Here is a 115343-nt window from a genome sequence, read left to right on the forward strand (position 1 = left end):
GCGAAGTAAGCTTCATGTTGGGGCAGACAAGGGCGGGTGAGGCGAGAATGAACTCCTTGTCCGGGCTTTCCTTCTGCAGCTTATAGAGAATGCCGGCTTCCGTGCCGATGATAAAGCGGTTGGCAGGACTTTTCTTGCAGAAGTCATACATGCCGGTGGTTGAACAAACATGATCAGCCAGCGCCTCAACCTCGGGATTGCATTCGGGATGGCAGATGAACAGGGCGCCGGGATTCTCCTTTTTCAGACGGAGTACCGCTTCCGGCTTCAGCCGCTCATGGGTGGGGCAGTAACCATCCCAGAAGTGGAAGGTCTTGTCGGTGAACCGGGCCACATAGCGCCCCAGGTTCCTGTCGGGGACAAAGATGATCTCGGGTGCAGCCAGTGATTTTACCACCTTCACTGCATTGGCGGAGGTGCAGCAGATATCGCTGTTGGCCTTGACCGCTGCCGATGAATTGACATAGGTTACGACAGGTACTCCGGGATGGCGTCTCTTCATCTCCTGAAGAGCAGGCACCGTCACCATGTCTGCCATGGGGCAGCCTGCGTCAAGTCGCGGCAGAAGGACCGTCTTGTCCGGTGCCAGGATAGAGGCGGATTCAGCCATAAAATGAACACCGCAGAAGACTATCACCGAGGCTGAGGTCTTTGCAGCCTCAACTGAGAGCCCGAGGGAATCTCCGGTAATGTCTGCGATCTCCTGAACCTCGTCACGCATGTAATTATGGGCCAGCAAAATACCGTTTCGTTCCTTGAGCAGGGCTCTGATTTCATTCTTCATATCATCCTGGTACATGGTAGATGCCAACGTCTCCTTTTGCATGCAGGTACACTGTTTCAAAGTGCCTACCGATAGTAGTCAATGTTCCTGGCTATGTCAAATCCTTAAATTACGTCCCTTGACACACTATGGTAAAACCTCTATTATTTTGTCAGGATTGAGGCCGGGAAGCAGTTTCCTGAGAGTTGTTAACACTTTAACGGATCATGGGGTTCGATATGTTTGGAATCGGGATGCCGGAACTGATTGTAATCTTTGTCATTGCGCTGGTAGTCATAGGCCCGCAAAAACTTCCCGACCTGGCCAGGTCGCTTGGGCGAGGGCTCGCTGAATTCAAGAGGGCCACTGAGGATTTCAAGCAGAGTGTCCAGGAGGAGTCCCGCACTGCGGAGGAGAAGGATAAGCTTCCCCAGTCGGAAGAGAATGAAGAGGCTAAAGAAGAAAAGGAAGCGGCTGCAAAGAAGGTGTAGTCCTGCCGATACAGGAGAGCGAAAAGGCAGACGGGGCCAGAGCCCCGTCTTTTTTTATTTGAGATCCTTCAATTTTTCTTTGGCAATGCGCGCTTCATCCGTGTGCGGATAATCTTCCGCCACCTTTTTGTAGACGTATCGGGCGCTTTTAGCATCTCCCAGTTCCTTGAAGGCCATGGCCTGCTTCAGCATTGCTGCTGGAATCTTCTCATTGCCGGAGTAATTCTTGATGATCTCCTGGAATTCGAGAATAGCCTGGTCGTATTTCTTTTCGCTGTAATAGGTTTCTCCCAGCCAATAATGCACGTTTGCCGCCAGGTCGTGTTTGGGGAACAGTTCCAAAAATCTGCTCAGGTACTCCCTGGACTTCTGGGGATCGCCCTTGCGCAGGGTCTCCAATCCTTTCTGGTAAAGTGCCTCAGGTGTTTGTTCGGCTTCCGCTGCTTTTGCCTCTGCCATTTTCTTCTGGAACTCATCAAAGCCTTTGTCAAGTCTGGCAAGGCGATCTTCCATGGCAGCCAGGCGCCGGTCGGTATCTTCCTTGAGCAGGGCCAGATCGTCTGCCGGCTTCTGGGCCAAGACCCGCACATCGTCGACCTTGCCGGTCAGGACCTGCATGTCGACTTTGGTGCTGTCCAGGGTCGCCTGTAGATCGGCGGCTCCCTTGCGCTGGCTTTCCATCTCCTTGTGAAAGTCCTTGATGGTCTTGTCAATCCCTTCCTTTGTCTCGCTGCGCATTCCGCCGATGTCCTTTTCCATCTTGAACAGGCGGCTCTTCATCTCGTCCATGTCCCGTTGCATGGAATCCACCGTTTCTCTTGTTGCACAACCGGCGAGAGCGATAATAAAGATGAGAGGCAAACCTCTCCTGACGAACTGCATGATTTTCAATCCTCCCCTGTACAGCAAAACTAGTTGGAACGGCATATAAAAAAGGAGCCTGCACGAGGCTCCCTTTTTACTTTATGTTGGATGGTCTATTTGAGAATAACGAATTCGGCTCTTCTGTTTTGCGCCCACGCAGCTTCGTCATGACCCGGGTCAGCAGGCTTTTCCTTGCCGAAACTGATAACGCTCAGCTGGCTGGCGGGTATGCCGAGGGTAACAAGATAATTCACTGCAGACTTGGCGCGCTTTTCTCCAAGGGCCAGGTTGTATTCATCAGAACCGCGCTCGTCGCAGTGACCCTCGATCTGAACTTTGACCTGTTTGTTTTTCTCCAGCCACTGGGCATTCTTGGACAGGGTGTCTCGGGCCGCCGGCGAGAGGACGAAAGAATCGAAATCAAAGAGGACTTTTTCCAGTTCGGTGGCGGCGATAACTGTCGGAGCTTGTTCCTTGACGGTCGATTCAGCCGTTGTCGTCGGTGCCTCCTGGATAGGTTGTTCCTTGACGGTTTCACTGGGGGCGGGCTTGGCAGGTGGGGTTACGGCAGGCTTTTCCGTCGTAACCGGTGGTACAGTCGCCTCTTCAGCTTTTACCATCTCCTTCTTGGCACAGCCACCGCATAAAAGAGCACCGCAAAACAAAACCGTCACCAAGCCTACCATACCCTTACGCATTTCTTCTCTCCTTTTAATTACAGTTTTAAGAACAGAGGATCGACTCCTCGCAAAGTCAAAAACTAGATGGATTATACATAAGTCTAAGGCAATTTCAACAAGTGACTTAAGAAATATAAATGAAACCGGAACTCACCAGCGTGGCGACCAGGTGGGATGAGAATCGGCACTGCTGCCGCGGGATACCCTCACCTGCCCAGTGCCGTCGTTTCTCATCACGTATATCCCTTCTTTTCCTGCCCTGCTTGAGCTGAAGACGATGAACCGGCCATCCGGCGACCATCTTGGATGCTCGTTGCTTCCATCGGAGGTGAGCTTGATGTCATTGCTTCCGTCCACGTTTATGACATGGATCTGGAACCCTCCCTCCTGGCGGCAGTAGGCTATGGTGTTTCCCTTTGGAGACCAGCGCGGGCTGACGTTGTATGTGCCGCTGGTCGTGAGGCGGGTAACGTGGGAGCCGTCGGCATTCATGACGAAAATCTGCGGTTTCCCCAGGCGGTCCGATACGAAGGCGATGCGGGACCCGTCGGGAGACCATGCCGGAGAGACATCGATGGCCTCATTTTTGGTGAGCCTGACCACCTGTTTGCCATCTTTGGAAATAGTGTAGATCTCGGAGTTGCCATCCTTGCTCATGGCCAAAGCTATCCTGGTGCCGTCCGGAGACCATGCGCCGGTCACGTTGATGCCGGGATGGGAGGAAATCCGTGCCTCGGCGCCGGTGAGCAGTTCCCGTCGATAGAGATCGGGATTGCGCCTCTTGTAGGAGGTATAGATGAGTTCCTTGCCGCTTGGTGAAAAATCGGGATTGAGGTTGATGGAGCCGTTCTTGGTAAGGCGCTGCACATTATACCCATCGTAGTCCATCAAATAGATTTCCTTGTTGCCTGATGCCGTGGAGACGAAGGCCGTCTTGCCGGTGAATGGACCAGTTTCCCCGGTTGTGGCCGAAAGTATCTCGTTGCTGAACATGTGGACGATCTTGCGTTGATCGGTGCGCTTGCCCGTAAAGCGTTTTACCACCAATTCCTTGCCACGGCTGACATCGAAGAACCTGAACTCCATGGTGATGGTTGCACCGTTGTCGATGTAGCCGCTCTTTACCAGCAGATTTGCACCTGCAGCCTGCCATGGGGCCAGGTCGAATTCTCCCGAGCGGATGCCGGTCCGTGTTTCACCAGGGGGAGAGGGCATCACGGTAAATTGACCGGCCAGCGTCAGGTCGAAGGCGAAAATGTCAGTTATCGTTTTGTCCAGTTCGGCGTTATGAGTGCCGGACAAGGGGACGGGAGGGGCGATGGCAAGTTGTGGTTGCCGATTGCCGGGGGCGGTAACCTCCAGATAGTCCTGGGCCAAATTCAAGCCAGGCAGGCAGAGCAGCATTATGAGGATGAAAAATTTTTTCAATTTTTACCTACCCCTTGAGGTTTGAAAACGAAACCGTGTTCATAGCTACCGCCACCGGGCGGCGGCCTGAAATCCCTTTCGGCCCTGCTTATGGCCCGCTCGACGGCATTATTGAACATTATATCATTCGAGCTGCGCTCGAAACGTTTGCTGATAATTTTTCCGTTGCGGCCGATGGTCAGCTTTACTTCCACGACCTTGTTCCTGTCGGGTTTGAAAGTATCCTCCTGTCGGAAGGCATCTTCAAGACGTGAGCGGATGTAGTTGGAATAGTCGCTTCCTGCTTCAGTACCGGTAGCTGCAGGCATGCCAGTCGGCCCTTTGCCGATGCCGGCGGCCCTTTTTCTTGCGGCTTCCAGAGCGGCTGCCTGATGTCGAGCTTCATTTTCCCGCTCAAGTTTTGCCAGACGCTCTTCGAATTCCCGCGCTGTCTCAACTCCTGCTGCAGTTTTCGGCTGCGGTTTGCCTGCTTCTTTTGGAGCAGGTTTTGTGGAGGGCAGCTTCATCTGCTGTGATTCCGTTGTCGGTGGGGAAGGTTCAGTGACGGGAACGGAGGCAGGAGAGCCGCCGGCCGGAGTTCCTGCCTGGGGACTTGCCACCGGCAGACTGACCACATCCACATAATAAACGGGGGTGTTATCAGTATACAGACCCGGCAGGAAGTTGAATCGGGTGATTATGAGAAAAATTACCAGGTGGAAGAGGAAGGAACAGACCAGCATTCCTCCCGGTCCCGGCTCTTTTCTTTTCAGTGTGCGTTTCATTTGCCTTGGGCAGGCTCCGTGACCATGCCGAGACGTTCGATGCCGGCACCTTTGATTTCAGCCATGGTTTTTACCACTTCACCATAGGGAACATCCTTGTCCGCCTTGAGAAAAACCTCTTTCTTTGCTCTTGACGCAAACATGCCTGCCAATCTTGTCTTGAGCTCACCCTGAGGCACTTCCGCCTTGTTGATGAATATACTGCCCGACCTTTCCAGGGTGACAATGACCGTCTCTTCCTGGGGGGCCAGTGCCTTCGTGTCCGCCTTGGGGAGGTTGACCTGCACCCCTTGCTGCATCATGGGTGCGGTAACCATGAAGATCACCAGAAGGACGAGCATGACGTCAACCAATGGCGTGACGTTGATCTGTGACATGGTGGAGCGGCCGTTGTTGTCCCTGCTTCCCAGTTCCATCCTGCTCTCCTATTTGCCGGTGAAGGTGCGCTGGACAATGTTGAGGAATTCCGTGGAAAAGCTGTCCATCTCGCCGATCAGAACACGGATTTTTTGTTGAAAATGGTTATATCCCATAACGGCTGGTATGGCGGCAACCAGGCCAATTGCCGTCGCGATCAAGGCCTCGGCAATGCCTGGCGCGACAACGGCAAGTGATGCGGAGCCGGTTTCGCCGATCCCCTTGAAAGCGGTCATGATGCCCCAGACCGTGCCGAAAAGTCCGATAAATGGAGCAGTGGAGCCGGTAGTCGCCAGGAATGTCAGGTATTTTTCCAGTCTGGTTATTTCCGAAGTCGTGGCGCGGCGCAAGGCACGGGTTATGTTGTCGATTCCTGCCAGATCGGTACTGATGACATTAGGGTCCTGTTTTTCCTCTCCCTTTTCCATGAGCTTCTTCAGCTCACCATAGCCTTCATTGAAAAGCACGGTGAGGGGTGAATTGGCAAAACGGTCCAACTGGGCATTGATGGCGTCGAAGCGTTTGGCTTTCCAGAAAAATTCCAGGAAACGTTCTGACTCGTTATTCGCCCGGTGCACTTGTAACAGCTTGTAAAAGATAATAGCCCAGGAGACGACTGAAAAGTAAAGGAGAACAAAGAGTACCAGTTTTACGACCAGTCCGGTTGTGGCGAAAAATTCCAAGGCTTGTTACCTCCTGATTCCGATGCAGAATTTGCTGTCTGTGGCGATAAAGTCCAATACATAAGCCTTCCGCAAGCCGAAGTCAACACGATTTTTCTGCTTGAATCCATATTGGAAAGGTTAATAGTACTCAGGTTTTCGATCGGGGAAGCAGGTGATCTGCTGACGCCAGCTCTCCATATGGGCAAAATCCAGGACAGCCGTGGGTTCGCAGCTTTCATAGCCCCCCTCGGCGAGGATCTCTCCCTTGGGGCCGATGATCATGCTGGTGCCGAAGAAGTCCAGCTTTCCCATCACCCCGCAGGCGTTGGCTGCAACGATAAAGAGCTGGTTTTCGATTGCCCTCCCCAGAAGAAGCAGCCGCCAGTGTTCCTGCCGCGGCTTGGGCCATTCGCCGGGCACGACGATAATCTCTGCCCCTTCCACCGCAAGGCGCCGGGGCAGCTCGGGAAAGCGCAGGTCATAACAGATAATGACGCCGATCTTTCCCAGACTGGTATCGGCCAACAGCCACGAATCGCCGCCGGTAAAGGCCCGGTCCTCGTTCATCAGGGAAAAGAGGTGGATCTTCCGATATTTCCCCACCAGTTTGCCCTGATCAAGGACATAGGCCGTATTGCAGACCTTGTCCCCTTCCGGTTCGGGCAGGCTCCCCACCAGCACCATGCCCAGTTCCGCCGAAAGGCGGCCCATCTCCTCCACCACCTCGGGAGTCCGTCTGGCCAGTTCGTTCAATTCCCTGTAGGCAAAGCCGCAGCTCCACATCTCCGGCAGCACCGCCAGCTGCACCCCTTCCCCATGCAGCCGGTGCAGTGCTTCTCGCACATGCTCCACGTTGGCATCTATATCTCCAATCTTGATAGTGAACTGCACCGCGGCAGCCTTGATCTGCTTGCTCATAGGCGACCTCCTCCATAAATAAAATTTCATTATGATGTGGGGAAGTTTAATGCAAATAAACATCTATTTCAAGAGGAGTTAAATTTGGACATTTGCCGTTCCTATGGATTATCATTTCCTTATGCACGTTTCTCTCTACATCCATTTCCCTTTTTGTCTGAAGAAATGTCTCTATTGCGATTTCGATTCCGTTGCCGGTTCCCTGGTCTCGCCTGATGAGTATGTGGCGGCGGTGGTGCGGGAGATGGAGCTTCGGGCGGCAAAACTCGCCGCGCCGGTTTCTGCGCCGACTCTTTATTTTGGCGGCGGCACCCCATCGCTGATGGCGCCGCAGCTGGTGGGGCGGATAATCGATACCGCGGCGCGCCTCTATGGATTGAACTCCGATGGGGAGATTACCATTGAGGCGAACCCCGGCACGGTGACGGCGGAAAAACTTGCCGGCTATCGTGCTGCGGGGATAAACCGTTTGTCCCTGGGGGTGCAGGCGCTTGATGATGCGCTTTTGCAGCAACTTGGTCGTGTCCATAGTGTGGAAGAATCGCTAGCCGCCTATAAGGCCGCGAGAAAAGTCGGCTTTGATAACATCGGTATCGATCTCATCCACTCGCTTCCCGGCCAGAGCCTGACCATGTGGGAAAAAGCTCTTGATGAGGCAATCAGACTTGGCCCGGAGCACATTTCCGCCTATAGCCTCAGCGTCGAGGAGGGGACTCCGTTTGCAGCCATGTTCGAGGCTGGGGATCTTAGCCTGCCCCACGAGGATGAAGCGACAGCCATGTTCGAGGCTACCAGGTATTTGCTTGCCTTGCATGGTTACGAGCATTACGAAATCTCCAACTTTGCCCGGCCCCTTTTCAGGTCCCGTCATAATCAGGTTTACTGGCGGCGTGGCAACTATCTCGGTTTCGGCGCCGGTGCCCATTCATTCCTGCGCGAACCCGGTTGGGGCTTGAGGTGGGTTAATCCCCGCAACCATACCGCCTACCTTGCTGCAATGCAGCAAGACCATCTGCAGGAGGAAGAGCTGCAGCAACTTGCGCGTCGGGATGCTCTTGCCGAGGTATTTTTCCTTGGGTTGCGCCTGCTGAAAGGGATTGATATGCTTGATGCCATCGAGGAATTCGGCCCTGTTGTTGAGGAAGAATACGGTGGCCTTATCGGTGAGCTTGAAGTCAAGGGGCTGCTGGTGAAGTCGGGTCGCCTCATTGCTATCCCCCCAGACAAAATTATCTTTGCCAACCAGATTTTCTCCAGCTTTATCTAGTTTCCATCCGGAAAGGGTGCTTTTTTGCCCTGGCGGCGTCAATCTGCGGGCTTACTTGTGCGACGTACCGATGTACGTCTCCACGCAAGCCCTTGATTTCCTTGCCAGAACAAAAAATTCCCTCTTTCCGAATCGGAAACCACTAGTTTCTCATCCGGAGTTTCCGGATGGAAACTATCTAGCAGGACTTGCAAGCTGTCAAACCCCATCAAAAGGGGGGAAAATCCCTTGACAAAGACCAATCCGGTTGTTATTTTGACAACATTAGCACTCAAATTCTTTGAGTGCTAATGTGCTTTAAAGAGGTACACTTATGGATGAGCAGCTTTCTCCCCGAGGCAGGCAGATTCTCGAAGCGATCATCGAGGATTATATCGTCACGGCGGAGCCGGTCGGTAGCAGGACCATCACTCGCAGGCACCCCATGGCGCTTTCCCCGGCTACGGTGAGAAATGTCATGGCTGACCTGGAGGAGATGGGTTTTCTTGCTTCGCCTCATACTTCAGCCGGGCGTATACCCACTGACAAGGCTTACCGGTTCTACGTGAACTCGCTACTGTCGGTGAGGAACATTGGCCGTGACGAGCAGGAGGAGATTCTCAGGCGCTGTTCCGTGACAGGCAAGGATATGGCGGAGGTGCTCAAGGAAACGAGCCGGATGCTCTCCTCCACCTCCCATTATATGGGTATTGTCGTTGCCCCGCGCTTCGATGCCAATGTTTTCCGTCAGATCGAGTTCGTCAAGCTGGGGAGCAGGCGCTTGCTGGCGATCCTTGTTTCTCAGAATGGCACGGTGCAGAACCGGATTATCGAAGCGGACGAGGATATACCCGCTGATGACCTGGTTAAGATGTCCAATTACCTGAATGACCTGCTTGAAGGGCTCACCATCGCCCAGGTCCGGTCTAAGCTTTTGCAGGAGATGCAGAGCGACAAGGCGAAATACGATCGGTTCATGGCACGGGCACTGTCCCTCTCCACCAAGACGGTCGACGAGGACGTTGCCGAGGTCTTTATCGAGGGGCAGGTAAATATTTTTGATCAGCCGGAATTCGCCGATGTGGCAAAGATGAAGGAGATATTCCGCACCTTCGAGAAAAAAAGCACCATCCTGCAGCTGTTCGATCGGGCCATTGCCGCTGAAGGTGTGCAGATATACATTGGCGCCGAATCCCACTTGAGCGACATGCCGGGAATGAGCCTCATCACTTCTACCTATGTAACCGGCCAAAATACTCTGGGGGTGCTGGGAGTGGTCGGTCCCACGAGAATGGGCTATGCCAAGGTTATTCCCATCGTGGATTATACGGCAAAGCTGGTGAGCAGGTTGTTGGAGATGGAATAAACAACAATTACACTTAAGCACATGGTCAAGGAGATTATCAACAGTGGATAAGAAGAAACACAGTGCTAGTTCGATCAGCGAAGCTCTCAAGGAAAAGGCTTCTACAGCTGAAGAATCCGAAAAACAAGAAGGGGCGGAATCAGCTGACCTGACTGAAACAGAGCCCGATAAACTAGCAGAGATGGAAAATGCATTAAAAGCTAAAGAAGCTGAGGCAGCGGCAAACTGGGATAAATATCTCCGTGAGCGGGCTGACCTGGAGAATTACCGGAAAAGGGTGCAGAAGGAGAAGGAAGAGTTGCTCAAGTACGGCAATGAGTCGCTGATTCTAGAGATTCTCCCTGCCATTGATAACATGGAGCGTGCCCTTGAGCACGCCAGCGAAGAAAGCATGGCAGCTATCATAGAAGGGATCAAACTGACTTTGAGCATGCTCCAGTCGACCCTGAAGAAATTCGGTGTCACCCCGGTGCAGTCTGGGCCGGGTACCGCCTTCGATCCCGCTTTTCATCAGGCCATGAGCCAGGTGGAGTCCGCTGAACAGGAACCCAATACCATCGTAGCCGAGTTCCAGAAGGGCTACCTGCTCAACGAGCGGTTGTTGAGGCCGGCCCTGGTCTCGGTGGCCAAATAAAGGCAGGTTCGAGGTGCAATGTTCGACGTTAAAGGCTGAATTCCGAACTTCGAACCTCGAACTTCGAACCTCGAACCTCGAACTTTTTTTTGCTGTCCCCTTGCTTTTTGCCGGGGTGATGACTAGCTTTTAGATACAGATATTCAAAAGGAGGAGTTTAAATGAGCAAAGTTATAGGAATAGACCTGGGAACCACCAACTCCTGCGTCGCAATCATGGAGGGTGGCGAACCCATTGTTATAGCCAATGCCGAAGGAAGCCGCACAACCCCTTCAATGGTGGCAATCACCGACAGCGGTGAGCGTCTGGTCGGCCAGCAGGCCAAGCGCCAGGCTGTAACCAACCCGGAGAACACCCTCTTTGCCATAAAGCGTCTCATTGGCCGCAAGTTCGAATCGGAGGCGGTGAAAAAAGACATTGCCATCTCTCCCTTCAAGATCGTCAAGGCCGATAATGCCGACGCCTGGGTGGAGGTACGGGGGCAGAAGTATTCACCTCCCGAGATTTCAGCCATGGTACTGCAGAAAATGAAGAAGACCGCCGAGGATTACCTGGGTGAGACGGTGACCGATGCGGTCATTACCGTACCGGCGTATTTCGACGACTCCCAGCGCCAGGCCACCAAGGATGCCGGCAAGATCGCCGGCCTGAACGTGCTGCGTATCATTAACGAGCCGACTGCGGCCGCTCTTGCCTATGGCCTTGACAAGAAGAAGGACGAGAAAATTGCCGTTTTCGACCTGGGTGGCGGTACTTTCGATATTTCCATTCTTGAACTGGGTGAAGGGGTTTTCGAGGTCAAGTCCACCAATGGGGATACATTCCTGGGAGGTGAGGATTTCGACCAGAACGTCATCGACTGGATTGCTGACGAATTCAAGAAGGATCAGGGTATCGACCTCAGGAACGACAAAATGGCACTGCAGCGTCTGAAAGAGGCTGCGGAGAAAGCCAAGTGCGAGCTTTCTTCCTCCATGGAGACCGATATCAACCTGCCGTTCATCACCGCTGATGCCAGCGGTCCAAAGCATCTCAACCTGAAGCTTACCCGTGCAAAACTGGAAGCGATCTGCGCCAATCTCATCGACAAGCTGGAAGGCCCGTGCCGTACCGCCCTCAAGGATGCGGGGCTTTCTCCAAGCGACATCGACGAGGTGATTCTGGTCGGCGGCATGACCCGTATGCCAATCGTTCAGAAAAGAGTCCAGGACATCTTCGGCAAGGTGCCCAACCGGGGTGTCAATCCTGACGAAGTTGTGGCCATAGGTGCTGCTATCCAGGGTGGAGTGCTCAAGGGTGACGTGAAGGACGTGCTGCTTCTGGACGTAACGCCACTTTCCCTGGGTATCGAAACCTTGGGCGGGGTTATGACCAGGCTGATCGAGAAGAACTCCACCATTCCCTGCCGCAAGAGCCAGATCTTCTCCACTGCCGCCGATAACCAGCCGGCAGTGAGCATCCATGTGCTCCAGGGTGAAAGGGAAATGGCCGGCGACAACAAGACCCTCGGCAACTTTGAATTGACCGGCATTCCCGCCGCACCCCGCGGTGTACCCCAGATCGAGGTCACTTTCGACATCGACGCCAACGGCATCGTTCACGTTTCGGCTAAGGACCTGGGCACCGGCAAGGAGCAGTCGATCCGCATCACCGCATCTTCCGGCCTTTCCAAGGAAGAGATCGACAAGATGGTTCGCGAGGCAGAATCACATGCCTCAGAGGACAAGAAGAAGAGAGAACTCATCGAAGCCCGCAACCAGGCCGACAGCCTTGTCTATTCAACGGAGAAGTCCCTCAGCGAGTTCGGCGACAAGATCGATGCTGCCGAGAAACAGAAAATCGAGGAGGGTCTGGCTGCCCTGAAAAAGGCCATGGAAGGCAACGACGCTGATGCCATAAAGAAGGCGAGCGACGAATTGATGCAGGCTTCCCATAAACTTGCCGAGGCAGTTTACGCCAAGGCCCAGCCCGCCGGCGAGGAACAGGCTGGTGCTGCAGCCCACGAAGGTGAGGCAAAAGGGGAAAAGGTCGTCGATGCCGACTTCGAGGAAGTGAAGGAAGACAAGAAATAAACCGGCTGCGACCTGCCGGGTTTAAAAATAGGGGCGACGCTTGCGTTCGCCCCTATACGTATTTATGAAAGGGCTCTTTTTCGCTCTGGCGCTGTCAATCGGCGGTCTCGCCTGTGCGACGTACTCATCCCCCTTCTATCTTCCCCCCATAAGGGGGGATGCAAAGAATGCTCTCTCCCTCTGGGAGAGAGATAGAGAGAGAGAGGGTCCGTACGTCTCCGGGCAATCCCGGTTTTCTTGCCGGAACAAAAAATCTCTCCTTTCAAGGCTACTTAAAAAGGGAAAAGGAACGAAAACTTGGCAAACGGTGATAAACGCGACTATTACGAGGTGCTGGAGGTAAACCGCAACGCCTCTGAAACCGAGATCAAGAAGGCATACCGGCGTCTGGCGATTCAGCATCACCCTGACAAAAATCCCGGGGACAAGGCGGCGGAAGACAGATTCAAGGAACTGACGGAAGCTTACGAAGTACTCTCCGACTCGCAGAAAAGGGCTACCTATGATCAATTCGGCCATGCCGGCATGGCTGGGGGTGGATTTTCCTCCGGCGGCTTCGGTTTCGGAGCCGGTTCCCCCTTTGGTGACATCTTCGGTGACATCTTTGGCGATGTCTTCGGCGGCAGGCCGCGCAGCCGCGGCAAGCGTGGAGATGACCTGCTCTATAACATGGAGATAACCTTTGAAGAGGCTGCCTTCGGCGTCGAGAAGAAGGTAGAGGTTCCCTATGCCAAGCGTTGCGAAAGCTGCGGCGGCAGCGGCGCCAAAGTCGGTACCGAGCCTAAAACTTGTCCTACCTGCCGAGGTGCCGGCCAGGTCCGCTTTCAGCAGGGCTTCTTCAGCGTCAGTAAAACCTGTAGCCATTGTAACGGGGAAGGGAAAGTGGTGGACAATCCCTGTCCCGATTGCCGGGGAGCCGGAACGGTAAGGGATAAGAAGACTTTGTCGGTGAAGGTTCCGGCCGGGGTCGAAACTGGCAATCGGCTCAAGCTTTCCGGCGAGGGGGGGCAAGGCTCCAAGGGGGGCTCAAACGGCGACCTGTATGTGGCCCTTGCCGTCAGGGAACATCCCATATTCAAGCGGGAAAACAACGACGTCGTTTGCGAGATCCCCATCAGCTACACTCAGGCTGCACTGGGCTGCGAGTTGGAAATTCCCACCCTGGACGGCAAGGCCAATCTGAAAATACCGGAGGGTACCCAATCGGGCAAGCTGTTCCGCATTCGTGGCAAGGGGATTCAGGTGCTGCAGGGATACGGCAGGGGAGATCACCTGGTCATAATCAAGGTGGAAACGCCGACCAATCTGACCAAGCAGCAAAAGGAACTGTTGGAAGAGTTTGCCAGGATCAGCGGCGAGGATGTGAACCCCATGCGGAAAAACTTCTTCTCCAAGGTTATGGACCTGCTCCATTGAACGGCGTAAGGGGAATCGGCATCAGATCAGGGATGGCTGTGGCGGTTTTCGCCATGGCCATTCTTTGTCTAACTCCTTTGTCGACAAATGCCGGTGGCAGTCATACGGCCAGCACCACCCTGCTGCGTAATCAGGAGTATGGCGATGCCCTGGTGAAAGGCCTCAGGGATGCCCGCCGTAGTGTTATCTGTTCCTTTTACCTGTTCAAGGTCACCGAAGCGCGCAACAATCGACCGAGAACCATCGTTGCCGAGCTGATCAAGGCTGCCCGGCGCGGCGTGGATGTAACAGTTATCCTGGAAACGAGCAATGATCTGAAAGACAAGCTCAATGATGAAAACCGAAAGACAGCGGCTCTTCTTACCAAAGGGGGAGTCAAGGTCTTCTTCGATCTGCCCGGCGTAACCAGCCATCTTAAAACTGCCGTCATAGACAGCCGTTATGTTTTTATCGGCAGCCACAACCTTACCCAAAGCGCCCTGCAGTACAATAACGAACTTTCGGTCATGATCGATTCTCCTGAGATGGCAGCGGAGATCAAAACATACCTGAACCGCCTCTAGACTTACAACCTCCAGCCATACCCTTCCACCGCCAGCTGTGCCGATAAAAATACTTGCTTTACCCTATTAAGTGGTATACTTCCACCGTCAATTTTCCACTTCATGTCAAACAGCTAACCAATAGCCAAGGCCAACTATGGATAGAGCCGAATTGAAACTCCTGCTGCAAAAGGTGAAAGAAAATCGAATCAATGTTGATGAGGCGCTGAAGTGCCTCAGGCACCTGCCATACGAGGAACTGGATTGCGCGACGGTGGATCATCACCGCGCCCTGCGCCAGGGCTTTCCCGAGGTAATTTTTGGTGAAAGCAAAACGGTGGGGCAGATGGAGCAGATTATCATGGCTCTCCTGGGCAAAGGGAACAATGTCCTGGCAACGCGGGTTGATGGAGAAAAGGGGGCGGCGCTGATGCACAAATTCCCGGTGGCCAGTTATCACAGGGAATCGCGCTGCCTGACCATCGAGCAGAAGCCGGTGGAGGCCAAGGGGAGGGGCAAGATCGTCGTCATTTCTGCCGGCACCTCCGACATGCCGGTTGCCGGGGAAGCTGTGATAACAGCACGGATTATGGGCAACGAAGTAGAAACGCTCTTCGATGTGGGGGTGGCTGGGCTGCACCGGTTGCTAGCCAGGAAGGAATTGCTTTTCTCCGCTTCGGTGATCATCGTCGTCGCCGGCATGGAAGGGGCACTCCCTTCCGTTGTCGGTGGTCTGGTGGACAAGCCGGTCATTGCCGTTCCCACGTCTGTCGGCTACGGGGCATCCTTCGGCGGAGTCGCAGCCCTGCTTGGCATGCTCAACTCCTGTGCTGCCGGGGTAACGGTGGTCAATATCGACAACGGCTTCGGCGCTGCCTATGCTGCCAGTCTCATAAACAGGGAATCCTCTTCTACAATATAACTACGGAGAATGGCTTGAAGGTTTTGTTTTTCGATTGTTTTGCCGGGATTGCCGGGGATATGACGGTGGCTGCGATGGTTGAGCTGGGCCTGCCCCTTGAACATCTACGCCGGGAGCTTGCCCGGCTGGGCCTGCCTGCCTCCACCTATGAACTGGCTGTGGAACCGGTCAGGAGAAAGGGGGTCGCCGCCAGTCATTTTGAAGTGCGGGTTGAGCAGGATCAGCCCCACCGCCATTATGCAGACATAGCTGCCATGATCGATGGAAGCTCTCTTGCTGCGACGGTAAAGGACAAGGCGCAGCGTATCTTCCGCCGAATTGCTGAAGCAGAGGCGAAGGTGCATGGCATGGAGATAGGCCATGTGCACTTTCACGAGGTTGGTGCCGTCGATTCCATTATCGATATTGTTGGAGCTGCCATTGGTCTCGATTACCTGGGGATTGAGGCGGTCTATGTCTCGCCACTCCCCTTGGGGAGCGGCTATATCGAAACGGCCCATGGCAGGCTTCCGGTACCTGCACCGGCAACGGCAGAGCTTCTCAAAGGTCTTCCTGTCCATGGCAATATCGGCTCCGGTGAACGGGTCACTCCCACCGGCGCGGCCATTGTTGCTGCCCTGGGCACTGCCTTTGGCAGTCACCCCCCCATGGAAATCAGGTCCATCGGCTATGGGGCCGGCAGCAAGGATTTTGCAGACATGCCGAACCTGTTGCGCCTGGTTTTGGGGGAGACTGCAGAAACTCTGCAGCGGGACGAAATCGTTGTGCTTGAAACAAATATCGACGATATGAACCCGGAACTCCTCGGCTTCCTCATGGAGCGTCTTTTTGAAAAGGGGGCACTGGATGTAACCTTTTCTCCGCTGCAGATGAAGAAAAACCGGCCGGGAACCCTAGTTACGGTCATTACCCCCTGTGCCAAACGCGATGAACTGGCACGGCTTATCCTGTCAGAATCAACAGCTATTGGTGTCCGCTATTACCCTGCGCAGCGGCTGATCCTTTCACGAACCGTCGAGGAACGGCTGACCAGCCTGGGGCCGGTGAAAGTCAAGGTGGTCACGGATGATGCCCTGCTCAGGCGTGTGGTGCCCGAGTTCGAGGAATGCCGGCGTCTTACCGCGGAAAAGGGCCTGCCGCTCATGGATGTCTACCGCATAGTCGAACGCGAGGTGGCGGGAACATGAGGCGCTTTGTCATCCTTTCCGCAACCTGGTTCGGTACCGGCTTCAGCCCTGTGGCCTCGGGTACGGTCGGTACCCTGGCTGCCATCCCCCTTTATCTGGTCCTGGCCAGGCTGTCGCTTCCCCTTTATCTGCTCACCTTGCTGGGCTTTTTCTTCTATGCCTGCTGGGCTTCGGACCGGGCGGAGGTTATTTTTGGTGAGAAGGATTCGGGAAAGATCGTCATTGACGAGGTTATCGGCTTTCTCATTACAATGACCGGCGTCCCCTGCAGCTGGCAAGGAATTGTTGCAGGCTTTTTCCTGTTTCGCTTTTTCGATATCACCAAGATTCCGCCGGCCCGCTTCTTCGACCGCCGGGTGAAAAACGGTTACGGCGTGGTGCTGGATGACGTGGTGGCCGGTATTTATGCTGCCATTGTCCTGCATCTGCTGCTGAGGTTCATGTGAGAGCTGCCATTCTTTCCATCGGTGATGAACTGCTTCTGGGAGAGGTGGTGGATACTAATGCCTCCACTATTGCGGCGCGGCTTTATAATCTGGGAGTCAACCTGCCGCTGCAGATGACGGTGGGGGACAACATCCAGGATATTGTCGAAGCCTGCCAGCTGCTGGCAGGGAAGAGTGATACCGTTATCGTCACCGGCGGCCTTGGTCCTACGGTGGATGATGTCACAGCCCTGGCTGCGGCAAAGCTTGCCGGTTCACCCCTGGAACCGAACCGGGAGGCGCTGGCTCATCTGAAAGATTTTGCCGAAAGAGTGGCAGAAAAGCTGCACCCGGCAAATGACAAGCAGTCGCTGATGCCGGCGAGCGCCAAGGTGATACCTAACTTGGTGGGTACCGCCTGCGGCTTCTCGCTGGTCCATGACGGCTGCAGATTTTTTTTCCTCCCCGGTGTTCCCGGCGAGATGGTCTCCATGCTCGATGAAACGGTGCTGCCGGCACTTGCTTCCTCCGGCAGGCACAAGATATTGCGGTCAAAAGTGTTCAAGGTTTCAGGTATATCCGAAGCAGAACTAGATGCGATGTTGCAGGGGGTGACGGAAGGTTTTGCCGCGGCCTCCATTGCCTTCTGCGTCAATTTTCCGGAAATTGAGGTAAAGATCAGGGTGGTGGCGGACGAAAAGCTAACTGCCGACAAAATTATCGCCATTGTCGGTGACAAGACCAGGAACATTTTGGGCAGCCGCGTTTTTGCCGAGGATGGCGAAACCATCGACACGGTGGTGGCCGGTCTTTTCAAAAAAACAGGAGCTACCCTGTCCCTGGCCGAATCCTGCACTGGCGGCCTCATTGCCAAACGCATTACCGACCTTTCCGGAAGTTCGGCATATTTTCTCGAAGGTCTTGTTACTTACAGCAACCGGGCCAAAATCGATCTGTTGGGCGTTCCCGCGCAACTTCTGGAAGAAAAAGGTGCAGTCAGTGCCGAGGTGGCAATGGCAATGGCTCGTGGAGCAAGGGAAAAATCCGGCAGTGATCTTGCCCTTGCCGTTACAGGTATCGCCGGTCCCGAGGGAGGCTCAGCGGAAAAGCCCGTCGGCACGGTTTTCATGGCACTTGCCGGCCAAGAGCAATGCCGGGTCAGGCTTTTTAATTTTCATGGTGACCGGGAGCAGGTTCGCCTGGTCACTTCGTTTGCCGCCCTTAACTGGCTGCGAAGGGAGCTGCTCGCCCGGCCATAACAAGCAACAACATGCAGCACGATGACAGGTGGATCATGACGTCTGCCAGAAAAAAAACCGCTGTTAAAATCCTCATCCTCTCCATCGGACTGATGCTCTCGGGGCTCATTGCCGAGGCACTCCTTCCCGCCGCCGTTTTTTCACCCCTTCTTCACCTGGCTGTTGTCGTTCTGCTGGCGGTTTCGCTCGTCATCCTCAAGGTAGCTGGGGGGACAACGAGAACCCACAGGGAAAGTGAATACTCCCATGAACTGCAGGAAATGCAGCGGGAGGTGGACAAGACCATCCGTCGCTACAAAAGTCTTCTTGAAGGGGCCGGCAATGCCATCTTTGTCTTCAATGCAGACAGCGGCATTCTGGAAGAGGTTAACCGAAAAGGGTGTGAACTCCTCGGCTTCAGCAAGGAGGAAATGGCCGCCATGCGCGGCAAGGATCTGGTGCTTGAGGATGAGCAAGGAAAATTCACCTTGATGGTCTACCGGGTGAAGCGCCGTGGCCGGGCCCATTCCGACGGCATTACCTTCAAAAAGAGCGACGGCTCTTCCTTCCTTGGCGAGATAGATGCCCGGCTGATCGATCTGGGAGATGAAAATTTGGTTCATGTCATCGTACGCGATGTTACCTACAGGCATCGGGCAAAGCTGGAGATCCAACAACGGAACAGAGAATTATCAATTCTCAATAATATTCTGGCCGGTACCCAGACTTCCGACCTGCAGACGGTACTTGAAACAACCATCAAGGAGACTCTGGAAATATTCTCTGCCGAGGGGGGCACCATCCACCTTCTGGAAGACGACGGGAAGAGCCAGGTGTTGGCTGCTTCAATCAACATCTCTCCGGAACTTAATGCGAAATTGGCCCATAATAAATTGCAATGCGCATCGGACTGCCGCCTGTCGTCAGTTCAGCGTTGCCATGTGCTGAACTCTCTGGAGGAATTTCCATGCCACATCGCCATGGCCGCAGCGGAGGAAGGTTGGCAGTGCATCACGGCGGCGCCCCTGGTGGCGAAAACGGACCTGATCGGCATCATGCATATCCTGACCCGCGCGGAGCAGCATTATACCACAGAGGAATTGCGATTTCTGAGCACCATGGGAAGCCAGATCGGCATAGTTATAGAGCAGTCCCGGCTTTTCAGCGAACTGAACTGGAAGAACGAGGAACTGCTCCGCTCCCATCGCCTGCTGGAAAAAAGCAGCAACAAACTGGCCGTTTCCCAGAATCGGTTGAGGAAGAATCTGACCCTTGTGGAACGGGCCAACGCGGAGCTGGAAAGATTCGACCGGATGAAAAGCCACTTTATCGGCATGATTTCCCATGAATTCAAAACTCCTCTTACCAGTGTCCTCGGTGGTGCCGAGTATCTCCTCAACCTGGACAACCGGGATCTGTCGGTGGAACAAAGGCGCATGCTGGAGATGATATACAATGGGGGCCATCGACTGAACGAAATAGTCAGCGATCTCCTGACCGTTATAAAACTGGAAACCAGCGCTTCACCGGTAAAAAAAGTATCGTTGCAGCTGTCAGAGATTATCGAAACCCTGCAGGAACAATTCAAGCCACTTCTCAATGAAAGGAAGCAGACCTTGAGTTTCCGTAACAAGGAAGCCCTTCCTTATTTTAATGGTGATCGTGAGTATCTGGAGGAGGTTTTCAACGAACTGCTGGAGAATGCCATGAAATTTACCCCGGATGGCGGTGAAATCATCATCAAGGGACGAGTTGTCGACCGACAGGCTTTGGCAGAAAAGGCGGAACTGCTGATTCGCTTCAATCCCGGTTTTTACGAGCACCAGAGCGGCTCATGCTATCTTGAGGTGCAGGTGCAGGATTCGGGCATCGGTATTAGGGTTGACGAGCAGCTGAAAATTTTCGACAAGTTCTATGAGGTGGGGGACATCAGGCACCATTCCAGCGGCAAACACAAGTTCCAAGGCAAGGGGACCGGTTTGGGACTGGCCATCGTCAAAGGGATGGTGGAAGCCCATGGCGGAATGGTGTGGGTCGAATCGTCGGCGGGATCAGGCAGCTCGTTCTTTTTGCTCCTGCCACTTGAGGAGATTCCAGGGCAGCCTACACTCCCCTTTGTTCAGCAGGAGGCCCTCCCCTTTTTAACAGGTCTTTGAAAACTCTGAGATTTAAGAATTGGTTTGCTCCAGAAAAACTGTAAGCAGAAGCGGCTTCTGCAGGACAAAGATAAACTTGAAAAGGCACTGATAAGTGTGCTATTTGTGGGTACGCTCCAGCTAATAGTGTTATGTGGAGAGGGTATAAAATTACGGGAGGCTCCTGAATGCAGGAAAGAGAGAAGGCTATTGACCTGGCGTTGAGCCAGATAGAAAAGCAGTTCGGCAAGGGCTCCATAATGCGCCTCGGCAATGAAGAGGCCTTGCCCGATGTGGCAGCCATACCCACCGGCTCCCTTTCCCTCGACATTGCCCTTGGTGTCGGTGGCGTGCCCAGAGGGCGCATTATCGAAATCTACGGCCCGGAGTCGTCGGGAAAGACCACACTGGCACTGCACATCGTTGCAGAAGCACAGAAAACGGAAGGTATTGCTGCTTTTATAGATGCCGAGCATGCACTGGATATCGGCTATGCCCGTAAGCTGGGGGTGAAAACCGATGACCTGCTGGTTTCTCAGCCGGACACCGGTGAACAGGCCCTTGAAATAACGGAGACACTGGTGCGAAGCGGCGCCATTGATGTCCTCGTTATCGATTCGGTAGCGGCGCTGGTGCCGAAGGCCGAGATCGAAGGGGAGATGGGGGATTCGCACATGGGGCTGCAGGCCCGCCTCATGTCACAGGCCCTGCGGAAGTTGACCGCTATCATCAGTAAATCCAACTGTTGCGTCATCTTCATCAATCAGATCAGAATGAAAATCGGCGTCATGTTCGGCAATCCGGAAACAACCACTGGCGGCAACGCCCTCAAATTTTACGCCTCGGTGCGTATGGACATCAGGAAGATTGCCAGCCTCAAGCAGGGAAATGATGTCATTGGCTCCCGCACCAAGGTGAAAGTTGTGAAGAACAAGGTGGCTCCTCCCTTCAAGGAGGTTGAATTCGATATTCTCTACGGCGAGGGCATTTCCCGTGAGGGAGACATCCTTGATCTGGCCGTGGAAAAGGGAATTGTCGACAAGAGCGGCGCCTGGTTCTCTTACGGCAAGGAAAGGATCGGCCAGGGACGGGAAAACTCCCGCATCTACCTGAAGCAGAATCCGGAGATATGTGCGGAAATAAAGGAAAAGCTCGCCCAGCAGACAGTACCCTCCGGAGGGGGTGCATAAAAAATGGATCTTAACGAGATACTCACCATAGCTGTCAAGGCGCGCGGTTCGGATATCCACATCAAAACCGGCATGCCTCCCATCGTCCGCATTGACGGAAGGCTAAGGGCCATTCCCAATGCGGAACGCCTCACGGCCGAGAATGTCATGAACATGGCCATGGGGATCATGAACGAACGGCAGCAGAAGCATTTCGACGAGAATTTCGAGGTCGATCTTGCCTATGGCGTACCCGGCCTCGGCCGATTCCGTGTCAGTGTCTATGCCCAGCGGGGTAGCATCGCCATGGTGTTCCGTGCCATACCCTTCGGCATTCCATCACTGGAAGCGCTCAATCTGCCGCCGGTCCTGAAAAAAATCGCCATGGAAGAGCGTGGGCTGGTCCTGGTTACCGGGACCACCGGTAGCGGCAAGTCGACGACCCTGGCGGCAATGGTTGATTTCGTCAATGAAAGCCGCAACTGCAACATCATCACCATTGAAGACCCGGTGGAATACCTGCACAAGGATAAAAAGAGCATCATCAGCCAGCGTGAAGTGGGATTCGACACCTCCTCCTTCGGCAAGGCCCTGACCAGTTCCCTGCGTCAGGACCCTGATGTTATCCTCGTGGGTGAAATGCGTGATTTCGAAACTATCGAGACCGCCCTCACGGCTGCCGAAACGGGCCATCTGGTCATGTCGACCCTGCATACCCTGGATGCAGCCGAGACCATCAACCGCATCATTTCCGTCTTCCCCCCCTATCATCAACGTCAGGTAAGGATGCAGCTTTCCGGTATCATCAAGGGTGTCATCTCTCAGCGACTGGTACCGAGAGCCGACGGCAAAGGGAGGGTGCCCGCCGTCGAAGTCATGATCGGTACAGCCCGCATCCGTGATTGCATTGACGACAAGGAAAAGACCAAGCAGATACCGGAGGCCATTGCCCAGGGTTTCACCACCTACGGCATGCAGACCTTTGACCAGTCATTGATGCAGCTGTTCACCCGAAAGCTGATTACCTACGAAGAGGCTCTGCGCCAGTCATCCAATCCGGATGACTTTGCCCTCAAGGTTTCCGGCATCTCTTCCACCTCCGATGCCAACTGGGATCAGTTTGCCATGGAGGGAAGCGAAGAAGGGGAGAAGCTGGAAATAGACAAGTTCTGAAATGGGTGATAAGGCCGGTGCCCTGCCCGTGGCGCTGAGAATACTGGCCCGCCGGGATCACAGCGAGGCGGAACTGCGGCGCAAGCTTCAGGAAAGAGGCTTTGGCTGCGGCGAAACTGAGGCTGCCGTTACCAGGATGAAAGGGCTCGGTTACCTGGATGACAGTCGTTTTGCCCGACAATGGGCGGAATCGGCCGTTCGGAATGGACGCGGTTTCGGACCGAGGATCCGGCTGGAGTTGCTGCGCCGGGGAGTTGCCGAAACAATCATTTCGGAGGTGCTTGTATCTCTGACAGGTGATTACCAGGAGCGGCAGGTTCTGGAATCGGTCGTGGCCAGGAAATTCGGCAGTTTCGACTGCCGCAAGGCCGATGACAGGGAGAAGCGTCGTATTGTCAGCTATCTCCAGCGCCGCGGCTTTTCCCTTTCCCTGATTTTGGATGTTTTACATGAGCAGCAAGGTTGCCGAGGCAACCTTTTTTAGTTCCTTTCAAGCTGCTTTTACAATATTTTGCAGAGGTTTTCATGACAGGCAAAGAAATCAGAGAAAAGTTCTTCAGATTTTTTGAGGAGAGAGGTCATACGGTTGTGGAAAGCTCCAACCTCGTCCCCAGAAATGACCCGACCCTCCTCTTTACCAATGCGGGAATGAACCAGTTCAAGGATCTGTTCCTCGGCCTGGAGAAACGTGGCTACGTCCGCGCCTGCAGTTCCCAAAAATGTGTCCGCGCCGGCGGCAAGCACAATGACCTGGAAAATGTCGGTCGTACCGCCCGTCATCATACCTTTTTCGAGATGCTGGGAAATTTTTCCTTCGGCGACTATTTCAAAAAAGAGGCCATTGCCTTTGCCTGGGACTTCCTGACCAGGGAACTGAAGCTGGACAAGAATCGCCTTTATGTGACGGTTTACACGGACGATGACGAGGCGGCCGAGATCTGGAACAAGCAGGAAGGGGTACCTGTGGAGCGGATCTACCGCTTCGGCGAGAAGGACAACTTCTGGTCCATGGGTGATACCGGACCGTGCGGTCCCTGCACCGAGATCTTCTGGGACAATGGTCCCGGCACCGGCTGCGGCAGCCCTACCTGCGAGGTCGGCTGCGATTGCGACCGCTATATGGAGATCTGGAACAACGTCTTCATGCAGTTCAACAGGGATGCCAAGGGTAACATGACGCCGCTGCCGAAACCATCAGTGGATACCGGAATGGGCTTGGAGCGGATCTGCACCGTCATGCAGGGGGTTACCTCCAATTACGACACGGATCTCCTGCAGGGAATCATTCGGCACGTGGAAAAGCTTTCCGGCAAGCGGTACCGCCAGGACGAGAAGGATGATGTCTCCATGCGGGTCATTGCCGATCACGCGCGGGCCATCACCTTCCTCATCTGCGACGGCGTGCTCCCCAGCAACGAGGGGCGCGGCTACGTGCTCCGCCGCATTATGCGCCGGGCCGCCCGCCACGCCAAGATGCTCGGCTTTGCCGAGCCGGTGCTGTACCGGATTGTCGACGCAGTCAATGCCATGATGGGGGACGCCTATCCGGAGCTTCTGGAGCGGGAGGAGTACGTCAAGAAGGTGATCCATGCGGAAGAGGAACGGTTCATGGAAACTTTGGACCGGGGCCTTTCCATTCTCAACGAGGAGGTTGCCCTACTGAAGAAACAGGCCGGGACCGTGCTGCCGGGGGAGGTGGTTTTCCGCCTCTACGACACTTTCGGGTTCCCGGTGGATCTTACGGCGGACATTGTCGCCAATGAAGGGCTGACTATCGACGAGGACGGCTTCGTCCTGTGCATGGAGAAACAGCGCCTCCAGGCGAGGGAAAACTGGAAGGGGTCAGGAGAGGAAGGTCTGGCAGAGATTTACAAGAACCTGCACGGCAAAGGGATCAGGAGCGCATTTGTCGGCTATGACGAGCAGACGGCTTATTCTCCCATAACTGTTCTGCTGCGGGAAGGCAGAGAGGTTACTGAAGCGGTTGTCGGGGAGGAAGTGGAAGTCGTCGTCGGAACCACCCCCTTCTATGGCGCTTCCGGCGGCCAAGCCGGGGATATCGGTGTCATTTCAACCGGCAATGCCCATCTTAAAGTCGTCGGCACCAGCAAGCCCTTTGCCGATCTCACCGTGCACCGCGTACTGGTGGAGAAAGGGACGGTCAAGGTGGGGGATGCGGCCGATCTAAAGGTACTCACCCGGGAGCGTAACGCCACGGCCCGCAACCACACGGCTACCCATCTCTTGCAGTCGGCCCTGCGTCAGGTCGTCGGCGACCATGTGAAGCAGGCCGGTTCGCTGGTCACTGCCGACCGGCTCCGCTTCGACTTCACCCACTTCTCTGCCATGGCGGCCGACGAATTGCGTCGGGTGGAGAACATCGTCAATGGATACATCATGGAGAACTCCGACGTGAGTTCGGTGGAAATGGCCGCGGCAGAAGCCATGCAGAGCGGTGCCACCGCCCTGTTCGGCGAAAAATACGGGGACCGGGTCCGGGTTGTCAGGGTGGGTGAGGTGAGCAGCGAGTTGTGCGGTGGTACCCATGTCCAGGCAGCCGGCGACATCGGATTTTTCAAGATTGTCAGTGAAGCGGGGATTGCCGCAGGGGTGCGCCGTATCGAGGCCGTCACCGGCAGCGGCGCCATTGAATATGTCCAGCAGCTGGAAGACGAGCAGAAGCACCTTGCGACCCTGATCAAGGCGGAGGGAGGCGGCGTCATCGACAGAGTTGAGCGCCTGCTGGCAAGACAGAAAGAACTGCAGCGGGAAGTGGAGGAACTCCAGTCCCGCCTGAACGCCTCCAAGTCGGCCGATCTGCTTGCCGGGGTACGGGAAAGCAATGGAATAAAAATTCTTGCCACCAGAGTTGAGACCGGGGACCCGAAAGGGCTGCGTGATCTGTCTGACAGCCTGAAAGACCGGCTTCAGTCGGGGGTGATCGTTCTCGGCTGTGCTGCAGCCGGCAAGGCCAACCTGCTGGTGGCCGTGACCAAAGATCTCACCGACCGCTGCAAGGCAGGGGACATCATCAAGTCACTGGCTCCCATCATCGGCGGCAGCGGCGGCGGCAAGCCCGAGCTTGCCCAGGCTGGCGGCACGAAGCCTGAAAATCTCGATGAGGCATTGGAAGCAGCCTATAAAATAATCGGTTAACCGGGAGTGACTCCATGAACTGGAAAAATGTCGATTCTAATGCTCTGGCTGAAAATCTCCATCCCAAGCACGACAAATACTTTCTCAAAGACCTCGTTGTTAAGGCTGACAGCGGTCTTCTCAGTGTCCATCGCGGCAGAATCGAGCCTGGCGGAGAGATCTTTGTCCACACCCATGAGGTAGAGTCGGAGACTTTCTATATCCTCTCCGGCCGGCTTGAGTGCACCATGGGTGATGAGAAAATAGCTTATGCCGCCGGCAACTGCGGCTTCGCACCACCGGGCATTCCCCACGGCCTGCGCAATACGGGGGATGTCCCAGCGGAGCTTATCGCCATCTTTACCCCACCTCTGAAGTAATCTGCAGCCGATTTTGTGAGGCGCCATGCTTGATGTCGTTCAGACTCAGAACATAGAGCTCCGCCAGAAGCAGGAGGGGAAATGCATTCTCATCGTCGATGATGAGGCCATCATCCGCGATCTCTGCAGCAGGGCACTCAAAGGCTACCGGGTGCTGGAGGCTGCCGATGGCGAAGAGGCCCTCAAGGTCTTCGAGAATGGCGGGGTCGATGTCATCCTCACCGATGTGATGATGCCCAACATGGATGGGATCGAGCTCCTGAAGAAGCTGAAGGAGCTGGAACCGACGCTGGTGGTCATTGTCATGACCGGCTATGCGGACAAGGACATCATCCTCAATGCACTGAAGGCCGATGCCGACGATTTCATCACCAAACCACTCAACCTGCTGCAACTGAAGACGGCGATCGAAAAGGCGCTGGTGAAAAAGGCGCTCAAGGAGGAGATTGCCAATCTCAAGAACGTCGACCGCCTCAAATCGAATTTCCTCTCACTGGTTTCCCACAAATTTCGCACTCCCATCACGTCGATTTCCCTGTTTCTGCAGAACCTTGCCTCAGGAGTATATGACCCGGAAGACCCGGACCTGAGCATGATCTACAAGGAGTCGTGCTATCTTGGCGGATTGGTCACCGATCTCCTCAATTTCAGCCAGATGATGGACAAAGGTGACAAGCTGAAACTTGAGCCATGCAACCTGAACAGCATAATTCTCGACATCCTTCCTGCTTCACGGGAGGTGGCCGGCAAATCGGGGGTAGAGATCGCCTTCAACCTGGATCCTATCCCCAGCCTGTTCCTCGACCGGGAAAAAGTCAGCTTTGCCATCAAGCAGGTGATCGATAACGCCTTCAAGTTCTCGAAAGAGAGAGGCCGCGTTTCGATCCAAATCGAGAAGCAGGAAGATCTTTCCAGGATAATCGTTGAAGACGAAGGCATCGGCATAAGTAAAGAAGATCTGCCTAAGATCTTCGAGAAATTCTACCAGGTGGACAGGGAAAATACTGGCCAGATCCGTGGTTTTGGCCTGGGTCTTTTTTATGCTCGTGAATTCATTCGGCTGCACCACGGAAAGCTCGTCATCGAAAGCGAGCCGGGAAAAGGAACTAAGGTCACCATCACGCTGCCGGCTGCAGAAGGCTGCCCCATCTAGATTTCCTCCGCACCAGAAAACCCCCTTTGATGTTGATTATTTCGCCTTATCTGCTATATTTAATTTTTTTCTGAAGGGTACCGCATGAACAGTTTACCAGAATCGCAGATGCAGAAATTGATTGAAAAAGCAAATACCTTGATGGAAGCGCTCCCGTACATCAGGCGTTTTTCCGGCAAGACCATCGTCATCAAATACGGTGGCCATGCCATGGCTGACGAGGCACTGAAAAAGTCATTTGCTCTCGATGTCATCCTGCTCAAATATATCGGTATAAACACGGTTATCGTCCATGGCGGTGGCCCCCAGATCAACGAGACTCTCAAGCGTTACGGCATCGTCTCCCAGTTCGTCAAAGGGATGCGGGTTACTGACGAAGCGACCATGGGGGTGGTGGAGATGGTGCTGACCGGCCAGGTGAACAAAGAGGTCGTCGGTTACCTTAACCAGCATGGCGGCAGGGCGGTCGGGCTTTCCGGCAAGGATGGCGGACTGCTCTTGTGCAAAAAGCTGCTTCAGGAAGTGAAAAACGAACAAGGGGTGTTGGAAACTGTCGACATCGGCTTTGTCGGCGATGTGGTTGATGTGGATTCCAGCATTCTAGTGACCCTGGAAGCGGGAGGATTTATTCCGGTCATCGCCCCGATCGGTGTCGGCACCGGTGGCGAGAGCTACAACATCAATGCCGATGTGGTTGCCGGCAAGGTTGCTGCAGCCCTGAAGGCAGAGAAGCTGATTCTTCTGACCGATGTTTCCGGGGTTAAGGACCAGGGCGGCAATCTTCTGTCCAGTATTGCCCTTGGCGATGTTCCGGGACTGATCGAAGATGGCACCATTACCGGCGGCATGATTCCCAAGGTCACTTGCTGCACCGATGCCCTGACCGGTGGGGTGCACAAGGCCCACATCGTCGATGGCCGCATCGAGCATGCCATTCTTCTTGAAATCTTTACCAATGTCGGCATCGGCACGGAGATACAGGCTTAATTCCTATAAGAACGGGGAACAAGTATGAACTCACAACAATGGATCGCCAAGGGCGACAAATACATCATGAAGACCTATGGCCGCTATCCGCTGGTGCCGGTCAGGGGCGAAGGGTGCTACCTGTGGGATGCGGACGGCAAACGCTATCTGGATTTCCTCGCCGGGGTGGCCGTCAACAACCTGGGGCATTGTCATCCGAAAGTGGTGGCGGCGCTGCAGAAACAGGCGGCCGAGCTGATCCATTGCTCCAACTATTACCACATCCCGACCCAGATCGAACTGGCCGAGCTGCTCTGCAACAACTCCTTTGCCGACCGGGCTTTTTTCTGCAACAGCGGCGCCGAGGCCAACGAGGCCGCCATCAAGCTGGCGCGCAAGTACAGCCGGGAAAAGTTTGGGCCTGAGCGCTACCAGATCATTACCGCCATTTCGTCCTTCCACGGCCGGACCATGGCCACCGTCTCCGCCACCGGCCAGGAGAAGGTGCAGAAATTCTTCGATCCCCTGCTGCATGGCTTCGTCCATGTCCCTTTCAATGATGCCGATGCCCTGCGCCAGGCGGTTACTCCTGCTACCTGTGCCATCATGCTGGAACCGATCCAGGGTGAAGGCGGGGTCGTGGTTCCCGATGCGGAATATTTCCGCCAGGTAAGGCAGATCTGCGACGACAACAACCTGCTCCTCATCTTCGACGAGGTTCAGGTGGGAATCGGCAGGACCGGCAAGCTCTTTGCTCATGAGCATTTCGGCGTCACTCCCGATATCATGACCCTTGCCAAGGCTCTGGCCGGAGGCGCTCCCATCGGCACCATGCTGGCCAAGGAAGAGTTGGCCGAATTCTTCGGCCCGGGTACCCATGGCTCCACCTTCGGCGGCAATCCGCTGGTGACGGCTGCCGGGGTTGCAGCCATAAGGACGATTCTGGAAGAAGGCATCCTCAACCACGCCGAAGAAATCGGTGAGTACCTGGTGGGCGAACTGGAAGGACTGAAAAGAAAGTTCCCCGTTATCACGGAGGTACGCGGCATCGGCCTGATGATCGGTGCCGAGCTTTCCATTCCCGGCGGAGAAATCGTCAAGAAGGCCCTGGAACGGGGCGTTCTGCTCAACGTGACCCACGACAGTGTGCTCCGGTTTGTACCACCGCTGATCGTCGGCAAGAAGGAAGTGGACGAAATGATCGGCATTCTCGCCGGCATTCTTGCGGAGATTTGAATCTTTGTAGGGGCGGTCCCGTGTGGCCGCCCGATAATAGGGCAACCACGCGGGGTTGCCCCTACGAAAGGATAAAAATGAACAAGGATTTCCTGGCACTGAGCCAGTTCAGCAAAAGCGAGCTGGACGCCATCTTTACCCTGACCAGGGAGCTGAAGCAAAAACAGAAAAGGGGGGAGGAGCATCACCTGCTCAAGGGGAAAACCCTGGCGATGATCTTCGAGAAATCCTCCACCCGAACCCGCGTCTCCTTCGAGGTGGGTATGTACCAGCTGGGGGGGCATCCGCTCTTCATCTCTACCAAGGATTCCCAGATGGGACGGGGCGAGCCGATCAAGGACACTGCGCGGGTGATGGCCCGCTATTGCGATGGTGTCATGATTCGCACCTATGGCCAGGAGATCGTGGAAGAATTTGCCCGCTACTCATCGGTACCGATCATTAACGGTCTCACTGACCTGCACCATCCCTGCCAGATCATGGCCGACCTTTTTACCGTCATCGAGCACCGCGGCAGTTATGAAGGGCTGAAGATCGCCTGGGTAGGGGATGGCAATAACATGGCCAACACCTGGATCGAGGCAGCTGCCATTTTCGGTTTCGACCTGACCCTTGCCTGTCCCAAGGGGTATGAACCGGATGCAGCGGCCATGCAATGGGCGCTTGCCAATGCCACCTCCAGTATCGTCCTCACCGACGATCCCCAGGAGGCGGTAAAGGATGCCGATGTGGTCAACACCGACGTCTGGGCGAGCATGGGACAGGAAGCGGAGCAGAACAAGCGGGAAAAGGACTTTGCCGGTTATCAACTGAACGAAGCTCTACTCGATCTGGCTAAGGGGAACTGCATGGTACTCCACTGTCTGCCGGCTCACCGGGGCGAGGAGATTACCGATGACGTCATCGAGGGGCCACATTCGGCGGTGTGGGATGAGGCGGAAAACAGGTTGCACGTACAAAAAGCCATCATGGCAACCCTCATGGGTTGAGGAGCGCCGCTTTTCCGCCATGGCGGCGTTGCCCGGCGGGAACTCCTTGTGCGACGTGGATGGGCGCTGTTTATGCCCTGTGGGTACCACGCCTCCGCGGATTCCCTTGGGCGCCTTGCCCTGACGAAAAATCGACGTTCCATAGGAAAATCTGGACAATTTACATTGAAATCGTTGAAAAGGAGATATTTTAATGGCTAAGCAAGAAGTGAAGAAGATCGTCCTTGCCTACTCCGGCGGGCTGGATACCTCCATCATCCTCAAGTGGTTGAAGAACGAGTACGGTTGTGAAGTGATTACCTTTTCCGCCGATCTGGGCCAGGGGGACGAGTTGGCGCCGATCCGGGAAAAGGCTTTCGCCACCGGTGCCGACAAGGTCTATATCGATGACCTGAAGGAGGAATTCGTCCGCGACTTCGTCTATCCCATGTTCCGGGCCAATGCCATTTACGAGGGGCATTACCTGCTCGGCACTTCCATCGCCCGGCCGCTCATTGCCAAGCGGCAGATGGAGATTGCCAAGATCGAGGGTGCCGATGCCGTTTCCCACGGCGCTACCGGCAAGGGCAACGATCAGGTCCGGTTCGAGCTGGGCTACTACCATTTCAATCCGGCCATTACCGTCATCGCCCCCTGGAGGGACTGGAAGCTGAACAGCCGCCAGGCGCTGGTCAACTACGCCAAGAAGAACGACATACCCATTCCGGTCACCAAGAAGCGCCCCTGGTCCTCTGACCGAAACCTGCTGCACATCTCCTTCGAAGGTGCCATCCTTGAGGATACCTGGGCGGAAGCACCGGAAAACATGTACGTGCTGACCAAGGCGCCGGAAAAGGCCCCCAATAAGCCACAGTACGTGGAAATTGAGTTCAAGAACGGCAACGCCGTGGCCGTTGATGGTGAAAAGATGTCGCCTGCCCAGCTCCTTGCCCACCTCAACTTCATCGGCGGCGAGCACGGCATCGGCCGGGTCGACCTTCTGGAGAACCGCTCGGTGGGCATGAAATCCCGCGGTGTCTATGAGACCCCCGGCGGCACCATTCTGCGCGAGGCGCACATGGCTGTTGAGCAGATTACCATGGACCGCGAGGTCATGCACCTGCGCGATTCCCTCGTTCCCCGCTATGCTGAGATGGTCTACAACGGCTATTGGTTTTCGCCGGAGCGGGAAATGCTCCAGGCCCTGATCGACGAGTCACAGAAAACGGTCAACGGTGTGGCACGGGTGAAGCTGTACAAGGGCCATTGCCGGACCGTCGGCCGCAAGTCCGAGACCGATTCCCTCTTCAATCTCGATTTTGCCACCTTCGAAAAGGATCAGGTATACAACCAGAAGGATGCGGAAGGTTTCATAAAGCTGAATTCCCTCCGTCTGCGTATCCGCTCGCTTCAGGCTGCGGCAAAAAAGAAATAATGGCTGAAACACCAAAGATGGATTAATCTGTAGGGGCACGGTAACACTGTGCCCCTACGGTCTTATATGCCACAGATAAAATACAAAAAAGAACATATCGTCACCTCGGTAGTTGCGGTTATCGTCGATGACGACGAACGGGTGCTGCTGACCAAGCGGAACATCCCTCCGTTCATGGACCAGTGGGTCATGCCGGGGGGGCAGATCGACCTGGGAGAGCCGATGCTGGAGGCTCTTCACCGGGAGGTGATGGAGGAAGTCGGCCTGGAGGTGGAAGTGCAGGGACTGGTGGATGTCTTCGAACACCTGACGCCGGGTCCCCACAATAGCCATTTCGTCATCCTCTACTACCGTTGCCGGCCGCTCTATTGCGATATTACCCATAACCCCCAGGAAGTGGCCGAGGCCCGGTGGGTGCCGTGCGGGGAGCTCGCCAGGTACGACATGCCCGACGGTACCAGGTTCATACTGGGCAAGATCTTCCCCGAACTCTGTAGTTGTGATATTAGGTCATGAAGTTGTGGGTTTTGCTCCTGAAACAAACCTAACTGACTATGGTTCAAATCATCGACAAAAAGATCAATCTGGAGTTCCCCCAGGGGCATCATCTCCATTGCCTGATCGCCCAGATTCCCAATCACCTGCGGCGTGTGGAGCACGGCTTCGCCCTGACCGACCCGGAAGAGAAATGGACCCAGGTCAAGGCGATCCTCGACCTGATCAGCATCGGTGAAGGCAACCTGAAAAAGCTCCACTTCCTGGTGCTGCCTGAGACCAGCATCCCCTTTTCCCGTTTCGACGAGATGTTGGCCATTCTGGAGCACAGTTTCCGGCCCAATACCGTCACCATGTTCGGTGTGGAGCACATACGGCTGAGGGTCTACCGGGAGTTGCTGGAGCGCTTCAGGGAAAACAACGACGAGGCGATCGAGCTGGTGGACCGGGACATCGACTCGGGCGACATCCTGGATATGCCGGTCAACTGGTGCTGCATCGCAGTCAAGGAGGCAACGGGCAAGCTGCGGGTTTTTCTCGAGGCGAAGTCGCACCCCTTCCATGGCGAAGAGTTCCTGGACAAATACCATGACCTCTACCGCGGCCGCCATTTTTACCTGTTCAGGAGCCGCCCGTCATGCTTCAACTTCATGGCCCTGATCTGCCTGGACTACATATATCGGGATCTGTACGCATCGAACATCAAGCAGATCATCGACCATGCCGACCGCCTCTTCTTCAGTACCAAACAGGGTCTGGACGCTTTATTCGTCATCCAGTGCAACCCGAAGCCGGAGCACCGGGCCTATTTCGAGGTCATCAGCGGCTTCTACGGAGAGTTTCTCGAGGATACGCCGGGGGTAAGGGAGACGGTTTCCGTCTTTGCCAATACTTCTGATGAGACCAGTCTGGAAGGACTGCCGTCCCAGGCGCCCTACGGCAACTCCTTCGTTGTCATGAATAAGCATTACAAGCTGGGAAAGATCCAGCATCCGGAGTTCACCACCGACAATTTCAGCGGTGCGCCGGTGTGCCGGCTGCGCTTCGGCAGCGGCACGCGCCTCTACTACATCAACCTGCCCCTGTACCATGAGTTGGACCCCCGCACCAGCAGGATCCCCCTCAAGGTGCACGTGGTCCTGCGCTGGTCCGAAGGGAAGTGGGTCAAGATACAGGGCGACGAAATGGTGGCAGCTGTAACCGGCTGACCGCCTGTTAATATTTCATGCATTAGCATCAGGAGAGACCAGATGAGCAAAGACAAACTGTGGGGTGGCCGTTTCACCCAGCCCACTGACAAATTCGTCGAGGAATTCACCGCTTCCATCGACTTCGACAAGCGCCTCTACCATCAGGATATTCGCGGCTCCATCGCCCACGCCCGGATGTTGGGCAAACAGCGGATCATCCCCATGGAGGATGTGGAGAAAATAGTCCATGGACTGCAGGAGATCCTTGACCAGATCGAGGCCGGCAAATTCGATTTCTCCATCTCCCTGGAAGACATCCACATGAATATCGAGTCGCGCCTGTCGGCGAAGATCGGCGAGGCGGGCAAACGTCTGCACACCGGGCGCTCGCGCAACGACCAGGTGGCCCTGGATATCCGCCTCTACCTGCGGGACGAGCTGGTGGAGATCAGCGCTTACCTTGATCTGCTGGTGGATTCACTGCTCACCCAGGCGGAAAAGAATATCGATGTCATCATGCCGGGCTATACCCACCTCCAGACTGCCCAGCCGATTCTCTTCGCCCATCACATGCTTGCTTATGTGGAAATGTTCAAGCGGGACAAGGGCCGCATGGAAGACTGCCTGAAGCGGACCAACATCCTGCCGCTGGGGGCCGGTGCCCTGGCCGGGACCACATTCCCCATCGACCGGGAGCACGTGGCCGAATTGCTGGACTTCCCCGAGGTAACCCGCAACTCCCTCGACTCGGTTTCCGATCGGGATTTTGCCCTGGAATTCCTGGCCGATGCCTCCATTCTGATGATGCACCTCTCTCGATTCTCCGAGGAGCTGATCCTCTGGTCCACCAGTGAATTCAAATTCATCGACCTCTCCGACGGCTTCTGCACCGGCTCTTCCATCATGCCCCAGAAGAAAAACCCGGACGTGCCGGAACTGGTGCGGGGCAAGACCGGCCGTGTCTACGGTAACCTGATGGCCCTCCTCACCGTGATGAAATCACTGCCCCTGGCCTACAACAAGGACATGCAGGAGGACAAGGAGCCGCTTTTCGACACCATCGACACCGTCAAGGGAAGCCTCAAGATCTTTGCCGATATGATCCGGGAGATGCAGGTCAACACCGACACCATGCGCAACGCAGCGGCAAAAGGCTTTTCCACGGCCACCGACGTGGCCGACTACCTGGTGCGCAAGGGGATGCCGTTCCGTGACGCCCATGAGGTGGTAGGAAAATCGGTTGCATACTGCATCGCCAACAAAAAGGACCTGCCGGAGCTTGCCATCGAGGAATGGAAGGGTTTCTCCCCGATGATCGATACCGACATCTATGAGGCCATCACCCTGGAGGCTAGCGTCAATGCTCGCCGTGCAACCGGCGGCACTTCTCTGGAAGGGGTTAAAAGAGAGATTGCCAGAGTACGAGCTGGCAAGTAGACGGCTGTGGCTTTTGGGCAATTTCTGCGTTCGGCTGCGGGGCAATCGATAGGTTTTCATACATGCTAAAAATCCTGATTCCCATCATCATAATCTTTTTACTCTCTGCCTGTGGCAAGAAGGGGCCGCTGGTGCCGCCGGAGGCGCTGGTCCCTGCTGCCGTGGCCGATCTCCATGTTGCGCAGAAGGGGGACTTTTTCCAGCTCTCCTGGTCCCAGCCGACCAAGGAAGCCGGGGGTGGTCGCCTGACCGGCCTTGCCGGCTTTGAGCTCTTTCGGAGGGAGGTGTTGCCCCCGGCTGAGGATTGCGAACAGTGCCAAACTGCCTATCGCCTGCTGAAAAAGGTCGATCTGGATTACCTGCGTGTTGTGGACCGCCTCGGCAACCTGTTATTGGTCAACGATAACGGGGTAGAGACCGGCAAGACCTACCAGTACAAGGTCATCTCGCGGAAAAAGGACGGCACCCCCAGTCCGGAATCCAATCGGGCCCGACGGCAGAAGGTCAATCCCCCCTTGCCGCCGGAGGTCAAGGCAACTTCCCAGACAACCAGTATCCTTATTGAGTTGAATCCTGCGCAGGTGGAGCCGGCCGCTGTCCTGTCGGGATACAATATCTACCGCTGGCGGACCGGGCAGTCCATCCCCCCGATTCCCCTCAACGACAAGCCCGTCACCGGCAATACCTTTGAAGACCAGCGGGTGGAGCGGGGTGTTACCTATTCCTATGCAGTGCGTACCCTGGTCAAGGCAGCGGGAGAAGAGGTGGAAAGCGCACCTTCCAACCAAGTGAGCGGGGCTTTGGCAGAGCCTGACTGATCTTCTCAATCTGCCAATATAACGTCGTTTATTTTGACTTTTACCCTCCTGTATGTTAGAAGTATTCACTTTTTATCGTTTTTTCCCTCTCCCTGCTTGTGAAAATCGATTCATTGCCACTGGCACCGTACACTGGTAATTTTATCTAATTCGAGTTTGAGGAAAAGTTTAATGCACCACTTTCAGTACAAGGGGCACGATCTCTATGCCGAAGATGTGGCGATCAAGGACATCGTCGCCAAGATCGGCAGCCCCTTCTACGTCTATTCCCAGGCCACCCTAGAGCGCCATTTCCGCGCCATGGACGAGGCTTTTGCTACCGTTTCCCATACCATCTGCTATTCGATGAAGGCCAATTCCAACCTGGCGGTGGTGAAGAACTTCGTCAATCTGGGTGGCGGCGTCGATATCGTCTCCGGCGGTGAGCTGTACCGGGCGCTGAAGGCGGGGGCGAGTCCTTCGAAAGTCGTCTACTCCGGCGTCGGCAAGAAGGACGACGAGATCGAGTACGCCCTCAACACCGGCATCCTCATGTTCAACGTGGAGTCGGAGCAGGAGCTGACCCGCATCTCCGAGATCGCCAACCGCATGGGCAGGAAGGCCGGGATCGCCATCCGCGTCAATCCTGACGTTGATCCCCAGACCCATCCCTATATCACCACAGGTCTCAAGAATGCCAAGTTCGGCATCACCATCGACCGCGCCATTGAAGAGTACAGGCGGGCCAAGGGCCTGCCGGGCATCGAAATCCTCGGCATCGACTGCCACATTGGCAGCCAGCTGACCAAAGTCAGCCCCTTCGTCGACGCAATCAAGAAGCTGAAGAATGTCATCGGCAAGCTGAAGGAGATGGGCATCAGCCTCACGTACTTCGACCTTGGCGGCGGTTTGGGCATCCAGTACAACGACGAGGCACCACCCCTGCCGGCCGATTACGGCAGCGAGATCATCAAAGAGACCAAGGACTTGGGCATGCACCTCATTTTCGAGCCGGGGCGTAATCTGGTGGGCAACGCCGGTATTCTGGTGGCCAAGACTCTCTACATCAAGCACCGCGACGAAAAGAACTTCATAGTGATCGACGCCGGCATGAACGATCTGGCCCGCCCGGCCCTCTACGGCTCCTTCCATGGCATAAAACCGGTGGTCAAAAACCAGGACGGCACCATCACCGCCGATATCGTCGGCCCCATCTGCGAGTCGGGGGACTTCCTGGCCAAGGACCGTGAGGTGCCCATGTTCAAACAGGGAGACCTGATGGCCTTCATGTCCGCCGGCGCCTACGGTTTCGCCATGTCCAGCTCCTACAACAGCCGTCCCCGCGTTGCCGAGGTCATGGTCAAGGGGAACAAGTTCGAGGTTATCCGCGAGCGGGAGACGGTGGAAGACCTGATGAAGGGTGAAAAAGTTCCTTCGTTCCTGTAGACTAAATAATATATGGGCAAGACCCTGTCTTTGCCTGGATAAGGCAGACACACCCCGGTCTTGACCCAAACGGAGGTTGCATATGTTCAAAGGAAGCATTGTCGCCATTGTCACACCATTCAACAAAGGTGTGGTGGATGAAAAAAAACTGCGGGAACTGGTGGAATTCCAGATTGCCGGTGGCACCGATGCCATCGTGCCGTGCGGCACCACGGGAGAGTCCTCCACCCTGGACTACGAGGAGCATGACCGGGTCATCGAGATCGTTGTCCAACAGGTGAACAAGCGGGTTCCGGTCATTGCCGGCACCGGCTCCAATTCCACCCGCGAAGCAATCGAAATGACCGAGCATGCCAAGCAGCTCGGCGCCGACGGCGCGCTGCTCGTTACCCCATACTACAACAAGCCGACCCAGGAAGGGCTCTATCGCCACTACATGGCCGTTGCCGAGGCAGTGGCGCTCCCCCAGATCCTCTACAACGTTCCGGGGCGCACTGGTGTCAACCTGCTGCCGGAGACGGTGGCACGGCTGGCCGAGCACAAGAATATCGTTGCCATCAAGGAAGCGACCGGCTCCCTGCAGCAGGCCTCGGAAGTGCTGGCCCTGTGCGGCGACAAGATCGACGTCCTCTGCGGTGACGACTTCATCACCTTTCCCATGATGGCCTGCGGCGCCAAGGGGGTCATATCCGTCGTGGCCAACATCATGCCCAAAGAGGTCGCCGCCCTGGTGGACGCCTTCTTTGCCGGCAAGATGGAAGAAGCCCGTCAGTGGCACCTGAAGCTGTTGAAGATTTCCAATGCCATGTTCATCGAGAGCAATCCGGTTCCGGTGAAGACCGCTGTCGGCCTGATGGGCAAGGCGAGCGACGAGGTCAGGCTGCCGTTGGCGCCGATGTCAGATGCAAATAAAAATAAGCTCATCTCTGTTATGAAAGAGTACAAGCTTATCTAAATCGATTTACCACTAAGACACGAAGGACACGAAGTAAACCAATAGATTATACCTTTTGTTTTCTTCGCGTTCTTCGTGCCTTCGTGGTGAGACAAGGGGTTTTCCAATGGTGAAAGTTGCCGTTTGCGGTGCCGCTGGCCGCATGGGTCAAAGAATTATCGTTGCAATAACCGAAGCCGAAGGAGCGGAGCTTTCCGGTGCCCTGGAACGGCCAGGGCATCCGTTGGTCGGCCAGGATGCAGGCATCCTGGCGGGTTGCGGCGAACTCAAGGTGAAGATCAGCGACGACATCAATGCCGTCGTCGAAGGGTGCGACGTGTTGATCGACTTCACCACTCCAAAGGTTTCCCTGAAGAACCTTGAGGCGTGCGCCCTGAAGAAGAAGTCCATCGTCATCGGCTCCACTGGCTTCACTCCGGAAGAACGGGTACTGGCCGCCGAGCTGGCCAGGGATATTCCGGCGGTGCTTGCCCCCAACATGAGCGTGGGGGTCAACGTCTGCTTCAAGGTCCTGAAGGATGTGGCCAAGACTCTGGGTGACGACTTCGACGTGGAGATCGTCGAGCTGCACCACAACAAGAAGAAGGATGCCCCTTCCGGTACAGCCGTCCGCATGGGTGAGGTGGTGGCCGAGGCTTTGGGCCGCGATTACAACAAGGTGGCCAACTATCACCGCGAGGGGATCTGCGGCGAGCGCACCAAGGAAGAGATCGGCATGCAGACCGTGCGCGGCGGCGATATCATCGGCGAGCACACCGTCTACTTCATAGGCATGGGTGAACGGATCGAGATCTCCCATCGAGCCATGACCAGGGACATGTTCTCACGCGGATCTGTTCGGGCGGCTAAATGGGTCGTTGGCAAAAAGCCGGGGCTGTACGATATGCAGGATGTATTGGGGCTGAAGTAGCATCTCCAAGGAGCGGGATCATGCTATCTTTTTTGGACCTGGAACGGCTGAAAGAGCGGATCACTGAGGTTATGCATCCGGATAAGATCTACCTGTTCGGTTCGTATGCCAACGGAAATGCCACCGATGAAAGCGACGTGGATATTCTTGTGGTCATGGACTCCGAGCTCCCTCCGCACAAGCGGAATGTTGCCGTCAAAAGGTTGTTCCCCCAGCGGACCTTTTCCCTGGATGCTTTCGTCTACACACCCCAGGAGTTTGCGCGCTACAAGGATATTCCCGGTACACTGATCTACAACGCGGCACATTACGGCAGGTTGCTGCATGGATGAGGTGACGGCGGAGATTGTCCGGCAATGGTTCCACAAGGCAGAGCACGACCTGCAAAACATCCGCAATAACTTGGCTGCCGAAAACATTCCCACCGATACGGTCTGCTTTCATGCACAACAAGCGATAGAGAAGCTGCTGAAAGGTGTGCTGGTTGCAAATGCCCGCAATATCTCCAAAACTCACGATCTGGTTAAGTTGCTTACCGATGTGGCCGATATTCTTCCCGAACTGTTGACATACGAGGAGCAGTTAGAGGAAATCTCGGAATATGGAGTCGGTGTGCGTTATCCAGATGACTTTTTCGAGCCGACTCTGGAGGAAGCCCAATATGCCTTTCAGGTTGCAGTAGAAATAGAGACGATTATTTTGAATAAGATCACCCTTGAATACAATGCATAAGGAGAGCACTACGCAATGGCAAAAATCAATGATAACTACCTGAAACTGAAAGCAGGCTATCTGTTCCCCGAAATCGGCCGCCGGGTGCGGGCTTTTGCCGAGGCCAACCCCTCTGCCAAGGTCATCCGTCTCGGCATTGGCGACGTGACCCGTCCCCTGGCCCCGGCTGTGCTGAAGGCTTTCCACGATGCGGTGGACGACCTGGCTACCACCGACAAGTTTGCCGGCTATGGCCCGGAACAGGGCTATGACTGGCTGATTAACGCCATCATCGACAAATCCTACAAGCCCCTCGGCGTTTCCCTCAAGACCGAGGAGATTTTCATCTCCGACGGCTCCAAGTGCGACTGCGCCAATATCCTCGACATCTTCGCCATGGACAACGTGGTGGCCATCGGCGACCCCGTCTACCCGGTCTACAACGACACCAACGTCATGATTGGCCGCACCGGTGAGGCCGACGAAAAGGGCTATTACAAGGGGATAGTCTACATGCCCTGTAACGAGGCCAACGGCTTCATCCCCGAGCTCCCCAAGGAGAAGGTGGACATCATCTATCTCTGCTTCCCCAACAATCCCACCGGCACCGTGGCCAGCAAGGCCGAGCTGAAGAAATGGGTCGATTACGCCAACGCCAACGACGCCGTCATCTTCTTCGACGCCGCCTACGAGGCCTTCATCACCGATCCGTCCATTCCCCACTCTATCTACGAGATCGAAGGGGCCAAGAAGTGCGCCATCGAATTCCGCTCTTTCAGTAAGACCGCCGGCTTCACCGGCGTCCGCTGCGGCCTGGTGGTCGTGCCCGAAGAGGTGATGGGAACTACCGCTGACGGCGAGCGATACAGCTTCAACCGTCTCTGGCTGCGTCGCACCACCACCAAGTTCAACGGTGCCTCCTACCCGGTACAGCGCGCTGCTGCTGCCGTCTATAGTGACGAGGGATGGAAGCAGACCAAAGAGGTCATCGACTACTACATGGAGAACGCCCGCATCATTCGTGAAGGTTTGAAGGAAGTCGGCGTTACCGTTTTCGGCGGTGTCGATGCTCCATACATTTGGCTCAAAACCCCAGGTGGCATGACCAGCTGGGACTTCTTCGACAAACTCCTCACCGAATGCAATGTGGTCGGGACGCCGGGCTCAGGCTTCGGGCCGAGCGGGGAGGGGTACTTCCGGTTGTCGGCCTTCGGTCATCGGGAGAATGTGATTGAAGCGGTGGAGAGGATAAAGAAGAACCTTAAGTAGATAAAAAGGGCGCCCTCAACGGCGCCTTTTTTTTACACCAACGCACTAACAAATGCGATTTTTGTTCCCACTTTGGGAATAATTTTGCTTGCCATTTTATTGGGAACTGTTATACAAACTAAATGAGAGTTATCGCAAAGAAAACATTGCGCCAATTTTGGGAGAGATTTCCCGATGCAGAAGACGCCTTGAAATCCTGGCATGCAGAGACGGAGGCTGCTGCGTGGCAAACCCCAGCTGAAGTAAAGGCACAGTTCCATAGTGCCAGCATTGTCAAGGATAGCAGGGTCGTCTTCAATATCTGTGGTAACAAGTATCGGCTGGTGGTGAAGATAAGCTATAAAAATGGGATTGTTCTTATCAGGTTTGTCGGTACCCACAAGGAATACGACGCGGTAGATGTCGAGGTGGTGTGATGATCCACAAAATCATAAAAAACGAAAACGATTATGCAATAGCCTTGGCCCGCATAGATGAGCTAATAGATGCCGATCTAGGCACCCCCGATGGAGATGAACTGGAACTGCTGGTTACACTGGTTGAATTGTATGAAAACAAGGCTCATCCTATCGGTTTTCCCGACCCCATCGAAGCCATTAAATTCCGCATGGGACAGGCGGGACTGAAGCAGAAGGATCTCATACCGTTTATTGGCAGTCGTAGCAAGGTTTCCGAGGTATTATCGCGCCAGCGCCCACTGAGCATTGCCATGATACGTAAGCTTCACGAGGGACTGGGAATCCGGGCGGAAGTTCTTTTGCGTGAGCCGGAAACCAAAGGTGTACCTGCTTCTGAAGGGATAGAGTGGGAACGGTTTCCCTTGGCTGAAATGGTCAAAAGGAAATGGCTGCCTCATTTTGAAGGCACTATTAACGAGGCAAAGAAGCAGATCGCCGAATTGATCGGTGGCTGGGCAGCCCATGTCGGTGCTGACACACTGCAGCCGGCACTTCTACGACAGCATGTGCGTTCTGGAAGTGAGGTAGATAACTATGCCCTGGCCGCATGGAGGATTCGGGTCTCGCTGCAGGCTCAGGAGCAGAAGATACCACGATATCAGCCAGGCACGGTAACAACAGACTTCATTCGTGACCTTGTCCGGCTGAGCTACCTTGATAATGGGCCTCTTCTGGCTCGGGAATACCTTCTGAAGAGCGGTATCCACTTCGTGGTGGAAGAGCATCTTCCCCATACCCACTTGGATGGAGCTGCCGTAATGCTTCAGAACGGTTCACCGCTTGTGGCGTTGACCCTCCGCCACGACAGGCTGGACAACTTCTGGTTCACCCTGTGTCATGAGTTGGCACATGTCGCGTTGCATTTTGATGGCGGGGAGTGTGATGCTTTCTTCGACGACCTTGACCAAGCAGAAATAGATTTATTCGAGAAGGATGCTGATCATTGGGCAACTGAGGCGCTTATTCCGTCTGAACTGTGGCATGCAGCCGACATGGAACGAAACCCGTCGACGCGGAGGATTATCGACTTTGCAGCCAGTCTCAGGATCAGTCCGGCAATCCCTGCGGGCCGCATCCGTAAGGAAAAGCAGAATTACAGGATATTCAGCGGCCTGCTTGGCTATAAACAGGTGCGCACCTTAGTTATGCAAGGCATCTAGGAAAAAGCGATCCATGTTTATCTACTTTTAGTGCCATACGAATCCCTTTCGCTTTCCCTCATAAATGCTGAACACAAGGCTTTTTCTGTTCGGCTCCAGCGGTGAAGGCTTCTTCCAGCTGCCGGCCTTCGGGTATCGTGAGAATGTGATTGAGGTGGTGGAGACGATAAATTGAAATTTGGAGTAGAAGATGTTTAACTGAAAAGGCGGCGGGAAGGCCGCCTTTTTTACACTAAAAGGTTGAATGCCCGCATTTATCTAACATGGAGTTCCGATGTGTCCAGCTTGAACTCGTCATATATTCCGAGTTTCTTCATTATGACAGGTAAGATTTGATGAATCGTTCTCATACCCATGAGGAGTTCATTAATATAAATATCTGGATGAATTCGCGAGGCGTTAAATCCCAGACTTTCGGCCTCAGCTTCATGTCCGAGGTCGTCATGGGAGTCAAAGACTAGCCCCAGAAGCTCTGCTCTCAACGGAACACCGGTGCGGAAGGCTCGATCTTTTACGATATTGATCCATTCTTCATAGTCCTTCAAAACTTTATGTCTGTGCTCTCTGAATTTAGGCGCAAATGCTTCGTCCACATCAATCTTACAAGCAGCGAGATCTATCAGGCATGGCTCAATATTGTCAGCAGCTGTTCCTACTAACTCAAGATCATCGTCGTCTATCAGTTCAGCAATATACGCGGCATAGAACCCGTAAACATCATTCAGTGATATGTAGATCTTGTAGATCAGAGCTGAATACGGGTTCTTCTCAAGAAAAACCGTAACTTCATCACCAAGGCCATCGGTAAAAACATTATTGAAGTCGGTTTCTAATTCATCAGGGAATTTTTTAGGTATATCTACACCAATCTCCCTGAGAACATGGAATGTTTCCCAGCACAAAAGCCTCAGTTCGTCATTTAGGGAGTAAGTGTTGTATCCAGTTTCGGCATTTTCTATAGCAATCTCGGCCAGAAAATGAATGAGTTTTTCCCACTTATTCGCCTCTTGAAGAGAGCCTGCCCACAGCACGAACGAAGGGTCTTTGTCACCGATAGCCAAAATTTTTCGAAATTTTTCTTCCATTTCATGTGACATATGCTCTTTATTCTTCCATTTGCTGATTTGAGTGGGTGACACCCCGAGGCGAACAGCGAGTTCTTTCTGACTGCACGACAAAGTCTTCAACGCGAGTTGTACCAGGTCTTCAGTATGCATTTCGATACTCCCTTCATAGTAGTTTAGTAAAATCGCCTAATTTCTAGGTAATTTTACTTTTAACAATTATTTAGTAATTACGCAACTTAATTTAGTAAATTAGAATGTAAAAAGAATTTACATATTCCATCTGCATTGCGGCCCGCACCAAAGAACGAGGGTATAAGGGGATGGAGTCCGGTCTGGGCTTCCCGCCACATAGCGAAGGAAATGGGGTCAAGGAAATGGGGTCAAAAGGAAATGGGGTCAGGCTTTGCATTTAAAAGGAAATGGGGTCAGGCTTTGCATTTGGTGATTTGCCTGGTATAGTTGCCATAATTCTAGTAAATCTGCATGTATGTGTATGGGGGGAGAAATGGCATTACCACAATTGGTAAAGCAGTTAGTCGAAAAGAAACTTTCCGACTACTGCAAAAGTAAAGTTTCGCCGGAGCTATCCGAGAAAATCCGCATGGGCTTTCGCATCAGACGTGACAACGTGACCCTCTTTGAATCGCGCCCGTCTTTTCCAGAACCGAGTCATTGGGTTGAAATTCCTGTTGCCCAATTCCGCTTCGATCCTGGCACCGGACTGTGGACCCTGTACTGCGCAGACCGGAACTCCCGCTGGCATTACTATGTGGATGTAGATCCCAGCAAAAATCTTCAAAACTTGCTGAAGGAAGTTGACCAGGATCCAACCGGCATATTCTGGGGGTAGAACATGGCACGCAAGCCGCGTATCCATCATCCAGGCGCCTTTTACCACGTGATCCTCCGGGGCAACGGAAAGCAGGACATTTTCTTCGACGACCAGGACCGGTACCGCCTTTATTTGCTGCTGCAAGAAAGTGTTGAGCGCTTCCGATGCCGCATTCACGCATTCTGTCTGATGTCCAATCATATCCATCTGGTGGTGCAGGTGTCAGATATTCCCCTGTCACGCATCATGCAGAATGTTTCCTTCCGGTACACCCGCTGGATCAACTGGCGGCATGATCGCTCGGGCCATCTTTTTCAGGGACGATATAAGGCCATTCTAGTCGATGAAGATGCGTACCTTCTGGAGTTAGTGCGCTATATCCACCTTAACCCCCTACGGGCGAACATGGTCAAAATTATCGGTGAATATCCCTGGATTGGCCATAATGCCTACCTGGGAAAGGAAAAGTTGCCTTGGCTGCATGCCGATACGGTTCTGGAAATGCTTTCTCCAAGAAAAAAGACGGCTATTGCAGCCTATGCTGGATTTGTCGAGGAAGGCTGTGCGGGACAGCGGAGATGTGACTTCCATGGAGAGGGCATATCCGACAGCCGGATATTGGGCGAAGAAGATTTTGTTCAAACTGTGATCGGGGATGCGGAGATGTTGCATGTCAGGATCACCGTTGAGGATGTCATATCTACCGTCTGCAAATATTACGAGACGGTGGAGGAAAAGCTTGCCAGTCCGGGCAAGAGCCGTGCGCTGTCCCATGCTCGCGGTATGGCGGCGTGGATTGTTCAGGACGTGTCGAGCTGTTCGCTGACGGATTTGGGCTGTCGTGTCAGCAGGGATATATCTTCACTAAGTGCAGCGGCTAACCGGCTACAGTTGCGGTCAACATCAGAAAAGGCTCTCATGCGGGAGAAAGAGGAACTCTGGGCGAAGATGCAGCAAATAACCACATGCAAAGCCTGACCCCAACTCAGACCCAACTCAGACCTGGGCGAAGATGCAGCAAATAACCACATGCAAAGCCTGACCCCAACTCAGACCCAGACCCAACTCAGACCTGGGCGAAGATGCAGCAAATAACCACATGCAAAGCCTGACCCCAACTCAGACCATAACCACATGCAAAGCCTGACCCCAACTCAGACCTGACCCCAACTCAGACCCAACTCAGACCCAACTCAGACCTAGTTATCCTTTTTATTTAGACATTCAACTAAATGTATAAAAATTTAATTCTGGTAAGCTCGATATATTGTTTGCAGTTCTGGGACATCTACGATTGGCCTCCACCTGCCCGTCTAAGCTCGTCTGCCCCGCCTCCCCTCCCTGCTACCTCTTCTTTATTTCCACATCCCTTGCACGCTCTGCGTGCAATCCAGCCTCAATAATGCACGCAATGCATTGTAGTAATTTAATAAATATTTGCTATTGTGCCCCCGGCAGTCAATTTGTTCACGGCAAAAGCGGTAAATCTATCGGAAGGGAGGATCTGTCTGCGTCAGTAACACCAGTCTTTGCAGTGAACTCAACCCAAATTAAAGGAGGAAAAAATGAAAAAGCTTATCTCATCGTTCGCTGTACTTACTCTGTTGGTTGCTGCCAATGCCTATGCCGGTGTCTGGAACCCATCGGTGCACATCTCGGAAATAGAAGTTAACAGTGACGTTGCAGGGGCGGGGTCGCGGGCTTTCCTCATTTTACAAGAAGGGGCGGCCAGCAAACCGGCTTGTGGTGCTGCAACGCCCTATGTTCAATTGCAGGGAACCACGGAAAATATCCGCAATCTCATCGGTATCGCTACGACGGCATTTATCAATAGCCGGCCCGTTGGCGTCTTCTTTGACGGAACCTGCACCGGGCCTTATGCCAACGTCGCCGGTCTGGCCCTTCGCTGAGGGGGTCAAGTCCTCTGGCTCGATGAGGTTTTCACTTGGCACTTAAATTAGTTTCCGTCCGGAAATGGTGCTTTTCCGCCCTAGCGGTGTCAATCTGCAGGATCGCTTGTGCGGCGTACCGATGTACGCCTCCGCGCATCCCTTGATTTTCTTGCCAGAACGAAAAATCCCTCCTTGCCGATCCGGAAACCAAAAGTTTCACATCCGGAGTTTCCGGATGGAAACAAATTAAGAGACTAAGTCAACGTTTAGGAGGGAGCATGCGGCGAACATCTTGGGCAAAGTTTTCATTATTATTGACTGGGGCGATACTGTTGCTGCCACTGCAAGGCTTTGCAGCAACTCAGATTTCCGTTTTACCGTTTACCATTTCGCAACCGGGTTCCTATGTCGTGTCACAAAATCTGACCAGCAGTGGTGATGGCATCAGTGTCCAGGCCAGCAATGTAGCCATAGACCTGAATGGGTTCACCCTTTCCGGCTCAGGTTCAGGAAATGGTGTAGTGGTAACTTCCGGGAGCAACATTCAAATCTCGAATGGAACGATAACAGGGTTCACATCAGGTGTAGAGGTGTCGGAATGGAATAACAATGTCAGGGTCGCCAGTGTGAATGCTATAGGAAATAGCCTCTGGGGCATTCATCTGTTCGGCACGAACAACCAGGTTAAGGGATGCACGGTTACGGGCAGCTCATACATTGGCATCCGCGTGGGCAGTGGGTCCAGAGTTGAAGATAACAATCTCTTCAATAATGGCCATGGAATTATTGCTACCGATGGCAATACGACTATCGCAGGAAACACCGTGACCAGCAGCCTGTATAATGGCATTACCAATGGTGTGGCATGCCTGGTAAAAAACAATACCGTTACTTATAGTGCAAGTTATGGGATTGCGACCAATGCAGGGTCTTTGTACGACGGAAATGTAACATATGGAAACCTTGTGAACATTACTGGGTGTAGTAACTGTAGCTTCGGGCTTAATGCCCAGAATTAGTAGTTTAGTGTCCATCCGGATGTGACACGAACAGTTTCCAGATTGGAAAGCGGGGATTTTTTTACCTGGCAAGGACACTCCCCATATTTCGTATTATGCACGGCGGCCAATCGGCCGCCTTTGCTATTTTTCACTAAGAAAGGAAAGCATGATTCCGTTTCATAAATTTCTTAACTAATAAACAATAAGGCTTTAAAGCTTATTAGCGGATTGCATAATGAAACTATCGTTAAATAGCAACAGGTGTCAGAAAAGTAAAACCCTCTAAGGTTTACCAGGAGCCTCTATGTTTACCGAGGTATCGCCACGCGGCGGCAGGCTGGTGCTGCAGCAGAAAGGGCCGGACGGTTACAGCGCCTTTTTGCCCAACCCTCTGCCGCCAAATCCGCCGCTTCTGATCGACGACGAAATGAGCCGGCTGATGGAACTGGCGAACCGGGCGCTGGGGCGTCTGGACGGATGCACATATACGCTCCCCAACCCGGACCTGTTCCTCTATATGTACGTCCGCAAAGAGGCGGTCCTCAGCTCCCAGATCGAGGGAACGCAGGCATCGCTGGACGATCTGCTGGCGTTTGAAGGCGAAATCGACGGGAAGAGTTCGTCTGACGACATCAACGAGGTATCCAATTACGTGGATGCCATGAATTACGGCCTTGAGTGGCTGCGGGAACTCCCCTTGAGCCTGCGGCTGATAAAGGAAATCCATGCTCGGCTGATGTCAGGCATCAGAGGGGGGCATAAGAGTCCCGGCGAGTTCCGGACGACCCAGAACTGGATCGGTGGCACCAGGCCGGGCAACGCCGCCTTCGTGCCGCCGCTGGCCAATGAACTGCTCTCCTGTCTGGGCGAGTTGGAGAAATTCCTGCACGATGAGACGGTACCGCCGCTGCTCAAGGCCGGCCTCGCCCATGCCCAGTTCGAGACTATCCACCCCTTCCTGGATGGTAACGGCAGAATGGGACGGTTGTTGATCGCTTTCATTCTCTGTCACGACCAGGTACTGGAAAAGCCGCTGCTGTACTTGAGCCTCTTTTTCAAGAAGCATCGCCAGGAGTATTACGAACGGCTCAATGCCGTAAGAAAGGATGGCGACTGGGAAGGGTGGATCAAGTATTATCTGCAGGGGGTCTATGAAATATCAAAACAGGCGACAGATGCCGCCAAGGCGATCATGGATCTGATGGCCGTCGACCGGCAGAAGCTGACAGGACTGGGGAAGGCGGCGCCCACTGCCATGGCTCTGCTCAATCTGCTCTATCGCCGTCCCTACGTGAGCATCGCCATTGTCGCACGGGAGCTCGGCATCAGCTCACCGGCAGCGGGCAAGGCGGTCAACAACCTGGCAGCGCTCAGCATTCTGAAGGAAGTGAGCGGCAAAAAAAAGAGACCGGATTTTTCTCCATGAGGCCTATCTGGCCATCATCAGGGAAGGGACCGAACTCTTTTCGTAATAATTTGGAGAACTTTCTTCTCAGCCTATCCCATACAAAAAGAGGCCAAGGGACGCGCGCCCCTTGGCCTTTTAGTTTCTGTGACTGTTTGATCGCCTATTACAGTTTCACATCCAGTTCATTCTGGAAAATTTGCTCACGCACCTGCTTTTTCCTGATCAGCACCAGTTCACCGCTGCAGGTTTTCATGACTGCCCCCGGCTTGCGGTGGGAGTTGTAATTTTCCGGTGACATGCTCTCGGAATAGGCCCCAGTGCCGCCAATGACCACATAGTCGCCGATTTCCGGTTCGATGATCATGACCGGCACGATATTGCCCTCCTTGTCCAGGCGCACCGAGTCGCCGCTTTCGCAGCAGCGGCCGACGATGCCGAAGGATTTAAGCCCCGCCGTGGGGGTCTGATCATACTCGCTGGAGAGTAAGGTGCTGTCCTGGCTTACGATGGCAATGGGATGCTCTGAGCCGTACAGGAGCGGGCGGGTCAAGAGTTCCATGCCGCCGTCGACGATGAGGAAATTCATGCCGTTGGTCAGTTTCTTATCGATGATGCGGGTGACGATATGGCCAGAGTTGGCTACCACATAGGTGCCCGGCTCGATCTCCATCTTCAGTTCCCGGCCGGTGGCCGCCTTGAATTCCTCAATCCGCTGCTTGGCATAGGCACCCAGGGAGGCGATGTCGGCCTGTTTTTCCCCCGGCATTCTGGCCACCTTCAGCCCGCCGCCAAAACTTACCGTGGTGGCATCGGGGAAGTAGGTCTTGACGAAGCCCAACTCTCGATCGATGTTCTCCCGCCATTTTTCCGGATCGCCACCGGAACCGATGTGCACGTGTACCTGGGTAAAGCGCAGCCCCTGCTCGGCGGCCAGGGCCTTGACCTTGGGAACATCGTTCAGATGGACACCGAAGCAGGAATATTCGCTGCCGGTGTCGCGGGTGGCGCTTTCTCCGCCGCCTGCTGCGCCCGGATGGACCCGGATCGACAGGTCGATAGTGTTGGCTTTGGCAAAGTCGGCAATCAGTTGAAACTGGGTCATGGAGCAGACGTTGTACTTGAGGCCTGCTTTGATCATCGACTCCAGTTCGGCGCGTTCCTCATCGGCCGGCACCTCCTGGGTGGTCAGCATCATCCGGCTATAGGGAATGCCGGCGGCATGGGCACGGGCCGCTTCATCGACCGACGAGCAGTCCAGATCCAGTCCTTTGTTGGTGACGACCCGCAGGACGGTGCGATCCGAATTGGCCTTCATGGCGTAGCGCACGTGCAGGCCGTAGGCGTTGGGCATGTTCAGCAGCTGTTCACAGCTGTTTTCGATGTATGCCTGATCGTGCAGATATATCGGCGTTCCCCACTGCTGGGCAATTTGGGGGATGAGTGTTGCATCGAGTTTAGTCGGACCAAAGTGTTTCATCGTCATTCTTACACCCTCATAATTTGATATGACACTGCATTTTAGTCTTTAGACAAAATGAAGAGATGGACATCTCTTTTAACATTTTCGACTGCTATGGTGCAAGATATCTGTGGAATTTTGTTGCGTAACGGTGGCGTTATGGGGACAGCACATTTATTCCAAAGTGGGCCAGTGCCCCCTTTGCCATTTTAATGCTTGAAATTTTGCGGTTTAATGAGCGAAAATGCGCAGCAATGAATATCAGTTTCTTCCTTAATGAAACAACCACAGTTCCAATGCCTTTATGATGACCCACGATTCCCCTTTCATCTATCGCCCCATCGGCATCCTCCAATCCCCCTATGCACGCCGCATCGACGCACCCCATCAGAGCACAGTGGTGGCAGGCACGAAAACCGGGGATTTCGCCATGGCTACCCTGGAACTGCAGCAGTGGCTGGACGAGAAGGTCATTCAGGATCTGAGCGGCTTCGACCGGCTCTGGCTCATCTTCGCCTTTCATCTGAGTGAAGGCTGGAGAAGCAGTGTCAAACCCCCTCGCGGCGGACCGAAGCGGGGCGTCCTGGCCACCCGCTCCCCCCATCGCCCCAATTCCATCGGCCTGTCGGCTGTGGAACTGGTAACGATCGAAGGGAGGACACTCCATCTGCGCGGTGTGGATCTCTTGGATGGAACACCCGTTCTGGATATCAAACCCTATGTCCCCTATGCGGATGCCTTTCCAGACGCCAAAGCCGGTTGGATCGATGAACTGGATGCAACGCTCGGGCGTCATTCTGCGCCGGGGCCCCGAAAGCCCAGGTGACCGTTTGATCTGTCGGAAAATAAGGTGGATGTCGCTTCAATGCTGTGGTACATTTTAACTAGCTAGGCTGTCTAGCTAGCTAAGGGAGCTCCTATGAAATCTAAAAAAACGGATCGCTTGCCCCATGACCGTGAATGGCAGCTTCAGGAAGCCAAGAACCGCTTGAGCCAGGTAATTAAACTGGCTCAGCATGATGGTCCGCAGACGATTACCCTACGCGGCAAACCTTCTGCTGTCGTCGTATCGTTTGATGAGTATCGCAAGCTGACCGTGCCGCGTACCGGCCTGGCCAAGTTTTTCAAGGAATCTCCCCTGCGTGATGTGGAGCTCGATCTCAGCCGCAGTGCCGATATATCCCGCGAGGTGGAGCTGTGAAATACCTGCTTGATACTTGTCTGATTTCCGAGCTGGTGAAAAAAGAGCCGAACCCTGCAGTGGTCAATTGGTTGGACGAGCAGGAAGAGCAATCCCTTTTTCTCAGTGTTCTGAATTTGGGAGAGTTGCAGAAAGGGATCAGCAAACTCCCCGATGGCTCCAAAAAAGATGAGCTTCAGGCCTGGGTCGCCCTTGACCTGGTGGAAAGGTTCACCGGACGCATCCTGGACATTGATCTGGAAACCGCTCTCTGCTGGGGGGAACTCCAGGGAATGGCGGAGCAGAAGGGAGAGAAGTTACCGGTAATGGATTCTCTCATTGCCGCCACCGCTACGGCCCATGGCTTGGTTGTGGTTACCCGCAATGTGAAGGATATGGAGCGATGTGGCGGAAGGGTTTGCAATCCGTGGGGGTGAGGTAGGCAGTTTCTACTTCACCCCTTGAAAGTAAAGGAGGAAAAGATGTTTGAAGACTTGAAGCCTGAAGAGACGGAACTGGTCGGCATGTGGCTTGACCTTGGTCTAAAGATAACCGGCGATGCCATTGCCGACCGGGTGGAATGGCTGGCCGCCAACCGGCTGCAGAAGCTGGCGGAGAAACCGGATGAAGGTGCGGAACTCTACCGCGACCCTAGGGACAACCGCCTGTGGGAGAAGGTGCTCGCCTTTGCCGGCGGACCGCCGACCTTGCGGGTCATCACCCAGGCCGATGCGGCGACACGATTCGGCTATACTGGATAACCCATGCGGCAAAGAGAGGCTGTGGACATGGAAAAGAGACACCTCGTGGGATGGATGATTTCCATCGTTTTTGTCCTCATAGCCGGATGTGCAACGGACCCGGCGCAGCGGCAGGCCGTTTTGCTTCAAGCAGAGCACAAGGCCCAGTACACCAAAGCTCTGCGCAGTATTGAGGGGCATGACGGAGAGTATCCGGCCCGGGTCCTGCGCGGCATGGAGCAGCTGAAATCCATGGCAGAGCAAGGCTATGCCCCGGCCCAGTTCAAGCTGGCCTACTATTACTATACCGGCCCTGCCTCCTACGACTGCTTGAAGCAGGATACAAAGGAGGCCTATTACTGGTTCGGAAAGGCGGCAGAGCAGAACCACCGCGAAGCCCAGTATGAATTCGCCATGCTCTTCAACCCGAAAAGCGGCCTGAAGCAGTATGCCGATGCTGAAAAGTACGTATACTGGATGCAGAAAGCTGCCGATGCCGGATATGCCAAGGCCCAGTATGCCCTGGGGAGGATGAACGAAAAGGGAGAGTATGTGCCCCAGGATGTGGCCCTGGCCAAGGAACTGTTTGAGAAGGCAGCGGCACAGGGGGATGGGCAGGCGCAGAGGGCGTTGAAGAGGCTTGGGAAGTAATAGTGGGCGGGCCAGATGGCCGCACTTTCTGCTTTTAATCCTGCAATAAGGTCACTCCAGAAGAGGATCCCCGTGGGGATCCTCTTCCAGTACCTGATACTGTTGCTATTCCTGCCAGTGATCAGGGCAGAAGCGAATCATACAGTTGCCCATCGTCAATGCTTATGCCATGTCTATCATGCGGTACTGTCACCGTAACAGCTCCGGTGCAACTCTCGCCAAAGCTATCCGTGGCCTTGAACGTAATGCCGTAGGTCCTGCCGTTCCCGTTGCCAGCCCGCTCGGCACGAAGCAGTAGTCCGTTCTCTTGTTTATAGGCGTCAAGACTTGTGTCGCCATCTCCGAGTCCGTTGGTCGGTTCATCTTGGGTTATATTCAGCAGCTCTATATTTACTTCGTTGTTTTCGGGGTCTTGCAAGCCCGTAATGCCGACCGGCGCCAATTTGTGATTGGGAGGCCACAGCACTGAAGGGTCAGCTTTGGCAGTATCGCATGAGGGTGGAGCATTTACATCAAGCACCTTCACCAACACATGGGCGGGGTTACTCTCAACCAGGCCATCGTTGACCACCAATTCAAACTTGAGCAATGCTCCGTCGAGACCCACAAAAGGAGCGGTAAAAGACGGGCTCTGTGCATAGGAGTTCGATATTTGAACCGGTATTCCTTCCAATTGCCTCCAGCTATAGGTAATCAGGTCTCCATCCTGGTCGCTGCTTTTTGATCCATTGAGTACAACAGTGTTGCCCTCGTTGCGCATCAGAAGGTCGCCTGCATCGGCTAGCGGGGCATGGTTTATATTTTCCACGACTACATCCACCGTATCACTTACTGCTTCAATCCCATCCGAGGCCGACAGCTGAAAGGTAAGTATAGCACCCTCGACACCCACTGCCGGAGCAACAAACACCGGCTTAGTGGTAGTTGCTCCTGATAGCTCAACCGGGGAACCCGCTATCTGGGTCCATTGATACGTCAAGACATCTCCATCGGGATCGAAAGTGGCAGAGCCATCCAGCGTCACCTGGCTCCGCTCACCTACGGTCATGATCGGCCCAGCCTCTGTTTCCGGCAGATGGTTTAAGTTCTTTACATTTATGTTGACGAAATCCGGTTTACTCACCAGGTTTCCGTCATTGACTACAAGCCGAAAGGTCAGGGTTTCTCCTCCACGTGTAACGAGTGGAGCAGTAAACGTCGGACGAACCGAATCACTAGTATTCAGCGCAACAGGAGTACCACTCACCTGCATCCATTGGAAGGTCAGGGCATCGCCGTCCGGATCTATAGCCGCCGAGCCATCCAAAGTGACGAGAGAACCTTCAGTGACGGTCTGATCAGCCCCGGCCTCTGCTACCGGCGGATTATTGACTGGTGGCCTGACGACCGTGATCTGTGAATAAAAAGCACCACTATTGTCATCACACCTGCTGTCATTGAAACCAAGATAGAGCGTTCCTGCTTGCGTTACAAACACATCCAATGATTCACCGACGAAAAATGGTGCGTTGGTGCCTATTTTGCCGACAAGAGCAGTGGCGCTGAGATAAGGAGCCAAAAACGAAGAAGCCATCGACGGTGGCGGTGGAGCGCCATTGCCGTTCGGGCCGTTGCAACCGCCAGGGACCGCACATGATAGCCCAGTGGAAACGATAATCAGGTGATCCCCCGGCAAGAGCTGCACCCCGCTCGACTGAAAACCGGTGTGCGGGTATCCCGCCAGATACCTATCCGAATATTTCGGATCAACAGTAAATGTTGTCGTTTCCGCGTTGGCGACAATGCATGCACCAATAAGTACCATCCCTCCTGTTATTGCAAGAACAATCTTTCTAAACATGCCCCCTCCTAAAAATAAAAGTTGATAATTTTTTAATTTAAAATTAGATTTGTCAAGTAAATAAATTCTTTGACATCACGATTTTAAATGCATACCTTCGCAAGAATCTATGCAGGAATTCCATGAATTCAAAGGACACCAAACTTAATTCCAAAGGCGATCAAAGGGCCGCCTTTGCAGCTTCTGCACAAAAATTTGCGGGAGGCAGGTCTGCCTTTCTGCCCCCACCTTTAGATTTTCGGGGGACACGATTTCGGGGGGACACAATACATAATTCAGAAATCTAGGCCAAGACGTTGCACTTAAGTCTCCTTACCTCTTTCAATGCCCGCCAAACTTCCCCGAATTCCTTCTTCTTCTCCGCAAAAACTCCGGCAGCTCCAGGGCGTTCAGCACATCCTCCTTTTCCAGCCAGCCCCTGCGGGCAATGGCTATTCCATAGGGAAGGAAGTCGAAGTTGCTGGTGACATGGGCATCGGTGTTGATGGCCACCGGTACCCCCAGCTCCTTGGCTCGCCGCGCTTGGCGGTCGTTGATGTCCAGGCGGAGCGGATAGGCGTTGATTTCCAGTGCGGTGCCGGTTTCCGCCGCCACCCGGAGCACCTCGTCCATGTCGATCTCGTACGCCTCACGTTCCCCCAGTATTCTGCCGGTTGGGTGAGCGATCATGGTCACCCACGGGTTGCGCATGGCGGCCGCCATCCGGGCGGTGATCTGCTCCCGGGGCTGCTTGAAGGCCGAGTGGATGGAGGCGATGACGAAATCAAGCTCTTTCAGCACCTCATCGGGAAAATCAAGGGAGCCATCGGGCAGGATGTCCATCTCCGTGCCGTGCAGCACCCGGAAGTCGCCACTGTTACGGTTGAAGGCGGCGATCTCCTCCCGCTGCTCTATGAGCCGCTCGATGGTCAGACCACGGGTGACCCCCAGGGACCGGGAGTGATCGGTGAGGGCGATATAGGCAAGCCCCCGCTTTCTGGCTGCTGCGGCCATCTTGTCCAGGGAGTGCATGCCGTCGCTCCACCGGGAATGGACGTGCAGGTCCCCCCTGATGTCTCCGGCGGTGACCAGCCGGGGCAAGGCATCGGCCAGGGCCGCCTCCACCTCGCCGCCGTCTTCGCGCAGTTCCGGCGGGATGAAGGGTAGGCCAACCACCCGATAGACGTCCTCCTCTTCTGCCCCGCCGATCCGCGAATCATCTTCGGTCCGAAAGATACCGTACTCGTTGATCTTCAGCCCCTGGCGTACCGCCATGTCCCTGAGCCGCACGTTGTGATTCTTCGAACCGGTGAGATAGGCCAGGGCGGCGCCAAAGGAACCCCGCTCCACCACCCGGAGGTCCACCTGGATTCCGTCCGTGACAAGCACCGATGACCTGGTCGGCCCTTTCAGCAGCAGCCTGGTTACCTGGGGGAGCGTGGTAAAGGCGATCATCAGTGCCGCCGGGTCAGAGGCGGTGGCGACGATATCGATGTCCTTCACCGTCTCTTTCCAGCGCCTGATGCTGCCGGCCAGCTCGATCCGCTCCACGCATCCCTGCTTGCGCAGGCTATCCACCAGGGAGTCAGCCAGCGGCAGCACCCGCCCGAGGGGAAACCGTTCCCGGCCCCTCTTTACCATCTCGATTCCCTTAAGGATGTTTTCCTCGGTCTTGCTCTGGATCTTGGGGATTGCCCCCGCCAGCCGGTGCTCGGCCGCGGCCCGTTCCAGATCGTCCATTCCCTTGACCCCCAGCTTGTCATAGAGGAGTTTCGCCTTTGCCGGCCCCAGACCGGGAATGACCAGCAATTCCAGCATCCCCAGCGGCACCTCTTCCTTGAGCTTTTCGTGGGCCTCGATCTTGCCGGTGGCGAGATACTCCTCTATCTTGGCGGCGAAATCTTTGCCGATCCCGGGGATTTTCAACAGTTCCTTATGGGAGAGGTTGTCGATGGCCTGGGACAGTCCTTCCAGGTTCAAAGCGGCACGGCGATAGGCCCTGATCTTGAAAATATCGTAGCCGCGGAACTCCTGGATGTCAGCGATTTCGGAGAAGATGCGGGCGATCTCATGATTTTTCATGGGTGCCTCCTCTCTTAAATTTTATCAGGTGAAGGCCAAGGAGGTAACTTCAACGTCCTTGTAATTCGTCGCCCATTGAACATTGCTGATGGGGAAGTTGCAAGGTTGTTTAACGGAATTCTGGACATATATGTTCTGACGCTGTTCATTGCAATGCCAACCGGCGGATCAAGTGCTCCGGTCCCGGAGCCTGCTTCCTTATCGGTAGCGGATTGTTAGTTCGAAACTTGAATTAAAAAGAGACCTTCTGCGAGGCCAGGGGCAACCAATGGGGGCGACGTCCTTGCTTTTTAGGCCAGTGTAGCTGTATACTCCTGTTTTAAAATATCAAGGAGCCGAAGTATGGGCGGCAAGAAACGGCTGCGAAGGACCTTTCTGTTGCTGCCATACTGCCAGTACCAGCCCCGCAGTGGAAGACGCTCCAAAAGGTGAACCATAATGCTGAAAAATCGTGAAGCAGCTCGTGCCAATCTGGAAAATCTTTACCGGATCTTTACCGTCCCGGAAGCGCCCGATTCGACCCTAGGCGCTATCGATCAGGCGATTGCCGCAGATGTCACCGGCTTTTTGCAGACCCATATCGTTGCCATCGAACGCGACCTCGAAGCTATCGAGGCCGATTTCGCCTCTGCCATCATCCCGGAAGAACCGACCTACGTCTCCGAATATACCGAATTCGTCAAGGAGAACCTGGTCGCCCAGTCGGTCCATACTGCTGCCCCCGGCTTTGTCGGCCACATGACTTCGGCGATCCCCTACTTCATGCTCCCCCTGGCGCGCCTCATGACAGCCCTCAACCAGAACCTGGTCAAGGTGGAGACATCCAAGGCCTTTACCCCCATGGAGCGGCAGGTCCTGGCCATGCTCCATCACCTGGTCTACCGCCGGGATGCCGACTTCTATCCCGCCTGGATTCACAACAGCCAGCATGCCCTGGGGGCCTTCTGTTCCGGCGGCACCATTGCCAACGTCACGGCACTCTGGGTGGCTCGCAACCGTCTCTTCGCTCCAAGCGCTGATTTTGGCGGGCTTGCACAGGAAGGGCTGGGCCGGGCGCTGCAGCATCGAGGGGCTGAGGGTATTGCGGTCCTCGTCTCCGAGCGCGGCCACTATTCCTTCGGCAAGGCCGCCGATCTCCTGGGCCTGGGCCGGGACAACCTGATCAAGGTGCAGACCGATGCCCATAACCGTGTCGACCTGAAGCTGTTGCGGGAAGAGGTCCGGCGCCTGCAGGACAGGAACATACTTCCGCTGGCATTGGTTGGCATCGCCGGCACCACCGAAACCGGCAATGTCGACCCGCTGGAGGCCTTGGCTGATCTCGCAGGGGAGCTCGGGTGCCATTTCCATGTGGACGCTGCCTGGGGTGGGCCGACTCTCTTTTCCGACCGGTTCCGCTCTCTGCTCAGTGGCATAGAGCGGGCCGACTCGGTCACCATCGATGCGCACAAGCAGCTTTATGTTCCCATGGGGGCGGGGATGGTCGTCTTCAAGGATCCGACGGCCCTTTCGGCGATCGAACATCACGCAAATTACATCCTGCGTCATGGCTCCAAGGATCTGGGAAGCCATACCCTCGAAGGATCACGGCCGGGTATGGCGATGTTGGTTCATGCCGGTTTATCCATCATTGGCCGCAAGGGGTACGAACTCCTCATGGATATGGGGATCGAGCGGGCGCGGACCTTTGCCGCCATGATCCGCCAGTATCCCGATTTTGAACTGACCAGCGAACCGGAGCTGAATATCCTTACCTACCGCTACTGTCCGCTCAATGTACAAAAGGCCCTGGCCGCAGCGCCTGCTGAGCAACGTGCCGGTATCAATGCGCTCCTCGACCAGGTCTGCCAGCTGCTGCAAAAACATCAACGGGAAGCGGGGAAAACCTTTGTCTCCCGAACACGGCTGCGAGTGGCTCGCCATGATGAAGAACTAACTGTCCTGCGCGTCGTGTTGGCCAACCCACTGACGACCGACGAGATCCTGGCGGCGGTTCTGGCCGAGCAGTGCGAGATCGTGCAGCAGCCGGAGATTCAGGGCTTGTTGCAGCAGGTCGAGGAAATCTGTACAGGTCTGACTGCAAAGGCGGCCGATCAGTCGCCTAATTGACCAACAACTATAAAATTATTCTTCTAGGAGTCTGTCTGACTTAGGGATCGAAGCGAGAGAATGGAAAATCGAGGACGGATATTTGGAAATTTGAGAGCGAATAGTGGACCTATTTGTCGAAAATTTACAGAGATCCGGACCGATTTGCCATTTTCGCAGCCGATTCATTCTAAGTCCGACAGACTCCTAGCTCGAATTTCCCACGGCTGGTATGCTGGCTACTCTCCTGTTAATTTCCTAGCTTCATTATACGGCAGAATTAATCAGGCTCTTTGGAATCTTCGGGAGTGAGAGCTCACACATCTAATAAAAACCCCGCTTCCGGTTCCAAGCGTGGTATATTGGGTGCCGTCGCCAAAAAAATGCCGACACAGCAAAACCGAGAGAAGGTGAAACTATGAGTATCTTTAACCTGTTTAATTGTAAGCCAGTATGTCGAACCCGCATGGTCAGCCAGGATTTCTTCGAGTGCAAGGTGAAAAGACCCAAGCCGAAATTTTGTGAGTATTCCCTTAGCATGGGAGAAAGCTTCATCTGCAACCACCTTGACCGCGCCGGGTTTTCAAGTAAAAAGTAGTGCCGAAGCCAACGTCCTGGAGTCCCATTCATCATGAAAATACAGAAGTTGATGATCGAGAACCGCACCAAGGTCTATGCGCTATTGCAGCATGCCTTTCCCGGCACTGATTATGAAGTGGCGTTGGTACAGAAACTCCACGAGAACAACAGGCTCGTGCATGAATGGGTCTGTATTCATACCAGCAAGGTCATTGCCTACATCGCATTTTCCAACGCCTATGATGGCACCGACATCTGTGGCTTGCACCTGGCCCCCATGGCGGTGGCCCCCGAATTTCAAAATCAGGGGGTGGGTTCGGAACTGCTGAAATTTGCCTTGCGACAGGAGGCGATCAAAAGCCGGACCCTGTTTGTCCTGGGGAAACCAGCTTATTACCAACGGTTTGGCTTTGAACCCTGCGGTGCCCCCATCTGTCCGTTTGATAAGAACAACTCCCATTTTCTGAGTATGCGAAACAACATTGCCGTCAGTTTTTCTGTGGGTTATGAGCCTGAGTTTAACGCTGCTGCCACATCATCCGGCAAGCAGGGAAAGAATCGCCGGTCACGGTAAGCATCAGAACGATCGATTCACTTTTATTCAAAAGGCGACCATTGGGTCGCCTTTATTGTTTCTTGTTCCTGAAAACTTATTCAAAAGGCGACCATTGGGTCGCCTTTATTGTTTCTTGTTCCTGAAAACCGATTTCCAGCCGACGTACAGCCAATGTCTCCCTATATCCACATTTGGGTGGACATGGACGGTAATGCCGGACTGATCAGCCGGCATTACCCGCAGCGCCACAAAAAAAGCCACCTTCGATCTGGTCCTGGCGCCGGAATAGAAAATCAAGTGGCTACTGGCGGCGTGACTTGAGCAGAAACGAGAAGATGAGCCCTATCAGGAGAAACCCGCATGCCAGGGCAAAACTGTAGAAGGATGCCCGTCCGGGATAGAGTCCAGCCGGATACCGATCCTTGATGAGGGCGACCAGCTGTGGGCCGGCGATACCGGCGGCGGACCAGGCAGTGAGGATTGTGCCATAGACGGCAGGCATGACCTTGCTGCCGAACAGATCGAGCACGAAGGAGGGCATGGTTCCGAAACCGCCGCCATAGCAGAGGAGAATGTAACAGACCAGCAGCGCAAAGAGCCAAGGATTGTCGGTGTACGTCAAGAGAATAAACGCCAGCAGTTGGGTGCCGAGAATGATTCTGAAGGTCTCCCGGCGGCCGATCCGGTCCGAGATCCCTCCCCACAAAAACCTGCCGATACCGTTGAAAATGGAACTGACTGCGATCAGGGTGGCGCCGTACCTGGCAAGAGCCTCCTTTCCCAGCGCCGGGTCTGCCTTGCTCCAGATATCCTGAAAGAGCGGCGACTGGAAACCGATAATGGCGATGCCGGCGGTGATGTTGCAGAAGAAGATCACCCAAAGCAGCGCAAATTCCCGCGAAATCAGGCAGGCACGGGTTCCCCTGCCATGCTCGTCCGGGCCGCTCCCGGCGCTCGCCATTGGCAGGATATAACCCGACGGCATCCATCCGGCGGGCGGATTCCTGACAAAGGCTGCAGCAGGAATGATCAGCAGGAGGAACAGCATCCCCATCACGGCAAAGACCCTTACCATGTCTCCGCCCAGTCGAGCCAGGAGCAGAGGCGCTAAAACCTTCGACATCAGGAGGGCGCCAAAGCCGAACCCCATGACCACCATGCCGGTGGCAAACCCTTTCCGGTCCGGAAACCACCTGGCCATCGTTGCGACCGGAGTGACATAGCTGAGTCCCAGGCCGGTTCCACCGATTACGCCGTAACCGGCATAAAGGAGCGGGAGGGAATGTATTCTGAGCGCCTGTGCTGCCAGCAGGTAACCGCAGCCGAACAGCATCCCGCCCAGCAGGGCAAGGATCGTCGGTCCTGTCTTCGGCAATAACATCCCTCCAGCTGCGGCAGCCAGACCGAGAAAGCAGATGGCGAGGCTGAAAGCCCATGCCACCTGGCTGTTCGACCAAAAGTAGGCGTCGCTGAGGGGTTTCTGGAAGAAGCTCCAGGCGTACACGGTTCCCAGGTTGACCATCAGCAGCGTGCAGATAACCGCAATCAGCCAGCGGTTGAATGTCTTTACCACCCGTGCACCTCCCTTTGTTCCCGTACAACCCCCGTGTAGCAGCTCCGGGTAGGAATTTGAGTATATAGTTGGAAGCAATTTTGTCCAGTTAACTAATGATGGGCAACAGTGGATTCCGGGGACGGAATTTGCGGGAAGCTTCCTTAAAGCAGAAGGCGGCCTGCTGGCCGCCTTTGATGTTTCATGCGCATATAAGCGCGGGTAAATGCCCTTACTGGCCCCTTTAGCCGTGCCGCATCATCTGGCGCCGACCACTCCGCAGGCTATCCTGTCACCGGAGTTGCCGGTTGGGTCGGTCTTCTCGTCGTCAGGCTTGGCGTGGATGATCAGGGCCGTACCACCATTTTTCAGCAACGAGGTCTTCCCTTTGCCCAGTGTTGCTCCTTCTGCTGTTGCCGTTAATTTTGCAGTGCCGTCCTTTTTCACCTCCAGGTTGGGCAGGTCGCCGGCATGCTTTCCTTCCGGGTGACCGGCACCGTGGTGCCTGCCGGTGGGGTTGAAATGAGCGCCTGCGGTGGCAAAACCGGGAGGCTCGCACTTGCCGTTTTCATGGATATGCATGCCATGTTTACCTGGCGGGAGGCCCGACGCCTTGATAGTCACTTCTACACCCCCCTTTTTCTCGGCGAAGGTTGCGGTACCGACCGATTTCCCGGTAGTGTCGACAATGGAAGAGGAAACTGTTTTTCCCGTTTCGCCAGCTCCGGCAACAGTGGCAGAGGCAATCAGCAGAAGGCATATGGTTGATCTGATCATTGCTTTCTCCTTGTAGGTTAGTTTCTGGTGCTAAAAGTGTGGATGTGGTTAACCTGCTGTCAATCCGGCTCAAATGGAGTGTTCCGCCGGATCCGTCAACGCTGCCTGGCGGCATCGACGCTCCAGATTCCACCTCCCTGGGCAGCTATGAAGAGGAAGATAAAACAATACAGCGCCGCCAGTTCGCCTTCATTCTGAAGCGGCAGCAACGCCTTCGTTCCATGGCCGATCCAGTAGGCGAAGGCCATCTGGCCGCTGGCAATAAAGGCTGCCCAGTGGGTGAACAGACCTATCATGACCAGTATGCCGCAAAACAGCTCGATGGGACCGGCCACATAGGTAATGAAGGAGGGGACTCCTGGCGGCATAGGGCTCGGAATAGCGAACAGCTTCTGGGCGCCATGCCAAAGAAACAGAAAGCCTGCCACGATGCGCATCAACGCATAACAGTGGCTACTGTAGCTGGACATGAACCATCTCATCGTGCACCTCCAGAAATAGCCGCTTATTCCGGCGAACCGCAGCCGACTGGATTTGTCTGCCACAGTGCCAAAGTCGCCCCTGTCGGGTCTGTGATGACACTGAACCAGCCGATGCCTGGAATCTCGGTAACCTCCTTGCAAATGGTCGCACCGAGGGTCATGGCCTTCGCCGTTGCCGCCTGAACATTGTCAACCAGTACATAGGCGAGCCATGAAGAGGAGACTCCGGGACCAGGGGTTTGCATCATACCACCCCCGGTACCGTCGCCCACCTTGATCAGGGTATAGTCCATCCCCGGTATATCCTCCAGCTGCCAGTCGAACAGTGCCGTGTAAAACGCTTTGGCACGGGCCAGGTCAGTTGTCGTCAACTCCACATGTACAAAGGGATTTCCCATGGCGCATCCTCCTATTTGGTCGCTAACGAATCTTCTATGATTATACATCATCGTGAGTGTGTGGCCCTGGAACGGGCAAGAAAAGAAAAAGAAATTGACTTCTGGACCTTTTGGTCCTAAAGTTTCGTCATGACAATGGGGAGACCTCTCGCATACGATCCGGAGAAGGCCCTGGATACGGCCATGCAGGTGTTCTGGTCCAGGGGCTATGAAGCGACAACCCTACAGGACCTGCTCCAGGCCATGGGGCTGTCCAAGAGCAGCTTTTATCAAGCCTTTGGCGGCAAGAAGGAAATTTTTCTGCGCAGCATGGCCCGCTACCGGGAAAAAATCGGGCAAGGACTATCCCAGTTGCTGGAGAACTCCGGATCGGCGCGGGAATTCATCGAGCGAATGTTGCTGAATTCGGCAGCCGAGGCCAGGCGTCCCAACGAGACCAGACGCGGCTGTCTAATTATGAATACCGCCACCGAGTGCGCCCAGAAAGACGGTGACATAGCCGGAGAGGTTTCCTCGGGATTTGAGGGGCTGCGCGCCCTGCTTTGCCGGGCGGTGAGGCGTGGCCAGGCAGAGGGGGGGATTACCCAAGAAGTGGAGGCCGAGGCCTTGGCCGGTTATCTGATCAGCAGCCTGGGGGGAATCAAGATGGTCGTCAAGGGTGGGGCCGATGAAGAGCGTGTCCGAGAGATCGTTGCCGTCATCCTGCGGGCATTGGACTAAATTTTTTTAGGCATTTCTGGACCGGAAGGTCCATAACTTCAAGGAGGATACCATGACCATTCAAGGAGAGAACTTCGCCGCAGAGCACACCGGACCTTTTGCGACACTACTGGAGAGGGATTTTCTCGGCTTTCACGGTAAGTACTTCATTGGCGAATCTCTGGGGCTCACCGGCTGCGAGGTGTCCCTCAACCGGCTGCCGGCAGGCAAGGGGATACCCTTTGTCCATGTTCACAAGAAGAACGAAGAGCTCTACATCGTCCTGGGGGGGACCGGCATCTTTTACGTGGACGGGAATGAGTTCCCGGTAAGCGAAGGGAGCCTGATCCGGGTGGCTCCGTCCGGCGAGCGGGCCTACAGGGCGGGTGATGCGGATCTCTATTTCATCTGCATTCAGGCCGAAGCGGGGAGCCTGACCCAGGCCACTCTTGAAGATGGGGTCAGGCTCGCGACCAAAGCCTCGTGGATGACCAAGTAGCGTATCTGTGATCGGGGAAATGAATGGAGACTCTTTAGTCCCTGCCAACTGCAGGTGGCGGTGGTAGCTTCCTATCCATATCCTTTGCGGCTTGTTTCCTCACCGCTGCTTTTCTTCCTTCATACCAGCTACACCGGTCAAGTGCCTTCAGGTGTCCAGGTATGAGTGGTGATCGATAACCTTGCTCTTTACTGTCTACGATATTATACTACGGCGGTAAAAGCGGGTGCTGACAGTTCCCGAGATCATCATCAAAGGAGAAATGAAAGTGAGAGCGAAAAGTTTCATCAAGGTAGTTGCTGGCGCATCGATAGTGGCCATGCTGGCAGCTGGTTGCGCAACCAATCCCGATGGCAGCTATGAATTTAAGCGAAGCGCCATAGGCTCTTTGGGTGGGGCGGCACTGGGCGCAGGTATCGGGGCGCTGGCAGGCGGAAAGACTCACAGGGGACGAAATGCTGCTATCGGTGGTCTGTCCGGCGCAGTCGTGGGCGGCGGCATCGGTTATTACATGGACCGGCAGGCGGCAGCCCTGAAGAAGAACCTGCCTGAGGCGGAGGTGGTCAGGGACGGCGACAAGGTTTATGTGGCTTTGCCGTCAGGTATTCTCTTCGATTTGGGCAAGGATGCCCTGAAGTCGGGAGCCAAAGAGTCTCTGAGCAAGGCGGCGGCAACCCTCAAGGCCTCTGAGACCAATATCGTCGTTCAGGGACATACCGATTCCACCGGCTCCGATGCCATCAACCAGCCATTGAGTGAAAGGCGCGCGAAGCAGGTTCGCGATTTCCTCACTGCCAACGGTGTGCCTGCGTTCAGGCTGACTGCTGTAGGCTATGGATCGAGCCGCCCGGCCGTTGCCAACGACACCGACGCCAACCGCGCCCTCAATCGCCGGGTGCAGCTGGAGATCAGTCCCAACGAAAAGGCAATAGCCCAGAACAGCGGCAACAATTAAAGAGCTATACGTCCATAAGCGGATAAAGGCGGCCATTCCGGCCGCCGAGTCTGATGAAAAAGCCCCATCTGCGGCGTTGCCCTTACCATTCGTCGCTGCGGCGTACCGTTAAGTACGCCTCACTCCTCAGGTTTCGGGCGCCTTGCACCTAGGGCTTTTTGATCAGCCTTACATATTGTGATTTTGTCAGCAATCTGGGCGGCCATTCCGGCCGCCTTTGCTTTTGTGGGTGAAAAAGCTGGAAAACCGCCTTCCCACTGGCTATTATGGAAGCCTCAAGACGAGGAGGGATTATGGTGACCGTATGGCTGTTGTACTTAGTATTGGGGGCATTTGCAGGCGTCATGGCGGGGTTGCTCGGCGTCGGCGGGGGGCTGGTGATCGTACCGGTGCTGTCGTTCATTTTCGCCCATCAGCAGTTGCCTCCTGAGCATATTCTGCACCTGGCCCTGGGTACTTCCCTGGCCAGTATCATTTTCACCTCCATCTCCAGTCTCCGTGCCCACCATGCGCGGGGGGCCGTCAACTGGAACGTGGTGCGGCAGATCAGTCCGGGCATCGTATTCGGCACCTTTCTCGGCTCCTGGGTTGCCTCCAGGCTTTCCACCGCATTTCTCAAAGGTTTCTTTGTCGTTTTCCTCTTTTACGTGGCCATACAGATGTTCTTCAATATCAAGCCGCAGCCCCATCGGCAGCTCCCGGGAAAGGGCACGATTTTCGGCGTGGGTGGCCTGATCGGTGGGGTGTCCAGCTTCGTCGGCATCGGCGGCGGCAGCATGTCCGTCCCCTTTCTGCTCTGGTGCAACGTTGCCATGCACAATGCCATCGGCACTTCGGCGGCAATCGGTTTTCCCATCGCCCTTGCCGGTGCGGCAGGCTACGTGGCCAACGGTCTTGCTGCTTCCCTTCCGCCACACACACTCGGTTTCGTTCATCTCCCGGCCCTTATGGGAGTGGCGGCGGCAAGCATTGCCACTGCGCCCCTCGGGGCGAAACTGGCCCACTTGCTGCCGGTGGCGGGGCTCAAGAAAATTTTTGCGCTGCTGCTGGTGGTGATTGGAACGAAGATGGTGCTGGACCTTCTTTAACAGGTTGTTGAAAAACAGCCATTTCACCGCCGTCCTCGTCGCTCTCTTGTGCGGCGTAGCGCAGCTACGCCTCCGCGGTCGCTCCTGCGGGTGCGACGATCTAACTGTTTTTGAACAACCTGGAATTTTTCAACAACCTCTTAATGTTTCCGACAGTTTTCGGACTGGCCTTTTTGCATTTATCACAGGGTTACCCATTCCTTCGGCGCAAAGTTGCTCTCCATGGTCCAGGCCAGGGCCTGGCATCCCTCGACGCGGAAAACCGACATGAGACTGTAGCCACTCGCCTCGATCCATGGCTTCAGGAATTCCCGGCCCGGCGAGTTAACAATCTCCTCTTTCAGCGCCTGGTCGTCCACCAGTTTAGCCTTCCCTCGTACCCTTACCTGAATGTTTGCCTGCCAGTCATGAAAGCAGAGCTCCACCGCGGGATCGGCTATCATCTGCCGGTGGACATCCTTCATGGCTCCTGTGTGGAAAAGGATTCCCCGGTCATCGGCGAGATAAACAAGCATGCCCCGCACCCGTGGTTCCCCCTCTTCGATGGTTGCCAGATGGAATACCGGATTCCTGTTGATCAGCTCAATGAGTTCTTCTCTTTCCATCAGCTCCTCCTCGACTCTTTTTCCGCGAAGGTAACAGATTTGCAGCAATGGGGCTTCCGGATTCATGCTTTTTGCTTCGGTTATCCTGCTTTTACGGTGGTCATGACATCCGAGGGGGGGCAACCGAAACGTTTGCGAAAAGTGTCGGTGAAGTGGGAATGACTGGCGAAACCACAACGAAGCGCGACGGAGGTGACGCAGGTTTCGCCGGAGACCAGGAGACGGCGGGCTTTTGCCAGGCGCAGGTCGATCAGGTAATTCATCGGTGAAAGACCGGTCTCCTTGCGGAAGACGCGGCTGAAATGGGAGGGTGACATGGCCGCCACGGTTGCCATCTTGTCCACCGTTACCTTTTCACCATAGCGGCGGTGGAGATATTCGACAACGCGATTGATTTCTATCCGGTTCGAAATATGGGGCGCCGATGAATTGACACCATGGGCGGCCCGGAGGATGGAGTGGGTGATGCGGATTGAGACTGCTGCCAGCACAGCTTCCCCGCCGGGGAGTCCCGCTTCGTGTTCGGTCATGAACTCCTTAAGTAGATTGATCAGTTCCGGACCGGGAAAAAATCGATGGAAATCGTAGGCTTTTCCGGCAAGATCGTACTGCCGTGCCTCCCGGTCGTGAAGGGTATGGGAGATGAGGATGGCGATGTAGCGCGACTGCTCTTGTCCGGGAACTTCATGATGCAGTGATCCGGGATCGATGGCAACCACTTCGCCGGGGGCGGGGGTGATGTTTTTTCCTTTGGCCTGAAAATTGCCCTTGTCGTCGAAAGTGAGGACGAAGGAGTATGCCGGGTGACTGTGATCTCGGGTAATGGCGTAGAGACAGGGACCAACTGCCGGAATGAAGAGCCCTATGCCATCGCCGACGAAACAGTCAACATATTTGAGCTGTTCTTCCGACACCTCACCGACAAGGGCGCGTATTTTTTCCAGTTTACGGGTTTCCATAGTTTCTCCGGACGGGCATTATATACGATAGCGGAGGGGGACATGTCACTATCTTTATTGAGGTGTTTTTCGCGGTAAAGGTATTCGACCGATCAAAGTAGCGGCTACCGATGCATCGGAACCTGTGGTAAAGTTACCAGGTTTTTCATCAACCGGATAAAGGAGCAGCCATGAACAACTTCAGCTATTACAACCCCACCAAGATCATCTTCGGCAAGGGTAAGATAGCCTCCATAGCCAAAGAGATCCCGGCAGAGGCCAGGGTTCTCGTCACCTACGGCGGCGGCAGCATCAAGCGGAACGGTGTCTACGATCAGGTCAGGGAAGCTCTCAAAGGCCATGACTTCCTGGAATTTGGCGGTATCGAGGTTAATCCCGGCTATGAGACATTGATGAAAGGTGTGGAGGTAGTCAGAAAAGAGGCGGTGACCATGCTGCTTGCGGTCGGTGGCGGTTCGGTGGCGGACGGAACCAAGTTCATCGCTGCAGCCGCTAATTTTAAGGGTGAGCCGTGGGATATCCTGTCAAAACAGGCGCCGGTAAAATCCGCCATACCTTTGGGGGTGGTACTGACACTGCCTGCTACCGGCTCGGAATCCAATTCCTTTGCCGTGATCTCCCGCAAAGCTACCCACGAGAAACTGGCCTTCGGCAGCCCGCTCTGCTATCCGAAATTTGCCGTGCTTGACCCGGAAACCACCTATACCCTGCCGCCAGTACAGATAGCCAACGGTGTTGTCGATGCCTTCATCCATACCATCGAACAGTATCTTACCTACCCTGCCGCCGCTCCATTGCAGGACCGTCTGGCGGAAGGGGTCCTGCTGACCCTGCTCGAGGTGGGGCCGAAGGCCCTTGCCACGCCCAATGACTACGACACCATGGCCAGTCTCATGTGGTGCGCCACTCTGGCCCTGAACGGACTCATCGGCTGTGGAGTGCCCCAGGACTGGTCGACCCATATGATCGGCCATGAACTGACGGCGGCATATGGCATCGACCATGCCCGGACCCTGGCCGTTGTGCTACCGGGACTGTTGCGTAACCGCAGGGAAGAAAAGCATGAAAAGCTGCTGCAGTATGCAAGGCAAATCTGGGGCGTTACCGACGGCAGTGATGATGAGCGCATTGAATCGGCCATTGGCCGGACCGAAGAATTTTTTCAGTCGCTGGGGGTGCCGACACGGCTGTCGGGATATGTCGACGCCGTTTCTGCGCCGGAGGCCATTGCTGCGCGTCTTGAGGCTCGGGGTGGCAACCCCTTGGGAGAGCGGGCCAGCATTACGCCTGACGTGGTGCGTGAAATACTGGCAACCCGTCTCTGATCCAGGGGTGGCACCCTCAAATATTTGCCGGCCGTCGGGCAGCTATGCCGACGGTTTTTTTTCGCATTTGAGCGGCCACAACCTGCCGATTCAGTAAAAATGAACGTTTCCCCATGGAGTTAGGCCTTTTCAAAGGTGAAAAAATTATGGTATCGTCAGTCGCTTGAAACCAGGAGGTAGACGTGAAAACATTGCAGGCCGGATACATCTCTATGGGTCGCCCGGGGAAGGCAATGGCGAGATTTTCTTTGCTCGTGCTGCTGATAATGCTTGCCGTGCTCTCCGGTTGCAGCAAGCTGACCACGGAAAATTACGAGAAAATCAAGATGGGCATGGACTACGGCGAGGTAGCCGGTATTCTCGGCAAGCCGGACAGCTGTTCCGAGGCGCTTTTTGCCAAAAGCTGCATCTGGGGCAACGAGCAGAAGAACATCACGGTGAATTTCGTTGGCGACAAGACAATTCTCTTCACCAGCAAAAATATCAGGTAGTCTGGGAGAGGCTGTAAAAATACGGATTGAGATGACTGTTGAAGGAGTTCGTATGTCATCGGAGCAAGAATCTTTCGAAAGCCTGCCGGAAGTGGGTGGCCGCTGGCCGGGCTCCTGCTTTGCCTGTTCGGTAGATCATCCCCATGGGCTGCATCTGCGCTTCCGCCACACGGCAGAAGGGGTCGTTTCTAGCTGTGTCGTACCGGAGCACTACTGCGGCTTCGATGGGATGGTCCACGGCGGCATCATTACGACACTTCTGGACGAGGCATCGGCCTGGGCTCTGATGGCCCGCCACGGCAAACTGGGCGTGACACGGGAGATGACGGTCCGCTTCCTGAAGCCGGTCCTGACAGGGCAGGAGCTTACAATCGAAGCCTGCATCGTCGAATTCGACAGCAAAACGGCTGCCGTGAAGGGTACGGTAAAAAACAGCGAAGGTGAGATCCTTGCTGAAAGTTCCTGTTCCTGGGCTTTTCCGCGGTTATCGCGCATTGCCGGGCTGGCCGGGGTGGAGGAGCAGCGACTGCAGGCTTTTCTCGACGATTGTCGGCTGCCGGGCGATGGTGGTAAATGAAAAATCTGAAGGATTGTTTTGCGTAATGTCATGGGAGGTCCCAATGACGGGCCTCGGAAAGAGAGGGGATAGAAGAATGATGAATCAGAAGCAGACAGCGTATTTGAAGGAATGGCAGGGCTATGAAGGATTAGCCGAGCAGATGCTGCCCATAATCGGCAGACTTTACCGTGACCATAACGTGGTGACCACCGTCTATGGCCGTTCGCTGGTCAACACCTCCACTATCGATATTCTCAAGGCCCATCGTTTTGCCAGGCTTATTCTGGACGGAGAGCTGACGGTTGTGGATACTTTTCCCATCCTGGAGGCGGTAGGCAAGCTGGACCTGGCTCCGGCGCGCATCGACATCGGCAGACTGGCCATTCGTTACCAGGCACAGGCTGGGCAGTTGCCAGTGGACGAATTTCTCCGCCGTGAGCTTGCCCCGGTAAACACCGGCCGGGTGCCTTTGCTGGATGAGCCGCGGGATATCGTCCTTTATGGTTTCGGGCGTATCGGCCGTCTTTTGGCCCGGATACTCATTGAAAAGGCGGGAAGCGGTGAAAAACTGCGCATCAGAGCGGCGGTGGTCCGCAAGGGGAGTGCCGGAGACCTGGCGAAGCGTGCCAGCCTTCTGCGTCGTGACTCGGTCCATGGTCAGTTCCACGGCATCATCACCATCGATGAAGAGGAAAACGCCATCATTGCCAACGGCAACATGATCCGCATCATCTATGCTGACGCTCCGGAAGATGTGAATTATACCCAATACGGTATTCACAATGCCATTCTCATCGACAACACCGGTAAATGGCGTGATCGGGACGGGCTGGGGCGACACCTGCAGGCGAAAGGGATTGCCAAGGTCATCCTCACCGCTCCGGGCAAGGGGGACATTCCCAACGTGGTGGCCGGGGTCAATAACGAACTGATTACTGCCGAAGAGACCCTGTTTTCGGCCGCCAGTTGCACCACCAATGCCATCGTGCCGGTGTTGAAGGCCGTGAACGACCGCTTTGGCATCGTCAGCGGCCACGTGGAAACCTGCCACTCCTATACCAATGACCAAAACCTCATTGACAATTACCACAAGGCTTCCCGCCGTGGCCGGAGCGCTCCTCTCAACATGGTCATTACCGAGACCGGTGCCGCCAAGGCGGTGGCCAAGGCCCTGCCCGAGCTGACCGGCAAGCTGACCGGCAACGCCATCCGGGTGCCGACCCCCAACGTCTCCCTGGCCATACTCAACCTGGAACTCAAGCAAGGGGCTACGGTGGAGACTCTGAACGGATACCTGCGCGACATCTCGCTGGAATCGCCACTGCAGAACCAGATCGACTTCACCAACTCGCCGGAGGTGGTATCCAGTGATTTCGTCGGTTCCCGCCATGCCGGGGTCGTAGATTCCCTGGCGACTATTGTCCAGGGTAACCGCTGTGTCCTCTATGTCTGGTACGACAATGAGTTCGGTTACAGCTGTCAGGTGGTGCGCATGGTGCAGAAGATGGCTGGTCTTGAGTTGCCGGCAATGCCCAGCTGAAGGGCCTGCAGATCCACATCATATGAAAGCGAAGGCGACCGCAGGGTCGCCTTCGCTTTTGTGCTTCCCCGGCCTGGGCACCTTGTGAACGAACCTGGCCTGGGTGCAACACAATAGATCTGGCAGGATACTGCCGATGAAAGTAATATACGGTTTTACAGTAAATTTTGAGGAGAGCGCACAATGAGTGAGATGCTGATTCCCCGCACCCCATCCGCCCATAATTACCAGCTGTTGATCAAGAACATGCTCTACACTCCCATGGTCAACAACCCCGATCAGGAGATCGTTTACCGTCACCACTATCGCGGCACCTATCGGGATCTGCGCGAGCGTGTCTGCAGGCTTGCTTCAGTGTTGACCGGCCTTGGGGTAAAACCGGGGGACACGGTGGCGGTGATGGACTGGGACAGCCACCGCTACCTGGAGATGTTCTTCGCTGTGCCCATGATCGGCGCGGTGCTGCACACTATCAATGTCAGGCTTTCGCCTGAGCAGATCCTCTACACCATCGACCATGCCGAGGATGATGTCCTTTTCGTCAACAGCGAATTTCTGCCCATCCTGGAGCAGATCCGTGGCCGAATCGACCTGGTGCGGACCTACGTGCTCATTGCCGATGAGCCGTGCGACGCCCATACTGTCAAGTTTGCCGGAGAGTACGAGCAACTGCTGGCCCAGGCGGCCTCCCATTTCGACTTTCCCGATCTGGATGAAAATACCCGCGCCACCACCTTCTACACCACCGGCACCACCGGTTTGCCGAAGGGAGTCTATTTCAGCCACAGGCAGCTAGTGATGCATACCATGGGACTACTGGCCATGCTGGGATCGGTGGTCGGCCACGGCGGTTTTCGCCGTGACGATGTCTACATGCCCATGACCCCCATGTTCCACGTGCATGCCTGGGGAATCCCCTATGTGGCGACCATGCTCGGCGTCAAACAGGTCTATCCCGGCCGCTATTCGCCGGACCTGCTGCTGGAGCTGAAGGAGAAGGAGCAGGTGACCTTCTCCCACTGTGTGCCGACCATTATGCATATGCTCCTCAAGCATCCCCATGCCGACCAGATGGACCTTTCCGGGTGGAAGCTGATTATCGGCGGTGCTGCCATGTCCCGGACCCTCTGCCTGGACGCGCTGTCCCGAGGCATCGACGTCTTTACCGGTTACGGCATGTCCGAAACTTGTCCGATTATCACCATCTCCCAGCTGACCCCGGGAATGCTTGCCCTGTCCCCCGAGGAACAGGCGATGATCCGTTGTCGCACCGGCCTTTCTCTGCCGCTGGTGGAGCTGAGGGTAGCCGACTCGACTCTGCAGGAACAGCCATGGGACGGCAAGAGTAGCGGCGAGATCGTCGTCCGCGCCCCCTGGCTGAGCCAGGGCTATCTGAAAGACCACAAGGCGTCCGAGCGATTGTGGGACGGCGGATACCTGCACACGGGCGATGTGGCGGTGCGGGACGAGAAGGGATATGTGCGGATCACCGATCGTACCAAGGATGTGATAAAGGTGGCAGGGGAATGGATTTCGTCCCTTGAACTGGAGGATATCGTTGCCCATCATCATGCTGTGGCCGAGGTGGCGGTGATCGGCCAGCCCGACGAAAAGTGGGGTGAGCGCCCCCTGGTCCTGGTGATGGCAAAGCCTGGGGAACAGGCGAACGAGAAGGAAATTGCCCATCATCTTCGGCAGTACGCCGACAAGGGGGTAGTGAGCAAACATGTGGTGCTGGCCAGGGTGCGGCTGGTGGAGGCGATAGACAAGACCAGTGTCGGCAAGATCAACAAGGTTGCCTTGCGGGAGAAGTACCTGTAGCAGTTGCGCCTGCTTTCCGGCAAAAGCAGCGGATATGAAGCAGCCGGTGTTGATTGAAGATGTTTCTCTGATGGGCGGTCAAGATGACCGCCCTTTTATTTTTCTTTATCCCTCAGTGCTCGCCGTTCCTTATCGGGGAGGCTTTCCACGTATTCAATGAGGCCGCGCAGGGTATTGCCCAGGAAGTAGCGTTCACGGACGGTTAGGTCCTGGGGCAGGCGGCTGACGTTGCGGTAATTCTCATCCTTTTGCAAGAGCCAATCGACAATCGCTTCCTCCCGTTTTGCGCCTTCCAAAGAAATGTTTGCCGCAACTCCCTTGACCCAGAGCAGCAGCTGGTTGCGGGCAACTTGCAGATGCTTCAGCGCATCATCCACTAATCCATAGTGGGCAAAGACCATGGTGCGCGGAGCAAGATCTATCATCCGGTCAATGGAGTCCAGTGCCACCTGGAGGATAAAACGGGGCGGGGTGGCAGGGCGCATGTAAAGGCCGTCGGCAAGCTCGCAATGGACACCGGCCACCTCCCCGGCGAAAAGGAGGTCATCGAGCAGATAGCTGCAGTGGTGCTGGGCATGGCCGGGGGTAAGGAAGGCGCGGATGCCGGTTTTTCCGATAGTTTCTTCGTAGCCGATTCTTCCTTCGGGCACCGGGACGATTTCCCCATAGGCCTCGGCCAAACGGGGGCCGAGTACCTTGCGCGTGCCTTGCCACAGCTTTTCCGGCGCCGTCATGTGCCGGACTCCCTCGGGATGGCAGATCACCGTCGCCTCGGGGAATTCCTTGAGCAGCGCCCCGGTTCCACCGGCATGATCGATGTGGATGTGGGTGAGAAGCACATAATCGAGGCGTTCGATCCCTTTTTGCCGAAGTTGGCTGCAAAGATGGGTGATGGTCGAGAGCGGTCCGGGGTCGACGAGGATGGTGAAGGTCTCGCCCAGGTAAAGCCAGGAACTGATGAACTTGCGGAATCCTTCCAGGCTGGGTTGATCAAGATCAATGCAGAAGAGGTTGTTACGATTCAATGGAAACTCCTTTCACTGAAGACCATCGGAGGGGCAATAAGTTTACCGGCGGTGATTTTCGCCGAATAGAAGATACTTGTCAATGGATGATCCGCATCTTGTCTCTCTGCCGCATTGTTGCATTCCCCGGCTTTCCTGCAAGAATTTAAGAGGAGCATCAATTCACAGGCAGGAGGTTGAGATGGAATTCAAGCTGACGTGTCCCGCTTTTCACCATGGCTCACAGATTCCGTCCAGGTATACCTGCGATGGAGACGACATCAATCCTTACCTGGTCATTCAGGGCGCGCCGGCGGCGGCAAAGTCGCTGGCCTTGATCATGGATGATCCGGATGCACCGGGCGGAACCTGGGTTCATTGGTTGTTATGGGATATCTCTCCGGAAATAAAGGAGATAAAGGAGCATACCGCTCCCTTTGGCGCAAAGGAGGGTGTCAATAGCTGGGACAGGAGCGGCTATGGTGGACCCTGTCCTTCCTCCGGCCTCCACCGCTATTTCTTCAGACTGTTTGCTCTCGACATCAGGCCGAAGATTGCCGGGTCAGCGGCGAGGGAAGAGCTGGAAAGGGCAATGGAGGGGCATATCCTTGCGACAACTGAGCTGATGGGCACCTATGCCAGAACAAATCAGGCACCGATGTAAAAGCCTCTTGAACGAAAGGAGGGGCAGGAGTGATCACCTGCCCCTCCTCTACTGAAATGCCGTGTCAGCTCTGCATGGATTTCCTGCTATTTGACGATGTCCAGCAGCTCGACTTCGAAAACCAGCGTGGCATTGGGGGGGATAGCGCCGGAACCTGCCTTGCCGTAGGCTATCTCAGGCGGGCAGATGAGCTTTGCCTTGCCTCCGGTCTTCATCATCTGCAGCCCTTCGGTCCAGCAAGGGATTACCTGGTTCAAGGGAAATTCCGCGGCCTGTCCCCGTTTGTAGGAGCTGTCGAATTCCTGACCGTTGACAAGGGTGCCACGGTAATTTACCTTCACCTTGTCCGTTGCTTTCGGACTGGTTCCGCTGCCATCCTTGACCGGCAGGTAGATCATGCCTGAGGCAGCCTTAACCGCACCCTTTTCCTTTGCCGTCTTTTCAACGTATTCTTTTGCCTCGGCGGCAAGCTTTTCTCCCTGGGCATTGCGTCTGGCAGTGGCAAGTTCCTGTATCTTTGCCGTATAACCGGCTTCATCCACAAGGGGCTTCTTGCCGCTTACCGCATCGGTCAATCCCTGCTTGATCAGTTCCAACTCGGAGGGGGTCAGGTTGAAGACGGACAGCTGACGGGCGATGACCGTGCCGATGGCATAAAGGGTCTTCTGTTCTTCTGTCTTCGGCTCTTCGGCGGCGAAGACAGGGGTGGCGATGAGGGCGATCAGAATAGCGATGATGACTCTTTGCATAAATTCCTCTCTTTGAATTAATGTGAACAGGCTAAATAATATCAGCATTTTTTTAAGAATCAATCCCGCAAATTGTTTTACCTTGAAAGGGAGCTAAAATAGATGGATAAAAGTATAAAGGAGACCACCATGGGAGAAACAGCACGCATTACGGTTTCGGATGCCCACCGCAGGGTGGAGGAAGGCAAGGCCCTCTTTGTCTGCGCCTATGAAAGCGAAGATGTTTGCAAAGGCATGATGCTGTCGGGGGGAATGTCTCTTGCCCAGTTCAGGGCGCGCGTTCCATCACTGGACAAGGGGCAGGAAATTATTTTCTACTGTGCCTGACCCACCGAGCACACCTCCGCCGGTCGGGCGGAAGAATACCGGAAGCAGGGGTTCGTCAATGTCTCAGCTCTGCTGGGTGGAGTCGAGGCATGGAAAAAGGCAGGTTTCGGGGTGCAGAACCAGCGATGATTTGTATCTCAATGTCTTGAATATGCGGCCTTATGGTCGCTTTTTTTTTGGAATTTGATGACGATTTCTTTCAATTAGTCATGGGCAAGAACCGAAAAGTCAGAAATGAGATGTAGTTTCCATGGGTGCAGGAGAAACAAAATTGGCTTTTTTTAAATGGTATTCCATAAGAATAAAGCTTCTTGGCATCATGTTGCTGTCCGGATTACCGCTGGTGTTGGCGGTGGGTTCGCTTCTGCATGGCAATTTCAAGGGAGCTTACCGTGAATCTGAGCATGCGGCTATCGTAACTGCACAAGCCATTGCCTACCGCCATAATGCCCAGGTCGAGGGGCTGCGCCACCTTTTAGTCGCCCTGGCCCAGCATCCTGATATCAAAGCAAGGAATAGGGGCGCATGCGCTCGGATTCTCCAGGAAATAATGAGCCAGGGTTCTTCCAGCTCCAATATCGGCATTGCCGATACCAAGGGCAACCTGATTGCCTCGGGAACCCGCTCGCTGGCGCCTGACTTCAACATCCTGGACCGGAAGTATTTCCGGGATGCCCTTCGAAACAGGCGCTTCAGCGTTGGGGAGTTTGCCATCAGCAGGACTTTGGGAAAGGCTTCGCTGCATTTTGCCTTGCCGGTCCTTGATGCGTCCGGAGAGCCGCAGGCTGTAATTTTTGCCATACAGGACTTGAACCAGTTTGACACTTTCTTCAACCTGCAGGGATTTCCGGCCGATTGCAACCTTACCCTTTCCGATCACAGGGGGATGATCATCTACACCTATCCTGGCGTAAGAGGGTTGAAAGTCGGCAGTCCCGACAGGCTGGAGATTACCGGAATGTTGCATGGTGGCGGGGATGAAGGGACCTTTGTCAAGATAGGCCTGGACGGGGTGAAGAAGCTGTTCGCCTTCAAAAAAATCAGGCTGGAACAAGATGGGGAACCCTACATGTACATCCGGATTACCATCCCCCATGAAGTGGCCATGGCTGACGCAAACCGGTTTATCCTCACTTCTGTGGCAGTGCTTTTCCTTGCCACACTGTTAACCATAGCTCTAAGCAGTCTGCTGGCAGGCCGGTATCTGACAACGCCCCTGGAGCAGCTGTCGTCGGCAGCCCGGGAGGTGGCTCATGGCAATCTCTCCGTCAGGACTGCTCTTCCCTCCCATGACGAGTTGGGCTTCCTCTCCCGTTCCTTTGATGCCATGACAGAAGCCCTGAGCGCAAGACTGCAGGAAAAAGATGCGGCTGAAGCACAGCTCAAGGTAAGTGAGGAGAAATTCAGGGCAATTTTCGATCACCTAAGCGATGCAATTTTTATTCATGAAATCGGCAATGGCCGGATCATCGATGTGAACTATGCCATGTGCGATATGTATGGATATACTGCGACAGAGGCCATTAAATTGACTATTCAGGAGATAAGCCAGGGTGAGCCTCCCTATTCGGCAACAGAGGCGATGCAGTTCATGCAGCTTGCCGGAGATGGCGAGCCACAGCTCTTCGAATGGCATGCCAGGCACCATGATGGTTCCTTTTTCTGGGTGGAAGTGAGCATGCGCCGGGCGGCGGTCGGTGAAACGGATGCCATCGTTGTCCTGGCCCGCGACATTTCTGAACGCAAAGCTGCAGAAGCTGAAAAGAAAACTCTGCTGGAGCAGCTCAACCAGTCCCAGAAGATGGAATCAGTCGGCCGGCTGGCTGGCGGTATTGCCCATGACTTCAACAACCTGTTGACCCCCATCATTGGCTTTGCCGAGCTGGCGGCACAAGAAATTCCCGAAAATGGCACTACCAAGGCAAAGATCGACCGGATCGTCCAAGCCGCTTTGCGGGCCAAGGATCTGGTCCACCAGCTTTTGAGCTTCAGCCGGAAGCAAATTCTCGACATGAAGATCATCGATCTCAATGTGGTCATCTCCTCATTTTATCAGATACTGCGCAGGACCATCAGCGAACGCATCGAGATCCGACTGCAACTTTTTCCCGGACTTGGCGGAATACGTGCCGACAGGACCAATGTGGAGCAAATTCTCATGAATCTGCTGGTCAACGCCCAGGATGCCATAGACGGTGCAGGTACGGTCACCATCGAGACGGGGGAAGTCGTACTTGATGATGAATATGCGCGGTTTCATGCCGAAGCCGTGCCGGGACGTTATGCCCTGCTTGCCGTGACCGACACCGGCAACGGCATAGCCAAAGGGGACCTGCCCCATATATTCGAGCCGTTTTTCACTACGAAGATGACCGGCAAAGGCTCCGGTTTGGGGCTGGCGACGGTATACGGCATAGTGAAGCAGCATCACGGCAATATCTGGGCCTATTCCGAGGAAGGGCAGGGGACGGTCTTCAAGATGTATTTTCCCATGACAGAAGCTATGCCCTATCTGGCTGATGAAAAACCGATAGAGCAGGTTGACAGGGGGAGGACCCAGGGCGTTATCCTACTGGTGGAGGATAACGAACTGGTGCGGACCATGCTAAAGGAACTTCTGCTTGGCATCGGCTACGATGTTCTGGATGCCGAGCATCCGCGCCAGGCGATCCTGTTGGCCGAGGGTCGGCAGATCGACCTGCTGCTTACCGATGTCATCATGCCTGACATGGACGGACCGGAGCTGCATAGAAGACTGCTTGCCGCATATCCCGGTTTGAGAGTTATCTTCATGTCCGGATATACCGACAATGTGGTTGTGCAACTGGTGAAAGAGGTGCAAATGGCCAATTTTATTCAGAAGCCTTTCACTGTCCATGATATCGTCGAGCGCGTTGCGGCCATGATGGCCGCGGCGCAACGCCCAGTCAGCTGAAGAGGCGATTTTCCTGTTCCTGAACGCGGATGAAAGTGGTGCGCTTGGTCAGTTCCCGCAGCGCTTCTGCTCCCACATAGGTACAGGCAGAGCGCACTCCGCCGAGAATGTCTTTCACCGTTTCCGCTATGGGACCGCGATAGGGGACTTCGACCGTTTTGCCTTCCGAAGCGCGATATGCAGCCACTCCGCCGGCATGCCTGGCCATGGCTGTCTTTGAACTCATTCCGTAGAACAATTTGTACTGCTGCCCACCTCGCTCTACCAGCTGACCGCCGCTTTCGTCGTGACCGGCAAGCATGCCGCCAAGCATGGTAAAATCAGCGCCGCCCCCGAAGGCTTTGGCGATGTCGCCGGGGCAGGTGCAGCCGCCATCGGAAATGATCCGGCCCCCGAGGCCATGGGCGGCATCGGCGCATTCGATGACTGCCGAGAGCTGAGGGTAACCGACACCTGCTTTAGTTCTGGTAGTGCATGCCGAACCGGGGCCGATTCCCACCTTGACCACATCGGCGCCGGAGAGAAGCAGTTCCTCGACCATTTCGCCGGTTACCACATTGCCGGCGACAATGGTTTTATCCGGATAGGCTTCTCTGACGCGGCTGAGAAAGGCGACAAAGCTTTCGGAGTAGCCGTTGGCCACGTCGATGCAAATGAACTCCAACTGGGGATGATTGCCGGCAATTTTGGCCAGCTTGCCGAAGTCGTCATCGGAGGTGCCGGTGCAGACCATGATCCTGGAATAGATGCGACTGTCACAGTCCTTGAGGAAGTTTTGCCAGTCGGCAGGGGTATAATGCTTGTGGATGGCGGTGAGCATGTTGTGTTCTGCCAGCACCCCGGCCACTTCAAAGGTGCCGATGGTGTCCATGTTGGCAGCGATGATCGGTACGCCGGTCCACTGCCTTTTACTGTGGAGAAAGGTGAAGGTCCTTTCCATTTTCACCTGGGCACGGCTCTTCAGATTCGACCGCTTCGGTCTGATCAGCACATCCTTGAAGCCCAGTTTCAGATCCGTCTCAACCCGCATCCTGCACCCCCCTTGATTGTTGGAACCTTCTGCAGAGATTTATACAGTACCCATTTTACCTCAAGGTGGTGCATAATCACGTGGATTTCTACCGTGGAGGAATTGCCCATGGAGCAATACCGGGAAAATGATCTTGTGGATGCCTGCCGCTTGCTGTTCGGTGCTCATACGGGTGTGAACAGGGATTTTCTGAAGTACATGCAGCCCGATGGCCTGCGCCGGGCCTATCGTAGGCGGGCACGTGAATTCCATCCCGATGTGGCGCCTGCCACTGCCGACCAGGCAAGGCGTAACGAGCTGTTTCGTCGTTCTGTCGAAGCCTATGAGCTTTTGACTGTCTACCTGCAGCAGCGCCGGGTAACCGTGGCACCGCCGCGTCCAAAGCCGCAAAGGTGCTCCCGGCCGAATCCATGCCAGGACCGGACTGCCAATGAAAGGTACTACAGCGGCCTTTTTCCGTCGGTGGAGCTGAAGATAGGCCTCTTCCTCTATTACCGGGGGCATATTTCATACCAGTCGCTGGTCCGCTCGCTTCTGTGGCAGCGTGAGCAGCGACCTCCGCTGGGGGAATTGGCCTGCAAGTGGGGCTGGTTGAAGGAAGAAGCAATTCCGGTGATACTCAAAGCAACATTTATTCCCGGCTTTTTTGGCGAACGGGCGGTAAAGATGGGATTTCTCAAGGAACAGCAGCTCCGGGTCCTGCTCTTTCATCAGCGTTCGCTGCATCAGCCCATAGGCCGCTACTTCGTCACCAACGGGCTGATTACTGAAGACCTGCTTCGCCGGTCATTGCGGGAATGCGCCATACACAACAGGAAGGTGTGTGAAGGCCGCAGTTAGTTCGGAGGCTCGGCCGGCACCACTCCTGTAAAACATTGGTTTGAAATAAGCCAAGTCTTTCTTTACCCTCCCACGTCCTTGTGCTAGGATGCCCTGACCGTCGCATGCACGGTTCAGGAGGGGGAATGCCCGATCAGCAAACGCGCCGCCAGCGGTGGATAATCTTCTCCGTGCTGGCACTCATGTACATCCTCGTATACTTTTATCGCGTATCACTGGCGGTCGTTGCGGGAGACATCTCCAGGGAACTCAGCCTCACACCGCAGCAGCTCGGCTCACTTTCCGGCATCCTTTTCTATGTCTATGCAGTGGCCCAGATTCCGCTGGGGCCCATGATCGACAGGCTGGGCAGCCGCCTGGTCATCAGCGGCTGCGGTGTCCTCACCGCCATCGGCGGCATCCTCTTCTCCCAGGCAGAGACTCTCTCCACGGCCATGGCGGCGCGGGTTCTGATCGGCATCGGCACCGCCTCGGTGCTCATGGCCACCTTCACTATTTTCAGCCACTGGTTCAGCAAGCAGGAGTTCGGCCGCGTTTCCGGTTTCATGGTCGCCGTGGGCAACCTGGGAAACCTTTCGGCGACGGCCCCCCTGGCGCTGGCGGTGGCGGCTTTCGGCTGGCGCAACTCTTTCCTCATTATCGGCATAGGGCAGGCACTGGTAACGATGCTGGTTTACACTATGGCCAAAGATAGACCTGCCAAGGCTGTTTCCGCCGAACCTTCCAGTACGGCAACCCAGTCCCTGGGCTTGTTGGCTGCCTGGAGACAGATTTTTTCCAGCCGTGATTTTTGGCTCCTGGCGGTCATTTCGTTTTTCTGGTATGGCAACTATCTGGCGCTGCAGGGTTTGTGGGGGGGGCCTTACCTGATGGAGGTGATGGGGCTTTCCCGTGCCGCTACTGGTAAGATGCTGATGTTCACCTCGTTGGGCTTCATCAGCGGCAGCATGGTCACGGATACCATCGCTCGTAAATTCTTTCATTCCTATAAAAAGACGCTGCTGGTCGGGCAGATGGTCCTGCTGGTGCTCATGTGCGCATTTTTCGGCATAGCCGAACTGCTGCCGCTGCCGGTTCTGGCGGTACTTTTCTATGCCATCGGCCTGGCAGTATCGAGCGGCGTGATGATCTATCCCATCGTCCGCTCCATGTTTCCGGTTACCATCGTCGGCACAGCGCTTACCTCCCTCAATTTCTTCGTTCTGATGGGGGCAGCAATGACCCAGCACGTCATGGGGCTGGTCGTCGGGGGGCTGAAACAGGGGGCAGGGGGAATACCGCAGGCATTCCATGGGGCCTTCGTCTTTCCGGTGGCAGGGCTGGCCGTTGCCATTTTTCTCTTTTTCTTTGCCATGGATTATTCCGAGGTATGAGGCGAGTTCTTTTCAGCGGAGAGGTTCGAACAGGTATTCAAGGCCATTGACCTTGATCTCGTAGATGGTGCGCAGCTGTTCGCCCAGTTTTCCTTCGGGAAAGCCCTGCCCGGCAAACCAGACCACATAAGGCTCCGGAAGATCGATTAGCCGCACTCCCTGGTATTTGCCGAAGGGCATGCGGGCCCTGGCCAGTTCCAGCAGGGCATGGTGGTTCAAAGCAGGTGACTCTGTCACTGAAGTTCCTCCAGTGCCGTCACGAAAGCCCCGATCGTTTTCGTCTTCCTCAACCGTTTGACCGGTTTCTCCAGGTGGGGATCATTGATGAAATGGAGTACTTCCTTTATCTTGGCAAGAACCTGCGCCTCGCCACAGAATAGCTTTCCATAGCGTGCCAGCAGTTCCAGCAGATAGCTTTGCAGCATCGCCGACCGGTCATGCTGATCGGGCTCACTGGGGGCCGACTGCCGCAACCTCTGAAAAATGAAGGGGTCGGCTATGGCTCCCCTGCCGAGCATGAGGCCCGCGGCGCCTGTCTCCTCAAGGAGTTGTAGCCCTGCCGAGGCCGTGCGGATGTCACCGTTGGCTATGACCGGTATCTCCGTTTCCCTGACGACGCGGGCGGTAATGGCATGATCGGCCAGTCCCTGGTATTGCTGCAGCACGGTCCGTGGATGAAGGACGAGAAAGTCTACCTTCGCCGCTTCAAAAAGAGGGAGCAGGCGAAGGATTTGCTCCGGGTCGTCGTATCCTGCCCGCATTTTCAACGAAAAAGTGCCCTTGATCACCCGGCGCAGGGAGGGGATTATCTCGGATAGTACTTCAGGGTGACGGAGCAGACCACCGCCGGTAGGGCCTGAAGTCATGCGGCCATAGGGACAGCCCATGTTCAGGTTGATGTGAATCGCTCCGGTTGCCTGGGCAGCCTCGGCAGCGGATACGAGGGCATCCCTGCCATGACCGATCAGCTGCACCACCAGAGGCACGTCCTTTTCTGCGGCTGCCATTTCCTTGAGATCGCCGGCAGAAATGCGACGAACGGGGGCAGCGGCATTGACCCTGATGAACTCGGTAAAGACGGTGTCAGGCCTTACTAACTCGATAAAGAGGGAGCGCATGGCCCGGTTGGTCACTCCCTGCATGGGGGCGAGCATCAGCGGCCTCTTCCCCGGTTGCCAGGGAAGAGGTTGATGTTCAGAAAATCCGTTACAGGATCTCGACAAGCTCGAATTCATAAGTTATATCTTCACCTGCCAGGGGATGGTTGGCGTCCAGCAGCACCGCATCGTTTGTTACCTCTACTACCGTGACTTCCAGCACCTCATCGTCGTCGCTCGTGAATTCCAGTTCCTGGCCCACTTCCGGGGTAATGTCGGCAGGGATCTGGTCGCGGCCGATGCTGAAGACCTTTTCTTCATCATACTCGCCAAATGCGTCTGCTGCAGTGATGGTGAGCTTTTTCCGTTCTCCGGGAGTCATGCCGACCAGCGCTTCTTCTATCTGAGGGAAAAATTCTTCCTTACCGATCACGAGCTCCATTGGACCCGTTTCACAGCTGCAGCCGTCGTCATCACAGCCGCAGCCGTCGTCATCGCAGCCGCAGTCGTGTGAATGATCGTGATCTTCATAGGTGGTGTCGATTACGGTACCATCCTCCAGGGTGCCGGTGAAGTTGATCTTCACCTTATCTCCGTTTTTTGCCAATGCCATACCAGTCCTTCCTCTTCCAATAAATTTGCCAGCCTTGAAGACTAAACTCTAAGGGTTGCGTCTCCAGAAATCCAGCAAAATCTTGATGGTTGAAGAGATTGACAGGTAAAATAATTTAATAAACACCGTCGCCATGCCGATATTTCAAAGAAGGACTGCAAGTCTCAGGACTGCTTGAAGCTGATAATTTTGACAGCGTTTGGATAAGGGGCATTGATGCCGGAGCCACAACGGTATGAGAGGATAGAGGTCGCCCTGAAGATCAGGATTGCCTGGCCCGACAAGGGTACGGTCATCGGCACCACCAGATATGTCAGTGATGACGAGACACTCCTTGTTGCCGATTTTGACGAGGTGCCTGCACCCGGGACGGAAATGCTGCTGCAGTTGGACTGCACCGTTCTTGAACGGGAGGCGCCAATAGTTAAGGCAACGGTGCTGCGGGCAGAGGGGCGGGAGATAATTTTTCGCCTGCCCGTTGAAAATGCCGGCTGATCAAGGAACTTGCCGGCTGTCTGCCGGCGTAGGGAAGGAAAGGAATGGCATTCATCAGTCTTAAAACCAAGATGTCCGTTGCCGTTTCCCTGCTGGTGATCGCATTGGTTGGTGCGCTGGCCCTCTCCCTGTTCTCTTATTTTGAGAACCAGACAAAAAAGTCCATTGCCCAACACCAGGCAGTTCTCATATCGGGAATTGCCGATGATATTGACGACAAGATCCTGCGCTCCCTTAATGCGCTCATCTCGGTGGCAAAGACCATTTCCCCCGACATCATCAATGATCCGGAAAAGGCGCAGATATTCCTGGACAAACGACCGGGCACCCATTCCATATTCGATAACGGGCTTTTCCTTTTCTCTGCCGATGGCAAAATCATCGCCGAGAGCCCATATCGCCCGGGACGAAGGGGGCGGGACATCTCCTTTCGCGACTATTATAAAAAAACAGTGGCCACCCAGAGGCCGCAAATTTCCGATCCATATCTTTCCACCCATAATCCTGGAAAACCGGCCATTATCCTCACTGTCCCTGTTTTTGATTCCAGCGGTCGTTTGCAAGCCATTTTTGCCGGCAGCCTCGATCTGACAAAGCAGAACTTTCTCGGCAAACTTTCACACATCAGGCTGGGCAGAACGGGCTATCTTTTTCTCTTTACCACCGATGGCACTTTTGTCATGCATCCTGATCCAGGGAGGATCTTAAGGCCTGGTACCCTGATCGGGAGCAGCTTTTTCCACATGGCTGCCAACGGTTTCGAAGGGACCAAGGAAAGGGAAAATTCACGGGGCATCCGCGTTCTAACAACCTACAGGCATCTGCGTGCCACCAACTGGATCCTCGGCGCAAACTACCCTCTCAAGGAAGCCTATGCTCCGGTGGAGCAAGCAAAGTTTTATGTCGCATTGGCCTCTTTTTTCGGCATCATTCTTTCCATTCTGGTCGTCTGGCTTGGCATGAGGTACCTGACCATGCCTCTGCTGAACATGGCCCGACATATCAGGAGCATGCACGGTGAGCCGGGTAAAACATCCCCGGTGGAGGTACTGTCGGAGGACGAAATAGGCGAACTGGGGTTGGCATTTAACGATCTGCTGGACCGTGTGGGAAAAGAACAGGAAGCATTGCGCGAAGCCGTGCTGACTGCAAAAAATGAACGGGCCAAATCGGAGGCGATCGTTGCCGCCCTGGGCGATGGCATGAGCATGGTTGATACAGACTTCAAGGTCCTGTACCAGAATAAGGTTCACCAGACCTTGGCTGGTGGGGAATTCATCGGCAGCTACTGTTATCAGGCATTCGAAGGCAAGGATGCTCCCTGCAGCGGCTGCCCGGTGGCAATGTCCTTTGCCGATGGTTTAGTACATACGGCGGAACGGGTCGTTGAGCGGGACGGAGAAAAACTGTACCTGGAAATAACTGCCTCCCCACTTTTTGATTACGATGGCCGGATAAACGCCGGTATCGAGGTGGTGCGGAATATTTCCAGGAGGAAGCAGATGGAATCAGCCATTGAACAGATGGCTTTTCACGATGCACTGACCGGCCTTCCCAACAGGCGGTTGTTCAATGAGCGGCTGGCTCAGGCAATTGCATATGCCCAGCGCAATGATCAATTTCTTGCGGTCATGTTTCTCGACCTTGACCACTTCAAGGACATCAATGACAGCCTTGGCCATACCATCGGCGATGAACTGTTGAAGGAGGTCGCTACGCGGCTGAAACGCTGTGGAAGAAGGGCTGAAGACACTATCGCTCGCCAGGGTGGCGATGAGTTTCTGCTGTTCCTTTCTGAAATAAAGGACAAAGAAGATGCTGTGCACCTTGCAGCTCTTCTCTTGCAGGAGATGACTGCTCCTTTTATCCTGTCCGGCTATGAACTCTTTGTCAGCGTCAGCATCGGCATCAGCATTTATCCCCATGATGGAAGGGACGTGGAGACCCTGGCAAGTAACGCCGATATTGCCATGTACCGGGCAAAACAACAGGGGCGAAACAGCGTTAACCTGTATAATCATTCAATGGGAGAAAAAAACCGGCAGCGGCTGACAGTGGAGACAAGCCTGCGGCGGGCTATCGGAAAAAACCAGCTGGTGCTCCACTACCAGCCTCAGGTGTCGGTACATTCGGGAAAAATAATCGGCATGGAGGCACTGGTGCGCTGGAATCATCCCGAGCAGGGGTTGCTGCTGCCCACTTCCTTCATCCCCCAGGCGGAGGAAACCGGGTTGATCCTAGATCTTGGAGAATGGGTGCTGGAGACTGCCGCTGCCCAGAACAAAGCCTGGCAGGATGCCGGTTATCCACCGGTGAAGATTTCTGTCAATTATTCACAGAGGCAATTGCGTCAGCAAGATTTTGTGGAGAAGCTGCTGAAGTCACTGAAACAGACGGGACTGGAAGCACGCTGGCTCGAACTGGAAATACGGGAAGCGGTGATGGCCGAAGGCATTATGGATAACCTGCAGGCGCTGGCGGCCCTGCGTGACGTGGGGGTGCGGATCGCCATCGACAATTTCGGCGCCGGATATTCCTGTCTGAAACAACTGGGGGATTTCCCCCTGGATGCATTGAAGATCGATCTTTCTTTTGTCTCCCAGATCTCGTCGAGTGAGGTGAAAAAAGCTATTGCCGGGACTGTTGCCAGCCTTGCGAAGGGCTTGCACCTGTCGGTCATTGCCCAGGGGGTGGAAACCAAAGAACAGATGCAGCTGCTTTGTTCTCTCGGCTATGGGGAAATGCAGGGCAATTACTTCAGCAATCCATTGCCGGCCGAAGAAGCAGGGTTGCTGCTTTCAAGGGAAAATGACTGGAGTGGTCCGCTCTGGCAGCTCAGCCAGAAGTAGCATGGGAGCTTGTATTCATCCATTTTTCAGTTACACTTCTGGAATTACAGCGCAACTGGAGGATGCACTATGCTTCTGGAGAGAAAAAATGTGGTGACGTTCAAGGAAAAACCGGTAACGTTGCTGGGCCCCCAACTGAGGGTCGGCGATCCGGCTCCGGACTTTACCGTCGTTGACAATGCACTGGCGCCGATTACTCTTGCCAGCTACCAGGGGAAGGTAAAGGTCATAAGTGCGGTACCGTCTCTGGATACACCTGTATGCGAGATGGAAACCCGCCGCTTTAACCAGGAGGCAGCTACACTGCCGGACAATGTGGTGGTGCTGACAGTGAGCCTTGATCTGCCCTTTGCCCAGAAACGCTGGTGCGGGGCGTCCGGTATCGACCGGGTCATCACCCTGTCCGATTACCAGGAGCGCTCCTTTGGCCAGGCTTATGGCGTGCTGGTAAAGGAGTTGAAATTGCTCTGCCGTACCATCTTCATCATCGACGACAAAAACCTCATCCGCTATATCCAGTTTGTTCCCGAGATTACACATGAACCGGATTATGCTGCGGTCATCGGTGCGGTGAAAAATCTGGTCTAGCTACACCCATTGCGGTGAAAAAAGCCCCCTCCGTACAGGAAGGGGCTTTTTTTGGGTACAAGAGGGTTTCCCTTTGGCCGTCTATTCCCTGAATAAACCAGCCCTATGGAACGATTGTCACGGCTCGGTATCGTCGTCGGCATAATGGTCGATGTAAATTTTCTTGTCCACGCGGTCGAGGCCATGGGCAATAAGCCGTAATCCCATCATTATCAGGATCAGTCCGGTAAAGACGCTTGTCGCATGGCGAAATACGAGCAGCGTGGTGCCGATGCTGATATAGAAAATCCCGAGACGCTGGCATTTATGCTGCTTTTCCTCTCCCGTCCGCGACACGGCGAAGGCGTAAAACTGATAAAACATGATTACAAAGACCATCGTTGCCAGGTATTCAATAAATATAATCATAGCCGTTCCTCCTGCACAAATAATAATATAACCATGTAGCAGCTATTGTACAATGCCTGTCATGGAAAGCCCAAGGTGGGTGCATTTCTCCTGCCCCTGATTTTGATGCATGACTGTCTGAAAATTGTTATAGTGCCATGGAACCTTATCTGAAGGAGAGACGGATGGATGTAACGTTAAACGAAGTAGAGGTGCGGGTTCTCGGTTCACTGATCGAAAAGGAGCTGACTACTCCGGAATATTACCCATTGAGCCTTAATGCGCTGACCAATGCCTGCAATCAAAAATCCAACCGGGATCCGGTGCTGAACCTGGATGAAGGGGAGGTGGTCAGGGCTCTGGACAGTCTCAAGTTCAAGCAGTTGGCTTTGTTATCCGGCGAAGGGGGAAGAGTCCCCAAGTATCGCCATGCACTGATGGAAAAACTGCGCCTGGATCCACCGGAACTGGCGGTTTTGGCTGAACTGCTGCTGCGAGGTCCGCAGACAGTGGGAGAACTGCGAACCAGGGGGGAGCGGATGCATCCTTTTCCCGATCTTCCGGCTATTGAAGAGGTTCTGGAAGAGCTGATGGCCAGGACTCCGGCCTTGGTGATGCGACTGCCGCGCCAACCGGGAAGAAAGGATTCCCGCTATGCACAGCTCTTTGCCGGGGAGCCGCAAACTGCGGCAGAGCAGTCGCCACCACCGGAAGCGGCACGGCTCAGGGTGGTTGCGGAAAACGAGCGTATTGGCCACCTTGAAGAGGAGGTCGTCCACCTGCGTGGGGAGGTGGCAGAGTTGCGACGTCTGGTGGAAGAATTCAAATCCCAGTTTGAGTAAAAAATGGACAGATGCACGTGTAAAAACAGAGAAATCACCCTCTTTGAAACCATTGAGTGCGTTCTTTCGAACCTTGGGCACGAGGCACTCCCGGCCGACCGGCGTGTTCCTGCCGCTGTGGCGTTGATCCTGCGTCATGGCCCGGCCGGCCCCGAAATGCTGTTCATCGAACGGGCAAAGCACAAGGGAGATCCCTGGTCGGGTGATCTGGGCTTTCCGGGTGGCAAGGTGGAAATGAGCGATGTGGATGCCTGCAGTGCCGCAAAGCGTGAGGCGTTGGAGGAGATCGGCATCGATCTGGCTGCCGCCCGTTACCTGGGTTGTCTTGCCGAGATCACCGGCGCCACCTTGCCGGTCAGGGTGACTTGTTTTGTCTTTGCCCTCGATGAAACCCCTGAACTGACCTTGAATGGCGAGGTTCAGGATGTTTTCTGGGTTTCCCTTGCCGATCTCCAAGACCTGAATCGTCACACCCTCACGTCGGTACGCATAAAAGGGGAGATGGTTCATTATCCTGCCGTCATCATGCCGTTTTCCGGTAAGCCACCCTTATGGGGACTTACCTACCGTCTGGTGAAACGTTTTTTCGAACTGCTGCCGGAGGGGATACTTTAGACTCGAATATTGACGGTCAGGCCTCCAGTTAAAGTGACGGTCACTGGGGACGATAAGAAGCAGTATGTGCCTGAAGCTGGCCAGGGGGGCTGAATGGAACGCAGCAGGATTCTCCTTGTGGACGATACGCCGGAAAACCTGGAGCTGTTGGCCGAGATACTCGGTGAATCGTATGCCACCATTTCCGCCGGCAACGGTGAAGCTGCACTCGTAGCAGCAAGTACCCAGCCGCTGCCTGACCTCATCCTCCTCGATATCAACATGCCGGACATGGACGGGTACGAAGTGTGCCGGAGATTGAAGGAAGACCCGCTCCTGCGGGAAATCCCCGTCATCTTTCTCAGTGGCCTCGATGCCACCCAGGATAAGGTGAAAGCGTTCAAGGCCGGTGGCGTCGATTACATTACCAAGCCATTCCAGTTCGATGAGATGCAGGCCCGGGTCACTACCCATGTGCGCCTCAGGCAGTTCCAGTCAGAACTGGAGCAGAAGGGGCGGGAGCTGCAGGATGCCTATGACCGGCTGGACCGTGAATTCAGATGTGTCGGCGAGGTGCAGAAGAGCCTTTTACCTGACCGGTTACCGGATGTCCCCGGCTTCGATCTTGCCAGTTATTACTGTCCTGCCAGACGCGCCGGCGGTGACTATTTTGACGTCCTGCCCGTCAACGGCAAGCGATGGGGGATTTTTGTCGCGGATGTGACCGGCCATGGGCCCCCTGCCGCCATCGTTACCGCCATGACCCATGTAATGCTTCATCTGGCTCCATGCAAGGACCACCCCGACAAACTTCTCTCCTTTCTCAACAGAACCCTCTATGGCAGGACCCAGGAAGACCAGTTCGTAACTGCCTTCTATGGCATTCTCGATCCGGACAGCGGTGAATTCATCTTTTCCTCTGCCGGGCACACTCCACCTCTTCTTTGTAAAAAAACCGAAAATAGCAGAGCGGTCTGTTTTGACGCAGGTTTGCCCCTGGGTATCAACCCATTGGAAGAATACACCACAACCCGGCAGATTCTGGCAACGGGCGATATTTTTCTCCTCTATACCGACGGGATAACGGAAGCGGCCAGAAACGACGGGGAGATGTTCGGACTGGAGCGGCTGATGACTGTATCGGGAGCGCAGCGGAATCTGAGCGCCGGCCAGTTCTGCGAAAGGTTGTGCCAGAATGTGGACCAGTTCAGAAGAGGGGTTGAACAGGGGGACGATGTAACGGTACTCGTTCTGAAGGCAAAATAATCTGCTATTCCATTCCTCCCGAAGCCCGAGACGATCATGCCAGTCGTCTTTTTTTGTGCAATCTTGACGTCGGTCCGCGAATAATTTATTGTCGTGCAACAAAACGACTGGAAAGCGAGACGTCCGATGACAAAATTCATTGTTGCTGCCAGTGTTGCATGGATTTTGATTGCCGCAGCCGGCGTTTGCCCGGCAGACGAAACATTGCCGGAAACGGCGGGCTGTCCACCACTGTCGCTGGCGCCCCTTGCCCTGCCACCAGGAGTTGAAACAAACCCTTATTCCTACCGCATATCCACCTATGGCGGCCAGCAGCCGATAAAGATTTTCTTTGCCTCGGGTGCCTTTCCGCCAGGGCTTGTCATGTCCCCGGCAGGTGAAATAACGGGTGTGCCCAAGATTTCGGGGACTTTCGAATTCAACCTGGTTGCTGACGACAGCTGCCCGACCGGATCACAAAGGGTGTCCCGTTCCCTGAAGCTGGTCATCATCTCTGGAACGGGCCAGCAAGTGCAAGCATCGGTCATCAGGCAGCAGCAGTTGAAGTTGAAGGTGACGGCAATCCCGGCTGCGACTGCCCTGGCGGGCATAAAGCCTACCGAGCAGGTGGTGACTTACGAAATAGCGGCACAGCCTCCTGAAACGGCAACCCTGCATTCTCCCGGAGGGACCTTCTCCGTTGCCGGATCCGTTGTGGAGTCGGTTCCCGCGCCATTGGCCATAGCCATCATCAACGGAAGGGCAAAGGTTTCCGAGAAGGTGACGGTTTCGGCGAGAGTTCTGGAAAGAGCCCGGCGCGAAAAGTCAAAGATCATCTATAGCCGCCCATTCAGTGGCAGGCAGACCACTGAACTGGCGATGGTGGATTTTACCCTTGAATGATAAAAGGAGATTTAGCGTGAAACCTGGTAAAGAAGAGCTGGCCCTGGCAATAGACGTGGCGGAATGGGGCTGGCTACGGGTGCACCTGGAAAGAGACGGGCTGATACTGATTTCCTCCGACATGGACCTGGCGGAAGCGGGATGGAGGATAGCCACCGACGATACCCCTGTTATCAGCGGCTGGATCGAATCGGGCACGGTCGGCAAACCCTCGCTGGCGCAGATTGCCAAGTGGGATGAGGACAAGGGGAAGCAGTTCCAGATGCTGATTGTCAGCCCATATATCCTCATTCAGGATAAGGCTCTGAATATACAATGATGGAGGGCAAGACGATGGCTGACGAAACACCCGTATCCTGTTCAAAATGCAGCGCTGTCTGGCAGAAGTGCGGTGTCACCAACTGCTGGAGCGGCGATCCTGAGACCGCTCCGCCAAAGCCTGGCAACTGCCCGTCAGAAGCATATGCAGATATCATTCACTCATCTTTCAGCGAATATAAGAGAGACAGCGAAGACGCCAGACTGGCCAGGGTGGCGGCCAGGGTGGAGGGGCTATGCTACCAGAAGGTAGAGGGAAGTGATGCGGTAAATGCCCGATGGACCAGGGTCGAGGATACCATCGCCTTCGCCCGGCTCATGGGCTGGAAAAAGATCGGCATTGCTACCTGCATCGGACTTCTTGACGAAACGGAGCGGCTGGTGGCCATTCTCAAGGCCCAGGGGCTGGAGCCCCAGAGCGTCTGCTGCAAGGCGGGGAGTATCGATAAGAAGGAGCTGGGTCTTGCTGAATCGGACAAGGTACGTCCGGGTACATTCGAGCCTGCCTGCAACCCCATTGCCCAAGCGGAAATCTGCAATCGCCTTGGCTGCGAGATGAACATTATCGTTGGCCTTTGCATCGGCCACGACATGCTCTTCAGCAAATACTCAAAGGCACCGGTCACGACCCTGGTGGTGAAGGACCGGGTTACCGGCCACAACCCGGCTGCAGCTCTCTATGGTCAGAATTTTTACTACAAAAGGCTGCAGAAACAGCCGGTATTGCCGGACGAAAAATAGACGCTAGAAGATCAGAGGGTAACTGGCCTGCCGGGTATGGATAGCACCGCTGCCGGTGAGGGTGCTGGAATAGAGATGGAATTGAGTTACCTGAAAAGGTTCGCTGGCGAAAGCCTTCTCCTTTTCCTCAAGGGCTATCACCAGCCGTGCCGGCGTTTCCTTCAGTCTGGCGATCGTAATGTGGGGGGAGAATTTACGGCCTTCCAAAGGGATACCAGCCTCCAGCAAGGCCAGCTCCACTTGCTGCTGCAGTGCCAACAGCTGCTCGCTCACTGTCATCCCCACCCAGAGCACCCGGGGGTGTTTTCCGGGCGGGAAATGACCAATGCCGCAAAGGGCAAGTTGAAATGCCGGTGAGGTCAATTCCTTAAACGCTGTTTTTATGGCTCGCATAGTCAGTTCATCAGCGTCGCCGATAAAGCGTAAGGTGAGATGCAGCTGTTCCTCCGCGACCCAGCGAGCCCCCGGCAGCTCACATCTGATGTCCGTCACCGATTTTTTCACCTTATCAGGCAAGTCAACAGCAACAAACAGTCGGTGCATGGTCATTCCCTTCTTTCTGCAAGAGTTTGTCCGGTCTGCTGCAGATCGATCAGGTAACGACCATTCTCATCTCGTATGGTGGTGCCCATCGGGCTGGAAATTGCCCGTATACGCTCGATGACATCCTTACCTCTTTTCCCCTTTAATATGGCCGGCTGAAACCTGACCTCATGGTTAAGGACGTTGATGGGAATCAGTTCGGCTTCCTTTATCCCCCTATCCAACGTAATCCGGGCGATGATGCTCCTGTCGGAGTTCCTGCTCAGGCTGCCGAAGGCAAAGTTGCCCAGGCTGTAAAAGATCAGGCCGTTCCTGTAGCTTTCGATCCCCTGCAGAACGTGGGGGTGGTGGCCGATGACCAGATCTGCTCCGGCCTCTACCGCCCTACGGGCTGTTGAAACCTGATATCTTTTCGGCGTGGCGGCCCCTTCCTTTCCCCAATGAAACGAAACGATCACGTAATCAGCATTGGCTCTGATTCTGGAGATATCCTTTTCATAGTAGGAAGGATAGCCGGGTGCTGTCCCGGCGCGCATGCCGGTGGCGAAAAATTCTGCAGGGTAAGTGAGGGAATAGGAAAGGAATGCAATTCTATTACCGTTGCAGTCGATAATTGCCTCCCGACGGGCCTCGGTCAGGGATTTACCGGCTCCGCTGTGTTTAATTCCCTGTTTATCCAGGTGATAGATGGTATCCAACAAGCCGTCGGTGCCGTAGTCGAGCATGTGATTGTTTGCCATGGTCAGCACCCTGAAGCCAGCCCTTTTTAATGCTGCAGCAGCTTGGGGAACGGCTTTGAACCGGTAACTTTTGTCTTTGAATTCCAAGCCGCCGCTGGTAATTGGCGTTTCCAGATTGCCCATGGCGAGATCCCCAGCTTTCAGAGCTGCAACAGTAGCGGCAAACGGATAGTCGTAGCCCATACGTTCCAGCGCCGCGCCTCCCTTGCCGGCGAGCATGATGTCGCCAACGGCGTTGATGACCACTTGGCCGGCGATGGCAAGGGTAGGCATGCTCAGGGTAAGGACCAGTAAAACCAACAGCAGTCGGGAATGCATGGCGGGCTTTTCTCGTTAATGGATTTTTTCTATTAAAGTATTGACTATTTTTCGGTCAAATGCTAAAAAATATAGCTTCGTTTATCCGATTGTAAAGGCCTTTTTCATGCTGGACGTGAGATATATTCGTGAAAACCTGGAGTTGGTGGAAACGCGCCTGAAAACACGCGGTACAGGTATTGACCTGGAGCGGTTCCGGCAGCTTGATTCCCAAAGACGTGAACTACTCCAGCAGACTGAAACCCTCAAAGCCTTACGTAACAAGGTTTCAGAAGAGATAAGCCGGGTCAAGGACAAAAGCCAGGCACAGGACCGCATCGCAGAAATGCGTGAGGTGTCCCAGCGGGTCAAAGGTCTGGATGAAGAGTTGAAGGGCGTAGAAGAGGCGCTGGAGTATTTCCTGCTGACGGTGCCCAATATTCCTTCTTCGGCAACTCCTGTGGGCGCTTCCGAAGCGGACAACGTGGAAATCAGAGTCTGGGGCGAAAAGCCTCACCTGGACTTCACTCCAAAGCCCCACTGGGAAATTGGCGAGGATCTTGATATTCTGGATTTCGAGCGAGGCGCCAAGCTGACCGGAGCACGCTTTACCCTTTACAAGGGACTTGGCGCTCGCCTGGAACGGGCTCTTGTCAATTTCATGCTCGATCTCCACACGGGGCGCCACAATTATCTTGAAATGCTCCCGCCCTTTATGGTAAACAGGGAAAGCATGACCGGTACCGGTCAGTTGCCGAAATTCGAAGATGACCTCTTTCATTTGGGAGAGGTTGATTATTTTCTGATCCCGACAGCAGAGGTGCCGGTAACCAATATTCACCGCGGTGAGATTCTCAAAGGATCGGAGCTGCCGCTCTGCTACACGGCTTATACGCCATGTTTCCGCAAGGAAGCCGGATCATACGGCAAGGACACCAGGGGCCTGATCCGCCAACACCAGTTCAACAAGGTAGAGTTGGTCAAGTTCGTTCACCCTGGCCATTCCTACGCTGAATTGGATAAACTTCTGGACAATGCTGAAGAGGTGTTGCGGCTGTTGAAGCTCCCCTATCGGGTGGTTGAGCTTTGCACTGGCGATATCGGCTTCTCCGCAGCCCGGACCTTTGATATTGAAGTATGGCTGCCAGGGCAGGACTGCTACCGTGAAATCTCTTCCTGTAGCAATTTCGAGGATTTCCAGGCTCGACGCGCCTCCATACGCTTCCGTGAGGATGAAAAGGCCAAGCCTGAATTTGTCCACACCCTTAATGGCTCCGGGCTGGCAGTGGGAAGAACAGTTGTGGCCATTTTGGAGAATTACCAGCAGCAGGATGGTTCTGTTGTAATTCCTGAGGCGTTAAGGCCATATATGGGTGGTGCCGAAAAGATTGGTTAGCTTTCCGGAGGAATGGCCGAGTGGTTGAAGGCGGCGGTCTTGAAAACCGTTGAACGAAAGTTCCGTGGGTTCGAATCCTACTTCCTCCGCCATAAAGACTGTTCTAAGTTCTAAGTTCCGATAAACATAGAACCTAGAACATCGAACGTAGAACTGATTTGAGGAGAGATGGCCGAGTAGGTCGAAGGCGCTCGCCTGCTAAGCGAGTATACTGGGAAACCGGTATCGAGGGTTCGAATCCCTCTCTCTCCGCCACTTATTGTCAATGGAGTTGCTTTTAGGTTTGGAGGTTGTGTGAAGACAGTGCTGAAATCTTTAATTTTGACCCTGGTGGCGATGGTTGCTTTGGGGGGCTGCTCCAAAAAAGAGGAAAAAAAGCCCAGCGAGACGGCAGCGCCGCAAGGTCAGGTGACTAAAAAGCAGACCACAGTTGTGGTGCCGGATAATGTCAAAGGCAAGTGGAAAGCGGTGAAGATTGCCGTAACCGATAAGACAACTAAAAAGGACACCATCTACACGGTGAATATCGGTGCCGAGGTAACCCTGCCGGGAGGAAACCTGACCTTGAAGGTGGATAACTTCCTTCCCCAGTTCGTCATGGAGGGAACCACCCTTACATCCCAGTCAAACGAGCCGAAAAATCCTGCAGCGCAGGTTAGGGTGATTGAAAACGGCAAGGAAATTTTCAAGGGATGGCTGTTTACTCTTTATCCCACAACCCATGCATTTCAACATCCCCGATACGGCTTTACCCTGCAGGACTTTGTCCCGGCAGGTTAGGACATGCGCTCGTAGCTCAGCTGGATAGAGCACAAGACTACGAATCTTGGGGTCGGGAGTTCGAATCTCTCCGAGCGCGCCATAATAAAGGGTCGGCAAAAATGCCGGCCCTTTTCTTTTAGCAACTTTAGCACCTTGCCGTGTTGCCCATTGATAAATCTCGGAAGGAGCCGGGGCATGAACCTACTTTACACTCTCGATCTCCTGGGTACCGCTGCCTTTGCCGCATCAGGCGCGCTGGCCGGAGTGCGCCGCAATATGGATCTTTTCGGCGTGCTAGTGCTCGGTCTGGTTACTGCCACCGGTGGCGGCACTATCCGGGATCTGCTCCTGGGAGACACGCCCCCCTTCATCTTCAAGGATGAAACCTACCTTTATTTATCCCTGTGTGTGTCTGTTGCAGTATTTCTCTTTCATCGAAACATTGATCGTTTTCATCATCCGCTGCTCTACTGCGATGCGGTCGGGCTCGGGACCTTCGTCGTCATCGGTACCAGTAAAGCCATTGCCTTCCACATTGGATTTTTCGGTTCCATCATGATGGGAGTCATGACAGCTACTGCAGGGGGCATGGTCCGCGACATGCTCTCCACCCACGTGCCATTGGTGCTGCAAAGGGAGGTTTATGCCTCGGCCTGTCTGGCCGGCGCCGCACTTCTCTACCTGCTGCACTTCACTCCACTGCCGGGGAACTATGCCTCGCTGATTGCAGCTCTGGCGGTCATAGTGCTGCGCCTTCTCGCCATCCGTTACAACTGGTCGCTGCCGCGGGCCTCCCACAATGAGCATGCCGATTGACTTACAGATCAAGCTTTTGCGGCTGTCTCTCGTTTATGATTTTTCGATGCTGATGTAGAAGGTCTGCTTGCCTCTCTTGAGCAGCAGCAGAATCGGCTCACCCTTCTTGATCTTTTCAGCTTCTGCACGATATTCCGCCAGATTCTTCACCGGCTTGCGATTTATTTCCCTCACCACATCACCAGGCTTTATTCCGGCATCATCAGCAAAACTCCCCGGCTCCACATCCACTACCACTACACCTGTCTTCTCCTCGCTTTTCAGCTGTTCTCTCAGTTTCGGTGTCATATCCTCCAGTTTCATGCCGAAACCGTGAAGCGGCGGTAGCGCCTTTGACGCAGTCCGTTCTTCGGTCAGTTCCTCCACCTTCATGGTGAAGGGGATCTCTTTGCCGTCGCGAATGGCCGTGCCCTTGATCTCCTTGCCGACAGCGGTCCCCGCAACAACGCGCGATAAATCGTTGGCAGTTTTAATTTCCTTGCCGTCAAAGGAGGTGATTATGTCGCCACTCTTCATCCCCCCCTTGTCTGCAGGACCGCCGGCAATGACGTCGGCAATGAGTGCACCCTTCGGCTCTTTGAGGCCGAAAGCTTTCGCAATGGGTGGGCTGACATTCTGGATGCTGACTCCCATCCAGCCGCGGACAACCTTCCCTTTTTCCTTCAACTGGTCGACAACCGATGACGCCAGTGTTGAAGGCACCGCGAAACCAAGCCCCTGGCCTCCTGAGACGATAATGGTGTTGATACCGATGACTTCCCCGGTCACGTTGACCAGCGGTCCGCCGCTGTTGCCGGGATTAATGGGGGCATCGGTCTGGAGAAAGTTGTCATAGGGTCCGGAACCGATGACCCTGGCCGTGCCGCTGATTATGCCATGGGTCACGGTCTCTTCCAGGCCGAAGGGGTTACCGACGGCGATGACCCAATCGCCGACCCTCATCCGGTCGGAATCTCCCAGGGAGAGCACCGGCAGGTTTTCAAAGGGGGAGGCGATCTTGATCAGGGCAAGATCGGTTTTAGCGTCCCTGCCGATGACCTTTGCCTTGAACTCACGGCCATCCGACAGCTTGACCTTTATTTCCTCGGCATTGTCCACCACGTGGTTGGTGGTGAGGATGAGTCCGTCCTTGTTGATGATGGAGCCGGAGCCGAGACTCTGCTGCTTCATTTCCCGCTCACCGTTCTCACCGAAATTGCGCTTGAAAAACTCGCTGAGTGGACTGTCGTCATTGGGCCCCAGGAATTGCTCAAGGGGGTTGGCCGGCACCTTTACCGTCGAAGTGGTACTGATATTGACCACCGCTGGTTTCACCTTTTCCGCAATATCGGCAAAGGACCGGAATGAGCTGTTCACTTCCGGCTTTTTCTTGCTCTCGCAGCCTCCCTGGGAGGTGCTGAGTACGAGGATGGTCAGAACCAAAAGGGTTACTCTGCGGATAACGGCCATTCTGCATTTTAGCATGAGCTGCCTCCAAAAGAGTTTGACTGCTAACGCCCTGCCACTTCCCACACTTGGCTATCGGGATATATCTATGGGTACTCCCCTTTTTTGATAAATTGCCACCTTTAATTTCAGCAGGTCTACCTGTTCGAGAATGTCCTGTCCTTTGAGCAAAGCCAGTGCCTCCGCAAGGTAGTCGGTGCCGTCGGATCGGTGAATCTCAGCCAATATTCTACTACCCCTGATGCCGATTTTCACCGCCTGCCTGACGATGGTCACCTTCATTCCGACCGGCACTGCTTCATACAGCTGCAGAATGTCTTCCGGGTAAAGTCTGAGACAGCCGTGACTCACCCTTCTTCCTTGTCCCCAGGGCCTGTTGGTGCCGTGAATCAGTACATCCTTGATGGACAGGCGCAAAGCGCGGCTCCCCAAGGGGTTGTCTGGTCCGGCCGCCACTGTTTTCCGCAGTTCCGGTCTTTCCTGCAGGATTGATGGCGGGACATGCCAGACCGGATTGGCAAGCTTTTCAATTACGGAAAATGACCCAAGTGGTGTCTCTTTGCCAGCTTCTCCGATACTGACCGGAAAAGTCAAAATTCTCTTCCTATCTCCGGGAGCAAAAAAATAAAGCCTCATTTCCGCAAGATTAATGACGATACCCTCCTGAACCGGCAGCTGCGGTATGATCCAGGCCGAAGGCAGCTGGATATCCGTGCCGGAGGGAGGAACAAAAGGATCAAGCAAAGGATTGGCATCTGCTATTTCGTTGAAGCCAAGATCAAATTTGCGCGCGATTTCAATAAGGGACTCACCCGGCATGACACGATAAAAATTGACCATGCCGATGCAGTCGCCGTTATGCAAAAAGACTTTTGCCGATGCAGGCCTGCAGAGCAGGGCCAAGATGACGGCTACCATCATAATCATCTTATTTTTAGCCAGATTCATGCTTGCTGGTGCAGAAAAAAACAACGGGACATCCGGCATGTGATCTCCCGTCATTTCGACCTTGTTCCCGTTGGGACCGGTCCCGTTATTTGCGCTGTTGAAGCTCAAATGCTTTGACGGCACGATTGCCAGCTTCTTCGGCCTTTGCCGCCGAACTTTCCGCTCGGGCAGCGGCCGACTCGGAGGTTGCGGCTGCAGCTTCTGCCCGGGCAGCAGAGTTCTGCGAGCCTTTTTCAGTATTGATCAGCGACGTTTTGACTGTTTCAGCGCTATTCCTGGCGGATTCGCTGTTTTGTAAGGAAATGGTAACTTTCTGGTCCTGGTCGCTCAACTGCTTCTCAAGGGCCGACACCTTTTGCTCCAGCTGGATGACCCGGTGGGAGAGTGGTTGGATCTGATCGGTAACCGACTTGTTTGTTGCGCAGCCGGAGACAATAAGGAGCAGCAGGCTTGCCTTTATCAATCGGCCCATGGCCATTGGGGGTCTCCTTGCGATATTAATTTAAACTAATTTAATTTTACTCTTGCCTGCACCTAAGTCAAATGAAGCTTCGGCGGCAGAACGGGGCAGCTTTGGGTTGTGCCGCTCCGAAAGCGGTTGTCAAATGGCGCTTGTGGGATAAAATGTGCGGATAATGTGGAATGGGGGGGCGATATGATAATCGGCATACCAGGGGAGATCAAACAGCACGAATACCGGGTGAGCCTCACTCCGGCGGGTGCAGCTGATCTTGTGCGGGATGGGCACGTTGTGCTGGTAGAAATCGGTGCCGGCACAGGAAGCGGCTTTGACGACACTATGTATCTTCAGGCAGGGGCAGAAGTATGCGGCAGAGAGGATCTTTTTGGCCGCAGCGAACTAATTGCCAAAGTAAAGGAGCCATTGACCGAAGAATTCAAGTTCTTCAGGGAGGGACAGGCTCTTTTCACCTATCTGCACTTGGCCCCCAACGCTCCCCTGCTGGAATTTCTCCTGGAGTGTAAAATCACCGCCATTGGATACGAGACCCTGGAGAGAGACGGGGCACTTCCCCTTTTGACCCCCATGAGCGAGGTGGCGGGAAGGATGGCCCCGCTGATGGGGGCATTCTACCTGCATAAGCAGGATGGCGGAGCAGGCATCCTGCCTTGCGGTGTGCCGGGGGTGAAAGGGGCTCGTGCTCTGATATTGGGCGCCGGGGTAGTCGGCACCAATGCAGCACGAATCTGCACCGGCCTCGGCATGGACACCACCGTCCTCAACAGAAGTGTGGATAGGTTGCAGGTGCTTGAGGAAATTTATTCCGGAAGGCTGAAAACGCTGGTGCTCAATGGGCAGATTCTTCATGATGAGATAGCTGCTGCGGACTTGGTGATTGGAGCGGTGCTGGTGCCTGGAGGAAGAACGCCCCTTCTTATTTCGCGGGAAATGCTACGGACCATGAAACGGGGCTCAGTGCTGGTGGATGTTTCTATCGACCAGGGAGGCTGCGCAGAAACAAGCCGCCCCACTACCCATGACAATCCTATTTATCTGGAAGAAGGAGTGGTGCATTACACAGTGGCCAACATGCCGGGCGCCTATCCCCGGACCTCGACCCTCGCCCTGACCAACGCCACCCTTCCGTACATCAGAAAACTGGCAAAACTCGGTATCGATGGGGCTTTGGAGAGAGACCCTGCCCTGGCCGGGGCTGTAAATACCAGGGGGGGCGCAATAGTCCACCGGGCTCTGGCAGATGCAATGCAAAAGCGTTAAAAGCGAAATATTCTCCCCCTCGCTTCTTTCCTGCAGCTGCAATTAATTGACATGGTTACAGGGTATTGTATCTTTAATTATATCAATTTAATTCAGCTGGAGGGAAATTGATGCGGCGGTTTCACATTCTGTTAGCGGCAGTTCTCCTCCTGGCTTCTCCGGTAAATACCTCTGCCTATGATTATCCGGTTGCCAATCCGTACATCGCCACCATCGCCGGCACTCCTACCTCCTACAAGGCCGATCTGAAATTGGCCATTCCTGAAGAGCACAAGGAACTGAGTATTGCCGAGGGGCGGAAGGTTCCCTCCATCTTCTGGTTCCAGAACAGGATGAAATATTCGGTGACGCTGCAGGACAGAAAGGCTCCTCTGATCTTTGTCATTGCTGCTGCCGGATCCAGCTACAACTCTCCCACGACCAATATTTTGCAGCGAGCCTTTTACAAAGCCGGCTTTCATGTGGTCTGCCTCTCCTCCCCCACCCATCCCAATTTCATGGTTACCGCCTCCACGACCGGCGTGCCGGGCTATGTACCCGATGATGCCCGCGACCTTTACCGGGCCATGACCAAGGTCTGGCAGGACCTGGACGGGGAGGCGCAGGTTACGGAATTTTATCTCACCGGCTACAGTCTGGGGGCGGCGGATGCAGCCTTTGTCGCCAGATTGGATGAGGAGGTGAAGGGCTTCAACTTCAAAAAGGTCTTGATGATCAATCCCCCCGTCAATCTCCATGCCTCAATCCTGCTTCTCGACCGGATGCTCCTCGATAACATCCCCGGCGGCATCGCCGGCCTCAATCCCTTCGTCGACCAGGTAATGACCAAGTTTGCCGGGCTCTACCGGGGAATGGAATCGCTGGACTTCAACAATGATGTGCTGTACCAGGTGTTCGAAGAGGAAAAGCCGGACGACCGGGAGATGGCTGCCCTGATTGGACTGTCCTTCCGCCTGGTATCCGCCAACATGATGCTGACCGCTGATATCATCAACAACCAGGGATACCTGGTGCCGAAGAACCGCATTTTGACACCCAACGACCCCACCACCGAATATCTGAAAGTTGCATTGCGCCTGAGCTTCGACCAGTTCTTTGATGAATTCTTCTTTCCTTTTTTCAAGGCGCGCATGCCGGGACTGACCAAAGAAGCTCTTATTGCGGAGGTCAGTTTGAAGAGCCTTGAGCATTATCTGCGAAACACTGACAAGATAGGAGTTATGGTCAATGCCGACGACATGATCCTTGCTCATGAAGATTTGGAATATCTGGTGGGTGTATTCGGCAACAGGGCCAAGATTTACCCTCGGGGAGGGCACCTGGGCAACATCGATTACAAGGAGAATGTGGAAGACATGTTGGCTTTTTTCGGTGCGGGGAGAGAAGACCAATGACCGGGAGAGCCCTGGCTACAATTGGAAGAATCCTTCTGGCAATTGTGCTCATGGCCGTTGTCTGCGGCTGTGCCGCGCCACGGCTGGAAGCAGAAATACCGGCGCGCCACACCCTGGATGAATTCATCGAGACCGAGCGCCAGGACGACCCGCTGGATATCTACGACCCTGTGGAACGGTTCAACCGGGGAGTCTACCGCTTCAACTACTACGCTGATAACTATGTCTTTTTGCCGGTGGTCAATTTTTACGAGTTTGTAACGCCGGTATTCCTCCAGGACCGGGTCAGCAATTTCTTCAACAATGTCTCTGAACTGAGCACTCTGGCCAACTGCATCCTACAGCTTAAACCCAAATGCACCGCCAAAACTGTCGGCCGTATTGTCATCAACACCACTCTGGGCATCGGAGGCATGTTCGATCCGGCAACCCAGTGGCAGATCGACCGACAAAGGGAAGATTTTGGCCAAACCCTCGGTTATTACGGAGCCGGACCAGGGCCGTTCGTGGTTTTGCCCTTTATGGGGCCTTCGAACCTGCGTGATACTATCGGTCTTTCTGCAGACATAGGAGGCTTTTTCTTCATCGACCCGTTCGATTTCGAGCACAACAAAGCGCTCGGCTTGGCCTTCGACACCATGTATCTGGTGGACATGCGCCACAAGATAAAATTCAGATATTTTGAGTCGGGTTCCCCCTTTGAGTACGAACTGATACGCATGCTTTACACCAAGGCTCGCGAGTCGGAGATCAGAAATTAGTGTCCCATCATCAGACAAAGGGCGTCTACCCGGCGCTAGCCTCCCGTATCAACCGGTTTCCCCAAGGCGCCCTCCCTTCGGATTTGCTTTACCGGATACTTTCCCTGCTTTTTAACGAAGAAGAGGCAGCGCTGGTGGCCCTGCTGCCCCTCAGGCCATTTACTGCGGCAAAAGCAGCTCGCCTGTGGAAGGTGACAGAGGTGAATGCCCGGCTGGTACTGGATACGCTCGCTGAACGGGCGATGCTGCTTGATGTGGAAAAGGAAGGCACGGTATATTATGTGCTGCCTCCACCAATGGCCGGATTTTTCGAGTTTTCCCTGATGCGGGTCCGTTCCGACCTTGATCAGCAGGCTCTGAGCCGGCTTTTATACCAGTACATAAACGTCGAGGACGCATTTGTCCGCGACCTGTTTGCCGGTGGCGAGACCCAGCTCGGCCGGGTGCTGGTCAGCGAGCCTTCTCTTGCAGACAACAACGCTGCCGTTGTCCTCGATTATGAGCGGGCCAGCGAAATCATCAGCACCGCCAGCCACCTTGCCGTAGGCCTTTGCTACTGTCGGCACAAGATGGGACATTTGGGGCGAGCCTGTAGGGCGCCCCTGGGCAACTGCATAACCTTGAACGATGCGGCCGAGTCCTTGATCCGCCACGGCACTGCCCGGAGGATCGATGTTGCCGAGGGGCTTGACCTCCTGCAGGAAGCATGGTCTCTCAACCTTTTGCAATGTGCCGACAATGTTCAGCAGGGGGTGAATTTCATCTGCAACTGCTGCAGCTGTTGCTGCGAAGGGCTGATTGCCGTCCGCCGTCTTGCTGTCAGCCACCCCCTGTGCACTACGAATTTTCTGCCGGTGGTCGATGCCCATTCATGCAGTGGTTGCGGCAGGTGCGCCGATATCTGCCCGATCGGGGCCATATCCGTGGTCTCGAAACACGAAGTGGATGGGGTGCCGCGGACCAGCGGAGTGGTCAATGGGGATATATGCCTCGGCTGCGGTATCTGCGTCCGTTCCTGTTCAGCCACGGCCATAAAACTAGTGCCGCGGCCGAGGCGGGTGGTGACCCCTGTCAACACAGCTCACCGCATCGTGCTCATGGCAATAGAGCGGGGCAAGCTGCAGCAGCTGATTTTCGATACCCAAGCCCTGTTCAGCCATCGGCTGATGGCGGCAATCCTAGGTGTGATCCTGCGCCTGCCCGGCGTCAAACAGCTAATGGCTTGCAGTCAGATGAAGTCCCGCTACCTGGAGCGCCTGCTGGCCGGGCGGAATATTATCTGATTTCGTAATCCCACCAGAACCAGTTTTTTCAATGTTGTTTTCCTCGTTTAAAAATTAATAATTTGATTCTTGAAGCAAGAAATGGTGAACTATAACGCTTCATGTCATCGATCAGCAGACAATCGGCACAAATGTTATCAAGGAGCAGATTTTGAATTTCCGTTTTTGCAGGAAAGTGACCCTTTTCGGCTTGCTGGTTATCAGCATGGCTGCGTGCATCGTTCCCTCGGCCCTGGCCCAGGAGGGCTTTGCCGCCTATCCCCACCTGCCTCCCTCATATTCCTCCATCAAGGTCTTTGACAGCAAGGGGCAGTTCGTCGGCAGACTGCTGCCGGAGAAAAGATACTGGGTCTCCATCGATCGCATCCCGGCGTTCCTGCAGAAGGCGGTTATCGCTGTAGAAGACTCACGTTTTTACGAGCATAACGGCATCGATGTGCGGGGCATTGCCCGGGCATTGGTAAAGGATGTGGTCAAGGGCAGAATGGCCGAGGGGGGGTCGACCATCACCCAGCAGCTGATCAAGAACAAGTTCCTCAGCAGCGAGAAATCCATTGACCGCAAGCTGAAGGAAGGGGTGATGGCGATGGATTTTGAAAAGAAGTACACCAAGAAGCAGATCCTGGAAATGTACTTCAACGAAATCTATTACGGCAACGGGGCCTGGGGCATTGCCCAGGCTGCAAGGATTTATTTCGATAAAAGCCCCCAGGAGCTGACCGAGGCTGAATGCTCTTTGTTGGCCGGGGTGCCGAAAAACCCGGGGCGCTACAATCCTCTGGGAAAAGCGGAAGAGGTGTCCAGGCGGAAAGCGGTAGTCCTCAAGCGCATGGCTGATTTGAACATGATCACTACGCGGCAGCAGCAGAAGCTGAAGGCCCAGCGTGTTGCAGTGACCAGAGCGGGTCAGGCACCCTATTACCTGGCCCATATCAAGGGGAAACTTATCGAGCAGTTCGGACCGCAGGTTATCGAGCAGGGGGGGCTTGAAGTGACGGCGGCCATGGACCTGGAGCTGCAGAAGCTGGCGGAAAAAACCCTGCATGATGGAGTGAAGCGCATCTCGCCACAGATGGAGGGAGCACTGTTGTGTCTGGATACCAACACCGGCGATGTACTTGCCGCAGTTGGCGGCACCGATTACAAACAGAGCCCCTATAATCGCGCCTTCTTCGCCAAACGGCAGCCAGGCTCGACGATTAAGCCCCTGATCTATGCTGCTGCCCTGGAAAAGGGAATTGCAACCAGCAGCATCTGGAGCGATACCCCGGTTGCCTACAACCGTGGCAACAACGAGGTGTGGAAACCCCTCAATTATGGGCGGGAGCAGTATGGGGAGCTGAGCCTGCGACAGGCCCTGGCCTATTCCAACAACGTCATTACCGTAAAGCTGCTGGATACGGTCGGCGTCCCGTATTTTGTCGATTTTGCCGGCAAGGTTGGCCTGCCGATGAGGGCGGAAAACGGCCTTTCCCTGGCGCTGGGCAGTGACGAGGTGACACTGAATGAGCTGGTCCGCGCCTACAGTCCGTTTGCCACCGGCGGCCTGCGCCCCGAGCCGAGAACAATTATCCGCATTTATGATCGCAATCGCCGCACCTGGACTGAGAATCCTCCCGTCATCACCCCGGTTCTTTCTCCGGCCACTGCCTATATCTCCACCCAGATGCTGAAGGATGTCATGACCTACGGTACGGCCAAGGGACTCAAAAAGTTCACCCAGCTGTACCCAGCCGCCGGCAAGACCGGTACCACCGACGACTATCGGGATGCCTGGTTTGTCGGTTATACTCCCGGGATCATAACCGGGGTCTGGCTCGGCTACGACAAACCAAAACCGGGGGGCAAAGGCTTTACCGGCGGCACGGTGGCTGCCCCCATCTGGGAGCGTTTCATGCGGCAGGCGGTGACGTCGAGACCGGTTGCCGACTTCCAGAAACCGGAGATGGTCGTTTCCGTCGCCATCGATCCCGCGACCGGTTACCTGGCGGCACCCGATTGCCCCGATAAGCGTGATGAACTCTATATTCCGGGCACCCAGCCCACTGAATACTGTCTCCAGCATGGTGGAGAGTCATTGAACCCTGTTGCTATGCCACCGGTACAACCGGAAGCGCCGGAGGGACAGCCCGCGCCGGAAGGGGCTCAAGAGCCGATACAGGAAGAGATAAAAGAATAGGTCGCTGCTGTCAGCTTCTTTTCGAAAGCCCGGGGAACTTACTCTCCCGGGCTTTTTTGCTATAATTTCTCCATGGCCAAGGTGGACAGAATTCGTCAGCTCATCGCGAAAGAAGCGGCACGCCTCATGTTCGAGGAGGGGGTCAAGGAATACCTTGATGCCAAGCGTAAGGCCGCCCGGCGCTTCGGCCCGGAAAAAGCACTCTCCCTTGGTTCTCATCTCCCTGCCAATTGGCAGATCCATGCCGAGGTGCAACGCCTCATCAACATCCACGATGAAAAAGTGCTGCCGGCGCGGCTGATGCATTTTCGCCTCATGGCCTTAAGGTACATGGAACTTCTGGAACAGTTTCACCCCTATCTGGTCGGCTCGGTCCTGAGCGGTGCAGTCACCGAGCGCAGCGATATCGACCTCCATCTCTTTGCCGACTCCACCGAACAGGTGGAGGCGTTTCTTCTGAGTAAGAGAATTTCTTTCGAGGAGGAACTGGTCACCATCCGCCACGGCGGAGAATTTTTCGAGTATCCACATATCTACCTGGAGGAGGACGGGGTGGTGATTGAGTGCACCGTCTATCCTTCCGAGGACATCCACCGCATCCCCAAAAGCAGCATCACCGGCAAGCCCATGGAACGTGCAGATGCCCGAAAATTGAAAAAGATCATCGCTGACACGGGCTTGCCATAGGAATATGGTCTGTGCACATCCTTGCACCACCGGCAAAAAGTTCTACCCTTTATAGAAGAGTGTGACTTTTTCCCATTCGGGAGGCTGATGCTTCACCCATCGACGTCTTTCATTTTTCTGTCTGATAGCCAGCAAGGAGGCCTTATGAACTACATCAATGTGGGTAAAGAGAACTCCTGCAACATCGACCTCTACTATGAGGATCACGGTGCGGGCAAACCAGTGGTTCTGATCCACGGCTGGCCGCTGAGCGGCGCTTCATGGGAGAAGCAGGTGCCGGCCCTGATCGATGCCGGTTACCGGGTCATCACCTATGACCGCCGCGGGTTCGGCAACTCAAGCAAGCCTCTTTCCGGCTATGACTATAATACCCTTGCCGAGGATCTGCACAAGCTCATGAGCAAGCTCGACCTCCGAGATGCAATATTGGTGGGATTTTCCATGGGAGGTGGCGAGGTGGCACGCTATCTCGGTGTTCACCGCTCAGAGCGGGTCAGCAAGGCGGTCTTCATGGCAGCCATAACGCCATTTCTGCTCAAGACCGCTGACAACCCGGAAGGGGTGGATGGCCAAGTCTTTGACGGCATCAAACAGGCCATAGTTGCCGATCGCCCTGCCTTACTTTCCGGCTTCCTGGAAAAGTTCTACAATCTGGATGAGCTCAGAGGGGAAAGGATCAGCGACGAGGCGGTCCGGCTCAGTTGGAATATCGCAGCCCAGGCATCCCCCCAAGGCACACTGGATTGTGTCTCGGCATGGCTGACGGACTTCAGGGAGGATCTCAAGCGCATCGACATACCGACGCTGGTCATTCACGGCGACGCCGACCGGACGCTTCCTCTGGCAGCGACAGGGGAACGAATTTCCCAGTTCGTCAGGGGGAGCCGACTGGTGAAGGTGGCAGGGGGGCCTCATGGTCTCAACTGGACCCATGCCGAGGCAGTGAACCGGGCACTCCTGGAGTTTCTTGGCCAGGGCAGATGATCCCCCGTGAGAATGAGGCTGACACTAAGAAATGATGGCGTAGTTTTGGACCTGGAAATGGCCTGAGCTGCAATGGCGAGCTTTGAGTTGTAAAGGTGGTGAAATCAGCTGGTAGGCGGCAGACCTGATTTTTCAAGGTCTGCCCCATTGCCCCCGGCAACGGTGGCAACCTTCTCCGAATATTTCACATCAACTGCGATGATCAGTTTAATTCTCTCCGTCAGTGGCTTCCAGTGCCTCCATATTCCGTACCAAGGCTTCAGGTAAAACAGTCTTCCTGTCCTCCCGGAAATCGTAAGCAACCAGCACACCCTTCCCCTCAGCTGCCAATTTGCCCAACCGGTGGCTTACCACACGATATTCCATGGTGAAGCGATCCGCCTCGATGCTGACGATTTTCGCTCCCACTGAAAGGGTATCCGGATAGGTAAGCGGGATCCGGTAGCGGCAATCGGTTGAGGCGAGGACCGTGCCGATACCTGTTTCTTCCATCATCTGCCAGGCACCGATCCTGTCGTAATAAGCGATGCGTGCATTTTCCATGTAGCGGAAATAGACGACATTATTTACATGTTTCTGGGAGTCCATCTCGCCCCAGGCGACGGGAAACTCCACGACAATGGGGAATCCCTTCAAAATCTGGTCAATCATGCCCTGATCTCCCTTTATATACCCCTCTGCACTGTTCTTGCTGTGGGACCAAATTATCAGACAAATTGGCTAAAGACAACGAAAGAGGCGCGTGGCAGGCTTTGAACAACGTACAATCGGTGATCTTTCCACGTTGATTGGAAAATAAATCTTGTATTAAATTGTTACCTTGTTGCCACGCCACCTCAATCTTGATTTGTTAGAAAAAGGTATTAACTTTCATACAGGAGGAACGGAAATGCTGGAAATTTTGCGCAAAAGAAGAAGTATCATCTCCCTGGTTGTCACGGTCCAATTGATACTGTCCTTGGCCGGATGCGGAACGACGGACACGATCGGCGGGGCGAAAAACGTCATCCTGGTTGTCGCAGACGGCATGCAGCTGGAGCACGAACGGGCTGCAGGCAATTACCTTTATGGCGCGCCCGAGGGGGCTTTGCAGCACCAGAAGTACAACTACAAGGGGGCAGCTTCCACTTGGGACGTGACCACCTACAACCGCTATGCCTTTGCGGCTTATTCCAGCAACGGTTTCAGCAGCAGGCGCTACAGCGACGCTACCGTCAATCTGGACAATCTTGCAACCTTCGACCCCGCCCTCGGCTATAATCCTGCAAAAGGGGGAAAACTGCCCTATCGCCAGGATACCACTGGTCAGACCGGGTATTTCGGCACCAAAATAAAGGACAGCAGTACCGGCACTGCCAAATATCCCGCAACAGACTCGGCGTCGGCAGGCACGGCACTGGCGACCGGGTTCAAAACCGATGACGGCAACATCGCCTGGCGTAGCGGCGATCCGGCCAACGGCCGACTTGCCAGCATCGCCGAAATGTATCGCAACCAGAAGAAGGCATCCATCGGCGTCGTCAGCACGGTACCCTTTTCCCACGCCACTCCGGCCGCTTTTGTCAGCCATAACACCAACCGCAACAACTACCAGGCCATAGCCCAGGAGATCATCACCGTGTCCCGTCCGGAGGTGGTCATTGGGGGCGGCAACCCCAACTTCAATGATCCGGCAGGGATTACCGGACCCGCTGCTTACCAGTATGTTGATGCTGCCGATTATGCCGCGCTGAAAGGTTCGACCGAATACACTTTCATCGAGCGTAAGGCGGGTGTTGACGGCGGAACAGCCCTGTCCGGCGCGGCAGATGCTGCGGCGGCAGGAAACAAGAAGTTGTTCGGACTCTTCGGGGGCGCGGGAGGGAGTTTCGAATACCATAAACCAAGTAATGACGGTACTTCGCAGATTACCCGTGGTTCCATTGAAAATCCCACCCTTGCCGATGCTGCCAAGGCAGCACTTAAAGTGCTCGGCAAGAATCGGAACGGCTTTTTTCTCATGGTGGAGCAGGGGGACATCGACTGGTCCAACCATGCCAACGATTATGCTTCCATGATCGGCGGCATCTGGGACCTGAACGAGGCGATTAAATCCATCGAAGCCTACGTGGATCAATCCGGGGATGATGTGACCTGGGATAACACCATGCTTATCGTCACCTCGGACCATGGCAACAGTTATATGCGTTTGGCGAAAGACCTGGCCAAAGGGAGCTTGCCGAAGCAGAACCCCATCAGTGACGGCGGCGCTCCGGCCGGCTATGACAGTTCCGTCGGCTATTATTACGATCCGACGGAGGTGACCTATGGCTTTGCAGGCAAAGGGGTCAACTCCCATTCCAACGAGCTGGTGACCCTCTATGGTAAGGGCGCCGGGCTGTCTCAGCTCTCCGCCTATCAGGGGCTCTGGTATCCGGGGACGACCATTGTCGACAACACCCAGATTTTCAAGGCCATGCTGGGTGCACTGGGACTGATCGACGACAACCGCATCAAGGCCAACTGAGGTAAGCTGAATGCGTTCTCACGGGGCTGAAGGTTGCGAAGTCTTCAGCCCTTCTTCTTTCCTGTCAGCAGATGAAGGTGCCTTACAAGGAATTTCTGTTACCCTTGAGGAGATGACTTCACCTCTCCGCCAATATGCCGTTGCCGAAGATGCCATCCTCCGCTACCGCGTCCATGGCCACGGCAGCCAAAAGCTGATCCTGGTCCACGGTTTGGCTTCCCGCGCCGAAACCTGGACCGACCTCGTGCAGCTTTTCCCTCCCGACCGATATACACTCTATCTCCTCGATCTCCTTGGCTCGGGCGGATCGGCCAAACCTGCCAAGGCCGATTATTCAATTCGCGCCCATGGGCGCCGGCTGCTAAATTTCATTGAAGGATTGGGGCTTTCAGGAGTGACGCTTGTCGGGCATTCGCTGGGGGGAACGGTGGTACTTTTTGCGGCCATCGAGGCCCTGGCCGGACGGGAGGTGTTACTTAAATCTCTGGTCATCATTGGAGGGCCGGGATTCATTCAGCGGCTGCCGCTCGTGGCGCAGGTATTCCGGTTTTCCCTGGCGGGCAAAGCGTTCGTTGCCATCCCTTCGCCGGAGGCGTGGGTAAAAGTCGGCCTGAAAGTCGCCTACTACGACAAAAGACTGGTGGACCGGGAGCACGTGGACCGCTATCTCCCCTGTTACCGGGACCGGGCCGCCAAACTGGCGCTGGTGGCAACTTGCCGTGCCCTCGTCCCCCCCGACAGCGACAGGCTCATCGGCTGCTACGGAAAACTCCGTCTGCCCGTTCTATTGCTGTGGGGGCGGCATGACCGGATTGTCAGTGTGTCACAGGGGGAACGGCTGAAAAAGGCAATTTCCGGAGCGAGGTTGGAGATTATCGGGGATTGCGGGCACAATCCCCAGGAAGAGAGGTCGGAAGAGACTTTCCGTATTATCGATGGTTTTATTCACCATCACATCAGCAGAACAAGCAACAGCTGAACAGCGACGATCTTGCCGATGGTGGCCACCGGATAGACCGAGGCGTAGCCGATGTTCGGGAGGTCGTTGCCGGTCTGCTCCAGGGCATAGCCCAGTACGGCCGGTTGGGTCTGAAGGCCGGCGACCATGCCGATCAACAGGCTGAAGGGAATCTTAAGCAGACGATGGCCGACCCAGAGGGTGGCAAGAGCGGTGAGACAAGTGATGGCGGCGCCGGCGGCGAAGATGGTCAGCCCGCCACCTTGGCTGAAGGTGGAGAAAAAGCTGTAGCCGGCCCGGGTGCCGACTCCGGCCAGGAAAAAGACCAGGCCGATCTGGCGCAGGGTCATGTTGGCGCCGTATGGCAGGCTCCAGACCATGGAGCCGGTGCGGCCGACGGTGCCGAGAATAAGGGCGACGATGAGCGGGCCTCCGGCAAAGCCGAGCTTGATGGTGATGCCTCCCGGCAGCGGCAGCGGGATAGTGCCGAGCAGCAGCCCCAGAGCTAGGCCGAGGCTGAAAGTCATGATGTCCACTTCGCTCACCGCCCGGTACGAATCGCCGAAGTAGGAGGTGACCCTCCCTATCTCCCGGGTCCGGGTCAGAACTCGCACCCGGTCCCCCAGTTCCAGCACCATGTCCTCGTGGGGGAGAAAATCCACATCCCCGCGCCGCACCCTGGTAATCACTGCCCCGAACTTCTCCTGCAGCTTCAGTTCCCCGATGGCGCGCCCCGCCACATGGGTGTTTGAGACGAAGATCCTGCGGTAATCGTATTCACTGCGGTCGAGGCCGATGTGCTCGCTGCTCTGCTCGCCCAGAAAAACGGCAACCCTGTGCAGCTCTTCCTCGGTTCCCACGGCAATCACCATGTCTCCCGGTTCTAAAACCGTCTGTGGTGTTGACAGAAAGACATGATTCCGGCGCTTGATGCGGCCGAACAGCACATCCCACTTCTGCTCGCGGCTCAGCTGGTCGATGGTAGCCGAGATATGGGCATGGGTGACGCTTATGGTGCAATTCAGGAGGGGCTCGCTGCTGGCGCCGAATGTATGCATTCTCTTTGCTTCGGCAGTGTAGTCGATATGCCAGAGACGCTGGACAATGGTGATGGCAAGGACGACGCCGATAACCCCAACCGGATAGGTGATGGAGTAGCCGACAACCGGTTCGGCCAGCATCAGTTCCACTGCCTGTGCCGGCGCGGTGTGTTTTATGGTCTCCAGGGCACTGGCCAGGGCAGGAGTGTTGGTCAGGCAGCCGGCGAACATTCCGGCGGTGAGGGAGGCCTTTAGGTGAAGAAGCCGGTGGGCGATGACGGCAAGTCCCGAGGCAAAAAAGAGCATGCCGATAACCAGCAGGTTGTTGCGCAGTCCTTCCCGCCTTAGGGAAGCGACAAAGGCCGGGCCGCTGGACAGCCCGATGGTGTAAACGAACAGGCCGAGACCTAAGATGTAGACGATCTCCGGCAGCTTCAGGTCCGGATGGATAGAACCTACTGCCAGGCCGACAAAAAGAACGGCGGCAACGCCAAGGCAGCTGCCGTGGACCTTCAGCTGCCCCAGTGGGTAACCGATGGCTGCCACAACGAACAGCAGCAGAAGCGGGTTATTGATGAGAACTTGCAGCATGGACCTGCCGATAAGAAGAAAATTAAAATGATATTTTTCTTATCGGCAGTTTGTACCTGAGCTGAAACAATTTTGCGGCAACGCAGCAGAGCGATCCCGCAATAGTTTTTCAACAACCTGCTGGAAGGTCAGCCTCCGACGATGGTGCCGCCGTTGGGGTGAAGGACCTGTCCTGTCATGTAGGAGCCCCCCTGGGAGGCGAGAAAGACATAGCTGTATGCAATCTCAACCGGCTGGCCAGCCCTTTTCAGTGTCACGTTTTCGCCGAACTGTTCCACCTTCTCCTGCGGGAAACTTGCCGGGATGAGCGGGGTCCAGACCGGTCCCGGTGCGACTGCATTGACCAGTATTCCTTTTTCCGCAAGGGAGAGGGCCAGGGAGCGGGTAAAGGCGACGATGGCCCCCTTGGTGGAGGAGTAATCGATCAATTTCGGGTTTCCCTTGAAGGCGGTTACCGAGGTGGTGTTGATGATCCTTCCCCCTTCCCCCATATGCTTCAGGGATGCCGCCGCCATATGGAAATAGGCGAAGATGTTGGTCCTGAAGGTTCGCTCCAGCTGCTCGGCCGAGATGTCTTCAATGGTTTCGGCATAGTGCTGCTCGGCGGCATTGTTGACCAGGATATCGATCCTGCCGAATCGGGCCGCCGTCTTTTGCACAATGCCGGTACAGAAAGCTTTATCGGCCACGTCCCCCTGGAAATAAAGACAGTCCACACCTTCCCGCTTGACGATCTCCCATGTCTCCATGGCGTCCTGCTCTTCCTTCAGGTAGGCAAAGGCCACGTCGGCCCCTTCCCTGGCGAAGGCGATGGCCACTGCCCGGCCGATACCGCTGTCACCGCCGGTGATGAGCGCCTTTTTCCCCTTAAGCCGGCCACTACCAGCGTATGAAAGTTCGCCGCTGTCGGGACGTGGCGTCATTTGCTGTTCAACGCCGGGCTGTTCCTGCTGCTGCGGT

At 54.9% G+C, this 115343-nt stretch carries 114 protein-coding genes and 3 tRNA genes (2 of these 117 running past the window's edge); 84 read left to right on the plus strand and 33 right to left on the minus strand.

The annotated features are described in order from the left end of the window. Window positions 1–799: the 5' portion of a quinolinate synthase NadA gene (gene nadA / locus GEOB_RS05450; RefSeq protein WP_012646184.1), read on the minus strand. The gene continues 116 nt to the left of window position 1, outside the view; only the first 799 of its 915 coding nucleotides appear in the window; the start codon lies at window positions 797–799; its stop codon lies off the left edge, out of view. A 203-nt stretch (window positions 800–1002) separates the two neighbouring features. On the opposite strand from nadA, the gene tatB reads away from it, so the two are divergent. After that, window positions 1003–1254, plus strand: a complete 252-nt coding sequence (gene tatB / locus GEOB_RS05455) for a Sec-independent protein translocase protein TatB (RefSeq protein ID WP_041267075.1) — start codon at window positions 1003–1005, stop codon at window positions 1252–1254. Between the two features lie 54 nt (window positions 1255–1308). Here tatB and ybgF read toward each other — a convergent pair whose 3' ends face one another. The 7 genes from ybgF to GEOB_RS05490 all read right to left on the minus strand — a co-directional run bounded on the left by ybgF (window position 1309) and on the right by GEOB_RS05490 (window position 6990). After that, window positions 1309–2136 (minus strand): tol-pal system protein YbgF, encoded by an 828-nt coding sequence (ybgF, locus tag GEOB_RS05460; RefSeq protein ID WP_012646186.1) that lies wholly within the window; start codon window positions 2134–2136, stop codon window positions 1309–1311. Window positions 2137–2231: 95 nt separating this feature from the next. Then, window positions 2232–2816: a peptidoglycan-associated lipoprotein Pal gene (gene pal / locus GEOB_RS05465; protein ID WP_012646187.1), complete on the minus strand. Its 585-nt coding sequence runs from the start codon at window positions 2814–2816 to the stop codon at window positions 2232–2234. A 132-nt stretch (window positions 2817–2948) separates the two neighbouring features. Next, window positions 2949–4202, minus strand: coding sequence for a Tol-Pal system beta propeller repeat protein TolB (tolB, locus tag GEOB_RS05470; RefSeq protein WP_041267360.1), 1254 nt, complete (start codon window positions 4200–4202; stop codon window positions 2949–2951). Window positions 4203–4222: 20 nt separating this feature from the next. Beyond that, complete coding sequence (locus GEOB_RS05475; RefSeq protein WP_012646189.1) at window positions 4223–4990, minus strand: energy transducer TonB; 768 nt, start codon at window positions 4988–4990, stop codon at window positions 4223–4225. Continuing rightward, window positions 4987–5406: a protein TolR gene (tolR, locus tag GEOB_RS05480; RefSeq protein WP_012646190.1), complete on the minus strand. Its 420-nt coding sequence runs from the start codon at window positions 5404–5406 to the stop codon at window positions 4987–4989. Before tolR ends, GEOB_RS05475 begins: the two co-directional genes overlap by 4 nt. 9 nt (window positions 5407–5415) lie before the next feature. Next, window positions 5416–6090, minus strand: coding sequence for a protein TolQ (gene tolQ / locus GEOB_RS05485; RefSeq protein WP_012646191.1), 675 nt, complete (start codon window positions 6088–6090; stop codon window positions 5416–5418). Between the two features lie 120 nt (window positions 6091–6210). Beyond that, entirely contained in the window at window positions 6211–6990 is a 780-nt protein-coding gene (locus GEOB_RS05490) for a carbon-nitrogen family hydrolase (RefSeq protein ID WP_012646192.1), read from the minus strand. A gap of 121 nt (window positions 6991–7111) precedes the next feature. Between GEOB_RS05490 and hemW the strand changes: the two genes are divergently transcribed. The 33 genes from hemW to GEOB_RS05655 all read left to right on the plus strand — a co-directional run bounded on the left by hemW (window position 7112) and on the right by GEOB_RS05655 (window position 42616). Further along, window positions 7112–8257 carry a radical SAM family heme chaperone HemW gene (gene hemW, locus GEOB_RS05495; protein WP_041267361.1) on the plus strand — a complete coding sequence of 382 codons (1146 nt, stop codon included), beginning with the start codon at window positions 7112–7114 and terminating at the stop codon, window positions 8255–8257. Between the two features lie 313 nt (window positions 8258–8570). Then, the gene (gene hrcA, locus GEOB_RS05500) at window positions 8571–9602 is read left to right on the plus strand and encodes a heat-inducible transcriptional repressor HrcA (protein WP_012646194.1); all 1032 of its coding nucleotides are present in this window, start codon (window positions 8571–8573) and stop codon (window positions 9600–9602) included. Window positions 9603–9645: 43 nt separating this feature from the next. Further along, window positions 9646–10236 (plus strand): nucleotide exchange factor GrpE, encoded by a 591-nt coding sequence (gene grpE / locus GEOB_RS05505; RefSeq protein ID WP_012646195.1) that lies wholly within the window; start codon window positions 9646–9648, stop codon window positions 10234–10236. Window positions 10237–10397: 161 nt separating this feature from the next. Beyond that, window positions 10398–12308: a molecular chaperone DnaK gene (gene dnaK, locus GEOB_RS05510; RefSeq protein WP_012646196.1), complete on the plus strand. Its 1911-nt coding sequence runs from the start codon at window positions 10398–10400 to the stop codon at window positions 12306–12308. 297 nt (window positions 12309–12605) lie between these two features. Then, window positions 12606–13724 (plus strand): molecular chaperone DnaJ, encoded by a 1119-nt coding sequence (gene dnaJ / locus GEOB_RS05515; RefSeq protein WP_012646197.1) that lies wholly within the window; start codon window positions 12606–12608, stop codon window positions 13722–13724. Continuing rightward, a complete protein-coding gene (locus GEOB_RS05520) occupies window positions 13721–14287 on the plus strand; it encodes a phospholipase D-like domain-containing protein (RefSeq protein ID WP_230199018.1) in 567 nt (188 codons plus the stop codon). Before dnaJ ends, GEOB_RS05520 begins: the two co-directional genes overlap by 4 nt. A gap of 136 nt (window positions 14288–14423) precedes the next feature. Next, on the plus strand, window positions 14424–15188 hold the full coding sequence (larB, locus tag GEOB_RS05525; protein ID WP_012646199.1) for a nickel pincer cofactor biosynthesis protein LarB: 765 nt from the start codon (window positions 14424–14426) through the stop codon (window positions 15186–15188). Between the two features lie 14 nt (window positions 15189–15202). Beyond that, the gene (gene larC, locus GEOB_RS05530; protein ID WP_012646200.1) at window positions 15203–16375 is read left to right on the plus strand and encodes a nickel pincer cofactor biosynthesis protein LarC; all 1173 of its coding nucleotides are present in this window, start codon (window positions 15203–15205) and stop codon (window positions 16373–16375) included. Next, complete coding sequence (locus tag GEOB_RS05535; RefSeq protein ID WP_012646201.1) at window positions 16372–16821, plus strand: phosphatidylglycerophosphatase A family protein; 450 nt, start codon at window positions 16372–16374, stop codon at window positions 16819–16821. Before larC ends, GEOB_RS05535 begins: the two co-directional genes overlap by 4 nt. Further along, window positions 16818–18059, plus strand: coding sequence for a competence/damage-inducible protein A (locus GEOB_RS05540; RefSeq protein ID WP_012646202.1), 1242 nt, complete (start codon window positions 16818–16820; stop codon window positions 18057–18059). Before GEOB_RS05535 ends, GEOB_RS05540 begins: the two co-directional genes overlap by 4 nt. 35 nt (window positions 18060–18094) lie before the next feature. Further along, on the plus strand, window positions 18095–20194 hold the full coding sequence (locus GEOB_RS05545; RefSeq protein WP_012646203.1) for a PAS domain-containing sensor histidine kinase: 2100 nt from the start codon (window positions 18095–18097) through the stop codon (window positions 20192–20194). Between the two features lie 167 nt (window positions 20195–20361). Next, window positions 20362–21363 (plus strand): recombinase RecA, encoded by a 1002-nt coding sequence (gene recA, locus GEOB_RS05550; RefSeq protein ID WP_012646204.1) that lies wholly within the window; start codon window positions 20362–20364, stop codon window positions 21361–21363. 3 nt (window positions 21364–21366) lie between these two features. Beyond that, window positions 21367–22515, plus strand: coding sequence for a type IV pilus twitching motility protein PilT (locus GEOB_RS05555; protein ID WP_012646205.1), 1149 nt, complete (start codon window positions 21367–21369; stop codon window positions 22513–22515). Window position 22516: 1 nt separating this feature from the next. Beyond that, window positions 22517–22999 (plus strand): regulatory protein RecX, encoded by a 483-nt coding sequence (locus GEOB_RS05560; RefSeq protein ID WP_012646206.1) that lies wholly within the window; start codon window positions 22517–22519, stop codon window positions 22997–22999. A gap of 41 nt (window positions 23000–23040) precedes the next feature. Continuing rightward, window positions 23041–25671, plus strand: a complete 2631-nt coding sequence (alaS, locus tag GEOB_RS05565) for an alanine--tRNA ligase (protein ID WP_012646207.1) — start codon at window positions 23041–23043, stop codon at window positions 25669–25671. A gap of 14 nt (window positions 25672–25685) precedes the next feature. Next, the gene (locus GEOB_RS05570) at window positions 25686–26030 is read left to right on the plus strand and encodes a cupin domain-containing protein (RefSeq protein WP_012646208.1); all 345 of its coding nucleotides are present in this window, start codon (window positions 25686–25688) and stop codon (window positions 26028–26030) included. Window positions 26031–26055: 25 nt separating this feature from the next. Continuing rightward, window positions 26056–27183 (plus strand): hybrid sensor histidine kinase/response regulator, encoded by a 1128-nt coding sequence (locus GEOB_RS05575; RefSeq protein WP_012646209.1) that lies wholly within the window; start codon window positions 26056–26058, stop codon window positions 27181–27183. Window positions 27184–27291: 108 nt separating this feature from the next. After that, window positions 27292–28170, plus strand: coding sequence for an acetylglutamate kinase (argB, locus tag GEOB_RS05580; RefSeq protein ID WP_012646210.1), 879 nt, complete (start codon window positions 27292–27294; stop codon window positions 28168–28170). A gap of 24 nt (window positions 28171–28194) precedes the next feature. Next, entirely contained in the window at window positions 28195–29385 is a 1191-nt protein-coding gene (locus tag GEOB_RS05585) for an acetylornithine transaminase (protein ID WP_012646211.1), read from the plus strand. Between the two features lie 77 nt (window positions 29386–29462). Beyond that, entirely contained in the window at window positions 29463–30374 is a 912-nt protein-coding gene (argF, locus tag GEOB_RS05590) for an ornithine carbamoyltransferase (RefSeq protein ID WP_012646212.1), read from the plus strand. Between the two features lie 193 nt (window positions 30375–30567). After that, entirely contained in the window at window positions 30568–31788 is a 1221-nt protein-coding gene (locus GEOB_RS05595) for an argininosuccinate synthase (RefSeq protein WP_012646213.1), read from the plus strand. A gap of 66 nt (window positions 31789–31854) precedes the next feature. Continuing rightward, the gene (locus GEOB_RS05600; protein WP_012646214.1) at window positions 31855–32304 is read left to right on the plus strand and encodes a nucleoside diphosphate-linked moiety X motif 17; all 450 of its coding nucleotides are present in this window, start codon (window positions 31855–31857) and stop codon (window positions 32302–32304) included. A gap of 38 nt (window positions 32305–32342) precedes the next feature. Beyond that, the gene (locus GEOB_RS05605) at window positions 32343–33491 is read left to right on the plus strand and encodes a hypothetical protein (protein ID WP_012646215.1); all 1149 of its coding nucleotides are present in this window, start codon (window positions 32343–32345) and stop codon (window positions 33489–33491) included. A gap of 42 nt (window positions 33492–33533) precedes the next feature. Then, on the plus strand, window positions 33534–34910 hold the full coding sequence (gene argH / locus GEOB_RS05610; RefSeq protein ID WP_012646216.1) for an argininosuccinate lyase: 1377 nt from the start codon (window positions 33534–33536) through the stop codon (window positions 34908–34910). 62 nt (window positions 34911–34972) lie between these two features. Further along, window positions 34973–35728 (plus strand): LPS translocon maturation chaperone LptM, encoded by a 756-nt coding sequence (lptM, locus tag GEOB_RS05615; protein WP_012646217.1) that lies wholly within the window; start codon window positions 34973–34975, stop codon window positions 35726–35728. Between the two features lie 171 nt (window positions 35729–35899). Further along, complete coding sequence (gene lysA / locus GEOB_RS05620; RefSeq protein WP_012646218.1) at window positions 35900–37153, plus strand: diaminopimelate decarboxylase; 1254 nt, start codon at window positions 35900–35902, stop codon at window positions 37151–37153. Window positions 37154–37235: 82 nt separating this feature from the next. After that, on the plus strand, window positions 37236–38108 hold the full coding sequence (gene dapA, locus GEOB_RS05625) for a 4-hydroxy-tetrahydrodipicolinate synthase (protein WP_012646219.1): 873 nt from the start codon (window positions 37236–37238) through the stop codon (window positions 38106–38108). Window positions 38109–38214: 106 nt separating this feature from the next. After that, window positions 38215–39018, plus strand: coding sequence for a 4-hydroxy-tetrahydrodipicolinate reductase (dapB, locus tag GEOB_RS05630; RefSeq protein WP_012646220.1), 804 nt, complete (start codon window positions 38215–38217; stop codon window positions 39016–39018). A gap of 20 nt (window positions 39019–39038) precedes the next feature. Beyond that, entirely contained in the window at window positions 39039–39350 is a 312-nt protein-coding gene (locus GEOB_RS05635; protein WP_012646221.1) for a nucleotidyltransferase domain-containing protein, read from the plus strand. Then, on the plus strand, window positions 39343–39750 hold the full coding sequence (locus tag GEOB_RS05640; protein ID WP_012646222.1) for a HEPN domain-containing protein: 408 nt from the start codon (window positions 39343–39345) through the stop codon (window positions 39748–39750). The genes GEOB_RS05635 and GEOB_RS05640 overlap by 8 nt, the downstream gene beginning before the upstream one ends. 15 nt (window positions 39751–39765) lie before the next feature. Then, window positions 39766–40998 carry an LL-diaminopimelate aminotransferase gene (locus GEOB_RS05645; protein ID WP_012646223.1) on the plus strand — a complete coding sequence of 411 codons (1233 nt, stop codon included), beginning with the start codon at window positions 39766–39768 and terminating at the stop codon, window positions 40996–40998. A gap of 188 nt (window positions 40999–41186) precedes the next feature. Further along, entirely contained in the window at window positions 41187–41414 is a 228-nt protein-coding gene (locus GEOB_RS05650) for a type II toxin-antitoxin system HigB family toxin (RefSeq protein WP_230199019.1), read from the plus strand. Then, window positions 41414–42616 (plus strand): ImmA/IrrE family metallo-endopeptidase, encoded by a 1203-nt coding sequence (locus GEOB_RS05655; RefSeq protein ID WP_012646225.1) that lies wholly within the window; start codon window positions 41414–41416, stop codon window positions 42614–42616. The genes GEOB_RS05650 and GEOB_RS05655 overlap by 1 nt, the downstream gene beginning before the upstream one ends. Window positions 42617–42870: 254 nt before the next feature. Here GEOB_RS05655 and GEOB_RS05660 read toward each other — a convergent pair whose 3' ends face one another. Then, entirely contained in the window at window positions 42871–43833 is a 963-nt protein-coding gene (locus GEOB_RS05660) for a helix-turn-helix domain-containing protein (RefSeq protein WP_012646226.1), read from the minus strand. 355 nt (window positions 43834–44188) lie between these two features. On the opposite strand from GEOB_RS05660, the gene GEOB_RS05665 reads away from it, so the two are divergent. The 5 genes from GEOB_RS05665 to GEOB_RS05685 all read left to right on the plus strand — a co-directional run bounded on the left by GEOB_RS05665 (window position 44189) and on the right by GEOB_RS05685 (window position 48834). Next, window positions 44189–44533, plus strand: coding sequence for a DUF3024 domain-containing protein (locus GEOB_RS05665; RefSeq protein WP_012646227.1), 345 nt, complete (start codon window positions 44189–44191; stop codon window positions 44531–44533). Window positions 44534–44536: 3 nt separating this feature from the next. Then, window positions 44537–45493 carry a transposase gene (locus GEOB_RS05670; protein ID WP_012646228.1) on the plus strand — a complete coding sequence of 319 codons (957 nt, stop codon included), beginning with the start codon at window positions 44537–44539 and terminating at the stop codon, window positions 45491–45493. A 587-nt stretch (window positions 45494–46080) separates the two neighbouring features. Further along, window positions 46081–46425, plus strand: coding sequence for a hypothetical protein (locus GEOB_RS05675; protein ID WP_012646229.1), 345 nt, complete (start codon window positions 46081–46083; stop codon window positions 46423–46425). 260 nt (window positions 46426–46685) lie between these two features. Continuing rightward, complete coding sequence (locus GEOB_RS05680) at window positions 46686–47426, plus strand: right-handed parallel beta-helix repeat-containing protein (RefSeq protein WP_012646230.1); 741 nt, start codon at window positions 46686–46688, stop codon at window positions 47424–47426. 286 nt (window positions 47427–47712) lie between these two features. Next, window positions 47713–48834 carry a Fic family protein gene (locus tag GEOB_RS05685; protein WP_012646231.1) on the plus strand — a complete coding sequence of 374 codons (1122 nt, stop codon included), beginning with the start codon at window positions 47713–47715 and terminating at the stop codon, window positions 48832–48834. A 145-nt stretch (window positions 48835–48979) separates the two neighbouring features. Here the strand turns inward: GEOB_RS05685 and GEOB_RS05690 are convergent, their stop codons facing one another. Continuing rightward, window positions 48980–50299, minus strand: a complete 1320-nt coding sequence (locus tag GEOB_RS05690) for a diaminopimelate decarboxylase (protein WP_012646232.1) — start codon at window positions 50297–50299, stop codon at window positions 48980–48982. Window positions 50300–50579: 280 nt separating this feature from the next. Here GEOB_RS05690 and tsaA point away from each other — a divergent pair, with 280 nt between their 5' ends. From tsaA to GEOB_RS19225, 5 genes are all read left to right on the plus strand, one after another. Continuing rightward, a complete protein-coding gene (gene tsaA, locus GEOB_RS05695; protein WP_012646233.1) occupies window positions 50580–51101 on the plus strand; it encodes a tRNA (N6-threonylcarbamoyladenosine(37)-N6)-methyltransferase TrmO in 522 nt (173 codons plus the stop codon). A 93-nt stretch (window positions 51102–51194) separates the two neighbouring features. Next, window positions 51195–51476 (plus strand): type II toxin-antitoxin system Phd/YefM family antitoxin, encoded by a 282-nt coding sequence (locus tag GEOB_RS05700; protein ID WP_012646234.1) that lies wholly within the window; start codon window positions 51195–51197, stop codon window positions 51474–51476. Beyond that, a complete protein-coding gene (locus GEOB_RS05705; protein ID WP_012646235.1) occupies window positions 51473–51892 on the plus strand; it encodes a type II toxin-antitoxin system VapC family toxin in 420 nt (139 codons plus the stop codon). The genes GEOB_RS05700 and GEOB_RS05705 overlap by 4 nt, the downstream gene beginning before the upstream one ends. Before the next feature lie 45 nt (window positions 51893–51937). Beyond that, window positions 51938–52216, plus strand: a complete 279-nt coding sequence (locus tag GEOB_RS05710; protein WP_012646236.1) for an Imm27 family immunity protein — start codon at window positions 51938–51940, stop codon at window positions 52214–52216. 27 nt (window positions 52217–52243) lie between these two features. Then, a complete protein-coding gene (locus tag GEOB_RS19225; protein WP_012646237.1) occupies window positions 52244–52846 on the plus strand; it encodes a tetratricopeptide repeat protein in 603 nt (200 codons plus the stop codon). 121 nt (window positions 52847–52967) lie between these two features. Here GEOB_RS19225 and GEOB_RS19230 read toward each other — a convergent pair whose 3' ends face one another. Then, window positions 52968–54650: a PKD domain-containing protein gene (locus GEOB_RS19230; protein ID WP_195892561.1), complete on the minus strand. Its 1683-nt coding sequence runs from the start codon at window positions 54648–54650 to the stop codon at window positions 52968–52970. Window positions 54651–55007: 357 nt separating this feature from the next. Beyond that, a complete protein-coding gene (gene polX, locus GEOB_RS05725) occupies window positions 55008–56747 on the minus strand; it encodes a DNA polymerase/3'-5' exonuclease PolX (protein WP_012646239.1) in 1740 nt (579 codons plus the stop codon). 438 nt (window positions 56748–57185) lie between these two features. Between polX and panP the strand changes: the two genes are divergently transcribed. Beyond that, window positions 57186–58856, plus strand: coding sequence for a pyridoxal-dependent aspartate 1-decarboxylase PanP (gene panP / locus GEOB_RS05730; protein ID WP_012646240.1), 1671 nt, complete (start codon window positions 57186–57188; stop codon window positions 58854–58856). Window positions 58857–59466: 610 nt separating this feature from the next. Further along, window positions 59467–59988, plus strand: a complete 522-nt coding sequence (locus GEOB_RS05740) for a GNAT family N-acetyltransferase (RefSeq protein ID WP_012646242.1) — start codon at window positions 59467–59469, stop codon at window positions 59986–59988. A 283-nt stretch (window positions 59989–60271) separates the two neighbouring features. On the opposite strand, the gene GEOB_RS05745 is transcribed toward GEOB_RS05740, so the two are convergent. The 4 genes from GEOB_RS05745 to GEOB_RS05760 form a co-directional block, all read right to left on the minus strand. Next, window positions 60272–61543, minus strand: coding sequence for an L-lactate MFS transporter (locus GEOB_RS05745; RefSeq protein ID WP_012646243.1), 1272 nt, complete (start codon window positions 61541–61543; stop codon window positions 60272–60274). A 237-nt stretch (window positions 61544–61780) separates the two neighbouring features. After that, the gene (locus tag GEOB_RS05750; protein ID WP_012646244.1) at window positions 61781–62299 is read right to left on the minus strand and encodes a superoxide dismutase family protein; all 519 of its coding nucleotides are present in this window, start codon (window positions 62297–62299) and stop codon (window positions 61781–61783) included. A gap of 95 nt (window positions 62300–62394) precedes the next feature. After that, complete coding sequence (locus tag GEOB_RS05755; protein WP_012646245.1) at window positions 62395–62781, minus strand: DoxX family protein; 387 nt, start codon at window positions 62779–62781, stop codon at window positions 62395–62397. 23 nt (window positions 62782–62804) lie between these two features. Beyond that, window positions 62805–63179, minus strand: coding sequence for a VOC family protein (locus GEOB_RS05760; protein ID WP_012646246.1), 375 nt, complete (start codon window positions 63177–63179; stop codon window positions 62805–62807). 129 nt (window positions 63180–63308) lie between these two features. Between GEOB_RS05760 and GEOB_RS05765 the strand changes: the two genes are divergently transcribed. The 4 genes from GEOB_RS05765 to GEOB_RS05780 all read left to right on the plus strand — a co-directional run bounded on the left by GEOB_RS05765 (window position 63309) and on the right by GEOB_RS05780 (window position 66420). Then, on the plus strand, window positions 63309–63899 hold the full coding sequence (locus GEOB_RS05765; protein WP_041267078.1) for a TetR/AcrR family transcriptional regulator: 591 nt from the start codon (window positions 63309–63311) through the stop codon (window positions 63897–63899). A gap of 52 nt (window positions 63900–63951) precedes the next feature. Next, a complete protein-coding gene (locus GEOB_RS05770; RefSeq protein ID WP_012646248.1) occupies window positions 63952–64377 on the plus strand; it encodes a cupin domain-containing protein in 426 nt (141 codons plus the stop codon). 268 nt (window positions 64378–64645) lie between these two features. After that, complete coding sequence (locus GEOB_RS05775) at window positions 64646–65332, plus strand: OmpA family protein (protein ID WP_049764409.1); 687 nt, start codon at window positions 64646–64648, stop codon at window positions 65330–65332. A gap of 293 nt (window positions 65333–65625) precedes the next feature. After that, window positions 65626–66420: a sulfite exporter TauE/SafE family protein gene (locus tag GEOB_RS05780; RefSeq protein WP_012646250.1), complete on the plus strand. Its 795-nt coding sequence runs from the start codon at window positions 65626–65628 to the stop codon at window positions 66418–66420. Between the two features lie 182 nt (window positions 66421–66602). Here the strand turns inward: GEOB_RS05780 and GEOB_RS05785 are convergent, their stop codons facing one another. Both GEOB_RS05785 and GEOB_RS05790 read right to left on the minus strand, forming a co-directional pair. After that, the gene (locus GEOB_RS05785; protein WP_012646251.1) at window positions 66603–67025 is read right to left on the minus strand and encodes a pyridoxamine 5'-phosphate oxidase family protein; all 423 of its coding nucleotides are present in this window, start codon (window positions 67023–67025) and stop codon (window positions 66603–66605) included. A gap of 80 nt (window positions 67026–67105) precedes the next feature. After that, entirely contained in the window at window positions 67106–67984 is an 879-nt protein-coding gene (locus GEOB_RS05790) for an AraC family transcriptional regulator (protein ID WP_012646252.1), read from the minus strand. 170 nt (window positions 67985–68154) lie between these two features. On the opposite strand from GEOB_RS05790, the gene GEOB_RS05795 reads away from it, so the two are divergent. The 5 genes from GEOB_RS05795 to GEOB_RS05815 all read left to right on the plus strand — a co-directional run bounded on the left by GEOB_RS05795 (window position 68155) and on the right by GEOB_RS05815 (window position 73720). After that, complete coding sequence (locus GEOB_RS05795; RefSeq protein WP_012646253.1) at window positions 68155–69309, plus strand: iron-containing alcohol dehydrogenase; 1155 nt, start codon at window positions 68155–68157, stop codon at window positions 69307–69309. Window positions 69310–69491: 182 nt separating this feature from the next. Beyond that, window positions 69492–69800: a hypothetical protein gene (locus tag GEOB_RS05800; RefSeq protein WP_012646254.1), complete on the plus strand. Its 309-nt coding sequence runs from the start codon at window positions 69492–69494 to the stop codon at window positions 69798–69800. A gap of 52 nt (window positions 69801–69852) precedes the next feature. Next, on the plus strand, window positions 69853–70377 hold the full coding sequence (locus GEOB_RS05805; protein ID WP_012646255.1) for a PaaI family thioesterase: 525 nt from the start codon (window positions 69853–69855) through the stop codon (window positions 70375–70377). Between the two features lie 76 nt (window positions 70378–70453). Further along, the gene (locus GEOB_RS05810) at window positions 70454–71899 is read left to right on the plus strand and encodes a glyceraldehyde-3-phosphate dehydrogenase (protein ID WP_041267079.1); all 1446 of its coding nucleotides are present in this window, start codon (window positions 70454–70456) and stop codon (window positions 71897–71899) included. Between the two features lie 183 nt (window positions 71900–72082). Continuing rightward, entirely contained in the window at window positions 72083–73720 is a 1638-nt protein-coding gene (locus GEOB_RS05815) for a fatty acid--CoA ligase (protein ID WP_012646257.1), read from the plus strand. Window positions 73721–73815: 95 nt separating this feature from the next. Here the strand turns inward: GEOB_RS05815 and GEOB_RS05820 are convergent, their stop codons facing one another. Next, the gene (locus tag GEOB_RS05820) at window positions 73816–74745 is read right to left on the minus strand and encodes an MBL fold metallo-hydrolase (protein WP_012646258.1); all 930 of its coding nucleotides are present in this window, start codon (window positions 74743–74745) and stop codon (window positions 73816–73818) included. A gap of 181 nt (window positions 74746–74926) precedes the next feature. Between GEOB_RS05820 and GEOB_RS05825 the strand changes: the two genes are divergently transcribed. After that, on the plus strand, window positions 74927–75388 hold the full coding sequence (locus GEOB_RS05825) for a YbhB/YbcL family Raf kinase inhibitor-like protein (protein ID WP_012646259.1): 462 nt from the start codon (window positions 74927–74929) through the stop codon (window positions 75386–75388). An 86-nt stretch (window positions 75389–75474) separates the two neighbouring features. Here GEOB_RS05825 and GEOB_RS05830 read toward each other — a convergent pair whose 3' ends face one another. After that, entirely contained in the window at window positions 75475–76137 is a 663-nt protein-coding gene (locus GEOB_RS05830; RefSeq protein ID WP_012646260.1) for an FKBP-type peptidyl-prolyl cis-trans isomerase, read from the minus strand. A gap of 102 nt (window positions 76138–76239) precedes the next feature. Between GEOB_RS05830 and GEOB_RS05835 the strand changes: the two genes are divergently transcribed. Together GEOB_RS05835 and GEOB_RS05840 are read left to right on the plus strand one after the other, a co-directional pair. Continuing rightward, window positions 76240–76464, plus strand: coding sequence for a hypothetical protein (locus GEOB_RS05835; RefSeq protein ID WP_012646261.1), 225 nt, complete (start codon window positions 76240–76242; stop codon window positions 76462–76464). A gap of 271 nt (window positions 76465–76735) precedes the next feature. Then, window positions 76736–79399 (plus strand): ATP-binding protein, encoded by a 2664-nt coding sequence (locus tag GEOB_RS05840; RefSeq protein ID WP_012646262.1) that lies wholly within the window; start codon window positions 76736–76738, stop codon window positions 79397–79399. On the opposite strand, the gene GEOB_RS05845 is transcribed toward GEOB_RS05840, so the two are convergent. Beyond that, window positions 79392–80429: a GMP reductase gene (locus GEOB_RS05845; protein ID WP_012646263.1), complete on the minus strand. Its 1038-nt coding sequence runs from the start codon at window positions 80427–80429 to the stop codon at window positions 79392–79394. The genes GEOB_RS05840 and GEOB_RS05845 overlap by 8 nt on opposite strands. Before the next feature lie 108 nt (window positions 80430–80537). Between GEOB_RS05845 and GEOB_RS05850 the strand changes: the two genes are divergently transcribed. Both GEOB_RS05850 and GEOB_RS05855 read left to right on the plus strand, forming a co-directional pair. Then, a complete protein-coding gene (locus GEOB_RS05850) occupies window positions 80538–81269 on the plus strand; it encodes a molecular chaperone DnaJ (protein ID WP_012646264.1) in 732 nt (243 codons plus the stop codon). A gap of 125 nt (window positions 81270–81394) precedes the next feature. Continuing rightward, the gene (locus GEOB_RS05855) at window positions 81395–82642 is read left to right on the plus strand and encodes an MFS transporter (protein ID WP_012646265.1); all 1248 of its coding nucleotides are present in this window, start codon (window positions 81395–81397) and stop codon (window positions 82640–82642) included. Between the two features lie 12 nt (window positions 82643–82654). Here the strand turns inward: GEOB_RS05855 and GEOB_RS05860 are convergent, their stop codons facing one another. From GEOB_RS05860 to GEOB_RS05870, 3 genes are read right to left on the minus strand one after another with little or no spacing between them, the layout of a single operon-like run. After that, entirely contained in the window at window positions 82655–82879 is a 225-nt protein-coding gene (locus GEOB_RS05860; protein WP_012646266.1) for a DUF3820 family protein, read from the minus strand. Beyond that, a complete protein-coding gene (locus GEOB_RS05865) occupies window positions 82876–83796 on the minus strand; it encodes a tRNA dihydrouridine synthase (RefSeq protein WP_012646267.1) in 921 nt (306 codons plus the stop codon). The genes GEOB_RS05860 and GEOB_RS05865 overlap by 4 nt, the downstream gene beginning before the upstream one ends. A gap of 52 nt (window positions 83797–83848) precedes the next feature. Next, window positions 83849–84352, minus strand: a complete 504-nt coding sequence (locus tag GEOB_RS05870; protein WP_012646268.1) for an FKBP-type peptidyl-prolyl cis-trans isomerase — start codon at window positions 84350–84352, stop codon at window positions 83849–83851. A gap of 216 nt (window positions 84353–84568) precedes the next feature. Here GEOB_RS05870 and GEOB_RS05875 point away from each other — a divergent pair, with 216 nt between their 5' ends. The 3 genes from GEOB_RS05875 (at window position 84569) to tpx (ending at window position 88284) form a co-directional block, all read left to right on the plus strand. Further along, window positions 84569–84847 (plus strand): hypothetical protein, encoded by a 279-nt coding sequence (locus tag GEOB_RS05875; RefSeq protein ID WP_012646269.1) that lies wholly within the window; start codon window positions 84569–84571, stop codon window positions 84845–84847. Between the two features lie 44 nt (window positions 84848–84891). Beyond that, the gene (locus GEOB_RS19235; RefSeq protein ID WP_012646270.1) at window positions 84892–87696 is read left to right on the plus strand and encodes a bifunctional diguanylate cyclase/phosphodiesterase; all 2805 of its coding nucleotides are present in this window, start codon (window positions 84892–84894) and stop codon (window positions 87694–87696) included. Between the two features lie 69 nt (window positions 87697–87765). Then, window positions 87766–88284, plus strand: a complete 519-nt coding sequence (tpx, locus tag GEOB_RS05885) for a thiol peroxidase (RefSeq protein WP_012646271.1) — start codon at window positions 87766–87768, stop codon at window positions 88282–88284. Window positions 88285–88401: 117 nt separating this feature from the next. On the opposite strand, the gene GEOB_RS05890 is transcribed toward tpx, so the two are convergent. Then, complete coding sequence (locus GEOB_RS05890) at window positions 88402–88692, minus strand: hypothetical protein (protein ID WP_012646272.1); 291 nt, start codon at window positions 88690–88692, stop codon at window positions 88402–88404. A gap of 164 nt (window positions 88693–88856) precedes the next feature. Here GEOB_RS05890 and GEOB_RS05895 point away from each other — a divergent pair, with 164 nt between their 5' ends. The 6 genes from GEOB_RS05895 (at window position 88857) to GEOB_RS05920 (ending at window position 93314) form a co-directional block, all read left to right on the plus strand. Next, entirely contained in the window at window positions 88857–89513 is a 657-nt protein-coding gene (locus GEOB_RS05895) for a YceH family protein (RefSeq protein WP_012646273.1), read from the plus strand. A 3-nt stretch (window positions 89514–89516) separates the two neighbouring features. Further along, window positions 89517–90128, plus strand: a complete 612-nt coding sequence (locus GEOB_RS05900) for an NUDIX hydrolase (protein ID WP_012646274.1) — start codon at window positions 89517–89519, stop codon at window positions 90126–90128. A 93-nt stretch (window positions 90129–90221) separates the two neighbouring features. Next, a complete protein-coding gene (locus tag GEOB_RS19240; protein WP_012646275.1) occupies window positions 90222–91373 on the plus strand; it encodes a PP2C family protein-serine/threonine phosphatase in 1152 nt (383 codons plus the stop codon). A gap of 126 nt (window positions 91374–91499) precedes the next feature. Beyond that, the gene (locus tag GEOB_RS05910) at window positions 91500–92255 is read left to right on the plus strand and encodes a hypothetical protein (RefSeq protein WP_012646276.1); all 756 of its coding nucleotides are present in this window, start codon (window positions 91500–91502) and stop codon (window positions 92253–92255) included. Window positions 92256–92271: 16 nt separating this feature from the next. Next, on the plus strand, window positions 92272–92574 hold the full coding sequence (locus GEOB_RS05915; RefSeq protein ID WP_012646277.1) for a DUF2288 domain-containing protein: 303 nt from the start codon (window positions 92272–92274) through the stop codon (window positions 92572–92574). A 14-nt stretch (window positions 92575–92588) separates the two neighbouring features. Further along, entirely contained in the window at window positions 92589–93314 is a 726-nt protein-coding gene (locus GEOB_RS05920) for a DUF1847 domain-containing protein (RefSeq protein WP_012646278.1), read from the plus strand. A 3-nt stretch (window positions 93315–93317) separates the two neighbouring features. On the opposite strand, the gene thpR is transcribed toward GEOB_RS05920, so the two are convergent. Both thpR and GEOB_RS05930 read right to left on the minus strand, forming a co-directional pair. Then, on the minus strand, window positions 93318–93857 hold the full coding sequence (gene thpR / locus GEOB_RS05925) for an RNA 2',3'-cyclic phosphodiesterase (protein ID WP_012646279.1): 540 nt from the start codon (window positions 93855–93857) through the stop codon (window positions 93318–93320). A gap of 2 nt (window positions 93858–93859) precedes the next feature. Continuing rightward, window positions 93860–94915: a CapA family protein gene (locus GEOB_RS05930; protein WP_012646280.1), complete on the minus strand. Its 1056-nt coding sequence runs from the start codon at window positions 94913–94915 to the stop codon at window positions 93860–93862. 106 nt (window positions 94916–95021) lie between these two features. On the opposite strand from GEOB_RS05930, the gene serS reads away from it, so the two are divergent. The 6 genes from serS (at window position 95022) to GEOB_RS05960 (ending at window position 97868) form a co-directional block, all read left to right on the plus strand. Then, the gene (gene serS, locus GEOB_RS05935) at window positions 95022–96290 is read left to right on the plus strand and encodes a serine--tRNA ligase (RefSeq protein ID WP_012646281.1); all 1269 of its coding nucleotides are present in this window, start codon (window positions 95022–95024) and stop codon (window positions 96288–96290) included. Window positions 96291–96296: 6 nt separating this feature from the next. Then, window positions 96297–96382: transfer RNA gene (locus GEOB_RS05940), tRNA-Ser, on the plus strand. A 70-nt stretch (window positions 96383–96452) separates the two neighbouring features. Beyond that, window positions 96453–96545 (plus strand) — tRNA-Ser (locus tag GEOB_RS05945). Between the two features lie 39 nt (window positions 96546–96584). Continuing rightward, window positions 96585–97070 carry a DUF2155 domain-containing protein gene (locus tag GEOB_RS05950; RefSeq protein WP_012646282.1) on the plus strand — a complete coding sequence of 162 codons (486 nt, stop codon included), beginning with the start codon at window positions 96585–96587 and terminating at the stop codon, window positions 97068–97070. A 5-nt stretch (window positions 97071–97075) separates the two neighbouring features. Beyond that, window positions 97076–97152: transfer RNA gene (locus GEOB_RS05955), tRNA-Arg, on the plus strand. Between the two features lie 95 nt (window positions 97153–97247). Continuing rightward, window positions 97248–97868, plus strand: a complete 621-nt coding sequence (locus GEOB_RS05960) for a trimeric intracellular cation channel family protein (protein ID WP_012646283.1) — start codon at window positions 97248–97250, stop codon at window positions 97866–97868. 33 nt (window positions 97869–97901) lie between these two features. On the opposite strand, the gene GEOB_RS05965 is transcribed toward GEOB_RS05960, so the two are convergent. From GEOB_RS05965 to GEOB_RS05975, 3 genes are read right to left on the minus strand one after another with little or no spacing between them, the layout of a single operon-like run. Continuing rightward, window positions 97902–99332, minus strand: coding sequence for a DegQ family serine endoprotease (locus tag GEOB_RS05965; protein ID WP_012646284.1), 1431 nt, complete (start codon window positions 99330–99332; stop codon window positions 97902–97904). Between the two features lie 54 nt (window positions 99333–99386). Then, window positions 99387–100301 carry a L,D-transpeptidase family protein gene (locus tag GEOB_RS05970; protein WP_012646285.1) on the minus strand — a complete coding sequence of 305 codons (915 nt, stop codon included), beginning with the start codon at window positions 100299–100301 and terminating at the stop codon, window positions 99387–99389. Between the two features lie 46 nt (window positions 100302–100347). Beyond that, window positions 100348–100740 (minus strand): hypothetical protein, encoded by a 393-nt coding sequence (locus GEOB_RS05975; protein WP_012646286.1) that lies wholly within the window; start codon window positions 100738–100740, stop codon window positions 100348–100350. A 177-nt stretch (window positions 100741–100917) separates the two neighbouring features. Here GEOB_RS05975 and ald point away from each other — a divergent pair, with 177 nt between their 5' ends. The 7 genes from ald to GEOB_RS06010 all read left to right on the plus strand — a co-directional run bounded on the left by ald (window position 100918) and on the right by GEOB_RS06010 (window position 109288). Next, a complete protein-coding gene (gene ald / locus GEOB_RS05980) occupies window positions 100918–102000 on the plus strand; it encodes an alanine dehydrogenase (protein WP_012646287.1) in 1083 nt (360 codons plus the stop codon). A gap of 110 nt (window positions 102001–102110) precedes the next feature. Next, on the plus strand, window positions 102111–103394 hold the full coding sequence (locus tag GEOB_RS05985) for an alpha/beta fold hydrolase family protein (protein ID WP_012646288.1): 1284 nt from the start codon (window positions 102111–102113) through the stop codon (window positions 103392–103394). Beyond that, window positions 103391–104155: an MlaA family lipoprotein gene (locus GEOB_RS05990; protein ID WP_012646289.1), complete on the plus strand. Its 765-nt coding sequence runs from the start codon at window positions 103391–103393 to the stop codon at window positions 104153–104155. Before GEOB_RS05985 ends, GEOB_RS05990 begins: the two co-directional genes overlap by 4 nt. After that, window positions 104155–105438, plus strand: a complete 1284-nt coding sequence (locus GEOB_RS05995; RefSeq protein ID WP_012646290.1) for a 4Fe-4S dicluster domain-containing protein — start codon at window positions 104155–104157, stop codon at window positions 105436–105438. The genes GEOB_RS05990 and GEOB_RS05995 overlap by 1 nt, the downstream gene beginning before the upstream one ends. A gap of 151 nt (window positions 105439–105589) precedes the next feature. Continuing rightward, entirely contained in the window at window positions 105590–107617 is a 2028-nt protein-coding gene (locus GEOB_RS06000; RefSeq protein ID WP_012646291.1) for a penicillin-binding protein 1A, read from the plus strand. A 72-nt stretch (window positions 107618–107689) separates the two neighbouring features. Then, window positions 107690–108304 (plus strand): nucleotidyltransferase domain-containing protein, encoded by a 615-nt coding sequence (locus GEOB_RS06005; RefSeq protein ID WP_012646292.1) that lies wholly within the window; start codon window positions 107690–107692, stop codon window positions 108302–108304. A 144-nt stretch (window positions 108305–108448) separates the two neighbouring features. Then, window positions 108449–109288, plus strand: coding sequence for an alpha/beta fold hydrolase (locus GEOB_RS06010; protein ID WP_012646293.1), 840 nt, complete (start codon window positions 108449–108451; stop codon window positions 109286–109288). Between the two features lie 207 nt (window positions 109289–109495). Here GEOB_RS06010 and GEOB_RS06015 read toward each other — a convergent pair whose 3' ends face one another. After that, window positions 109496–109939, minus strand: a complete 444-nt coding sequence (locus tag GEOB_RS06015) for an acyl-CoA thioesterase (protein WP_012646294.1) — start codon at window positions 109937–109939, stop codon at window positions 109496–109498. A 238-nt stretch (window positions 109940–110177) separates the two neighbouring features. Here GEOB_RS06015 and GEOB_RS06020 point away from each other — a divergent pair, with 238 nt between their 5' ends. Together GEOB_RS06020 and GEOB_RS06025 are read left to right on the plus strand one after the other, a co-directional pair. Then, the gene (locus GEOB_RS06020) at window positions 110178–111794 is read left to right on the plus strand and encodes an alkaline phosphatase (RefSeq protein ID WP_012646295.1); all 1617 of its coding nucleotides are present in this window, start codon (window positions 110178–110180) and stop codon (window positions 111792–111794) included. 10 nt (window positions 111795–111804) lie between these two features. Beyond that, window positions 111805–112773, plus strand: a complete 969-nt coding sequence (locus tag GEOB_RS06025) for an alpha/beta fold hydrolase (protein ID WP_012646296.1) — start codon at window positions 111805–111807, stop codon at window positions 112771–112773. Here the strand turns inward: GEOB_RS06025 and GEOB_RS06030 are convergent. Together GEOB_RS06030 and GEOB_RS06035 are read right to left on the minus strand one after the other, a co-directional pair. Continuing rightward, window positions 112746–114383 (minus strand): aspartate:alanine exchanger family transporter, encoded by a 1638-nt coding sequence (locus tag GEOB_RS06030; RefSeq protein WP_012646297.1) that lies wholly within the window; start codon window positions 114381–114383, stop codon window positions 112746–112748. The genes GEOB_RS06025 and GEOB_RS06030 overlap by 28 nt on opposite strands. A gap of 128 nt (window positions 114384–114511) precedes the next feature. Next, window positions 114512–115343, minus strand: the 3' portion of a protein-coding gene (locus GEOB_RS06035) for an SDR family oxidoreductase (protein WP_012646298.1). 20 nt of this gene lie beyond the right edge of the window; only the last 832 of its 852 coding nucleotides appear in the window; its start codon lies off the right edge, out of view; the stop codon is at window positions 114512–114514.

It is taken from the genome of Geotalea daltonii FRC-32, from assembly GCF_000022265.1.
Taxonomy (GTDB): Bacteria; Desulfobacterota; Desulfuromonadia; order Geobacterales; family Geobacteraceae; genus Geotalea; species Geotalea daltonii.

Bases quoted from the DNA above. Each gene is read 5' to 3' on its own strand.
- tatB (WP_041267075.1), top strand. From the start codon at position 1,003: ATGTTTGGAATCGGGATGCCGGAACTGATTGTAATCTTTGTCATTGCG.
- ybgF (WP_012646186.1), bottom strand. From the start codon at position 2,136: ATGCAGTTCGTCAGGAGAGGTTTGCCTCTCATCTTTATTATCGCTCTC.
- pal (WP_012646187.1), bottom strand. From the start codon at position 2,816: ATGCGTAAGGGTATGGTAGGCTTGGTGACGGTTTTGTTTTGCGGTGCT.
- tolB (WP_041267360.1), bottom strand. From the start codon at position 4,202: ATGCTGCTCTGCCTGCCTGGCTTGAATTTGGCCCAGGACTATCTGGAG.
- GEOB_RS05475 (WP_012646189.1), bottom strand. From the start codon at position 4,990: ATGAAACGCACACTGAAAAGAAAAGAGCCGGGACCGGGAGGAATGCTG.
- tolR (WP_012646190.1), bottom strand. From the start codon at position 5,406: ATGGAACTGGGAAGCAGGGACAACAACGGCCGCTCCACCATGTCACAG.
- GEOB_RS05490 (WP_012646192.1), bottom strand. From the start codon at position 6,990: ATGAGCAAGCAGATCAAGGCTGCCGCGGTGCAGTTCACTATCAAGATT.
- hemW (WP_041267361.1), top strand. From the start codon at position 7,112: ATGCACGTTTCTCTCTACATCCATTTCCCTTTTTGTCTGAAGAAATGT.
- hrcA (WP_012646194.1), top strand. From the start codon at position 8,571: ATGGATGAGCAGCTTTCTCCCCGAGGCAGGCAGATTCTCGAAGCGATC.
- dnaK (WP_012646196.1), top strand. From the start codon at position 10,398: ATGAGCAAAGTTATAGGAATAGACCTGGGAACCACCAACTCCTGCGTC.
- larB (WP_012646199.1), top strand. From the start codon at position 14,424: ATGGATAGAGCCGAATTGAAACTCCTGCTGCAAAAGGTGAAAGAAAAT.
- GEOB_RS05535 (WP_012646201.1), top strand. From the start codon at position 16,372: ATGAGGCGCTTTGTCATCCTTTCCGCAACCTGGTTCGGTACCGGCTTC.
- GEOB_RS05545 (WP_012646203.1), top strand. From the start codon at position 18,095: ATGACGTCTGCCAGAAAAAAAACCGCTGTTAAAATCCTCATCCTCTCC.
- recA (WP_012646204.1), top strand. From the start codon at position 20,362: ATGCAGGAAAGAGAGAAGGCTATTGACCTGGCGTTGAGCCAGATAGAA.
- GEOB_RS05555 (WP_012646205.1), top strand. From the start codon at position 21,367: ATGGATCTTAACGAGATACTCACCATAGCTGTCAAGGCGCGCGGTTCG.
- GEOB_RS05560 (WP_012646206.1), top strand. From the start codon at position 22,517: ATGGGTGATAAGGCCGGTGCCCTGCCCGTGGCGCTGAGAATACTGGCC.
- alaS (WP_012646207.1), top strand. From the start codon at position 23,041: ATGACAGGCAAAGAAATCAGAGAAAAGTTCTTCAGATTTTTTGAGGAG.
- GEOB_RS05570 (WP_012646208.1), top strand. From the start codon at position 25,686: ATGAACTGGAAAAATGTCGATTCTAATGCTCTGGCTGAAAATCTCCAT.
- GEOB_RS05575 (WP_012646209.1), top strand. From the start codon at position 26,056: ATGCTTGATGTCGTTCAGACTCAGAACATAGAGCTCCGCCAGAAGCAG.
- argB (WP_012646210.1), top strand. From the start codon at position 27,292: ATGCAGAAATTGATTGAAAAAGCAAATACCTTGATGGAAGCGCTCCCG.
- GEOB_RS05585 (WP_012646211.1), top strand. From the start codon at position 28,195: ATGAACTCACAACAATGGATCGCCAAGGGCGACAAATACATCATGAAG.
- argF (WP_012646212.1), top strand. From the start codon at position 29,463: ATGAACAAGGATTTCCTGGCACTGAGCCAGTTCAGCAAAAGCGAGCTG.
- GEOB_RS05595 (WP_012646213.1), top strand. From the start codon at position 30,568: ATGGCTAAGCAAGAAGTGAAGAAGATCGTCCTTGCCTACTCCGGCGGG.
- GEOB_RS05600 (WP_012646214.1), top strand. From the start codon at position 31,855: ATGCCACAGATAAAATACAAAAAAGAACATATCGTCACCTCGGTAGTT.
- GEOB_RS05605 (WP_012646215.1), top strand. From the start codon at position 32,343: ATGGTTCAAATCATCGACAAAAAGATCAATCTGGAGTTCCCCCAGGGG.
- argH (WP_012646216.1), top strand. From the start codon at position 33,534: ATGAGCAAAGACAAACTGTGGGGTGGCCGTTTCACCCAGCCCACTGAC.
- lptM (WP_012646217.1), top strand. From the start codon at position 34,973: ATGCTAAAAATCCTGATTCCCATCATCATAATCTTTTTACTCTCTGCC.
- lysA (WP_012646218.1), top strand. From the start codon at position 35,900: ATGCACCACTTTCAGTACAAGGGGCACGATCTCTATGCCGAAGATGTG.
- dapA (WP_012646219.1), top strand. From the start codon at position 37,236: ATGTTCAAAGGAAGCATTGTCGCCATTGTCACACCATTCAACAAAGGT.
- dapB (WP_012646220.1), top strand. From the start codon at position 38,215: ATGGTGAAAGTTGCCGTTTGCGGTGCCGCTGGCCGCATGGGTCAAAGA.
- GEOB_RS05635 (WP_012646221.1), top strand. From the start codon at position 39,039: ATGCTATCTTTTTTGGACCTGGAACGGCTGAAAGAGCGGATCACTGAG.
- GEOB_RS05640 (WP_012646222.1), top strand. From the start codon at position 39,343: ATGGATGAGGTGACGGCGGAGATTGTCCGGCAATGGTTCCACAAGGCA.
- GEOB_RS05645 (WP_012646223.1), top strand. From the start codon at position 39,766: ATGGCAAAAATCAATGATAACTACCTGAAACTGAAAGCAGGCTATCTG.
- GEOB_RS05655 (WP_012646225.1), top strand. From the start codon at position 41,414: ATGATCCACAAAATCATAAAAAACGAAAACGATTATGCAATAGCCTTG.
- GEOB_RS05660 (WP_012646226.1), bottom strand. From the start codon at position 43,833: ATGCATACTGAAGACCTGGTACAACTCGCGTTGAAGACTTTGTCGTGC.
- GEOB_RS05665 (WP_012646227.1), top strand. From the start codon at position 44,189: ATGGCATTACCACAATTGGTAAAGCAGTTAGTCGAAAAGAAACTTTCC.
- GEOB_RS05670 (WP_012646228.1), top strand. From the start codon at position 44,537: ATGGCACGCAAGCCGCGTATCCATCATCCAGGCGCCTTTTACCACGTG.
- GEOB_RS05675 (WP_012646229.1), top strand. From the start codon at position 46,081: ATGAAAAAGCTTATCTCATCGTTCGCTGTACTTACTCTGTTGGTTGCT.
- GEOB_RS05680 (WP_012646230.1), top strand. From the start codon at position 46,686: ATGCGGCGAACATCTTGGGCAAAGTTTTCATTATTATTGACTGGGGCG.
- GEOB_RS05685 (WP_012646231.1), top strand. From the start codon at position 47,713: ATGTTTACCGAGGTATCGCCACGCGGCGGCAGGCTGGTGCTGCAGCAG.
- GEOB_RS05690 (WP_012646232.1), bottom strand. From the start codon at position 50,299: ATGACGATGAAACACTTTGGTCCGACTAAACTCGATGCAACACTCATC.
- tsaA (WP_012646233.1), top strand. From the start codon at position 50,580: ATGATGACCCACGATTCCCCTTTCATCTATCGCCCCATCGGCATCCTC.
- GEOB_RS05700 (WP_012646234.1), top strand. From the start codon at position 51,195: ATGAAATCTAAAAAAACGGATCGCTTGCCCCATGACCGTGAATGGCAG.
- GEOB_RS05710 (WP_012646236.1), top strand. From the start codon at position 51,938: ATGTTTGAAGACTTGAAGCCTGAAGAGACGGAACTGGTCGGCATGTGG.
- GEOB_RS19225 (WP_012646237.1), top strand. From the start codon at position 52,244: ATGGAAAAGAGACACCTCGTGGGATGGATGATTTCCATCGTTTTTGTC.
- GEOB_RS19230 (WP_195892561.1), bottom strand. From the start codon at position 54,650: ATGGTACTTATTGGTGCATGCATTGTCGCCAACGCGGAAACGACAACA.
- polX (WP_012646239.1), bottom strand. From the start codon at position 56,747: ATGAAAAATCATGAGATCGCCCGCATCTTCTCCGAAATCGCTGACATC.
- panP (WP_012646240.1), top strand. From the start codon at position 57,186: ATGCTGAAAAATCGTGAAGCAGCTCGTGCCAATCTGGAAAATCTTTAC.
- GEOB_RS05740 (WP_012646242.1), top strand. From the start codon at position 59,467: ATGAAAATACAGAAGTTGATGATCGAGAACCGCACCAAGGTCTATGCG.
- GEOB_RS05750 (WP_012646244.1), bottom strand. From the start codon at position 62,299: ATGATCAGATCAACCATATGCCTTCTGCTGATTGCCTCTGCCACTGTT.
- GEOB_RS05755 (WP_012646245.1), bottom strand. From the start codon at position 62,781: ATGAGATGGTTCATGTCCAGCTACAGTAGCCACTGTTATGCGTTGATG.
- GEOB_RS05760 (WP_012646246.1), bottom strand. From the start codon at position 63,179: ATGGGAAATCCCTTTGTACATGTGGAGTTGACGACAACTGACCTGGCC.
- GEOB_RS05765 (WP_041267078.1), top strand. From the start codon at position 63,309: ATGACAATGGGGAGACCTCTCGCATACGATCCGGAGAAGGCCCTGGAT.
- GEOB_RS05770 (WP_012646248.1), top strand. From the start codon at position 63,952: ATGACCATTCAAGGAGAGAACTTCGCCGCAGAGCACACCGGACCTTTT.
- GEOB_RS05780 (WP_012646250.1), top strand. From the start codon at position 65,626: ATGGTGACCGTATGGCTGTTGTACTTAGTATTGGGGGCATTTGCAGGC.
- GEOB_RS05785 (WP_012646251.1), bottom strand. From the start codon at position 67,025: ATGGAAAGAGAAGAACTCATTGAGCTGATCAACAGGAATCCGGTATTC.
- GEOB_RS05790 (WP_012646252.1), bottom strand. From the start codon at position 67,984: ATGGAAACCCGTAAACTGGAAAAAATACGCGCCCTTGTCGGTGAGGTG.
- GEOB_RS05795 (WP_012646253.1), top strand. From the start codon at position 68,155: ATGAACAACTTCAGCTATTACAACCCCACCAAGATCATCTTCGGCAAG.
- GEOB_RS05805 (WP_012646255.1), top strand. From the start codon at position 69,853: ATGTCATCGGAGCAAGAATCTTTCGAAAGCCTGCCGGAAGTGGGTGGC.
- GEOB_RS05810 (WP_041267079.1), top strand. From the start codon at position 70,454: ATGATGAATCAGAAGCAGACAGCGTATTTGAAGGAATGGCAGGGCTAT.
- GEOB_RS05815 (WP_012646257.1), top strand. From the start codon at position 72,083: ATGAGTGAGATGCTGATTCCCCGCACCCCATCCGCCCATAATTACCAG.
- GEOB_RS05825 (WP_012646259.1), top strand. From the start codon at position 74,927: ATGGAATTCAAGCTGACGTGTCCCGCTTTTCACCATGGCTCACAGATT.
- GEOB_RS05830 (WP_012646260.1), bottom strand. From the start codon at position 76,137: ATGCAAAGAGTCATCATCGCTATTCTGATCGCCCTCATCGCCACCCCT.
- GEOB_RS05835 (WP_012646261.1), top strand. From the start codon at position 76,240: ATGGATAAAAGTATAAAGGAGACCACCATGGGAGAAACAGCACGCATT.
- GEOB_RS05845 (WP_012646263.1), bottom strand. From the start codon at position 80,429: ATGCGGGTTGAGACGGATCTGAAACTGGGCTTCAAGGATGTGCTGATC.
- GEOB_RS05850 (WP_012646264.1), top strand. From the start codon at position 80,538: ATGGAGCAATACCGGGAAAATGATCTTGTGGATGCCTGCCGCTTGCTG.
- GEOB_RS05855 (WP_012646265.1), top strand. From the start codon at position 81,395: ATGCCCGATCAGCAAACGCGCCGCCAGCGGTGGATAATCTTCTCCGTG.
- GEOB_RS05865 (WP_012646267.1), bottom strand. From the start codon at position 83,796: ATGCTCGCCCCCATGCAGGGAGTGACCAACCGGGCCATGCGCTCCCTC.
- GEOB_RS05870 (WP_012646268.1), bottom strand. From the start codon at position 84,352: ATGGCATTGGCAAAAAACGGAGATAAGGTGAAGATCAACTTCACCGGC.
- GEOB_RS05875 (WP_012646269.1), top strand. From the start codon at position 84,569: ATGCCGGAGCCACAACGGTATGAGAGGATAGAGGTCGCCCTGAAGATC.
- GEOB_RS19235 (WP_012646270.1), top strand. From the start codon at position 84,892: ATGGCATTCATCAGTCTTAAAACCAAGATGTCCGTTGCCGTTTCCCTG.
- tpx (WP_012646271.1), top strand. From the start codon at position 87,766: ATGCTTCTGGAGAGAAAAAATGTGGTGACGTTCAAGGAAAAACCGGTA.
- GEOB_RS05890 (WP_012646272.1), bottom strand. From the start codon at position 88,692: ATGATTATATTTATTGAATACCTGGCAACGATGGTCTTTGTAATCATG.
- GEOB_RS05895 (WP_012646273.1), top strand. From the start codon at position 88,857: ATGGATGTAACGTTAAACGAAGTAGAGGTGCGGGTTCTCGGTTCACTG.
- GEOB_RS05900 (WP_012646274.1), top strand. From the start codon at position 89,517: ATGGACAGATGCACGTGTAAAAACAGAGAAATCACCCTCTTTGAAACC.
- GEOB_RS19240 (WP_012646275.1), top strand. From the start codon at position 90,222: ATGGAACGCAGCAGGATTCTCCTTGTGGACGATACGCCGGAAAACCTG.
- GEOB_RS05910 (WP_012646276.1), top strand. From the start codon at position 91,500: ATGACAAAATTCATTGTTGCTGCCAGTGTTGCATGGATTTTGATTGCC.
- GEOB_RS05920 (WP_012646278.1), top strand. From the start codon at position 92,589: ATGGCTGACGAAACACCCGTATCCTGTTCAAAATGCAGCGCTGTCTGG.
- thpR (WP_012646279.1), bottom strand. From the start codon at position 93,857: ATGCACCGACTGTTTGTTGCTGTTGACTTGCCTGATAAGGTGAAAAAA.
- GEOB_RS05930 (WP_012646280.1), bottom strand. From the start codon at position 94,915: ATGCATTCCCGACTGCTGTTGGTTTTACTGGTCCTTACCCTGAGCATG.
- serS (WP_012646281.1), top strand. From the start codon at position 95,022: ATGCTGGACGTGAGATATATTCGTGAAAACCTGGAGTTGGTGGAAACG.
- GEOB_RS05960 (WP_012646283.1), top strand. From the start codon at position 97,248: ATGAACCTACTTTACACTCTCGATCTCCTGGGTACCGCTGCCTTTGCC.
- GEOB_RS05965 (WP_012646284.1), bottom strand. From the start codon at position 99,332: ATGCTAAAATGCAGAATGGCCGTTATCCGCAGAGTAACCCTTTTGGTT.
- GEOB_RS05970 (WP_012646285.1), bottom strand. From the start codon at position 100,301: ATGCCGGATGTCCCGTTGTTTTTTTCTGCACCAGCAAGCATGAATCTG.
- GEOB_RS05975 (WP_012646286.1), bottom strand. From the start codon at position 100,740: ATGGCCATGGGCCGATTGATAAAGGCAAGCCTGCTGCTCCTTATTGTC.
- ald (WP_012646287.1), top strand. From the start codon at position 100,918: ATGATAATCGGCATACCAGGGGAGATCAAACAGCACGAATACCGGGTG.
- GEOB_RS05985 (WP_012646288.1), top strand. From the start codon at position 102,111: ATGCGGCGGTTTCACATTCTGTTAGCGGCAGTTCTCCTCCTGGCTTCT.
- GEOB_RS05990 (WP_012646289.1), top strand. From the start codon at position 103,391: ATGACCGGGAGAGCCCTGGCTACAATTGGAAGAATCCTTCTGGCAATT.
- GEOB_RS06005 (WP_012646292.1), top strand. From the start codon at position 107,690: ATGGCCAAGGTGGACAGAATTCGTCAGCTCATCGCGAAAGAAGCGGCA.
- GEOB_RS06010 (WP_012646293.1), top strand. From the start codon at position 108,449: ATGAACTACATCAATGTGGGTAAAGAGAACTCCTGCAACATCGACCTC.
- GEOB_RS06015 (WP_012646294.1), bottom strand. From the start codon at position 109,939: ATGATTGACCAGATTTTGAAGGGATTCCCCATTGTCGTGGAGTTTCCC.
- GEOB_RS06020 (WP_012646295.1), top strand. From the start codon at position 110,178: ATGCTGGAAATTTTGCGCAAAAGAAGAAGTATCATCTCCCTGGTTGTC.
- GEOB_RS06025 (WP_012646296.1), top strand. From the start codon at position 111,805: ATGCGTTCTCACGGGGCTGAAGGTTGCGAAGTCTTCAGCCCTTCTTCT.
- GEOB_RS06030 (WP_012646297.1), bottom strand. From the start codon at position 114,383: ATGCTGCAAGTTCTCATCAATAACCCGCTTCTGCTGCTGTTCGTTGTG.